100 protein-coding genes, 1 tRNA gene, 1 pseudogene and 1 riboswitch are annotated in these 111,643 nt (G+C 74.6%); of the genes and pseudogenes, 51 read left to right on the forward strand and 51 right to left on the reverse strand.

Annotated features, from left to right (window positions below):
* Positions 1-17: 17 nt before the first annotated feature.
* Together ACFTZA_RS07415 and ACFTZA_RS07420 are read right to left on the reverse strand one after the other, a co-directional pair.
* Positions 18-1,400, reverse strand: a complete 1,383-nt coding sequence (locus ACFTZA_RS07415; RefSeq protein WP_378192381.1) for a GntP family permease — start codon at positions 1,398-1,400, stop codon at positions 18-20.
* A 64-nt stretch (positions 1,401-1,464) separates the two neighbouring features.
* Positions 1,465-2,037 carry a gluconokinase gene (locus ACFTZA_RS07420; RefSeq protein WP_378192383.1) on the reverse strand — a complete coding sequence of 191 codons (573 nt, stop codon included), beginning with the start codon at positions 2,035-2,037 and terminating at the stop codon, positions 1,465-1,467.
* A gap of 147 nt (positions 2,038-2,184) precedes the next feature.
* On the opposite strand from ACFTZA_RS07420, the gene ACFTZA_RS07425 reads away from it, so the two are divergent.
* Positions 2,185-2,913: a FadR/GntR family transcriptional regulator gene (locus ACFTZA_RS07425; protein WP_378192385.1), complete on the forward strand. Its 729-nt coding sequence runs from the start codon at positions 2,185-2,187 to the stop codon at positions 2,911-2,913.
* On the opposite strand, the gene ACFTZA_RS07430 is transcribed toward ACFTZA_RS07425, so the two are convergent.
* From ACFTZA_RS07430 to ACFTZA_RS07440, 3 genes are read right to left on the reverse strand one after another with little or no spacing between them, the layout of a single operon-like run.
* Entirely contained in the window at positions 2,879-4,975 is a 2,097-nt protein-coding gene (locus ACFTZA_RS07430; protein ID WP_378192387.1) for an ABC transporter permease, read from the reverse strand. The two genes, ACFTZA_RS07425 and ACFTZA_RS07430, sit on opposite strands and share 35 nt — an antisense overlap.
* A 10-nt stretch (positions 4,976-4,985) precedes the next feature.
* On the reverse strand, positions 4,986-5,792 hold the full coding sequence (gene modA, locus ACFTZA_RS07435; RefSeq protein WP_378192389.1) for a molybdate ABC transporter substrate-binding protein: 807 nt from the start codon (positions 5,790-5,792) through the stop codon (positions 4,986-4,988).
* The gene (locus ACFTZA_RS07440; protein WP_378192391.1) at positions 5,789-6,193 is read right to left on the reverse strand and encodes a molybdopterin-binding protein; all 405 of its coding nucleotides are present in this window, start codon (positions 6,191-6,193) and stop codon (positions 5,789-5,791) included. The genes modA and ACFTZA_RS07440 overlap by 4 nt, the downstream gene beginning before the upstream one ends.
* A 190-nt stretch (positions 6,194-6,383) precedes the next feature.
* On the opposite strand from ACFTZA_RS07440, the gene ACFTZA_RS07445 reads away from it, so the two are divergent.
* Positions 6,384-6,863: a GNAT family N-acetyltransferase gene (locus tag ACFTZA_RS07445; RefSeq protein WP_378192840.1), complete on the forward strand. Its 480-nt coding sequence runs from the start codon at positions 6,384-6,386 to the stop codon at positions 6,861-6,863.
* Between the two features lie 97 nt (positions 6,864-6,960).
* Here the strand turns inward: ACFTZA_RS07445 and narI are convergent, their stop codons facing one another.
* The 4 genes from narI to ACFTZA_RS07465 all read right to left on the reverse strand — a co-directional run bounded on the left by narI (position 6,961) and on the right by ACFTZA_RS07465 (position 14,246).
* Positions 6,961-7,725, reverse strand: coding sequence for a respiratory nitrate reductase subunit gamma (narI, locus tag ACFTZA_RS07450; protein WP_378192393.1), 765 nt, complete (start codon positions 7,723-7,725; stop codon positions 6,961-6,963).
* Positions 7,722-8,495: a nitrate reductase molybdenum cofactor assembly chaperone gene (narJ, locus tag ACFTZA_RS07455; RefSeq protein ID WP_378192395.1), complete on the reverse strand. Its 774-nt coding sequence runs from the start codon at positions 8,493-8,495 to the stop codon at positions 7,722-7,724. The genes narI and narJ overlap by 4 nt, the downstream gene beginning before the upstream one ends.
* Positions 8,492-10,312 carry a nitrate reductase subunit beta gene (gene narH, locus ACFTZA_RS07460; RefSeq protein ID WP_378192397.1) on the reverse strand — a complete coding sequence of 607 codons (1,821 nt, stop codon included), beginning with the start codon at positions 10,310-10,312 and terminating at the stop codon, positions 8,492-8,494. Before narH ends, narJ begins: the two co-directional genes overlap by 4 nt.
* Before the next feature lie 64 nt (positions 10,313-10,376).
* Entirely contained in the window at positions 10,377-14,246 is a 3,870-nt protein-coding gene (locus ACFTZA_RS07465) for a nitrate reductase subunit alpha (protein ID WP_378192399.1), read from the reverse strand.
* A 214-nt stretch (positions 14,247-14,460) separates the two neighbouring features.
* Here ACFTZA_RS07465 and ACFTZA_RS07470 point away from each other — a divergent pair, with 214 nt between their 5' ends.
* Positions 14,461-15,096: a PAS and ANTAR domain-containing protein gene (locus ACFTZA_RS07470; RefSeq protein WP_378192401.1), complete on the forward strand. Its 636-nt coding sequence runs from the start codon at positions 14,461-14,463 to the stop codon at positions 15,094-15,096.
* Positions 15,097-15,150: 54 nt separating this feature from the next.
* On the forward strand, positions 15,151-15,660 hold the full coding sequence (locus tag ACFTZA_RS07475) for a molybdenum cofactor biosynthesis protein B (protein ID WP_378192403.1): 510 nt from the start codon (positions 15,151-15,153) through the stop codon (positions 15,658-15,660).
* 13 nt (positions 15,661-15,673) lie between these two features.
* On the opposite strand, the gene ACFTZA_RS07480 is transcribed toward ACFTZA_RS07475, so the two are convergent.
* The 3 genes from ACFTZA_RS07480 to moaC are packed head-to-tail and all read right to left on the reverse strand — an operon-like array spanning position 15,674 to position 17,373.
* Positions 15,674-15,910, reverse strand: a complete 237-nt coding sequence (locus ACFTZA_RS07480; protein WP_378192405.1) for a MoaD/ThiS family protein — start codon at positions 15,908-15,910, stop codon at positions 15,674-15,676.
* Between the two features lies 1 nt (position 15,911).
* Positions 15,912-16,880: a DUF6457 domain-containing protein gene (locus ACFTZA_RS07485; RefSeq protein WP_378192407.1), complete on the reverse strand. Its 969-nt coding sequence runs from the start codon at positions 16,878-16,880 to the stop codon at positions 15,912-15,914.
* A gap of 7 nt (positions 16,881-16,887) precedes the next feature.
* Positions 16,888-17,373, reverse strand: coding sequence for a cyclic pyranopterin monophosphate synthase MoaC (gene moaC / locus ACFTZA_RS07490; protein ID WP_378192409.1), 486 nt, complete (start codon positions 17,371-17,373; stop codon positions 16,888-16,890).
* A gap of 74 nt (positions 17,374-17,447) precedes the next feature.
* Here moaC and ACFTZA_RS07495 point away from each other — a divergent pair, with 74 nt between their 5' ends.
* Complete coding sequence (locus ACFTZA_RS07495; protein WP_378192411.1) at positions 17,448-18,119, forward strand: AIM24 family protein; 672 nt, start codon at positions 17,448-17,450, stop codon at positions 18,117-18,119.
* Positions 18,120-18,157: 38 nt separating this feature from the next.
* On the opposite strand, the gene glp is transcribed toward ACFTZA_RS07495, so the two are convergent.
* A complete protein-coding gene (glp, locus tag ACFTZA_RS07500; RefSeq protein WP_378192413.1) occupies positions 18,158-19,489 on the reverse strand; it encodes a gephyrin-like molybdotransferase Glp in 1,332 nt (443 codons plus the stop codon).
* A gap of 104 nt (positions 19,490-19,593) precedes the next feature.
* Between glp and ACFTZA_RS07505 the strand changes: the two genes are divergently transcribed.
* From ACFTZA_RS07505 to ACFTZA_RS07515, 3 genes are all read left to right on the forward strand, one after another.
* Positions 19,594-20,346, forward strand: a complete 753-nt coding sequence (locus tag ACFTZA_RS07505; protein ID WP_378192415.1) for a PAS domain-containing protein — start codon at positions 19,594-19,596, stop codon at positions 20,344-20,346.
* A gap of 42 nt (positions 20,347-20,388) precedes the next feature.
* Complete coding sequence (locus ACFTZA_RS07510) at positions 20,389-21,252, forward strand: SDR family oxidoreductase (RefSeq protein WP_378192417.1); 864 nt, start codon at positions 20,389-20,391, stop codon at positions 21,250-21,252.
* A gap of 304 nt (positions 21,253-21,556) precedes the next feature.
* Positions 21,557-22,372, forward strand: coding sequence for a GAF and ANTAR domain-containing protein (locus ACFTZA_RS07515; protein WP_378192419.1), 816 nt, complete (start codon positions 21,557-21,559; stop codon positions 22,370-22,372).
* Positions 22,373-22,426: 54 nt separating this feature from the next.
* Here the strand turns inward: ACFTZA_RS07515 and ACFTZA_RS07520 are convergent, their stop codons facing one another.
* Positions 22,427-23,134 carry a PAS and ANTAR domain-containing protein gene (locus ACFTZA_RS07520; protein WP_378192421.1) on the reverse strand — a complete coding sequence of 236 codons (708 nt, stop codon included), beginning with the start codon at positions 23,132-23,134 and terminating at the stop codon, positions 22,427-22,429.
* A 120-nt stretch (positions 23,135-23,254) separates the two neighbouring features.
* On the opposite strand from ACFTZA_RS07520, the gene ACFTZA_RS07525 reads away from it, so the two are divergent.
* Positions 23,255-23,782 (forward strand): DUF6328 family protein, encoded by a 528-nt coding sequence (locus ACFTZA_RS07525; RefSeq protein ID WP_378192423.1) that lies wholly within the window; start codon positions 23,255-23,257, stop codon positions 23,780-23,782.
* Between the two features lie 7 nt (positions 23,783-23,789).
* Here the strand turns inward: ACFTZA_RS07525 and ACFTZA_RS07530 are convergent, their stop codons facing one another.
* Positions 23,790-25,070, reverse strand: a complete 1,281-nt coding sequence (locus ACFTZA_RS07530) for a nitrate/nitrite transporter (RefSeq protein WP_378192425.1) — start codon at positions 25,068-25,070, stop codon at positions 23,790-23,792.
* A gap of 115 nt (positions 25,071-25,185) precedes the next feature.
* On the opposite strand from ACFTZA_RS07530, the gene ACFTZA_RS07535 reads away from it, so the two are divergent.
* Positions 25,186-25,890: a DUF1361 domain-containing protein gene (locus tag ACFTZA_RS07535; protein ID WP_378192427.1), complete on the forward strand. Its 705-nt coding sequence runs from the start codon at positions 25,186-25,188 to the stop codon at positions 25,888-25,890.
* A gap of 54 nt (positions 25,891-25,944) precedes the next feature.
* Here the strand turns inward: ACFTZA_RS07535 and ACFTZA_RS07540 are convergent, their stop codons facing one another.
* The 3 genes from ACFTZA_RS07540 to ACFTZA_RS07550 form a co-directional block, all read right to left on the reverse strand.
* A complete protein-coding gene (locus ACFTZA_RS07540) occupies positions 25,945-26,217 on the reverse strand; it encodes a DUF4235 domain-containing protein (protein WP_378192429.1) in 273 nt (90 codons plus the stop codon).
* 115 nt (positions 26,218-26,332) lie between these two features.
* On the reverse strand, positions 26,333-28,882 hold the full coding sequence (locus ACFTZA_RS07545) for an ABC transporter permease (RefSeq protein ID WP_378192431.1): 2,550 nt from the start codon (positions 28,880-28,882) through the stop codon (positions 26,333-26,335).
* Positions 28,879-29,709, reverse strand: coding sequence for an ABC transporter ATP-binding protein (locus ACFTZA_RS07550; RefSeq protein ID WP_378192433.1), 831 nt, complete (start codon positions 29,707-29,709; stop codon positions 28,879-28,881). The genes ACFTZA_RS07545 and ACFTZA_RS07550 overlap by 4 nt, the downstream gene beginning before the upstream one ends.
* Positions 29,710-29,885: 176 nt before the next feature.
* Positions 29,886-29,989, forward strand: a riboswitch (TPP riboswitch).
* A 70-nt stretch (positions 29,990-30,059) separates the two neighbouring features.
* Between ACFTZA_RS07550 and ACFTZA_RS07555 the strand changes: the two genes are divergently transcribed.
* The 4 genes from ACFTZA_RS07555 (at position 30,060) to ACFTZA_RS07570 (ending at position 34,565) form a co-directional block, all read left to right on the forward strand.
* Entirely contained in the window at positions 30,060-31,184 is a 1,125-nt protein-coding gene (locus ACFTZA_RS07555; RefSeq protein WP_378192435.1) for a thiamine ABC transporter substrate binding subunit, read from the forward strand.
* Positions 31,185-31,240: 56 nt separating this feature from the next.
* Positions 31,241-32,956: an ABC transporter permease gene (locus ACFTZA_RS07560; RefSeq protein WP_378192437.1), complete on the forward strand. Its 1,716-nt coding sequence runs from the start codon at positions 31,241-31,243 to the stop codon at positions 32,954-32,956.
* Positions 32,956-34,176, forward strand: a complete 1,221-nt coding sequence (locus ACFTZA_RS07565; RefSeq protein ID WP_378192439.1) for an ABC transporter ATP-binding protein — start codon at positions 32,956-32,958, stop codon at positions 34,174-34,176. The genes ACFTZA_RS07560 and ACFTZA_RS07565 overlap by 1 nt, the downstream gene beginning before the upstream one ends.
* A gap of 68 nt (positions 34,177-34,244) precedes the next feature.
* Complete coding sequence (locus ACFTZA_RS07570) at positions 34,245-34,565, forward strand: DUF4235 domain-containing protein (RefSeq protein WP_378192441.1); 321 nt, start codon at positions 34,245-34,247, stop codon at positions 34,563-34,565.
* 44 nt (positions 34,566-34,609) lie between these two features.
* Here the strand turns inward: ACFTZA_RS07570 and ACFTZA_RS07575 are convergent, their stop codons facing one another.
* Both ACFTZA_RS07575 and ACFTZA_RS07580 read right to left on the reverse strand, forming a co-directional pair.
* Positions 34,610-35,296, reverse strand: a complete 687-nt coding sequence (locus ACFTZA_RS07575) for a response regulator (RefSeq protein ID WP_378192443.1) — start codon at positions 35,294-35,296, stop codon at positions 34,610-34,612.
* Positions 35,293-36,576, reverse strand: a complete 1,284-nt coding sequence (locus ACFTZA_RS07580; protein WP_378192445.1) for a sensor histidine kinase — start codon at positions 36,574-36,576, stop codon at positions 35,293-35,295. Before ACFTZA_RS07580 ends, ACFTZA_RS07575 begins: the two co-directional genes overlap by 4 nt.
* Positions 36,577-36,777: 201 nt before the next feature.
* Between ACFTZA_RS07580 and ACFTZA_RS07585 the strand changes: the two genes are divergently transcribed.
* Both ACFTZA_RS07585 and ACFTZA_RS07590 read left to right on the forward strand, forming a co-directional pair.
* Positions 36,778-37,242: a DUF6069 family protein gene (locus tag ACFTZA_RS07585; protein WP_378192448.1), complete on the forward strand. Its 465-nt coding sequence runs from the start codon at positions 36,778-36,780 to the stop codon at positions 37,240-37,242.
* A 163-nt stretch (positions 37,243-37,405) separates the two neighbouring features.
* On the forward strand, positions 37,406-38,020 hold the full coding sequence (locus ACFTZA_RS07590) for a dihydrofolate reductase family protein (RefSeq protein WP_378192450.1): 615 nt from the start codon (positions 37,406-37,408) through the stop codon (positions 38,018-38,020).
* Between the two features lie 28 nt (positions 38,021-38,048).
* On the opposite strand, the gene ACFTZA_RS07595 is transcribed toward ACFTZA_RS07590, so the two are convergent.
* From ACFTZA_RS07595 to pgi, 7 genes are all read right to left on the reverse strand, one after another.
* Entirely contained in the window at positions 38,049-39,647 is a 1,599-nt protein-coding gene (locus tag ACFTZA_RS07595) for a SpoIIE family protein phosphatase (protein ID WP_378192452.1), read from the reverse strand.
* Positions 39,644-41,413: an ATP-binding protein gene (locus tag ACFTZA_RS07600; protein ID WP_378192455.1), complete on the reverse strand. Its 1,770-nt coding sequence runs from the start codon at positions 41,411-41,413 to the stop codon at positions 39,644-39,646. The genes ACFTZA_RS07595 and ACFTZA_RS07600 overlap by 4 nt, the downstream gene beginning before the upstream one ends.
* The gene (locus tag ACFTZA_RS07605) at positions 41,410-42,456 is read right to left on the reverse strand and encodes an ATP-binding protein (RefSeq protein WP_378192457.1); all 1,047 of its coding nucleotides are present in this window, start codon (positions 42,454-42,456) and stop codon (positions 41,410-41,412) included. The genes ACFTZA_RS07600 and ACFTZA_RS07605 overlap by 4 nt, the downstream gene beginning before the upstream one ends.
* A gap of 7 nt (positions 42,457-42,463) precedes the next feature.
* Positions 42,464-42,880: an ATP-binding protein gene (locus ACFTZA_RS07610; RefSeq protein ID WP_378192458.1), complete on the reverse strand. Its 417-nt coding sequence runs from the start codon at positions 42,878-42,880 to the stop codon at positions 42,464-42,466.
* Positions 42,877-43,281 (reverse strand): STAS domain-containing protein, encoded by a 405-nt coding sequence (locus ACFTZA_RS07615; RefSeq protein WP_378192461.1) that lies wholly within the window; start codon positions 43,279-43,281, stop codon positions 42,877-42,879. The genes ACFTZA_RS07610 and ACFTZA_RS07615 overlap by 4 nt, the downstream gene beginning before the upstream one ends.
* Positions 43,278-44,114: an STAS domain-containing protein gene (locus tag ACFTZA_RS07620; protein WP_378192463.1), complete on the reverse strand. Its 837-nt coding sequence runs from the start codon at positions 44,112-44,114 to the stop codon at positions 43,278-43,280. Before ACFTZA_RS07620 ends, ACFTZA_RS07615 begins: the two co-directional genes overlap by 4 nt.
* A 157-nt stretch (positions 44,115-44,271) precedes the next feature.
* Complete coding sequence (pgi, locus tag ACFTZA_RS07625; RefSeq protein ID WP_378192465.1) at positions 44,272-45,999, reverse strand: glucose-6-phosphate isomerase; 1,728 nt, start codon at positions 45,997-45,999, stop codon at positions 44,272-44,274.
* Positions 46,000-46,143: 144 nt separating this feature from the next.
* Here pgi and ACFTZA_RS07630 point away from each other — a divergent pair, with 144 nt between their 5' ends.
* Positions 46,144-46,722: a dienelactone hydrolase family protein gene (locus ACFTZA_RS07630; protein WP_378192467.1), complete on the forward strand. Its 579-nt coding sequence runs from the start codon at positions 46,144-46,146 to the stop codon at positions 46,720-46,722.
* A gap of 17 nt (positions 46,723-46,739) precedes the next feature.
* On the opposite strand, the gene ACFTZA_RS07635 is transcribed toward ACFTZA_RS07630, so the two are convergent.
* The 3 genes from ACFTZA_RS07635 to ACFTZA_RS07645 form a co-directional block, all read right to left on the reverse strand.
* On the reverse strand, positions 46,740-47,933 hold the full coding sequence (locus tag ACFTZA_RS07635) for a GNAT family N-acetyltransferase (RefSeq protein ID WP_378192469.1): 1,194 nt from the start codon (positions 47,931-47,933) through the stop codon (positions 46,740-46,742).
* Positions 47,930-49,132, reverse strand: coding sequence for a GNAT family N-acetyltransferase (locus ACFTZA_RS07640; protein WP_378192471.1), 1,203 nt, complete (start codon positions 49,130-49,132; stop codon positions 47,930-47,932). Before ACFTZA_RS07640 ends, ACFTZA_RS07635 begins: the two co-directional genes overlap by 4 nt.
* Before the next feature lie 186 nt (positions 49,133-49,318).
* Positions 49,319-49,585 (reverse strand): GlsB/YeaQ/YmgE family stress response membrane protein, encoded by a 267-nt coding sequence (locus ACFTZA_RS07645; protein ID WP_378192473.1) that lies wholly within the window; start codon positions 49,583-49,585, stop codon positions 49,319-49,321.
* A 144-nt stretch (positions 49,586-49,729) separates the two neighbouring features.
* Between ACFTZA_RS07645 and ACFTZA_RS07650 the strand changes: the two genes are divergently transcribed.
* Positions 49,730-50,107 carry an RNA-binding S4 domain-containing protein gene (locus ACFTZA_RS07650; protein ID WP_378192475.1) on the forward strand — a complete coding sequence of 126 codons (378 nt, stop codon included), beginning with the start codon at positions 49,730-49,732 and terminating at the stop codon, positions 50,105-50,107.
* 129 nt (positions 50,108-50,236) lie between these two features.
* Here the strand turns inward: ACFTZA_RS07650 and ACFTZA_RS07655 are convergent, their stop codons facing one another.
* Positions 50,237-51,190 (reverse strand): hypothetical protein, encoded by a 954-nt coding sequence (locus ACFTZA_RS07655; RefSeq protein ID WP_378192477.1) that lies wholly within the window; start codon positions 51,188-51,190, stop codon positions 50,237-50,239.
* 218 nt (positions 51,191-51,408) lie between these two features.
* Complete coding sequence (locus ACFTZA_RS07660; RefSeq protein WP_378192479.1) at positions 51,409-51,996, reverse strand: 1-acyl-sn-glycerol-3-phosphate acyltransferase; 588 nt, start codon at positions 51,994-51,996, stop codon at positions 51,409-51,411.
* A 225-nt stretch (positions 51,997-52,221) separates the two neighbouring features.
* Between ACFTZA_RS07660 and ACFTZA_RS07665 the strand changes: the two genes are divergently transcribed.
* Genes ACFTZA_RS07665 through ACFTZA_RS07675 form a run of 3 tightly spaced genes read left to right on the forward strand, consistent with a single transcriptional unit; the run spans position 52,222 to position 55,783 of the window.
* Positions 52,222-53,427 carry an ROK family protein gene (locus ACFTZA_RS07665; RefSeq protein WP_378192481.1) on the forward strand — a complete coding sequence of 402 codons (1,206 nt, stop codon included), beginning with the start codon at positions 52,222-52,224 and terminating at the stop codon, positions 53,425-53,427.
* Positions 53,424-54,365: a polysaccharide deacetylase family protein gene (locus ACFTZA_RS07670; protein WP_378192483.1), complete on the forward strand. Its 942-nt coding sequence runs from the start codon at positions 53,424-53,426 to the stop codon at positions 54,363-54,365. Before ACFTZA_RS07665 ends, ACFTZA_RS07670 begins: the two co-directional genes overlap by 4 nt.
* The gene (locus ACFTZA_RS07675; protein ID WP_378192485.1) at positions 54,362-55,783 is read left to right on the forward strand and encodes an MFS transporter; all 1,422 of its coding nucleotides are present in this window, start codon (positions 54,362-54,364) and stop codon (positions 55,781-55,783) included. Before ACFTZA_RS07670 ends, ACFTZA_RS07675 begins: the two co-directional genes overlap by 4 nt.
* Positions 55,784-55,793: 10 nt before the next feature.
* Here ACFTZA_RS07675 and ACFTZA_RS07680 read toward each other — a convergent pair whose 3' ends face one another.
* Positions 55,794-56,336, reverse strand: a complete 543-nt coding sequence (locus ACFTZA_RS07680) for a MarR family winged helix-turn-helix transcriptional regulator (RefSeq protein WP_378192487.1) — start codon at positions 56,334-56,336, stop codon at positions 55,794-55,796.
* Positions 56,337-56,427: 91 nt separating this feature from the next.
* On the opposite strand from ACFTZA_RS07680, the gene ACFTZA_RS07685 reads away from it, so the two are divergent.
* Both ACFTZA_RS07685 and ACFTZA_RS07690 read left to right on the forward strand, forming a co-directional pair.
* Entirely contained in the window at positions 56,428-57,339 is a 912-nt protein-coding gene (locus ACFTZA_RS07685) for an LLM class flavin-dependent oxidoreductase (protein ID WP_378192489.1), read from the forward strand.
* A complete protein-coding gene (locus tag ACFTZA_RS07690) occupies positions 57,336-59,675 on the forward strand; it encodes an LLM class flavin-dependent oxidoreductase (RefSeq protein WP_378192491.1) in 2,340 nt (779 codons plus the stop codon). The genes ACFTZA_RS07685 and ACFTZA_RS07690 overlap by 4 nt, the downstream gene beginning before the upstream one ends.
* Positions 59,676-59,773: 98 nt before the next feature.
* On the opposite strand, the gene ACFTZA_RS07695 is transcribed toward ACFTZA_RS07690, so the two are convergent.
* Together ACFTZA_RS07695 and ACFTZA_RS07700 are read right to left on the reverse strand one after the other, a co-directional pair.
* Positions 59,774-60,217: a transferase gene (locus tag ACFTZA_RS07695; RefSeq protein WP_378192493.1), complete on the reverse strand. Its 444-nt coding sequence runs from the start codon at positions 60,215-60,217 to the stop codon at positions 59,774-59,776.
* Positions 60,218-60,384: 167 nt separating this feature from the next.
* Positions 60,385-61,386, reverse strand: a complete 1,002-nt coding sequence (locus ACFTZA_RS07700) for a LacI family DNA-binding transcriptional regulator (protein ID WP_378192495.1) — start codon at positions 61,384-61,386, stop codon at positions 60,385-60,387.
* 165 nt (positions 61,387-61,551) lie between these two features.
* Between ACFTZA_RS07700 and ACFTZA_RS07705 the strand changes: the two genes are divergently transcribed.
* From ACFTZA_RS07705 to aspA, 5 genes are read left to right on the forward strand one after another with little or no spacing between them, the layout of a single operon-like run.
* Entirely contained in the window at positions 61,552-62,847 is a 1,296-nt protein-coding gene (locus tag ACFTZA_RS07705; protein WP_378192497.1) for an extracellular solute-binding protein, read from the forward strand.
* Entirely contained in the window at positions 62,847-63,875 is a 1,029-nt protein-coding gene (locus ACFTZA_RS07710; RefSeq protein WP_378192499.1) for a carbohydrate ABC transporter permease, read from the forward strand. The genes ACFTZA_RS07705 and ACFTZA_RS07710 overlap by 1 nt, the downstream gene beginning before the upstream one ends.
* A complete protein-coding gene (locus ACFTZA_RS07715; protein ID WP_378192502.1) occupies positions 63,872-64,774 on the forward strand; it encodes a carbohydrate ABC transporter permease in 903 nt (300 codons plus the stop codon). The genes ACFTZA_RS07710 and ACFTZA_RS07715 overlap by 4 nt, the downstream gene beginning before the upstream one ends.
* Positions 64,775-64,819: 45 nt before the next feature.
* On the forward strand, positions 64,820-67,300 hold the full coding sequence (locus ACFTZA_RS07720) for a glycoside hydrolase family 3 N-terminal domain-containing protein (RefSeq protein WP_378192503.1): 2,481 nt from the start codon (positions 64,820-64,822) through the stop codon (positions 67,298-67,300).
* 29 nt (positions 67,301-67,329) lie between these two features.
* Complete coding sequence (aspA, locus tag ACFTZA_RS07725; protein ID WP_378192505.1) at positions 67,330-68,862, forward strand: aspartate ammonia-lyase; 1,533 nt, start codon at positions 67,330-67,332, stop codon at positions 68,860-68,862.
* 34 nt (positions 68,863-68,896) lie between these two features.
* Here aspA and ACFTZA_RS07730 read toward each other — a convergent pair whose 3' ends face one another.
* Complete coding sequence (locus ACFTZA_RS07730; protein ID WP_378192507.1) at positions 68,897-69,877, reverse strand: DUF5937 family protein; 981 nt, start codon at positions 69,875-69,877, stop codon at positions 68,897-68,899.
* A gap of 68 nt (positions 69,878-69,945) precedes the next feature.
* Here ACFTZA_RS07730 and ACFTZA_RS07735 point away from each other — a divergent pair, with 68 nt between their 5' ends.
* Together ACFTZA_RS07735 and ACFTZA_RS07740 are read left to right on the forward strand one after the other, a co-directional pair.
* Positions 69,946-70,281 (forward strand): cupin domain-containing protein, encoded by a 336-nt coding sequence (locus tag ACFTZA_RS07735; protein ID WP_378192509.1) that lies wholly within the window; start codon positions 69,946-69,948, stop codon positions 70,279-70,281.
* Positions 70,281-70,574: a DUF4287 domain-containing protein gene (locus ACFTZA_RS07740; protein WP_378192511.1), complete on the forward strand. Its 294-nt coding sequence runs from the start codon at positions 70,281-70,283 to the stop codon at positions 70,572-70,574. Before ACFTZA_RS07735 ends, ACFTZA_RS07740 begins: the two co-directional genes overlap by 1 nt.
* A gap of 15 nt (positions 70,575-70,589) precedes the next feature.
* Here the strand turns inward: ACFTZA_RS07740 and ACFTZA_RS07745 are convergent, their stop codons facing one another.
* A complete protein-coding gene (locus ACFTZA_RS07745; RefSeq protein WP_378192513.1) occupies positions 70,590-70,979 on the reverse strand; it encodes a MerR family transcriptional regulator in 390 nt (129 codons plus the stop codon).
* A gap of 222 nt (positions 70,980-71,201) precedes the next feature.
* Here ACFTZA_RS07745 and ACFTZA_RS07750 point away from each other — a divergent pair, with 222 nt between their 5' ends.
* Positions 71,202-72,767, forward strand: a complete 1,566-nt coding sequence (locus tag ACFTZA_RS07750; protein ID WP_378192515.1) for a SulP family inorganic anion transporter — start codon at positions 71,202-71,204, stop codon at positions 72,765-72,767.
* Between the two features lie 30 nt (positions 72,768-72,797).
* Here the strand turns inward: ACFTZA_RS07750 and ACFTZA_RS07755 are convergent, their stop codons facing one another.
* Positions 72,798-73,448 carry a hypothetical protein gene (locus ACFTZA_RS07755; protein ID WP_378192517.1) on the reverse strand — a complete coding sequence of 217 codons (651 nt, stop codon included), beginning with the start codon at positions 73,446-73,448 and terminating at the stop codon, positions 72,798-72,800.
* A 96-nt stretch (positions 73,449-73,544) separates the two neighbouring features.
* A complete protein-coding gene (locus tag ACFTZA_RS07760; RefSeq protein ID WP_378192519.1) occupies positions 73,545-74,816 on the reverse strand; it encodes an APC family permease in 1,272 nt (423 codons plus the stop codon).
* Positions 74,817-74,974: 158 nt separating this feature from the next.
* On the opposite strand from ACFTZA_RS07760, the gene ACFTZA_RS07765 reads away from it, so the two are divergent.
* The 5 genes from ACFTZA_RS07765 (at position 74,975) to ACFTZA_RS07785 (ending at position 78,520) form a co-directional block, all read left to right on the forward strand.
* A complete protein-coding gene (locus ACFTZA_RS07765; protein WP_378192521.1) occupies positions 74,975-75,856 on the forward strand; it encodes a hypothetical protein in 882 nt (293 codons plus the stop codon).
* Positions 75,840-76,331 carry a phage holin family protein gene (locus ACFTZA_RS07770; protein ID WP_378192523.1) on the forward strand — a complete coding sequence of 164 codons (492 nt, stop codon included), beginning with the start codon at positions 75,840-75,842 and terminating at the stop codon, positions 76,329-76,331. Before ACFTZA_RS07765 ends, ACFTZA_RS07770 begins: the two co-directional genes overlap by 17 nt.
* Positions 76,328-76,954, forward strand: coding sequence for a DUF3618 domain-containing protein (locus ACFTZA_RS07775; protein WP_378192525.1), 627 nt, complete (start codon positions 76,328-76,330; stop codon positions 76,952-76,954). The genes ACFTZA_RS07770 and ACFTZA_RS07775 overlap by 4 nt, the downstream gene beginning before the upstream one ends.
* A gap of 39 nt (positions 76,955-76,993) precedes the next feature.
* The gene (locus tag ACFTZA_RS07780) at positions 76,994-78,103 is read left to right on the forward strand and encodes a YihY/virulence factor BrkB family protein (protein WP_378192527.1); all 1,110 of its coding nucleotides are present in this window, start codon (positions 76,994-76,996) and stop codon (positions 78,101-78,103) included.
* A 138-nt stretch (positions 78,104-78,241) separates the two neighbouring features.
* A complete protein-coding gene (locus tag ACFTZA_RS07785; RefSeq protein WP_378192529.1) occupies positions 78,242-78,520 on the forward strand; it encodes a hypothetical protein in 279 nt (92 codons plus the stop codon).
* A gap of 30 nt (positions 78,521-78,550) precedes the next feature.
* Here ACFTZA_RS07785 and ACFTZA_RS07790 read toward each other — a convergent pair whose 3' ends face one another.
* Positions 78,551-79,408 carry a formate/nitrite transporter family protein gene (locus ACFTZA_RS07790; protein WP_378192531.1) on the reverse strand — a complete coding sequence of 286 codons (858 nt, stop codon included), beginning with the start codon at positions 79,406-79,408 and terminating at the stop codon, positions 78,551-78,553.
* A 159-nt stretch (positions 79,409-79,567) separates the two neighbouring features.
* On the opposite strand from ACFTZA_RS07790, the gene ACFTZA_RS07795 reads away from it, so the two are divergent.
* Positions 79,568-80,503 carry a cold shock domain-containing protein gene (locus ACFTZA_RS07795; protein ID WP_378192533.1) on the forward strand — a complete coding sequence of 312 codons (936 nt, stop codon included), beginning with the start codon at positions 79,568-79,570 and terminating at the stop codon, positions 80,501-80,503.
* A 49-nt stretch (positions 80,504-80,552) separates the two neighbouring features.
* On the opposite strand, the gene ACFTZA_RS07800 is transcribed toward ACFTZA_RS07795, so the two are convergent.
* The gene (locus tag ACFTZA_RS07800; protein ID WP_378192535.1) at positions 80,553-81,473 is read right to left on the reverse strand and encodes a ketopantoate reductase family protein; all 921 of its coding nucleotides are present in this window, start codon (positions 81,471-81,473) and stop codon (positions 80,553-80,555) included.
* Between the two features lie 79 nt (positions 81,474-81,552).
* Here ACFTZA_RS07800 and ACFTZA_RS07805 point away from each other — a divergent pair, with 79 nt between their 5' ends.
* From ACFTZA_RS07805 to ACFTZA_RS07830, 6 genes are all read left to right on the forward strand, one after another.
* On the forward strand, positions 81,553-82,101 hold the full coding sequence (locus tag ACFTZA_RS07805; protein WP_378192537.1) for a TetR/AcrR family transcriptional regulator: 549 nt from the start codon (positions 81,553-81,555) through the stop codon (positions 82,099-82,101).
* A 206-nt stretch (positions 82,102-82,307) separates the two neighbouring features.
* Positions 82,308-84,191, forward strand: coding sequence for a molecular chaperone DnaK (gene dnaK / locus ACFTZA_RS07810; protein ID WP_378192539.1), 1,884 nt, complete (start codon positions 82,308-82,310; stop codon positions 84,189-84,191).
* Complete coding sequence (grpE, locus tag ACFTZA_RS07815) at positions 84,188-84,859, forward strand: nucleotide exchange factor GrpE (RefSeq protein ID WP_378192541.1); 672 nt, start codon at positions 84,188-84,190, stop codon at positions 84,857-84,859. Before dnaK ends, grpE begins: the two co-directional genes overlap by 4 nt.
* A 151-nt stretch (positions 84,860-85,010) precedes the next feature.
* Positions 85,011-86,015, forward strand: coding sequence for a DnaJ C-terminal domain-containing protein (locus tag ACFTZA_RS07820; RefSeq protein ID WP_378192543.1), 1,005 nt, complete (start codon positions 85,011-85,013; stop codon positions 86,013-86,015).
* A 106-nt stretch (positions 86,016-86,121) separates the two neighbouring features.
* Positions 86,122-86,526: a heat shock protein transcriptional repressor HspR gene (locus tag ACFTZA_RS07825; RefSeq protein ID WP_378192842.1), complete on the forward strand. Its 405-nt coding sequence runs from the start codon at positions 86,122-86,124 to the stop codon at positions 86,524-86,526.
* 182 nt (positions 86,527-86,708) lie between these two features.
* Positions 86,709-87,017: a DUF1540 domain-containing protein gene (locus ACFTZA_RS07830; RefSeq protein WP_378192545.1), complete on the forward strand. Its 309-nt coding sequence runs from the start codon at positions 86,709-86,711 to the stop codon at positions 87,015-87,017.
* 66 nt (positions 87,018-87,083) lie between these two features.
* On the opposite strand, the gene ACFTZA_RS07835 is transcribed toward ACFTZA_RS07830, so the two are convergent.
* Positions 87,084-87,890 (reverse strand): hypothetical protein, encoded by an 807-nt coding sequence (locus ACFTZA_RS07835; protein WP_378192547.1) that lies wholly within the window; start codon positions 87,888-87,890, stop codon positions 87,084-87,086.
* Between the two features lie 172 nt (positions 87,891-88,062).
* On the opposite strand from ACFTZA_RS07835, the gene ACFTZA_RS07840 reads away from it, so the two are divergent.
* Positions 88,063-93,339, forward strand: a complete 5,277-nt coding sequence (locus ACFTZA_RS07840; RefSeq protein WP_378192550.1) for a sigma-70 family RNA polymerase sigma factor — start codon at positions 88,063-88,065, stop codon at positions 93,337-93,339.
* Positions 93,340-93,385: 46 nt separating this feature from the next.
* Here the strand turns inward: ACFTZA_RS07840 and ACFTZA_RS07845 are convergent, their stop codons facing one another.
* The 3 genes from ACFTZA_RS07845 to upp all read right to left on the reverse strand — a co-directional run bounded on the left by ACFTZA_RS07845 (position 93,386) and on the right by upp (position 95,698).
* Positions 93,386-94,102, reverse strand: coding sequence for an NAD(P)H-binding protein (locus ACFTZA_RS07845; RefSeq protein ID WP_378192552.1), 717 nt, complete (start codon positions 94,100-94,102; stop codon positions 93,386-93,388).
* A gap of 53 nt (positions 94,103-94,155) precedes the next feature.
* Complete coding sequence (locus tag ACFTZA_RS07850; protein ID WP_378192554.1) at positions 94,156-94,749, reverse strand: winged helix-turn-helix domain-containing protein; 594 nt, start codon at positions 94,747-94,749, stop codon at positions 94,156-94,158.
* 313 nt (positions 94,750-95,062) lie between these two features.
* The gene (gene upp, locus ACFTZA_RS07855; protein ID WP_378192556.1) at positions 95,063-95,698 is read right to left on the reverse strand and encodes a uracil phosphoribosyltransferase; all 636 of its coding nucleotides are present in this window, start codon (positions 95,696-95,698) and stop codon (positions 95,063-95,065) included.
* 270 nt (positions 95,699-95,968) lie between these two features.
* On the opposite strand from upp, the gene tadA reads away from it, so the two are divergent.
* The gene (gene tadA, locus ACFTZA_RS07860; protein WP_378192844.1) at positions 95,969-96,400 is read left to right on the forward strand and encodes a tRNA adenosine(34) deaminase TadA; all 432 of its coding nucleotides are present in this window, start codon (positions 95,969-95,971) and stop codon (positions 96,398-96,400) included.
* An 18-nt stretch (positions 96,401-96,418) separates the two neighbouring features.
* On the opposite strand, the gene ACFTZA_RS07865 is transcribed toward tadA, so the two are convergent.
* The 4 genes from ACFTZA_RS07865 to ACFTZA_RS07880 form a co-directional block, all read right to left on the reverse strand.
* Complete coding sequence (locus ACFTZA_RS07865) at positions 96,419-97,294, reverse strand: NAD-dependent protein deacetylase (RefSeq protein WP_378192846.1); 876 nt, start codon at positions 97,292-97,294, stop codon at positions 96,419-96,421.
* A gap of 313 nt (positions 97,295-97,607) precedes the next feature.
* Positions 97,608-99,560: a carbohydrate-binding domain-containing protein gene (locus tag ACFTZA_RS07870; RefSeq protein WP_378192559.1), complete on the reverse strand. Its 1,953-nt coding sequence runs from the start codon at positions 99,558-99,560 to the stop codon at positions 97,608-97,610.
* Positions 99,560-100,459 carry a VTC domain-containing protein gene (locus ACFTZA_RS07875; RefSeq protein ID WP_378192561.1) on the reverse strand — a complete coding sequence of 300 codons (900 nt, stop codon included), beginning with the start codon at positions 100,457-100,459 and terminating at the stop codon, positions 99,560-99,562. Before ACFTZA_RS07875 ends, ACFTZA_RS07870 begins: the two co-directional genes overlap by 1 nt.
* Complete coding sequence (locus tag ACFTZA_RS07880) at positions 100,456-101,127, reverse strand: DUF4956 domain-containing protein (RefSeq protein ID WP_378192563.1); 672 nt, start codon at positions 101,125-101,127, stop codon at positions 100,456-100,458. The genes ACFTZA_RS07875 and ACFTZA_RS07880 overlap by 4 nt, the downstream gene beginning before the upstream one ends.
* Positions 101,128-101,375: 248 nt before the next feature.
* On the opposite strand from ACFTZA_RS07880, the gene ACFTZA_RS07885 reads away from it, so the two are divergent.
* From ACFTZA_RS07885 to ACFTZA_RS07895, 3 genes are all read left to right on the forward strand, one after another.
* On the forward strand, positions 101,376-102,215 hold the full coding sequence (locus ACFTZA_RS07885; RefSeq protein ID WP_378192565.1) for a siderophore-interacting protein: 840 nt from the start codon (positions 101,376-101,378) through the stop codon (positions 102,213-102,215).
* An 8-nt stretch (positions 102,216-102,223) separates the two neighbouring features.
* Positions 102,224-103,261 carry an iron-siderophore ABC transporter substrate-binding protein gene (locus ACFTZA_RS07890; RefSeq protein WP_378192567.1) on the forward strand — a complete coding sequence of 346 codons (1,038 nt, stop codon included), beginning with the start codon at positions 102,224-102,226 and terminating at the stop codon, positions 103,259-103,261.
* Between the two features lie 126 nt (positions 103,262-103,387).
* Positions 103,388-103,474: transfer RNA gene (locus ACFTZA_RS07895), tRNA-Ser, on the forward strand.
* A 307-nt stretch (positions 103,475-103,781) separates the two neighbouring features.
* Here the strand turns inward: ACFTZA_RS07895 and ACFTZA_RS07900 are convergent.
* Complete coding sequence (locus ACFTZA_RS07900; RefSeq protein WP_378192570.1) at positions 103,782-108,134, reverse strand: sacsin N-terminal ATP-binding-like domain-containing protein; 4,353 nt, start codon at positions 108,132-108,134, stop codon at positions 103,782-103,784.
* 188 nt (positions 108,135-108,322) lie between these two features.
* Here ACFTZA_RS07900 and ACFTZA_RS07905 point away from each other — a divergent pair.
* The 3 genes and pseudogenes from ACFTZA_RS07905 to ACFTZA_RS07915 all read left to right on the forward strand — a co-directional run.
* Positions 108,323-108,868, forward strand: a pseudogene (locus ACFTZA_RS07905) (ATP-binding cassette domain-containing protein); the annotation flags it as partial.
* Between the two features lie 206 nt (positions 108,869-109,074).
* Entirely contained in the window at positions 109,075-110,781 is a 1,707-nt protein-coding gene (locus ACFTZA_RS07910) for a glycosyl hydrolase family 18 protein (RefSeq protein WP_378192572.1), read from the forward strand.
* 48 nt (positions 110,782-110,829) lie between these two features.
* Entirely contained in the window at positions 110,830-111,300 is a 471-nt protein-coding gene (locus ACFTZA_RS07915; RefSeq protein WP_378192575.1) for an NUDIX domain-containing protein, read from the forward strand.
* Between the two features lie 62 nt (positions 111,301-111,362).
* Here the strand turns inward: ACFTZA_RS07915 and ACFTZA_RS07920 are convergent, their stop codons facing one another.
* Positions 111,363-111,497 (reverse strand): hypothetical protein, encoded by a 135-nt coding sequence (locus tag ACFTZA_RS07920; protein WP_378192577.1) that lies wholly within the window; start codon positions 111,495-111,497, stop codon positions 111,363-111,365.
* Positions 111,498-111,643 lie beyond the last annotated feature (146 nt).

Raw genomic sequence — 111,643 nt, forward strand, 5'->3', positions numbered from 1 at the left:
GTGCGCGGCGCCGCCCGTCAGGCGACCGCGAAGACCAGCGCGGCGATCGCGAACCCCATGACGCCGATGGCGGTCTCCATGACCGTCCACGTGCGCAGCGTCGTCTTGACGTCCATGTCGAAGAACCGGCCCACGAGCCAGAACCCGGAGTCGTTCACGTGACTGAGCACCACCGAACCGGCCGCCACCGCCACGACGATCGCGGCGAGCTCGACCGCGTTGAAGGACCCGGCCTCCACCGCGGGGGCGATGAGCCCGGCCGCGGTGGTGAGCGCGACGGTCGCCGAGCCCTGCGCGACGCGCAGGATCGCCGCGATGAGGAAGCCGGCGACGATCACCGGCAGGCCGATGTCGCCCAGCGCGTCCGCGAGGGCGTCACCGATGCCCGTCGCCCGCAGCACGCCGCCGAACATGCCGCCCGCGCCCGTGATGAGGATGACCGACGCGACCGGGCCGAGCGCGGAGTCGAGGATCTTCTCGAGGGCGCTGCCGCTCCGCCCCCGCCGGCGGCCGAGCACCCACGCGGCCACGAGCACGGTGATGAGGAGCGCGATCGGGGTGGCCCCGACGGCGCGCAGCGCCTGGACCGCCGGGTTCTCGCGGTCCACCGCGCCGGTGGCACCGAGCGCGTCGAGGCCGGTGTTGGCGAAGATCAGCACGAGAGGCAGCAGGAGGATGAGGATCACCGTGCCGAACTTCGGCGGGTTCTGGGCCTGGTCCTCGTCGGCCTCGCCCAGAATTGAGGGGATCGGGAGGTCGATGCGCCGTCCGACGACGCGCGCGAAGAGGTAGCTCGTGACGTACCAGGTGGGGATCGCGGCGAGGAGGCCGAGCAGGATGACGATCCCGATGTTCGCGCCGAGGAACTCGCTCGCCGCCACGGGGCCCGGGTGCGGGGGCACGTAGATGTGCATGACCGAGAACGCGCCCGCCACGGGGAGCCCGTAGAGCAGCAGCGACCCGCCGAGGCGACGGCCCACCGAGAACACGATGGGCAGCATGACGACGAGGCCTGCGTCGAAGAAGATCGGGAAGCCGAAGATGAGCGACGCGAGGCCGAGGGCGAACGGTGCCCGCTTCTCCCCGAACTTGTCGATGAGGAAGTCGGCCATGACGCGCGCGCCGCCGCTCGTCTCGACGAGCCGGCCGAGCATCGCGCCGAGCGCGACGAGCAGCGCGACGGTGGCGAGGGTCGAGCCGAAGCTCGTGGTGAGCACCTCGACGATCGAGCCGGTCGGGATCCCGGCGACGAGCGCGGTGAGCAGGCTGACGAGGATCAGCGCGAGGAACGCGTGGAGCTTGAGCTTGATGATGAGGAGGAGAAGCAGGGCGATGGCGCCGGCCGCGATCGCGAGCAGCGGCCCGGCGGTCAGGGTCTGGGTCCAGTCCTCAGGGGGCATGGTCGTCTCCGTCGACGGTGGGGTGGGTGGGTCGGTCAGGCTCAGGTCAGCGGGCGAAGCGCTCTCAGCGGGCGCGGTGCGCGTCGCTGCGGGCGAGGATCTCGTCCGCGAGCTCGTGCGGCGGGGCGGCGATGTCGAGCGTCATGCCGCGCTCGTCGGCGTCGAGCGGCTCGAGCGTGGCGAGCTGCGACGGCAGGAGCGACGGCGGCATGAAGTGCCCGCTGCGGTGCTGCATGCGCTCGGCGAGGAGCTCGGGCGAACCGGACAGGTGCACGAAGCACACCTCGCCGCCCGCGGTGCGCAGCACGTCCCGGTAGCTGCGCTTGAGCGCGGAGCACGTCACGACGCCGGACCGGCCGGCCTCCGCCTCGGAGGTCAGCCAGTCGCGGATCGCCTGGAGCCACGGCCAGCGGTCCTCGTCGGTGAGCGCGGTCCCGGCGGTCATCTTGTCGATGTTGGCCTGGGGGTGGAACTGGTCGGCCTCGGCGTACGTGACGCCGAGGCGCTCGGAGAGGAGGGTCGCGACCGTCGTCTTGCCCGAGCCGGCGACGCCCATGACGACGAGGTGCTCGATGGTGTTCGGCGGCGCGGTGCGCGCCCCGGGCTCCGTGCTGTCCATGCCCTCGGTGCTCTCCATGGGATCTCCCGTCGCTGGGGGTGGCGCCGTCGCGGACCGACGCCGGTGTCGTGGCGCGGTCGTCGCGCCGTCCGTCGAGAATGGCCTATTGGTAGCACCATTGCAAGTGATTGATAGCACCAATAGGTGGGACGTAGGCTCGCCGCCATGGCGACGACGGCACTGCACACCACGGTGCTCGACGTGCTCGGTCGCCGCATCACCAGCGGCGACGTGGCCGCCGGCACACCGCTGACGCTCGACGCGATCGGGGTGGAGTTCGGCGTCTCGCGCACGGTGGCGCGCGAGGTCATGCGGCTGCTCGAAGGGCTGGGCCTCGTGCGCTCGCGGCGCCGCGTCGGCCTCGTCGTGCTCGACATCGACGAGTGGAACGTGCTCGATCCCCGCGTCATCCGCTGGCGCCTGGAAGGGCCGGGTCGCGACGACCAGCTCCGAACCCTCACCGAGCTGCGCCACGCCGTCGAGCCGCTCGCCGCCGCCGGTGCGGCCCGGAACGCGTCCGCAGAGGTCCGCGAGGAGCTCGTCGCCGTCGCCGCGCGCATGCGCCACCTGGGCGAGGCCGGCGACCTCGAGGAGTTCCTCGACCTCGACGTGCGCATGCACGAGCTGCTGCTGCGCTCGAGCGGCAACGAGATGTTCGGCGCGCTCGCGGAGGTCGTCGCGGCCGTGCTGAGCGGCCGCACGCACCTGGGGCTCATGCCGGCTGCGCCCGTGCCCGAGGCGCTGGAGCAGCACGAGGCCGTGGCGCGAGCCGTGGCGTCGGGCGACGCGGACGCCGCCGAGGCCGCGATGGCGGCGATCGTCGGCGAGGTCCGTCGGGCCCTCGCGGCACGGCGACGGCTCAGCGAGCGTGGATCGCCACCTCCGCGGCCTTGACGACGAACCACACGCGCTCGCCCGGGACGAGCCTCAGCTCCGCGACGGCACGCGGCGTGAGGTCCGCCGCGAGCCGCGGCGCCGGTCGCTCGTCGTCCGCCGCGAGGTGTGGGTCCACGCTCCCGGCGGCCCCCGCCCCGGTCCCGGTGCCGGTGCCCCCGCTCCGGAGCCGGCCCCACACCCGCACCAGCGGGCCCTGCGGCTCGACGCTCGTCACGTCGACGTCGTAGGCGTTGCGCGGGCTGCCCTCCGGCGGCGCCCGGTGCACGGCGACGGCGCGCGGCTCGAACACCGCGACGGCGTGCGCGCCGCGGTCGACGGCGTCGTCCGTCGTCCCGACGACGCGGGCGGCGGCACCCTCGACGGCGAGCGTCGCGGCCCGTGCCGCGCCCGGCTCCCCGCCGGCCCCGCCGTCGACCTCCGTGAGCGCACCCGCGAGGAGGTTCACGCCCGCGAGCCGCGCGGCGAACCGCGACCTCGGCCGGGTCAGCACGTCTCCCGCCGGGCCGTCCTCGACGACACGACCGTCCTCGAGCACGACGGCACGGTCCGCGAGGACGAGCACGTCGAGCAGGTCGTGGGTGACGAGGAGGGTGGTGCGCGGCCGGTCCCGCTGGGCGTCGTGCAGGGCGGTGCGCACCTGCTGCGCGACGGCGACGTCGAGCGACGCGAGCGGCTCGTCGAGCAGGAGCACGCGGGGGTCCGTCGCGAGGGCGCGCGCGAGCGACACGCGCTGCGCCTGGCCGCCGGAGAGGGCGGTCGCGGCGCGCCCGGCGAGCCCGCGTGCGCCGACGTCGTCGAGCACCCCGAGCGCCGTGCCCCGGGCGCGCGCCGGGCGCTCGCCCCTGGCCCGCGGGCCGAACGCGACGTTGCCGACCACCGACAGGTGCTCGAAGAGCAGCGGGCGCTGGCTGAGCCAGGCGACGCGGCGCCGGCGGGGCGGCTGGTGCGTGACGTCGGTGCCGTCGACCGTGACCTGCGATCCCTCGGCGTCGTGCGCGGGCACCAGCCCGGCGACCACCTGCAGCAGCGTCGACTTCCCGGCACCGTTCTCGCCGAGCACCGCGACGACCTCGCCGGGCGCGACCGCCAGCTCGACGTCGAGCCCCCGACCGGGCACCCGCGCGCGGACGGCGAGCGCGGCGGGCGGTGCGCCGTCCGGTCCGGTGCGGGGCGCGGCGGACGGCGCGTCGTCCGCCCGGGTCGCGCGGCCGTCGTCGGGCACGGACCGCACGGCACGCCGGCGCGCGCGAGGCTCCGGCCCCGCGCTCCCGAGCACCCGCGGCCCGTGCACGGCGGCCGTGATCGCCACGGCCACGACGACGAGGACGAGGGAGAGTGCCACGGCGGCGTCCGGGTCGGCGACGCGCTGGAGGTAGATCTCGAGCGGAAGCGTCTGCGTGACGCCCTGGAGCGCGCCGGCGAACGTGATGGTGGCGCCGAACTCGCCGAGGGCGCGCGCGAAGGCGAGGACGGTGCCCGACGCCAGCGCGGGCAGGACGCGGGGAAGGGTCACGCGGCGCAGCACGGTCGTGGGCCGCGCCCCGAGCGTCGCGGCGACGTCCTCGAGCCGGGTGTCCTGCGTCCGCAGCGCGCCCTCGAGGCTGAGCACGAGGAACGGCAGCGCGACGAACACCTGGGCCATGACGACCGCCGTCGTGGTGAACGCGAGCTCGACGCCGAGGACCTCGAGGTGCCGGCCGACCAGGCCTCGCCGTCCGAACGTCGTGAGGAGCGCGATGCCGCCGACCACGGGCGGCAGGACGAGGGGGAGCAGCACGAGCGCCCGCGCGACGCGCCGGCCGGGGAAGGTGGCCCGGGCCAGGACGAGCGCCATCGGGGCGCCGAGGACGACGCAGCACGCGGTGGCCGCGGCCGACGTCCGCAGCGACAGCCCGAGCGCGTCGAGGGACGCCGGCGAGGTGACGAGCGCCCACAGACCACCCGTGCCGTCGGGGCCGGGCGCGACGTCGACGCGCGCGACCATCGCGGCGAGCGGCACCACGACGAACAGCGCGCCGAGCACCGCCGGCACGAGGACCCAGCGCGGGAGCGTGCGCATCAGCGGCCGATCACGGGACGCCGAAGCCCGCGTCGGCGAGCACGGCCCGGCCGGTGGCGCCCGTGACGAGGTCGACCCACTCCTGCGCGAGCGCCGCCTGCTCCGGGTCGGCGTCCGACGCCGCGGCCAGGACCGCGACCGGGTAGGTGTTGACCGCCGCGGCCGCCTCCGGCACGTCGACGACCGCGACGTCCTCGCCCGCGAGGGCCGCGTCCGTGACGTAGACCAGGCCCGCGTCCGCCTCGCCGGACACGACCTTGCCGAGCACGTCCGTGACGCTGGCCTCCTCGCTCACGCGGTGGAACGTCACGCCCGCCGCGTCCTCGACCGCGTCGGTCGCGGCGCCGCACGGGACGCGCGGCGCGCACACGACGAGGCGCACGTCCTCGCGGGCCAGGTCGGCGGCACCGGTGATCCCGGCCGGGTCGTCGGGCGGGGTCACGACGGTGAGCGTGTTCGTCGCGAACGGCACCGGCTCCGCGGCGTCGCCGGCCTCGACCACCCGGTCCATCGTGCGCTCGTCCGCCGAGGCCAGGACGTCGGCGGGGGCTCCGGCGAGGACCTGGTCCGCGAGGTCGGACGACCCGGCGAAGGACAGCGCGACCGTCACGCCCTCGTGCTCGGCCTCGAAGTCGTCGGCCAGCCGGGTGAACGCGTCGCGCAGCGACGCGGCGGCGAGCACGGTGAGCGTGCGCCCCTCGGCGCCCGACGACGCTGGCTCGCCCCCGGCGTCCGTCGCACCGCACGCCGCGGTGACCGCGAGGAGCGCCGCCGTCGCGAGCCCGGCGACGGTGCGCCGGCCGGTCGCGGCGGTCACGCGGTCCCGCCCGGCGTCTCGACGACGACGTTCGTCGCCTTCACCACCGCGACGGCGAGACTCCCCGGCCGCAGGTCGAGCTCGCGCACCGCCTCGGTGCTCATGAGCGACACGACCCGCTGCCCGCCGCACAGCATCTCGACCTGCGACATGACCCGGTCGCTCACGACGTCCGTGACGAGCCCGACGAACCGGTTGCGCGCCGACCGTGCGACCCCGGACGGGTCGGGGACGGGGCGCGCCTGTCCGGCGGCGAACCGTGCCAGCTCTGCGCCGTCGACCACCTTGCGCCCGGCGTCGTCGGCGCTCGCGGCGAGCTCACCGGCGTCGACCCACCGGCGCACGGTGTCGTCACTCACCCCGAGCAGGCTCGCGGCCTGGCTGATCCGATACTGCGGCATGACGGCGAGCATATCCCCGCATATGCGGAGCGGCGTTGCTGGAGGCGCGCAGGCACCCGTCTCGAGAGCTGCACTTCGGACCGGCAGAGGCACCTCGGCGTGCATCTCTCGGACCGGAGTGCATCCTCCGGTCGTGTGGCACTCTCGTCGCGTGACCGACACGACGACCGTCTCTGCGCCGGACCCCGCGCTGCCCGCCCGACCGGTAGGGGTCGTCGTCGCGGTCGAGGACCCGGCGACGCCCGACGTCGTCGCGCTCCTCCAGGAGCACCTCGACGACATGTACGCCACGTCGCCGCCCGAGAGCGTCCACGCGCTCGACGTCGAGCGGCTGCGCGACCCGGCGATCACGTTCGTCACCGCGCGTTCCGCCGACGGCGTCCTCCTGGGGTGCGGCGCCCTCAAGCAGCACGGCCCCGACCTGGGCGAGCTCAAGTCGATGCGCACGACCGCGGCGGCGCGCGGGCGCGGCGTCGCGGCGACGGTCCTGACGTTCCTGCTCGACGACGCCCGCGGCCGCGGCCTCGACCGCGTGAGCCTCGAGACGGGCGCCGAGGACTACTTCGCCGCCGCACGCCGCCTCTACGCCCGCCACGGCTTCGTCGGGTGCCCGCCCTTCGCGGACTACACCGACGACCCGAACAGCGTCTACCTGACCCTCCCGCTCTGACCTCGTCCGCTCTGACCTCGTCCCGCTCTGACCTCGTCCCGCTCTGACCTCGTCCACGGAGGTCCGCGCGCGGAGGCGACCCCGCACGCAGCAGCCCTCAGCGTCTCCGAGCAGGCGGCTGCGCCGTCGGGTCCCACCCGGGCCGCGGGGCCCGCGACGGCACCGACGCGTCGCGCGACCGGTAGACCACGTACGGGCGGAACAGGTACGGCACGGGGGCGGAGAACGCGTGCACGAGCCGCGTGAACGGCCACACGGCGAACAGCACCATCGCCGCGACGACGTGGACCTGGAACGCCGCGGGCACCCCGGCCATGAGCTCGGGCTGCGGCTGGAGGTACCAGAGCGAGCGGTACCAGGGCGAGATCGTCTGACGGTAGTCGTACCCGTGGCCGCCCGCGAGGATCTGCGTCTGCACGGTCGCCCACGCGCCGGAGAGGATGGACGCCGCGAGGAAGACGTACATCGCCTTGTCCACGCGCGTCGTGGCGAGGAAGACCGGTCCGGTGGAGCGGCGGCGGTAGACGAGGATGAGCAGGCCCACGACGGCGACGACGGCGGCGACGGTGCCCATCGACGTGGCGATGAAGTGGTAGAACCCCTCGCTGATGCCGACGGCCTCGGTCCACGTCCTCGGCACGAGCAGTCCGAGCAGGTGCCCGAGCACGACGAACAGCAGACCGAAGTGGAACAGCGGCGACCCGAGGCGCAGCAGCCGGTTCTCGTACAGCTCGCTCGACCGGGTGGTCCAGCCGAACTTGTCGTACCGGTACCGCCACACCGAGCCCACGACCAGGATCGCGAACGTCACGTACGGCAGCACGACCCACAGCAGGACCTCGCCCGCGCTCACGCCGGTCATCGTCGAGCACCCCTCTCGTCCGTCCCGGTCGGCCCGAACGGTGCCAGGCCCTCCATCCCCTCGAGCCCCACCATCTCGCTGGGCGGCCCGGCGGTGACCAGGGCCTCGTACCGGCGCGCGGTCGCGTCGTCGAGCGGCGGGATCGTCAGGCACACGGCCTCGACGACGCCGGCCCACGGCGAGCCGAGGTCGGTCAGCGCCGCGCGCAGCACCTCGATCCCGTCCCGGTGCGCGCCGAGCAGGCCGGCGGCGATCGCGGCGTCGTCCCCGGTGGTGCGCGCCGAGAACTCGAGCACGGTGGGCAGGTGGTCGGGGAGCTCGGGCCCGCCCGCCGCGGTGCGGGCGGCGAGCTCCCATCCGGCCGCACGGTACGCCTCGACGAACCGCACGAGCGCGATGCCGCGCTTCCGAGTGTCCCCGGTCGCGTAGTACGACAGGTACATGGCACAGCGCCGCTTGAGGTCGAAGGTCGCGACGTAGCGCGCCTGCAGCTCCCGCAGCCCGTCGCCGGGACCGGCGGCCTCGAGCACGTCGCAGAAGGTGCCCAGGTGCGCGGCCACCGGTGCCGGCAGCCCGGCGAGCGCCGGCCGGACGACGGCGGCGGCCTCGAGCACGTCGTCGTCGGGGTAGGCGAGCAGGAGCGAGGCCGCCATGTGCGTGGTGCGGCGCTGCGCCGCCGTCGTGGGCACGGGCGTGGTCGCGGCCCCGGTGTCGTGCGCCCGGCGCCGGGCGCCGGGGCGCAGGCGCGGCAGGGGCAGCAGCGACGTCATCGTCCACCCCCGGGGCCTCGGGGCGTGGGCGGCTCGCCCGCGGAGTCGACGCCGTCGAGCGCGTCGTACCGCGCGTCCTGGCGGCCACCGGGGAGCGTGCCGAGCGCACCGGGCGGCGTGCCGCCGGTCTGGCCGACGTCGTCCGCGTGCCCCGACTCCATCTCGGGCGGGAAGAGCCCGGCGGGGCGGCCGCGGCCGTCCCAGTTGAGGAGGTTCACGCGCCCGGTGGTCGAGGGCTCGTGCGCCTGGTCCCCCGTCTGGCGCGCCTGGAGCACGTGGAAGTTCTCGACGGCGACGGGCATCGGCTGGCCCGACGAGGTCCCGAACGGGCCGCCGCCTCCCATCGTCGTCCCGTAGCCACCCATGCCGGGACCGCCGTCGACGTCGAGCGAGCACGCCATCTCGTCGAGCTCGCGCGCGATCTCGGTGTGCGCGGTGGGGATGACGTACCGCTCCTCGTACTTCGCGATCGCGAGCAGCCGGTACATCTCCTGCACCGCGGCGCCGGTCATGCCGACGGCGCGGGCGTTCTCCTCGGGGAACGGGTTGCCGAGGTTCACCTCGCGCATCGACGACCGCATCGCGGCGAGGCGTCGCAGCACGCGCTCGACGGGACCGGTGTCGCCCGCGGTGAACAGCCCCGCGAGGTACTCGAGCGGGATCCGCATCTGCGAGATGGCGGCGAACAGCGTGCGGCCGTCCTCGCCGTCGTTGCCCGAGGCCGTGACCGTGTCGACGACCGGCGACAGCGGCGGGATGTACCAGACCATCGGCAGCGTGCGGTACTCGGGGTGCAGGGGGAGGGCGACCTCGAACTCCGAGATGAGACGCCAGATCGGCGACGCCTGGGCCGCGGTGATCCAGTCGTCCGGGATGCCCTCGCGGCGCGCGGCGGCGACCACCTCGGGGTCGTGGGGGTCGAGCAGCACGGAGCGCTGGGCCTCGAGCAGGTCGTGCTCGTCCTCGGTCGCGGCGGCCTCGCCGACGCGGTCGGCGTCGTACAGGACGAGGCCGAGGTAGCGCAGGCGACCCACGCACGTCTCCGAGCAGACCGTCGGCAGCCCGACCTCCAGGCGCGGGTAGCACAGCGTGCACTTCTCGGCCTTGCCGGTCTTGTGGTTGAAGTAGACCTTCTTGTACGGGCACCCGGTGACGCACATGCGCCAGCCGCGGCACTGGTCCTGGTCGACGAGGACGATGCCGTCCTCGGAGCGCTTGTACATCGCCCCGGACGGGCACGACGCCACGCACGACGGGTTGAGGCAGTGCTCGCAGATGCGCGGCAGGTAGAACATGAACGTCTTCTCGAGCTCGGTCGCCACGTGCTCGCTCATGTGCTGGAGCACGGGATCGTCCTGCATCGTCGCGGTCGACCCGCCCAGGTCGTCGTCCCAGTTGGCCGACCACCGGATCTGCATGTCCTCGCCCGTGAGCAGCGACTTCGGGCGGGCCACCGGGGTATGCGGGCCCTGCGGCGCGGACAGGAGCATGTCGTACTCGTACGTCCACGGCTCGTAGTAGTCGTGGATCGAGGGCATCTTCGGGTTGGAGAAGATGGTCGCGAGCTTCTTCAGGCGCCCGCCGGCACGCAGCTTCAGCTTGCCGCGCCGCGTCCGCTCCCAGCCACCCTCCCAGCGGTCCTGGTCCTCGTACGTGCGCGGGTAGCCCAGCCCGGGCCGTGTCTCGACGTTGTTGAACCAGACGTACTCGACGCCCGTCCGGTTCGTCCACGCCTGCTTGCACGTCACCGAGCACGTGTGGCACCCGATGCACTTGTCGAGGTTCATGACCATCGACATCTGCGCCATGACTCTCACGCCGTCACCCCCTCGTCCTGCGCCGCCGGTCCGGTGCTCGTCGGTCGTGCCGTGGTCGTCACGCTCACGAGTACCGGACCTCCTGGCTGCGTCGGCGGATCACCGTCATCTCGTCGCGCTGGTTGCCTGTCGGCCCGAGGTAGTTGAACCCGAAGGAGAGCTGCGCGTACCCGCCGGCCATGTGCGACGGCTTGAGCAGGATCCGCGTCAGCGAGTTGTGGATGCCGCCGCGCAGGCCCGACGTCTCGGCGAGCGGGACGTCGATCGTCCGTTCCGTGGCGTGGTGCATGTAGACGGTGCCCTCGGGCATGCGGTGGGAGACGACCGCGCGCGCCACGACGACGCCGTTGCGGTTGTACGCCTCGATCCACTCGTTGTCGGCCACGCCGATCTTCGCGGCGTCCGCCGGGCTCATCCACACGTTCGGCCCACCGCGCGACAGGGAGAGCATGAAGAGGTTGTCCTGGTACTCCGAGTGGATGGACCACTTGTTGTGCGGGGTCAGGTACCGCACGGCGACCTCGGCGTGGCCCTCCGTGCCCGGGTAGCCCGACGGCGACGTGTCGCCCACCACGGGGGAGTCGCCGAACAGCCGGTGCATGTCGAGCGGCGGCCGGAACACCGGGAGGTGCTCGCCCAGCTCGATCATCCAGTCGTGGTCGAGGTAGAAGTGCTGGCGCCCCGTCAGGGTGTGCCACGGCTTGAGCCGCTCGACGTTGACGACGAACGCCGAGTACCGGCGCCCGCCGTGCTCCGAGCCGGACCACTCGGGCGACGTGACGACGGGCACCGGCCGGGCCTGCACGTCGGGGAACGTGATGCGCGTGCCCTCCTCGCCGCGCGCGAGGTCCGCGAGCGGCGTGCCCGTGCGCTTCTCCACGTACTCGAAGCCCTGGACCGCGAGACGGCCGTTCGTGGTCCCCGACAGCGCGAGGATCGCCTCGCAGACGTGTGTGTCCTTGTCGAGGCGCGGGCGTCCCGCCGCGGGCCCGTCCTGCACGACGCCGTTGCGCCGGCCGAGGTTCCGCACCTCCTCGTCGGGCATGAACGCGACGCCCTTCGTCGCCATCCCGGCGGAGTCGGTGAGCGGACCGAGCGCTCCCATGCGCCCCGCGAGCGCGGGGTAGTCGCGCTCGACCACGACCAGCTTCGGCATCGTCCGGCCCGGCACGAGCTCGCGCTCGGTCATCGGCTGCCCGGAGTCGGTGAGGGTGCCGTGCGGGACGGCCATCTCGTCCGCGCTGTCGTGGTGCAGGGGTGCCGCGACGAGGTCCTCGCGCACGCCGAGGTGCGTCACCGACATCTCCGAGACCTTCGCGGCGATCGTGTGGAACGTCGCGAAGTCCGTGCGGGTCTGCCACGGCGGGTCGACGGCCGGGTTGAACGAGTGCACGAACGGGTGCATGTCCGTGCTCGACAGGTCGTGCTTCTCGTACCAGGTCGCGGCCGGCAGCACGACGTCGGAGAACAGGGTCGTCGACGTCATGCGGAAGTCGAGCGTGACGAGCAGGTCGAGCTTGCCGCGCGGTGCCTCGTCGCGCCATGCGATGCTGCGGGGGCGCCGTCCGGGGCCGGCCTCGGACGCCGCCACGGCCGCGTCGGTGCCGAGCAGGTGCTTGAAGAAGTACTCGTTCCCCTTGCCGGAGGACCCGAGGATGTTCGCGCGCCACACGGTGACGACGCGGGGGAAGTTCTCCGGCGCGTCCGGGTCCTCGCACGCGAACTTCAGCGTGCCCGCCTTCAGCTCGTCCACGACGTGCTGCGCGGGCTCCTTCCCGGCCGCTCTCGCCTCGTCGACGAGGTCGAGCGGGTTGCGGTCGAACGTCGGGTAGCTGGGCATCCAGCCGCGCTGCGCCGACTCGACGAGCGTGTCCGCCGTCGTGCGACCGGACAGCTGGCCCTGCGCGAGCGGCGAGGCGAGCGCGTCGGCGGGCAGGCCGTCGTAGCGCCACTGGTCGGTCGCGAGGTACCAGAACGCCGTCCCGATCATCTGGCGTGGCGGCCGCGACCAGTCGAGGCCCCCGGCGTACTGGGCCCACCCGGTGACGGGCCGGCACTTCTCCTGGCCCACGTAGTGGGCCCAGCCGCCGCCGTTCACGCCCTGGCAGCCCGTGAGCGTCGTGAGGGCGAGCATCGCGCGGTAGATCGTGTCGGAGTGGAACCAGTGGTTCACCCCCGCGCCCATGATGATCATCGAGCGTCCGCCGGAGTCGAGCGCGTTCTGCGCGAACTCGCGCCCGATCCGCTCGGCGGCCGCCGCGGGGACGCCCGTGAAGCGCTCCTGCCACGCCGGCGTCGCGGGGGTCGAGGCGTCGTCGTACCCCGTGGGCCACTCGCCCGGCAGCGCGAGCTCGGGACGGCCGACGCCGTACTGCGCGAGCAGCAGGTCGAGGACCGTGGTCACGAGGTGGTCCCCCACACGGCGGACCGGGACGCCGCGCACGACCACGCCGGCGCCGCCCGTGTGGCGGGACGTGTCGTCGCCCGGCGTCGGGTCGAGGTCGAAGCGCGGGAGCGCGATCTCCGCGGTCTCGTACCCGGCCTGCGTGGCCGTCTCCCCGCCCGTGAAGAACACGCCGTGGGGGTCCGCGACGGACAGGAGCGGGTCGATGTCGCCGAGGTCGAGGTTCCAGCGCCCCTCGTCGGCCTCGCCGTAGCGGTGACCGAGGGAGCCGTGCGGGACGCGCGGCATCCCGTCGGCGTCGAGGACCACGGTCTTGAAGGCCGGGTTGGCGACGGGGGATCCGTCGGGCGAGGTGGTCGCCGCGGCCAGCACCTGGCTGGGCAGGTCCGCCGCGGTGAGGAACTTGCCGGGGACGTGCGTGCCGTCCGCGCGCCGCTCGAGCCGCACGAGGTGCGGCAGGTCCGTGAACCTGGCGGCGTACTGCGCGAACTGCGGCGTGCGACGCCGGGCGTAGTGCTCGGTGAGGACGACGTGCCCCATGGCCTGCGCCAGGGCGCCGTCGGTGCCGGGGTGCGGGGCGAGCCACTCGTCGGCGAACTTCGTGTTGTCCGCGAAGTCCGGCGAGACGACGACGACCTTCTGGCCCCGGTACCGCGCCTCGGTCATGAAGTGGGCGTCGGGCGTGCGGGTGACCGGGACGTTCGAGCCCCACATGATGCAGTACGTGGAGTTCCACCAGTCGGCGGACTCCGGCACGTCCGTCTGGTCGCCGAACACCTGGGGCGAGGCGACCGGGAGGTCGGCGTACCAGTCGTAGAACGACAGCATCGTGCCGCCGAGCATCTGCACGAACCGGGCGCCGACGCCGTGCGAGACCATCGACATCGCCGGGATCGGCGAGAACCCGGCGATGCGGTCCGGACCCCACCGCCTGATCGTGTGCACGTGCGCGGCAGCGACGATCTCGGCCGCCTCGTCCCACGTCGCGCGCACGAGGCCGCCCTTGCCGCGCGCCGCCTTGTACGTGCGCGTGGCGTCCGGGTCGGCCATGAGGTGCTCCCACGCGAGCACCGGGTCGCCCCCGACCGTCGCCTTCGCGCGGCGGTACAGGTCGAGCAGGACGCCGCGCACGTAGGGGTACCGCACGCGCGTCGGCGAGTACGTGTACCAGGAGAACGCCGCCCCGCGCGGGCACCCGCGCGGCTCGTACTCCGGGGAGTCCGGCCCCACCGACGGGTAGTCCGTCTGCTGCGTCTCCCACGTGATGATGCCGTCCTTGACGTACACCTTCCACGAGCACGAGCCCGTGCAGTTCACGCCGTGCGTCGAGCGCACCACCTTGTCGTGCGACCACCGGTCCCGGTAGAAGACGTCGCCCTCGCGGCCGCCGCGCAGGAACACCTGGCGCAGGTCCTCGGAGACCTCTCCCGGCCTCAGGTGACGGCCGAGGCGCAGGAGCGCGTCCTCGACGGGGGCGTCGTGCGACGTACCGCGGGAGGGGGACGGCGGCGTTGCCGTGGGGCGTGACATGCAGCCTCCTGGGGCGAGCAGGGTCGGCGTGGTGGTCGCCCCTCACTATGCCGAAGGAGCGGCGGGGACGCTCGACGAGCGGCTCGCCGCGCCACGCCTCACCGCGCGCTCCACTTCACCCTCTGGTATGCGTAGGGGTGGTCCTGGGCGACGGTCGGCACGAGTCAGGCAGCGGCTCCACCGCACGACCTGCCAGGACGGGAAGAGGCACACCATGACTGCAGAACCCCTGGGGGTCGAGCGCGCCCTCGCGGCGGGCGCACCCGTCGGCCGCTACACGTTCGACGCTGCCACCGGGCGGTGGTGGTGGGCCGAGGAGACCTACCGGATCCACGGCTTCGAGCCCCACGAGGTCGTGCCGACGACGGACCTCGTGCTCGCGCACAAGCACCCCGACGACCGCGACCGCGTCCGCGAGACCGTCGCGACGGCCGGCGCGACGGGCGAGCCGTTCAGCAGCGTCCACCGGATCATGGACGGACGCGGGCGCGAGCGCACGCTCGTGCTGGTCGGCGAGGGGCGCCGCGACCCGGTCACGGGAGCGGTCGGCGAGGTCGCGGGCTACTTCGTCGACGTCACCGCCGTGGTCGCGGACCGGGCGAACGCGGTGGCCGACGAGAGCATCCGGACCGCGGCGGCGAGCCGCGGCCCCATCGAGCAGGCCAAGGGCATCGTCGGCTTCGCGTTCGGCACCGACCCGGAGGAGGCGTTCACGCTCCTGCGCAAGGCGTCGAACGACGCGAACGTCCCGCTGCGCGACGTCGCGCAGCGCGTCGTCGAGGCTGCCTCGGGAGAGGAGCGCAGCGTCGCCCGGGTCGCCGCCGCGCTGGACGACCCGCGCGGCGCGTAGGCGCGGCGCTCCGCACCCGTGGGCCCCGTCCTCGCGCCTCGCTAGGGTGCCCTCATGACCCGGACCGCAGGACGCGAGGACGTCGACGTCGCCGTCGTCACGGTGTCCGACCGCTGCTCGCGCGGGGAGGCGCAGGACCGCTCGGGGCCGCTGCTCGTGGAGCTGCTCGCCGCGTCCGGCTGGACACGCGTCTCCACGGTGCTCGTGCCCGACGGCGCGGAGTCGGTCCGCGACGCCCTCGCCCACGTGGTGGGCGAGGGCGCGCGCCTCGTGCTCACGACGGGCGGGACGGGCGTCGCGCCCCGGGACCTGACGCCCGAGGGGACGCGGCTCGTCGTCGACCAGGAGCTGCCCGGCATCGCCGAGGAGCTGCGCCGCCGCGGGGCCGAGCACGTCCCCACCGCGGTGCTCTCACGCGGCCTCGCGGGGACGGCACCCGGGCCCGCGGGACGCGTGCTGGTCGTCAACCTGCCCGGGTCGACGGGCGGGGTGCGCGACGGGTGGGACGTGCTCGCACCGCTCGTGCCGCACGTGCTGGCCCAGCTCGGCGGCGGCGACCACTGACGACCGCGCGGGCTCAGCCCCCGGCGAAGGGCGGCAGCACGTCGACGAGCTCGTCCGCGCCGACGGGGGTCGCGTCGTCCGACGCGCGCACGCCGCCGACGAGGAGCGAGCAGCGCGGCAGCACGTCGGTCAGCGCGGGGTGCGACGCCACGAGGGCGGCGTGGAGCTCGCCCACGGTCGCGGCGGGCACCGCCTCGCTCTCGACCCCTGCGGCGTCGCGGGCGCCCGCGAAGTAGCGGACCGTCGCCACGTCAGGCCTCCCCGGCGTCCGTGCCGGGCAGCTCCGGCGCGGGCGACCACGCGAGCGCGAGCTCGCTCGCCCGGTCCAGCACGTCCTCGAGCGGGCGGTCGCCGCCCTCGGCGGCGGCCATCCCGGCGACGTACCCGGCGACGAACGTCGTCAGCGGTGCGGCGGGGCGCTCGACGTTGTGGGCCGCGTCCCGCGCGAGGTCCAGGACGGCCCCGATGTCGACGACGTCGGGGTCGACGTCGAGCTCCGCGGCGAGGGCGTCCACCCAGCGCTCGAGGTTGGTCATCGCGGCCTCCTGTCCTGGTCGGGGGTGCCCCCCCGGGCCCGCGCCGCGGGCGCGACGGTCGTGGTCGTCCGCATCCTGCCACGTGTCCACGTCGAGCGTGGTCCCGGCGGCGTCGTCCACGCGCCGCGCGGCCAGGCCGCCCAGCAGCCGGTGTGCGGGGGCGCCGTCGACGCCTCCGTCCGCGCGCAGCCGCGTCACCGCGGCGTCGAGCGCGGTGCGCCGGTAGAGCCCGACGAGCCACTGGTCGCGCCCGCCGCGCACCGCGCGGACGGCGTCCACGTGCTCGCGCGGCTCCCTGCCGGCGTCCCCGGCGCCCTCGGCGGTGCGCGCCGCGTCGAGCAGCAGCGGCACCGCCTCGACGGCGCGCGGCACGTCGCACGCGAGGACGAGCACCCACGGGGCGGGGTCGCCGCCGTCGAGGGCCGCGAGACCGGCGGCGACCCCGGCGACCGGGCCGCCGAACGGCGGGTCCTCCCGCGTCAGGGCGTACCGGTGCGGCGCGGCGAGCTCGTCCGGGCCGACGACGACGGTCGCCCGGGCGCCGGCCGTCGCGGCGAGCGCGTGGTCGAGCAGGGGACGGCCCGCCACGACGAGGCCCGGCTTCGGCGTGCCGAGCCTGCTCGCCCGGCCGCCCGCGAGGACGAGCGCGTCGAAGGCGGGTGCCGCGGCGTCCGGCGTCGTCACGCCGGCCTCACGCCTCGGCGGGAGAGGCGTCGCGGTGCCAGTCGCCCGACTTGCCGCCCGTCTTCGCGACGAGCCGCACGTCGGTGAGCTCGACCGACTTGTCGATCCCCTTGACCATGTCGACGACCGCGAGCCCGGCGACGGCGACCGCGGTCAGCGCTTCCATCTCGACACCCGTGCGGTCCGCGGTGCGCACGGTCGCGGTGACGTCCACGCCGTGGTCGCGCACGTCGAGGTCGACCGTCGCGCCGTGCACGCCGATGACGTGCGCGAGCGGCAGCAGCTCCGGCGTGCGCTTCGCGCCCGCGATGCCCGCGATGCGCGCGACGGCGAGCACGTCGCCCTTCGGCACGGCGTCGTCGCGCAGGGCCTGCACGACCCCGGGCGAGCACCGCACGGTCCCGGTGGCCGTCGCCGAGCGGACCGTGGGCTGCTTCTCGGTAACGTCCACCATGCGTGCACGGCCGCGCGGGTCCAGGTGCGTGAAGCTCATGGCCACACTCTGTCACGCGCGGTCCCGTCCACGAGCCGTTGCGCCCGCAGGTGCGCGGCCGCGAGGATCGCACCATGCGCAGCACACTCCTCGACCACGCCGAGCGCTCCGTCGAGCCCGGCAGCTTCCAGCTCCAGAACCCCCGCATGCTCAAGGTCGACCTCACGGGCACGGGCGGGCACTTCTTCGCCAAGCAGGGCTCGATGGTCGCGTACCAGGGCGACGTCGACTTCGCCTACGAGGGCGCCGGCGGTCTGGGCAAGATGTTCAAGAAGGCGTTCACCGGTGAGGGCATGTCGCTCATGCGGGTGTCCGGGAGCGGCGACGTCTTCCTCGCCCAGGAGGCCGACGAGGTGTTCGTGCTGCACCTGGAGGACGAGGGCGTGACCGTCAACGGCGCCAACGTGCTCGCGTTCGAGAGCACGCTCACGTGGGACATCGACCGGGTCGAGGGCGCCTCGATGCTGAGCGGCGGCCTGTTCAACACGACGTTCACGGGGACGGGCTCGATCGCGGTCACCGCGTTCGGCACGCCGGTCGTGCTCGACGTGGACGTGCCGACGTACGTCGACATGCAGTCCGCGGTGCTGTGGTCCACGTCGCTGCAGTCGACGATCCGGAAGACGGCCAAGCTCGCGGCGGCGATCGGCCGCGGCTCGGGTGAGGCGTACCAGCTGGCGCTGTCGGGGCAGGGGATCGTCGTCGTGCAGGCCTCGGAGGGCCACCCGCCGCCCCCGCAGAAGTGAACCGAGGAGCGCCGGGCACGGAGCGCCGGGCCCGGCGCTCAGCCCAGCAGCAGGACGCGGAGCTCGTCGCCCGGCTCGACGGCGGTGACGTCGGCGGGCACGACGGCGACCGCGTCGGCGTGCGCGAGCGCGGACAGCCGGTGCGAGCCCGAGCCGGCGCCCGTCCCCTCGCGGTGCGCACCGCTCGCCCGCAGCACGCGCGGGTCGCCGGGCGCGACGTGGCGCACGAGGACGAGCTGCTCACGTCCACCGGGTGACGACCAGCCCTCGCCGGCGACGCGCGGCACGAGCGTGCGGTGCGGCTCGGGCACGCCGCGCAGCCGGTCGACGACGGGGCGCACGAACAGCTCGGACGAGACGAACGCGCTCACCGGGTTGCCGGGCAGCGCGAGCCACGGCACGCCGCGCCAGCGCGCGAGACCCTGCGGCTTGCCCGGCTGCATCCCCACGGCCACGAGCTGTGCGTCGGTCACCGCGTCCGCCCACGGGGTGCCAGCCCGTGCGGCCGGGTCCAGCACCTCCCGCACGACGTCGTACGCTCCCGCGCTCACGCCGCCGGTGGTGACGACGAGATCCGGGGCGGCGACGGCGCCGTCGGGCCACGCCGTCCCGCGGGCCGCGTCGAGCGTCGCGGCGACGGCGGCCGCGGTGTCCCCGACGGCGCCGTGGCGCACGACGTGCGCGCCGAGCGACCGCACGGCGGCGGCGAGCAGCACCGAGTTCGAGTCGGGCAGCATGCCGGGGCCGGGCGCGACGCCCGCGGCGACGAGCTCGCTCCCGGTCGAGACGACCGCGACGCGCGGCGGGCGGTGCACGGGCAGCTCCGCGTAGCCCGCCGACGCGGCGACGGACACGTGCCGCGCCGACAGCGTCGTGCCGGCCCGCAGCACCACGTCCCCGCGGCGCACGTCCTCGCCGCGGCGGCGGACGTGCCGGCGTCCGAGCGCGTGCACCCCGACCGTCGTCGGCCCGGTGCCCGGGGCGCCCGGCACGAAGCGGCCCGTCGTCGTCGCCTCGACCGGGACGACGGCGTCGCAGCCGGCGGGCAGGGGCGCACCGGTCATGATCCGGGCGGCCTCGCCGGGACCCACCCGGCCGGACCCGCGCTCGCCGGCGGGGACGTCCGCGACGACGCGCAGCACCACCGCGGCCTGCGGCGTCGCGCCGTCGACGTCGGCGGACCGGACGGCGTAGCCGTCCATCGCCGCGGCGTCGAAACCGGGGGAGTCGAGCCGCGAGGCGACGTCGGCGGCCAGCACGAGGCCGAGCGCGGCGTCGAGGTCGCGGTGCTCGACGGGCAGCGGCCGTACGAGCGCGAGCGCGTCGTCGACGTGCTCGACCGTGCTCCGGCGGGCCTGGGCAGGGGGCATGCCCGCACGCTACCGAAGCCCGGATGCCGTCCGCCCGACCCTGGGTTACGTTGGCGGAGGAGTCATGAAGCGGCCCGAACCCCCCTGGACCCAGGAGGACAGACATGGCCTCGAACTCCATGACCGCCGCCGGCACCCCCGAGCGCACCGCACCCGTGCGGCCCGCGTCCCTCGCCGAGGTGCTGGCCCTGGGCACGCACCTGGTGGTGGGGCAGTACCGCGTGGAGCTGGGCTCCGGGTCGTGGTGGTGGTCCGACGAGGTGTACCAGATGCACGGATGGGCGCCCGGCGACGTCGAGCCCGGCCTCGACGCGATGCGCTCCCGCAAGCACCCGGACGACCGGGCGCGCATCGTGCGCGCCGCGACCGACGCCCTGCGGGCCGGCAGGCCGTTCTCGTGCTCGCACCGGATCGTCGACGGGCACGGCAAGGCCCGCTGCGTCGTCATCACCGGTCAAGGTCGCCGCGACGCGCGCGGCCGCGTGGTCGAGATCGCCGGCTACGTCGTCGACGTCACGCCCGCGCAGCGCGAGGCGTTGGACCGCGAGGCCAACCGGGCGGTGACGCGCGCGTTCGTCAGCGCCGCGTCCGTCGAGCAGGCCAAGGGCGTGCTCATGGCGGTGCACGGCGTGGACGACGTCGCCGCGTCGCACCTGCTGGCCGAGACCGCCGGTGCTGCCGGCGTCCCGGTGCAGGAGACGGCCGCCCAGGTCATGGCGGCGCTCACGAAGGCCGGCGGCATCGGCCCGACGGCGGAGGCCACCCTCGCCGGAGCCGTCGCCGCGGTGAAGCCGGTCGCCCGGCCCCACGCCCACGAGGCCCAGCTCGCGCGCCGCCGGGAGCCCGCCCGCCGCTGAGCGCACGACCCCCTTCCCGCACGGACGACGACAGGAGACACGATGTCGGACGACACGCCCGCCTTCCCCGCCCAGCAGCAGGAGCCCCCGGGCTCGACCGCCGCGATGGACCCCGTGCCCGACCACGGCGAGAAGTCCTACCGGGGCAGCGGACGGCTCGAGGGCCGGCGCGCGCTGATCACCGGTGGCGACTCCGGCATCGGGCGGGCCGTCGCCATCGCGTTCGCGCGCGAGGGCGCGGACGTCGCGATCGGGTACCTGGAGGCGGAGCAGGAGGACGCCGAGGAGACGGCGCGCTGGGTGCGCGAGGCCGGCCGTCAGGCCGTCCTGCTGCCCGGCGACCTGACCGACGAGCAGACGGCGCGAGGCCTCGCCGGCCGCGCGGTCGCCGAGCTCGGCGGTCTCGACGTGCTCGTCAACAACGCCGGCTTCCAGTACGCGCGCCGCGACTCCTTCGCGGACGTGACGACGGACGAGATCGACCGCGTCCTCAAGACCAACCTCTACGCGCTGCTGTGGGTCACGCAGTCGGCCCTCGAGCACCTCGGCGAGGGCGCGAGCATCATCAACGTCTCGTCGATCCAGGCGTACCAGCCGTCGACCTCGCTCGTCGACTACGCGTCCACGAAGGCCGCGATCAACAACCTCACGGTGAACCTCGCGGCCGAGCTCGGCCCGCAGGGCATCCGCGTCAACGCCGTCGCGCCGGGGCCGATCTGGACCCCGCTGCAGCCGGCGACGCAGCCTCCGGAGAAGATCGAGAAGTTCGGCACGGACACGCCCCTCGGGCGCGCCGGGCAGCCCGCCGAGGTCGCGCCGGCGTTCGTCTTCCTGGCGTCCGCGGCGGAGGCGGGCTACGTCTCCGCCACCGTGCTCGGCGTGACGGGGGGCAAGCCCGTGTTCTAGCCACGCAGACCTCCTCCCGCGGAGGGTGCCGCCGGTTCGGCCGACCGGTGGGCGCCCGACGTCGGGAGGAGTGGAGGACGGGCGGCTCGCCGCCCGTCCGGGGGCGGGTCCATCGCGAGAGCGACGGCGCCCGTGGTCGGGACACAGCCGCCACGCCTTGTGCGGGCGAGACGGCCACCGCCCCCGGTCCCGTCCAGGGTCGTCAGCCTGGACGGGACCTCCGCCACCACCCGGTCGGACGCGCGGCGTCCCGACCGCCCCGACCGCCCGGGCGACGTAGCCTGGTGCCGGACGGGAGGACGACATGACGAAGACCGATCCGGACCCGCTGGGGACCGATCCGCTGGGGACGCAGCGCTCGGACGTGCGATCCGCGGCGCAAGAGCTCGCCGAGACGATCCGGGAGATCGAGGACCGCGGCGTCTCGGGCGCGGTCGCCGACGCGGCGCGCGCGCTCGCGGAGGAGCCGACGCTCCAGCAGACCCTGGACCGCGTGGTCGAGCTGGCCATGACGATGGTTCCCGGGTGCGAGGCCGCGGGCATCTCCCTCGTGTCGCGCGGCCGGATCCGCAGCGTCTCGGTGTCGGAGCCGTTCGTCGCCCGCGGCGACGCGCTGCAGTACGAGCTCGGCGAAGGGCCGTGCCTGGACGCCATCCGCCTGGCCACGGTCGTCGAGTCCCCGGACGTCGCGGCCGACGTGCGATGGCCCCGGTGGGCGCCGACGGCGGTGCGCGAGCTCGGGGTCGGGTCGATGCTGGGCGTCCAGCTGTACACGTCCGCGGACGCGCACGGCGCCCTCAACCTCTACGCGAGGGCGACGGGCGCGTTCAGCGAGGAGTCGGTCCACCTTGCCACGACGTTCGCGGCGGTCGCCGCGGCCGCGATCTCCGCCGCGCGCACGGAGGAGCAGCTCCAGTCGGCCGTGCGGACGCGCACGCTGATCGGTCAGGCGCAGGGGATGATCATGGAGCGCTACGCGCTCTCGGAGGCCCGCGCCTTCGCCGTCATGAGCCGCGTGTCCCAGGACTCGAACGTCAAGCTCGTCGACGTCGCGCGCGAGATCGTCAGCACGCGTCGGATGCCCGGCGTCGACGGTCCGGCCGGCTCGGCGCAGGACTGACCGTCGGCGACCCGGCCACGCGGCCGGCGGCCCCGGGCGGCGGTTTCCTGCGCCTCAGGGCTCCGGGACCAGACCTGCCGCGTCGCCGAGGACCTGCTCCACGAGCTCGCGCGTGCGTTCCACGGGGCCGCGCTCCTGCAGGCGCTCGAGCACGTCCCGGGCGAGGTCGCGCACCGGCACGTTCGAGTCGTTCGAGCGCCTGCGCAGGAGCTCCATCGCCTCGTCCGGACCGACTCCGTACGCGACCATGAGGACGCCGCGCACTTGCTCGATGACCGAGCGCGACGCGTCCGCGGCCTGGATCGCCGCGGTCGCCTCACGCCGTGCCGCGGTGCGGTGCGCGTCGCTGACGTCGACGAAGAAGCCCGCGAGCTCCACCACCTGGCCGGTCGCGCGGCTGCGCCGCCCCTGGGCGGCGACCACGAGCGTGCGAGCGTCACCCGCCGCGTCCACGATGCGGTGCATGGAGCCGAAGGGTTCACCGGTCCGAGCCGCGCGCGCGAGGACGCCTGCGACGCGCTCGCGGTCCTCGGGGTGCTTGTGCGCGAGGACGAGGGGCGTCGTCGGGACCACCTCGCCCGGCGCGAACCCGTGCATCGCGTACACCTCGTCCGACCACCACCACCGGTCCGCGGCGAGGTCGACGCGGAACCGACCCACGGACTGGGCGTCACCCGTGGCGAGGGCCGCGAGGACCGTCTCGAGCGCGGCAGGGAGCGGCAGGACCGGTTCAGGAGGGTCGGAGGGCAGGGCGGCGTCCATCGATGGGGGTCCCCAGGGGTCGATGCAGGACGGAGCCGATTCCTGACCCCAGCAGAGGGAAGATTAACGCAGCCCGACGTCGTGCGACGGCACGGCGGGGGACACGTGGACGGAGGAGAGATGGCTGACGCGTACGAGCTGTCCCGGGGGTCCGGGGGCGGCGCCGGCAAGGGGGCCGACGGCGGCCGCGACGAGACCCCCGACGAGCGGTCCGACCGGAACTGGGTGGAGCTCCTGCAGGAGCTGCGCGTCATGCAGACGGGTGTGCAGATCCTCACGGGGTTCCTGCTGACCCTGCCGTTCCAGGCGCGGTTCGCCGACCTCGACACGTTCCAGGTCGGCGTCTACCTGTGCCTGGTCGGGCTGTCGGTCCTCACGACGGGACTGTTCGTCACGCCCGTGAGCCTGCACCGCGCCCTGTTCCGCAAGCACCGCAAGCCGGCGCTGGTCACGCTCAGCGACCGGGTGACGCGCGCCGGGATCCTCGTGCTCGCGCTCGTCTTCACGGGGACGGTGCTGCTCGTCGTGGACGTCGTCGTGAACCGCACGGCCGCGCTGTGGGCGAGCGGGTCGATCCTCGTCCTGCTGGTCGGGCTCTGGTTCGTGCTGCCCCGCGCGGCGGTGCACGACGTGCAGCCGGCGTCGTGATGCGACGTCAGGCCGACGGCGCGGCGCTGCGGGCGCGCGCGCCCCGCCGGACGGGGCCGAGCGTGAAGAGCAGGGTCGCGAGCCCGGTGAGCGCCAGCAGGGCGAAGCCGATGCCGTAGTCGCCCTCGAGCTGGTAGACGGCACCCATGATCAGGGGCGGGATGAACCCGCCGAGCCCGCCCGCCGCGCCGACGAGGCCCGTCACGCCGCCGACCTTGTCCGGCGGCGCGACCTTCGCCACGAGGGCGAACGTGGCCCCGGACGACGCCCCGAGCGCGGCGGCGAGGCCGAGGAAGGCGAGGGTGCCCACGGGTACGAGGTCGGGCTCGAACGCGACGACGGCCGCGAGCGCCGTGACCGCGGCGAAGCAGACGACCGAGACGGGCACGCCGCCGAACCGGTCGGACAGCGTCCCGCCGACGGGTCGCATGGCGACGGCGAGGACGACGAACCCGGCGGTTCGGGCGGCGGCGTCGGACGCGGTGAGGTCGTAGGCGTTCACGAGGAACGTGGGCAGGTACACGCTGAACGCGACGAAGCCGCCGAAGCCCACGGCGTAGAGCCAGGACAGCTGGAGCGTGGCGGGCAGGCGCAGGATGGACCAGGTGCGGGCCCAGAAGCCGGCGGAGGCGCCCGGGTCGGGCGTCCTCGCGTCCCGCAGCACGAGCCGGGAGACGACCGCGAACACCGCGAGGATCGCGGCGACGAGGAGGAACGGCGCCGCGTCCCCCCGGGCGTCGCGGATGGCCACGGTCGTGAACGCGGAGATCGCGGTCCCGCCCATGCCGATGCCGAAGATGCCGATCGCGGTCCCGCGCCGCTCGGGCGGGTACCAGGCGTTGACGAACGGCACCCCGACGGCGAACGACGTCCCGCCGAGACCGAGGAGGAACCCGCCGGCGAGGAGCGCGACGAAGCTGTCCGCCACGAGCCCCACGAACAGGACGGGCAGGACGGTGAGTGCGCTGACGAGGGGGAACATCACGCGGGCGCCGAAGCGGTCGGTCAGCGCCCCGACGGGGATGCGGCCGAGCGAGCCGACGATCACCGGGACGGCGACGAGCACGGAGACCTGGACGTCGGTGAGCTCGTACTGCTGGCCGTAGGCCGCCCCGAGCGGGCTGATGAGCGCCCACGCCCAGAAGTTGACGGCGAACCCGACCGTGGCGAGCGCGAGCATGAGCGTGGGCGACCCGTGCACGGGCGCCGCGGCCGGGGTGCGGCCCTCGCTCCCCGCCGGGGCCGTCTTCCCGGTCGTCGTGGTCGAGGGGTCGTCGTGCTGCGCCATGTCGGCTCCCGCGGTGAGGGTGCCCGCCCCGGGGCACGGTCGTCGTGCGTCGAGCGGGCACCACGCTAACGGCGTGCGGCGGGTGCCGCACGGCGCGCGCCCGTACGGTAGGCGCGTGCTCTGGTGGCTGTTCGGCGGTGTCGCGCTCCTCAACGTCTACGCGCTCGCGCTCGTCGTGGTGCGCGGCGTGCTCTACCGCACGTCCGTGTACCGGCCGATGCTGCTCAACCTCGCGCTGTCGATCGTGCCGGTCTTCGTGCTCGGCGGGGTCGTCCTCGCCCTGCTCGCGCTGCTGGCGGCGCAGGCGCCGACGGCCGTGACGGTGACGGTGACGGTGGCCGGGACGCTCGTGTGGCTCGTGCTGCTGCCCAACGCGGGCTACCTCGTCACGGAGCTGAACTTCAGCCACCGCCGCGACGACGACCCGGTGCCGCTGTGGTTCGACATCGTCGCGGTGCTCACGCTCGCGCTGTCCGGCGTGCTGAACACCGTCGTCAACGTGCTCGTGGCGCAGATGCTCTTCGCGGTGCTGCGGTACCCCGAGGACGACGCGCCGTTCACGCGGCCGGGCTCGTGGCTCGCCGTGGGCGTCGTGCTCGTGCTCGTCACCGTGGGCGTGTACCTCGGCCGGTACGTGCGGTTCAACAGCTGGGACCTGCTGCACCCGGCGTCGTTCGTGCGCAAGCTCGCGCAGCACCTGCGGACCCCCGGTGTGCCGGCGCAGGCGGCGCTGTTCTGCCTCCTGCACTCGGTGCTGCTCGGCCTCGTGTACGTGATCGTCGTCGGGCCGCTCACGGCGCTGTTCGTCCGCGGCGCCTGACGCCCGGCACGTCGGCCGGGCGCCGGCGGGACGTCAGCAGGGACGGGCAGGGCCTCAGCGGGCGGCGAGGCGCGCGACGACGCTCTTCGCGCCGCGCCCGGCGAACCGGCGTGCGAGCACGCCGACCCCCGCGGCGACCGCCGCGAACGTCACGGCGGACACGATGCCGACCTCCTCGTCGTCGAGGTCCTTCGGCGCGTCGTGGCCCGTCGCCTTCGCCCACACGAACGTGACGAGCTTCTGCGCCACCCAGCCGGCGGCGAACGTCAGGGCGACGGTGCCGACCTTCACGGCCAGCGTCTGCTCGGTGTCGTGCGTGTCGGCCACGAGGGGTCCTCCGTCGGTCGTTCGGGCGGCGCCGGTCGGTCGTCGCACCATCACCGTAGTGCGAGGACGGGGCCAGGCGCCGCCCGGCACGCTCACGGGCGGGCGGGGCCGGCGCTCACGCGTGGCTCACGGCGTCGAGCACGGGCAGGCGTGCCGCCCGCACCGCCGGCCAGACCGCGGCCGCGACGCCGACGACGACGGCGAGCCCGAGCATCGCCGCGAGCTGCGCCCACGGCACGGCCAGGGTCGAGAAGCCCTCGTCGGCGAGGACCGACGGGAGGGCCGCGGCGACGCCCGTGCCGACGGCGAGCCCGACCGCGGTGCCGAACACCGCGACGAGCACCGACTCCAGGACGATCGTCCCGGCGAGCTGGGTACGCCCGAGGCCCACGGCGCGCAGCAGCCCGATCTCGCGCGTGCGCTCGACCACCGACAGCGCGAGCGTGTTGACGATCCCGAGCACGGCGACGAGGACGGACAGCCCGAGCAGGGCGTAGACGATCGCGAGGACCGACTCGACCTGGGCCGCGACCTCGCCGGCGAACTCCTGGGCGTCCAGCACGGACGCCACGACGAACGGCGCGACGGCCTCGGTCACGCGGTCGTGGACCACGGCCGGGTCCGCGTCGTCCGCGACGTCGAGGAACACCATCTCGGGCGTCGTGGCGCCGACCTGCGCGGCGACCTCGGTGGGCAGCAGCACGTCGACACTGAAGGCCTGGGAGTCGATCACGGCGCCGATGCGCACCTCCCGCGGCGGTGCGTCGGGCCGTGCGGGGTCGGCGAGGGCGATCGTGTCGCCCAGCTCCCAGCCGTGCTCGTCCACCGCGTCGGCCATGACGGCCGCCTCTCCGCGCGCGTACGCCGCGAGGTCGCCCTCGGTGGCGGTGGTGCGCACCGACCGGCCGAAGCCGTCGGCGGGGAACCCGACGACGAGCTGCGGCTCGTCGTCGACGAGGACCTGCCCGTACGTGACGACGTCGGTGGACGCGACGCCGGGGACGGCGCGGACGGCGTCGGCGGCACCCTGCGGGAGGTTCGGCGTCGCGGACCGGACGACGAGGTCCGCGGCGGTCTCCTGGTCGACGATCTGGTGCACGGACTCGCGGGCGGACACGGCGAGGACCGACGTCGCGGAGACGAGCGTCATGCCGATGACGAGCGCGCCCGCCGTCGCGGCCGTGCGGCGGGGCTGGCGCGTGACGTTGCCGCGGGCGAGGCCGCCGAGCGGGCGCACGAGCCACGCCGCGGGTGCCGCGAGGACGGACAGCACCGGCGGGACGGCGACCGGCGCGAGCAGCAGGACGCCGGCGAGGGTCAGTGCCGCGCCCGCGCCGAGGACCGGCGCGGCACCGCTGCCGGTGGCGTGCGCGACGACCACGAGCGCGACCCCGCCGAGCAGCGCGGCGGCCCCGGACAGGAGTCGCAGCGGCCTCGTACGGCCGGGCCCGGAGGCGGCGTCCTGCCGCATCGCCTCGACCGGACGGACGAGCGCGGCGTGCCGGGCGGGCAGCGCCGCCGCGCCGACCGACACGAGCACGCCGACCAGGAGGGGGACGACGATCCCCGCGGTGGTCACGGGCAGGGCGCCGTCGAGCTCCATGCCGACCGCGCCGAGACCCGTCCGGGCGAGCTCGGCCAGCCCGAAGCCCGCGGCCACGCCGAGCAGGGCCCCGACCGCGCCCACGACGGCCGCCTGCGCGACGACCGACCGGAAGACCTGCGCCGGTGACGCGCCGACCGCGCGCAGCAGCGCGAGCTCGCGCGTCCGGCGCCGCACGTGCATCGCGAAGGTGTTGGCGATGAGGAACGTCCCCACGAACAGCGCGAGGGCGGCGAACACGAGCAGGAACGTCGACACGAAGCCGAGCTGCTCGGCGATCGCGTCGGACGTCTCCGCGCGCAGCGCGTCGCCGGTGACGACCTCGACGCCGCCGGGGACCGCGTCGGCGAGCGCGTCGCGCAGCGCCTGCGGCGAGGTGCCGTCGGCGGCGTGCACCGCGACCGTCGGGACGAGGCCGTCCGGCGCGTACGCGGCCGACGCCGTGGCCTGGTCGAGCAGGACCATCGTCGCACCCGCCATCGGCGCGGACAGCGAGACCTCCCCGACGACGTCCACCGGCCGCACGTCGTCCCCGAGCACCACGTCGGTGCGGTCGCCGACGGCGAGCCCGGACGCCTCCAACGTGGCCGACTCGAGCGCGACCTCGCCCGGGCCGCGGGGTGCGCGGCCGTCGACGACGCGCGGTCCCGGGTCGCGCGGGTCGTAGGCCGTCGCGAAGCTCGGTGCCTGGGTGCTGAGCACCGCGGTGCCGTCGGCGCCCACGAGCACCGCGGGGCCGCTCACCTCCGGCAGCGCGAGCGCGACGTCGTCGCGCGACGCGACCGTGGCGGCGAGGTCGGCCGGCACGAGGGCGCGCACCGCGTCGGCGGGGGCGGCCCCGTCCGCCGGCGCGCCCGCCGGGGAGGACGCCGTGACGGTCCCGCGCAGGTACACGTCGGCCTGCACCGACGACGCGACGATGTCCTCGAAGGTCGACGACAGCATCGCGCGCAGCGCGAACGTCCCCGTGACGAACGCGACGCCGATCGTCACCGCGAGCACCGACAGGACGAGCTGGGCGCGGTGCGCGCGCACGCCGCGCAGCGCGATCCGGCCCATCATCGGGCGACCGCCGCGACGTGCCCGGCGTCCGACGGCGTGCCGGACGGTGCGTCGGGGCGTGCGGCGGGCCGTGCCGGGCGGGCGGGCGTGATCGCACCGAGAGTGTCGAGCACGGCCTGCGGGTCGGGGTCGCGCAGCTCGCGCACGACCCGGCCGTCCGCGAGGAAGAGGACGCGGTGGGCGTAGGAGGCCGCGATCGGGTCGTGCGTCACCATCGCGACCGACTGCCCGAGGTCGTCGACCGAGGTCCGCAGGAACGACAGGACCTCGGCGGCGGCCCGCGAGTCCAGGTTCCCGGTTGGCTCGTCCGCGAGCACGACGGCGGGCCGGGACACGAGCGCCCGCGCGCACGCCACGCGCTGCTGCTGGCCGCCCGACAGCTCCGCCGGGCGGTGACCCAGCCGGGGGCGCAGGCCCACGGCGTCGACCACCTGGTCGAACCACGCCCGGTCCACGGGCCGGCGCGCGATCGCGAGCGGCAGCGTGATGTTCTCCTCGGCCGTGAGTGTCGGGACCAGGTTGAACGACTGGAAGACGAAGCCGATCCGGGTCCGGCGCAGGCGGGTCAGCCGGCGCTCGCTCATCGACGAGACCGTCTCGCCGTCCAGCACGACCGTCCCCGAGGTCGGGGTGTCCAGACCCGCCAGGCAGTGCATCAGTGTCGACTTGCCGGAGCCCGACGGGCCCATGATCGCCGTCAGCCGTCCTCGCTCCAGGTCGACGTCGACCCCGTCCAGGGCCCGGACGCTCGTCGTCCCCCGCCCGTACGTCTTGACCAGGCCACGGCCCGTCGCGACCGCCGTCGTGCCCGACGCCTCGCTGCTCATCGTTCCTGCCTCCCGTGCGTGGAGCCCGGCGGGACGCCGGGTCGTGACGACCCTCTCGTCGCGCCGCACGGCCGGGCATCGGGGGACGACCCGGAGCGCTCCCTGGTCGTCCCCCGAGGCGGCTCCCGGGTGGCGCTCAGGGTGCGCTCAGGGTCCGGCGCGCGGTGTAGGCTCGTGGGGAACGACAGGGGAGCTCCCCGGGAGCTGAGAGTGCGGACCACCGCAGACCCTCGAACCTGATCCGGTTAGCACCGGTGGAGGAAGTCGGGATCTCGACCACCCGTGCGCGCCGGCCGTCCGGCCGTGCGCGCGGCGGTGGAACCCCTCCTGAACGTCCAGGGAGGACACACGTGCGACACACCACGACCAGCCCGACGGCCGGCACGGCGACCGGCCCCGTCCGCCACGCCCGCGCGCTGGCCGTCGCCGGCGGCACGAGCCTCGCGCTCCTCGCGCTCGCCGCGTGCGGGGGAGGGGGCACGGAGGACGCCGGCGGGGCGGACGGGACGGACGGCGGTGCGGGGGGCACCGTCACGCTCGTCACCCACGACTCGTTCGCAGTGAGCGAGGACGTGCTCGCCGCGTTCGAGGAGGAGAGCGGCCTGACGGTCGAGCAGGTCGCGCCCGGCGACGGCGGCGCGCTCGTCAACCAGCTCGTGCTCACGAAGGACGCGCCGCTCGGCGACGCCGTCTTCGGCATCGACAACACGTTCGCGTCCCGCGCGATCGACGAGGGCGTCCTCGAGCCGTACACGCCGGCCGGGCTGTCCGACTCCGCGGCGCAGTACACGATCGGCGACGGCGAGCTCACGCCCGTCGACCTCGGCGACGTCTGCATCAACGTCGACCACACGTGGTTCACCGAGCAGGGGATCCCCGAGCCCGTGACGCTCGAGGACCTCACGAAGCCGGAGTACCGCGACCTGCTCGTCGTCACCAACCCCGCGACGTCGTCGCCCGGCCTGGCGTTCCTCCTCGCGACCGTCGGCGCCTTCGGCGAGGACGGCTGGGAGGACTACTGGGCCGACCTGCGCGACAACGGCGTCAAGGTCGTCGACGGCTGGTCCGACGCCTACTACGTCGACTTCTCCGGCGCCGAGGGGGCCGGACCGCGACCGCTCGCGCTGTCGTACTCCACCTCGCCCGCCTTCACCGTGACCGAGGACGGCACCGCGTCGACCACCGGCGCGCTGCTCGACACGTGCTTCCGCCAGGTGGAGCACGCCGGCGTCCTCGCCAACGCCGAGAACCCGGAGGGCGCGCGCGAGCTCGTCGACTTCCTCGTCAGCGAGGCGTTCCAGGCCGACGTCCCGGAGCAGATGTACATGTACCCCGCCGACGACTCCGTCGCGCTGCCCGAGGGCTGGGCCGAGTTCGCGCCCCTCTCCGAGGAGCCGTTCGACGTCGCGCCCGAGAAGATCTCGGCGAACCGCGACGAGTGGATCCAGGCGTGGACGGCGACGGTCGTCGGCTGATCACCGCCCCCTTGCCCGCCGAGCACGGGACTGGCCACCGGATCCGACGGGATCCGGTGGCTGACCGCGTGCTCGGCGGTGGCTGGTCGCGTGCTCGCCGCGGGGTGCTGTGGGGCGTCGCGGCGGCGGTGCCGCTCGCGTTCCTCGGGGTGTTCTTCGCGTGGCCCGTCGCGACGCTCGTGGCGCGCGGGTTCGTGGTCGACGGCGCGCTCGACCTGTCCGGTTTCGCGGAGACGTTCTCCGAACCGCGGACGTGGCGGATCGTCGGGCTCACGCTGTGGCAGGCCGTGCTCGGGACGACGTTCTCCGTGCTGCTGGGCGTGCCCGGCGCGTACGTGCTGTACCGGTGCCGGTTCCCCGGGCGGCGCGTGCTGCGGGCGGTCGTCACCGTGCCGTTCGTGCTGCCGACCGTCGTCGTCGGCGTCGCGTTCCGATCCCTCCTCGTGCAGGGCGGGCCGCTCGGGTTCCTCGGGCTCGACGAGACGTTCGCCGCGATCGTCCTCGCCCTCGTGTTCTTCAACTACTCCGTGGTCGTGCGCACCGTCGGCGGGTTGTGGGAGCACCTCGACCCGCGGGCCGAGCAGGCCGCGCGGGCGCTCGGGGCCACCCCGTGGCGCGCGTTCCGCACCGTGACCCTGCCGGCGCTCACGCCCGCGATCGCGAGCGCCGCGTCGATCGTCTTCCTGTTCTGCGCCACCGCGTTCGGCATCGTGCTCGTGCTCGGCGGCATCCGCTACGGCACGATCGAGACCGAGATCTGGGTCCGCACGACGCAGTTCCTCGACCTGCGCGCCGCCGCCGTGCTGTCGGTCGTGCAGCTCGTCGTGGTCGCCGCCGCGCTCACGGTCGCGAACCGCACGCGGACCCGCCGCGAGCGGGCGCTGCACCTGTCCTCCGCGGCGAGCGCCGCGCAGCCGCTGCGGCTGTGGCGTGACGGCCGTCCGACGGGCAGCCTCGTCCCGACCGCGCTCACGGCAGTCGTGGTGGTCGTGCTCGTCGGGCTGCCGCTCGGCACGCTCGTCGTCCGGTCGCTGCGCACACCCGACGGCGGCTGGGGCCTCGACAACTACGCGAACCTCGGCACGACGGGCGGGCGCAACGCGCTGTCCGTGACCGTGTGGGAGGCGGCCGGGAACTCGCTGCGCACCGCGGCGCTCGCGACGCTGCTGGCCGTCGTCATCGGCGGGCTCGTCGCGCTCGTCGTGTCGCGCCGGCCGCGCGCGCGTGCGGGACGGCGCGCGGTCAGCGCCCTCGACTCCGTGTTCATGCTCCCGCTCGGCGTGTCGGCCGTGACGGTCGGGTTCGGCTTCCTCATCACGCTCGACCGGCCGCTCGGGCTCGACGTCGACCTGCGCACCTCCGGCCTGCTCGTGCCGATCGCGCAGGCCGTGGTCGCCGTACCGCTCGTCGTGCGCACCGTCCTGCCGACGCTGCGGGCGATCGACCCGCGCCTGCGCGAGGCCGCGGCGACGCTCGGGGCGGCCCCGGGCCGCGTGTTCCGCACCGTCGACGCCCCGATCGCGGCACGCTCGCTCGGCCTCGCCGTCGGGTTCGCGTTCGCCGTGTCGCTGGGCGAGTTCGGCGCGACGTCGTTCCTCGCGCGCCCCGACACCGCGACCCTGCCCGTCGTCATCTTCCGCCTCATCGGCCGGCCCGGTGCGGAGAACTACGGCATGGCGCTCGCGGCGAGCGTCGTGCTCGCCCTGCTCACCGCGACCGTGATGCTGCTCGCCGAGCGGTTGCGCGGCGACCGACCCGGAGGAGAGTTCTGATGGTGCGACCACCGGCCGTCCCCGCACCCGTCGACGTGCCCGTCGACGCGCCCGTCGACGCACCCACGGAGCCGCCCGCGCCGGCGTCCGCGCGCCCGTCCGCAGCCGCCACGGACGAGCGGGCGACGGGCGGGCTCGAGGTGCGCGACGTCGTCGTGCGCTACGCGGGCACAGGGCGCCGCGACACCGGGACGACGGCGGTCGCGGGCGTCGACCTCGACGTCGCGCCGGGCGAGGTGCTCGCCCTGCTGGGGCCGAGCGGGTGCGGCAAGTCGAGCCTGCTGCGCGCGGTCGCCGGGCTCGAGCCCGTCGCGTCGGGCACCGTCGCCTTCGCCGGGCAGGGGCTGGCGGGCGTGCCCGTGCACCGGCGCGGGTTCGGGCTCATGTTCCAGGAGGGCCAGCTGTTCCCCCACCGGGACGTCGCGGGCAACGTCGCGTACGGGCTGGCGGGCCGGCCGCGGGCGGAGCGGGACGCCCGGGTGCGGGAGCTGCTCGACGTCGTCGGGCTCGCCGGGTACGAGGGGCGTCCGGTCACGACGCTGAGCGGCGGCGAGCGCCAGCGCGTCGCGCTCGCGCGCTCGCTCGCGCCCCGGCCGCGCCTGCTGCTGCTCGACGAGCCGCTGTCCGCGCTCGACCGCGGCCTGCGCGAGCGGCTCGCGCTCGACCTGCGCGAGGCGCTGCGCGCGACCGGGACGACCGCCGTCTTCGTCACGCACGACCACGACGAGGCGTTCACCGTCGCCGACCGGGTCGCCGTCATGGACGCGGGCCGGGTGCTGCGGGTCGCTCCGCCCGAGGAGCTGTGGCGCGCCCCCGCGTCGCGCCGCGTCGCGGAGTTCCTCGGCTACCAGGCGTTCGTGCCGCTCGCGGACCTGTCAGCACGCCAGCTCGGCGGGGTGGCGCGTGGTGCTGACACGACGGGGGACACCGTGCTCGCCGTCGGGCCGCGGGGGTTGCACGTCGCCGCCCCGACGGGGCTGTCAGCGCCGGAGCGCACGGGAGCGGCGCGTGGTGCTGACACGTGGGAGGGGACCGTTGTCGGCAGCGTGTTCCGCCGCGGAGCGACGGAGGTCACGGTCGACGTCGTGCTGCCCGGCACGCCCGGCACCGCGACGACGCGCGTGGTGGCGCTCGCGGGTGGGGACGACGAGCCGCCGCGGCCGGGCGACGTCGTGCACGTCGCGGTCGAGCCGTCGGGGTGCGCCGTCGTGCCGGGGTGAGCGCTCCGTCGACCGCTCGGCCACCCGTTCGGCGCGCGACGGGACGATGCTCGTCCTAGCGTCGAGACATGAGCGACGCATCGATCGGCGAGCACCTGCCCGAGAAGCACGGCAGCAAGTCCGCGAAGATCCTCTACCGCCCGGTCGGCATCGTGACGTCGATCCTCGGCGGTCTCGTGGCCGGCCAGGTGTTCAAGCAGGTCTACAAGCGCGTGGGCCCCGGCGACCGCAGGGACGCCCCGAGCCCGCTGCAGTCGGAGTACCCGCTCAAGGAGATCGTCGTCGCGTCGCTGATCCAGGGCGCGATCTACGCGGTCGTCAAGGCGCTCATCGACCGGGGCGGCGCGCGGGTGTTCGAGAAGTGGACGGGGGAGTGGCCCGGCGACTGACCGGCCGCACCGGCCCTGACGCGGCGCGAGCGGCCCTGCCGCCCTCAGCCGTCGTCGGCGCCCGCCTCGTGCACGACGAGCGCCACCTGGGTCCGGTTCTCCACGCCCAGCTTGAGCAGCACGTTCGACACGTGCGCCTTGACGGTCGGCACGCTCAGGTACAGGCGCGCGCCGATCTCCGCGTTCGTGGCGCCGCGGCCGATCTCGACCGCCACGTCGCGCTCGCGCTCGGTGAGCCGGCCCAGTGCCGTGCGCGCCCGGCCGCGCGCCCCGCCGGCGTCCGCGGCCGAGGCCATGAGCCGCCGCGCGATCTCCGGCGACAGCACCGGCTCCCCGGCGGCCGCCGCCCGCACCGCCGCGACGATGCGCTCGGGCGGCATGTCCTTGAGCAGGTACCCCGACGCCCCGGCGTGCAGGGCCCCGGCGACCTCCTCCTGCGTGTCGAAGGTCGTGAGCACGACGACGGCCGGCGCCCCGGGACGGTCCCGCACCTGCCGCGTCGCCTCGATCCCGTCGACGCCCGGCATGCGCAGGTCCATGAGCACCACGTCCGTGGGGTGCGCGTCGAGCACCGCCGCGACCTGCCCGCCGTCGCCCGCCTCGCCGACGACCTCGATGCCGTGGGCGCCGTCGAGCATGAGGCGCAGGCCCGAGCGCACGAGCGCGTCGTCGTCGACGATCACCAGACGTGTGGGACGCTCGCCGTCGCCCGGCCCGTCGGGAGCCCTCATGCGTCCCACGGTAGACGCACGTCGAGGACGAACCCCTCCGCGCCACCGCGACCCGCACCGGCGTCGAGGCGCCCGCCGAGCAGCGCGACGCGCTCGCGCAGGCCGACGAGCCCCGTGCCCGCACCACCCCCGGCGGCCGGGGCGCCGGACGGCACGAGCCGCGGTCCGGCGTCGGACACGACGACGCGCACCTCTCCCGGGGCGACCGTCAGGCGCACGACGACCGGGCTCCCCGGGGCGTGCCGCCGCGCGTTCGTCAGCCCTTCCTGGACCGTGCGGTAGGCGGCGACCGCGACGGCGCTCGGCGGCTCGGCGTCGCCGGTGCGGTCGAGCGTCACGTCCCCGCCCGCCGCGCGCGCCTCGGCGACGAGGCGCGGCACGTCCCCGAGCCCCGGCTGCGGGCCGAGGGGCGTGGCCCCGCGAGCGTCGTCGGGGACGGCGCGCAGCACCCGCACGACGTCGCGCAGCTCCTCGAGCGCGGTGCTCACGCCCTCGCGCACCAGGGCTGCGGCCGCGGCGAGCCGCTCGGGCGAGGCGTCCGGACGGTACTCGAGCGCGCCCGCCGTCGCCGCGAGCAGGGACAGCCGGTGCGCCAGGGTGTCGTGCATCTCGCGCGCGATGCGGGCCCGCTCCGCGAGCCGCGCCTCGGCGACGCGGTGCTCCTGCTCGGACTCCGCACGGCGCGCCCGCTCGCGCAGCGACTGCACGAGGTCGGCCCGCGCCTGCCCGTACGCTCCCCACCCGAGCAGCGCGGCGTGCACCGCCAGGACGCACAGCAGCCACCAGCCGAGCGGCAGGGCGACCGGCCGCCACAGCGCCTGGACGGCGTGGCCGGCGGCCCCCGCGAGCGCGACCGGCAGGGCGGTGCGCAGCGCGGACCAGCGCGCGACGTGCAGCGTCGAGAGCGTCGACGCCGGGGTCGCCGCCCCCGAGACGGCGGCGAGCCCGGCCAGGACGCGGGCGGCCGGTACCGCCCGGCGCGTGAGCAGCAGCGGCGCGGTGGCGAGGGCGGCGACCGCGACCGCGACGTCGAGCCCCCTGCCGAGGACCGTCGTCGAGAGCGGGTCCTCCAGCGCGGGCACGAGGGCGAGGAGCGTGAGGACCGTCAGGGCCGCCCACGCGCCGGCGGCGACCGGCCAGGGCACGACCCGCGCGGTGGGGTCGCGGCGCGCGGACGCGGTCGCGAGGACGGGCGGTGCCGCGAGCGGAGGGCAGTCGCCGACGGTCCCGCGAGGTGCTGCGTCCTGGGGGACGACCGGGGGGCCAAGAGGTGCGCTCATGCCACGGACGCTAGGCCCGGCCCCGCCCCGGGACCACCGACCAAGGTCGGGGCTCGTCGTCCGGCCGGTGGGGGTGGGACGACCGGACGCAGGGGCCGCCGTGGACTCCCGGAGGGCGCGGCACCCGCGGTCGTGCGGCGAGCGTGGTGGCGCCGGCACGGTGCCGGTCGCGGCCACGGCCGCGCGAGGAAGGAGGTCACCATGACCACCACCCGCAACGTCCCGCACCACCCGGCCACCGCACCGTCGGGGACGCCGTCGGGGGCGCGGTCGCCGGTCCCGGACGCACGACGCCGCGTGCCCCGCTGGTCCGTCCCGCTCGCCGCGGCGGCGGTCGCCGCCGTCGTCCTGCTCGTCGGGACGGCCGCCGGCGTCGACGTCGCGGCACGGTCCGGCGCGGCGACCCGCGCCGTCGGGCTCGTCGACGTCGTCGTGGCCGGCCTCCTCGTCGGCCTGCTCGGCTGGGGCGTGCGCGCGCTGCTCGCACGCCTGCGCCGCGACACCCCTGCGCGCGGCGAGCGCGCCTGGCTCGTGACGTGCGCCGTCGTGCTGCTCGTGTCGATGCTCGGCCCGCTCGGCGGCATCGGCGCCGGGTCCGTCGCCGTGCTCGCGGCGGAGCACGTCGCCGTCGGGGCCGTCGTCGCGCTCGGCCTGCGCCGCGCCTGACCCGGGAGCTCGCCGAGCACGGGGCCGGCCACCGTCCTGGGCAGGATCCGGTGGCCGATCCCGTGTTCGGCGGTGCACGATCCCGTGGTCGGCCACCCGATGAGTTCCCGTCCGCGGCGCGGTCCACCACGCGTCACCGACACCCCGCGAAAGGACCGCTGCCATGGCGACGCTCGTCTCGACCCTGTTCATCTCCCTCGACGGCGTGGCGGAGGTCGACCCCGAGTGGCACTTCCCCTACTTCGACGACCACATGGGCCGGGCCGTCGACGAGGACTACCGGGACGTCGACGTCCTGCTGCTCGGTCGCGTCACGTACGACAGCTTCGCGGGCGCGTGGCCCGGTCGGGAGGCGGCGGGGGAGGACGACGCGGCGTACGCCAAGCAGCTCGGGGACACGCGCAAGGTCGTCGCGACACGCGGCAGCCAGGACCTCGGCTGGCGCAACGCCGAGCGCCTCGACGGCGACCTCGTCGAGGCCGTGGCGGCGCTCAAGGAGACGCCCGGCATGCGGCGGATCCTCGTCCCCGGGTCGCTCTCCGTCGTGCGCCAGCTCCTCGCCGCGGGACTGCTCGACGAGCTGCGCCTGCTCGTGCACCCCGTGGCGGCACGCCGCGGCGAGCGCCTGTTCGACGAGGGCGAGCCGCGCTACCCGCTGACGCTCCTGCGCTCGGAGGTGTTCCCGACCGGCGTCGTGCGGCTCGTCTACGCCCCCGCCACGCCGCCCGCGGAGGCCGGGTACGAGGACGTGCGCGACAAGGTGCCGTCCGGCGCGTGATGAGCGCGCCGCGCGGGACGCCGCCGGGTCACGGCCTCCCGCGCCGCACGGCCACGACGGCCACGTCGTCCTCGCGGCCTGCGTCGTCGAACGCGGCCACGAGACGGTCGCACACGATGTCCGGCGAGGAGCCCGCGGCCGTCGCGGCGACGGAGGCCAGGCGGCCGAGCGCCGCACGCAGCGAGGAGTCACGACGCTCGACGAGCCCGTCGGTGAGGAGCACCAGGACGTCGCCCGGTGCGAGCTCCGTGCGGTGGACGGGGCGCACGTCGGGACTCGGCAGGCCGAGCAGGCGCGATCCCGCCTTCGCCTCGACGACCGTCCCGTCGACCCGGACGACCAGGGCGGGGAGGTGCCCGGCGTCCGTCACCTCGAGAGCTCCCGACGCGGGGTCGAGCACGCACACGCTCGCCGTCACGAACTCGGCGTGGTCCTCGCGCAGAGCGTCGTTGAGGAGGTCCAGGGCCCGTCCGGCCGGGTGCCCCTCGCGCAGGTAGGCGCGCAGGGTGAGCCGGACCTCCGCCATCACCGCGGCGGCGCGCAGGGAGTGGCCCTGCACGTCCCCGATGACGACCGCCACCCGGCCGTCCGGCAGGTCGAACGCGTCGTAGAAGTCGCCGCCGACGTCGAGCCGCGCGTCGGACGCCTCGTACCGGGCCGCGACCTCGACGTCGCCGCGGACCACGAGCTCCGCCGGGAGCATCGTCCGCTGGAGCGCGAGCGCGATCCGGTGCTCCTCGGTGAACGTGCGCAGGTTCGCGAGCGCGACCGTCGTCGTCGCGGTGAACCGGCGCACGGCCTCCACCTCCTCGGCCGACGGCCCGGCGGCCCCGTCGTCGAGCTGCACCCCCAGACCGCCGACGAGTGCGCCGTCGGTGTCGACGAGCCACACCGTCCACCACGAGCCGTGCGCGACGCCCGCCGCGTCCAGCAGCGGCAGCCAGGGTGCCGGCAGCGCGTCCGCGTCGAACACGGCTGCCCCCAGGGGGTCGCCGCTCGGCGGGAGGACGGCCACGGTCCCTCGCCCGCGCGTGAGCGGCCCGTGCTCGGACGTGCAGACGCTGCGCAGGACGAGTCCCGCGTCGGCAACGACCATCGCGACGACCGGCCGGCCCAGCACGGCGTGCGCCCCGCGCGCCGCACTGTCGACGACGTCCTCGGGGGAGCGCGCCGTGTGGAGGGGCATGAGTGCAGTGTTGAGCGACTCGAGCCGGCGAGCGGTCCGACCCATGCCCCGCTGGGCGTCGTGCGTGCGGCACAGCGCGCTGATCGTCGCGAGGAACTCGTCGCGGTCGAGCGGCTCGGGCAGGTACGCGTCCGCGCCGCCCTCGAGGCCGGCCGTGCGGGCCGCGGTGTCGACCGCGGTGGCGGACACGTGCAGCACGGGCACGTGCGCCGTCGTCGGGTCTGCCTTGATGCGGCGGCACACCTCGGGCCCGGGGACGTCGGGGAGGTTGACGTCGAGCACCACCGCGTCCGTGGCCGCGGACACGCGCGCGACGCCCGCCGCGCCCGTCCCGGCCTCGACCACGCCGAAACCCGCACGGCGCAGCCAGCTCGCCATGACGTACCGGTGCGCCGGCGTGTCGTCGACGACGAGGACGGTCCGGGTTCCGCTCAGGCTCATCGGGCGCGCCCCGTGCCCCGCAGCGTCGCCACGAGGGTCTCTCGGTCGATCGCGGACTTCGACAGGAACGGCGCGGGCGGGCGGTCCGCGGGCTGGCGCGGCGGCGGGCCGCTCGACATGAGCACGACCGGCAACCCGGGGTGGTGCTGCGCGATCCGGGCGAGGACCGTCAGGCCGTCCGTGCCCGGAATGCGCACGTCGAGCAGCACGGCGTCGGCCGAGGCGTCGTGCAGCAGGGCGAGCGCGTGGGTCGCGTCGTGCGCGACGCTCACCCGCGTCGCGGCGTCCCGGAGCATCGACACGAGCACCGCGGCGTACGCCCGGTCGTCGTCGACGACGAGCACGTGCCCGACCGGTCGCGCGGCCCCGGGAACGGGGTCCGCAGTGGCCGGCGCCGGGGGCACGACGGCTGCGACGGGCACGGCCGGCAGCCGCACGGTGAACGTGCTCCCCGCGCCGGGGTCCGAGGCCGCGACGAGCGTGCCGCCGAGCGCCTCGACGGTCCGCCGCGCGTACGGCAGCCCGAGCCCGGTGCCCGTCACCGTCGGCTGGAGCCGGTTGGGCACCTGCACGAACTCCTCGAACACCGGCTCGAGCTGGTCGGCCGGGATGCCGAGGCCGGTGTCCTCGACGGTGAACGAGACGAGTGCACCCGCGCCGCCGTCACCACCGGCGGCGTCGAGACCGGCCGTGAGCCGCACGTGCCCCGCGTCCGTGAACTTCACGGCGTTGGTGAGCAGGTTGCGCAGCACGCGCGCGAGGAGGCGCCGGTCGGTGACGAGTCGCAGCCCGGGGCTGGCGGCGACCTCCAGCGCGACGCCGGGGCGCAAGAGCGGCAGCGTCGTGCCGCGCAGCTCCGCCAGGAGCTCGGCCACGTCGACGTCCGTCGGGTCGACGTCCTCGTGCCCCGCCTCGGCGCGCGCCAGGTCGAGCAGCTCGTCGACGAGCGTGAGGAGCGTGTGCGCGCTCTCGCGCACGAACGAGACCTGCTGCCCCTGCTCGCCGTCGAGGTGGGAGTCCGAGAGGAGCGACACCAGGCCGATGATCGAGTTCACCGGGGTGCGCAGCTCGTGGCTGACGTTGCGCAGGAACCGCGACTTGGACTCGTTCGCCGCGGCGAGCGCGCGCCCGCGCTCGTCCAGCTCCGCGTACAGGGCGACGACGCCGGTGTTGGTCTCCTCGAGCTCGGAGGAGAGCTGGTCGTACATCGCGAGGACGCCGCGGTTGGTCTCCTCGAGCTCCGTGTTGACGCGGCGCAGCTCCTCCTTCTGCTCGGTGAGCTCGTCGAGGGCCCGCACGAGGTCCGCGTTCTGCACGCGCAGCTCGTCGAGGGCGTCCGCGGTGTGGGCGGCGCGGACGGACCGGCGCGCGGCGGCCAGCGTCGCGTCGTCGGTGCGGGCGGACGCGCCGAGGCCCTTGGTGAGCACGACGCGCCGGCGTGGCGCGTCGAGGTCGAGGCCGTCGACGAGACGGCGCGCCGCCGGGATGCCCCCGTCGCTCGAGCTGCCCTCGGCGGGCAGGGGACCGCTCGCGGCGACCTCCGCGCGGAGCAGCGCGTGCGGGACCCCCGCGACGACGGTGATCGTGACGTCCGCGGGGCCGGACGCGACGGCCGCGCGCCCGACCTCCGACAGCGCGGTCGCGACGCGCACCTGGTCCTGCGCGTCGAGCCCGAGGTGCCGGCCGATCTCCCGCCCGGCGCGGCGCAGCGCGAGCACGTCGGTGTCGGCGCGCAGCTGCGTCGCCAGGAGTGGGGGCCGCCTCACGCGCTGCCGCCCGTCGTCCAGGACGCCGGGAGCACCGCGACGCACTGGTCGTCACGGCGCACCCCGTGGTCGCGCAGCAGCACGCCCGCCACGACGAGCGGCGAGCGCGCCGCGAGGCCCGGGTAGTCGGCGAGCGACCACCGCGCGGTGAGCCCGTCGCTGTGCATGACGACGACGTCGCCCGGCTCGAGCGGGTACGTCGTCTCGCGCAGGGCCCGGCCGTGCGACCCGGCGATCCCGGGGTGGCTGACGAGCCCGCGCGTGCGGGCGCCGTGCACCGCGCCCGCGATGTTCCCCAGGCCCGCGTACCGCAGCGTCGCTCCCGCCGGCTGCGCCACGGCGACGGCCGCGCCGCGCGTGCCGCCGAGCGCGGTGTGGACCCGCTGGACGAGCGCGGCGGGCGGGCTCGCCGGGGCGTCGAGGAAGGCGCGCACCGCGGCGGAGGACGCCGCCGCGGCGAGCGGCCCGTGGCCCAGCCCGTCGGCGACGAGCAGGCTCGGCACGCCGTCGTCGGTCCGCGTCGCGAAGGCGTCGCCCGACACGCTCTGGCCGGTCATGGCCCGGACCAGCCCGGTGGGCGCACCGAGGTGCGCCGGACGGCCGTGCCGCGCGAAGGCCGCGGCCACGACCGTCCCGCGGCCGGGCGCCGTCCACGCGTCCCACGCCGAGGCGAGACGCGGCAGCGTGCCGAGGCCGATGCCGAGCGTCCCGCCGCTGGACACCCCGTCGCGCATCGCCGCGGTGATGTCCCGCATGCCGGGGCCGGCATCGACGGCGAGCACCTCGACCACGGCCTCGTCGCCCGCGCGCCGGACACGGACGTGCACGCTCCCGCCGCCGCCGTGGCGGCACTGGTTCGTCGCGAGCTCCGACACGACGAGGCCCACCTCCGCGGCACGCGTCTCGCCGAGACCGAGGCGCAGCGCGACGGCGCTCGCGGCGCGCCGCACGCCGCCGACCGCCGACGGGTGGTCGACCGTGAACCAGGTCCCGTCCTCGACGGACACCGCGACGTCGTCGGGCGGGGTGGTCGACGGGGTCATCCCGCGCTCACCGGGACCAGGTGGCGATCTCGACGCGCGTGCCCACGCCGGGTGCGGTGTCGATCGTGAAGTGCTGCACGAGGCGGCGCGAGCCGGACAGCCCGAGACCCAGCCCGCTGCCGCTCGTCCAGCCGTCCGTCAGCGCGAGGTCGAGGTCCGGGATGCCGGGGCCCTCGTCGCTGAACACTGCGCGCACACCCGTGCGGGCGCCGTCGGACACGAGCTCGACCTCCGCGTCGCCGCCGCCCCCGTACACGAGGGTGTTGCGCGCGAGCTCGCTCGCCGCGGTGACGAGCTTCGTCTGGTCGACGAGCGACAGCCGCGCCTGCTGCGCGAGCGAACGGACGAGCTGACGGACCTTGACCACGTCGGAGTCGGCGCGCACGGGCAGGCGTTCGGCCGGCTCCGACGCCGCGGCGGTCATCCCTCCTCGCGCTCGGCGGCGGCGAGGAGGATCTCCTCGGCCGACCGCTCCTCGGGCCGCAGCAGCGCGAGCCCGCGCTCGACGTCGAGCGCCGTGCGCACGTCCCCGAGCGAGAGCCCGAGCTCGACCATGGTGATGGCCACCGCCGGACGCATCCCGACGACCACGGTGGTGGCGTCGAGCACGTGCGAGATCGCGGCGACCGACGCGAGCATGCGACCGATGAAGCTGTCGACGATCTCGAGGCCGGAGATGTCGATGACGACGCCGCGCGCGCCGGTGCGCGTGATGCGCTCGGCGAGGTCCTCCTGCAGCCGCAGCGCCGTGTCGTCCTGGAGGTCGACCTGGATCGAGACGAGCAGCGTCGAACCGATCTTGAGGATCGGGACGCCGTCGCTCATGCGGGGGTCCCGGCCGCGGCCTTGCGGCCGCTCGCGCGCAGGGCGTCGACGAGCGCGTCCGCGAGCGACGCGCGCGTGCGGATGTCGCCGAACTCGATGCCGAGCGCGACGATCGTCTGCGCGATCTGCGGGCGGATGCCGCTGATCGTGCACTCCGCGCCCATGAGTCGCGCCGCGACGACCGTCTTGAGCAGGTGCTGCGCGACCTGGGTGTCGACGGCCGGGACGCCGGTGATGTCGATGATCGCGTGCTCGCTGCCCGTGTCCACGAGCGTGTTGAGCAGCTTCTCCATGACGACCTGCGTCCGGGCGGAGTCCAGCGTCCCGACCAGCGGCACGGCGACGATGCCGTCCCAGAGCTTGACGACCGGCGTCGACAGCTCGAGCAGCTGCTCGGCCTGCTCCGAGATGATCGCCTCGCGCGCCGCGGCGAACGTCTCGAAGGTGAACAGGCCGAGCTCGTCCACGAGCCGCAGGAGCGGCGTGACGTCGACCGCGACCTCGTCGTCGGAGGTGAGGCGGTACAGGCCCTCCTTGAGCGCGAACACGCCGATCGCCGTCTCGCGCGGCGTGAAGCCGAGGCGCGCGCGGGCGGCGGACACGTCGGCGAGGATGCCCCGCAGCTGGTCGAACGCGGCGTCCGGCAGCGCGGTCCCGCCCGACTTCAGCCCGTCGAGCAGCGCGTCGAGGATGTCGGACTGCTCGCGCTCCAGCTCGCCGCGCGTGGTCCGGCCGCGCAGCTCGGCGGCGGCCGCCTCGAGCCAGGCGACGCGGACGGTGTCCACGTGCTCGGTGAGGGTGCGGACGAGGGTCTCGGGGGCGACGGGTGACATCGCAGGGCTCCTTCCAGGAGGGCGCGACCGGCCCGCGGACGCACGGGGGTCGCCGAGAGTCTACGCAGGCGTGCGGACGCCGCTCACCGAGGCGCCCGGATCGGGCACCCCGGCGAGCAGCGCGAGCGACCGGCTGGTGCGAGCGGCGGGTCGGCGCTCAGCCGCGCAGGTCGAGGTAGCGCGTGATGAGCTCGGCGGTCGACGGGTCCTGCGCGTCGAGCGCGTCCGCGTCGCCCGTCAGCGCGGGCGCGATCTCGAGCGCGAGCTTCTTGCCGAGCTCGACGCCCCACTGGTCGAAGCTGTCGATGCCCCACACGACGCCCTGCACGAACGTGATGTGCTCGTACAGGGCAACGAGCTGGCCGAGCACGCTCGGCGTGAGAGCGGGCGCGAGGATCGACGTCGTCGGCCGGTTGCCGGGGAACGTGCGGGCGCTGACGAGGGACTCGTCCGTGCCCTCCGCGCGCACCTCGTCCGCGGTCTTGCCGAAGGCCAGCGCCTTCGTCTGCGCGAAGAAGTTCGCCATGAAGAGGTTGTGCACGTCCGCGCCGGGCTGGACCGCGCCGCCGTCGCCCACGGCGTCGACGAGCGGGTGCGCCGGGTTCGCCACGGCGATGAAGTCGGCCGGGACGAGCCGCGTGCCCTGGTGGATGAGCTGGTAGAACGCGTGCTGGCCGTTCGTGCCCGGCTCGCCCCAGAAGATCTCGCCCGTCTCGGTCGTCACCGGGGAGCCGTCCCAGCGCACGCGCTTGCCGTTCGACTCCATCGTCAGCTGCTGCAGGTACGCCGGGAAGCGGTGCAGGTACTGCGCGTACGGCAGGACGGCGTGCGTGTGCGCGTCGAGGAAGTTCACGTACCAGACGTTGAGCAGGCCCATGAGGACAGGCACGTTGTGCGCGAACGGGGTGGTGCGCACGTGCTCGTCCATCGCGTGGAAGCCTGCGAGGAGCTCGGCGAACCGCTCGGGCCCGATCGCGATCGCGAGCGACGTGCCGATCGCGGAGTCCACCGAGTAGCGTCCGCCCACCCAGCTCCAGAACCCGAACGCGTTCTGCGGGTCGATGCCGAACTCCTCGACCTTGTCCAGCGCCGTCGACACCGCGACGAAGTGCTTCGAGACGGCGTCGCGCCGGGCGTCGTCGGAATCGTCGAGCGCGCCGGCCTCCGCGAGCCCCGTCCACAGCCAGTCGCGCGCGAGGCGGGCGTTCGTCAGCGTCTCCAGCGTCGTGAACGTCTTCGACGCGACGACGAAGAGCGTCGTGCGCGGGTCGAGGCCCGCCGTCGTCTCCGCGAGGTCCGTCGGGTCGATGTTCGAGACGAACCGGACCTCGATGTCCTCGTGCTTGTACGGCAGCAGCGCCTCGTACGCCATGACCGGGCCGAGGTCGGAACCGCCGATCCCGATGTTGACCACCGTGCGCACGCGCTCGCCCGTCACGCCCGTCCACTCGCCCGAGCGCACCCGGTCGGCGAAGCCGTAGACCGTGTGGAGCACGTCGTGCACGTCCGCGTCGACGTCCTGGCCGTCGACCACCAGACGCTGGTCGTCGCCGAGCGGCGCGGGCCGGCGCAGCGCCGTGTGCAGGACGGCGCGGTCCTCCGTGACGTTGATGTGGTCGCCGGCGAACATCGCGTCGAGACGGCCGCCGAGGTCGACCTCCTCCGCGAGGCGCACGAGGAGCTCGAGCGTCTCGTCCGTGACGAGGTTCTTGGACAGGTCCACCGTCAGGTCCGCCGCCTGGTGCGTCAGTCGCGGCGCGCGGTCCGGGTCGGCCGCGAACCAGGCCCGCAGGTCCGGGGCGAGCGCGTCGCGGTGGGCGGTGAGCGCGTCCCAGGACGAGGTGGTGGTGGCGTCGACGGGCGGAGGCACGGGCGAGGAGGTCATGGGCACCAACGTAGTGACCGACCGTGTCGCGCGACCACCCGTCCGCCCGTCGTCGGGCCGTTCGTCCTCCGGGCGGCGGGCCGTCGCCCCAGGCTCCACCATGGACGGGGCGGCGCGACCGGCGTGCCGCGGGACGGAGGAGACATGGCCGAGGTGCTGCTGTTCCACCACGCCCTGGGTGTCACGCCCGGGGTCGAGGAGACGGCACAGGTGCTGCGCGACGCCGGCAACGTGGTCCACGTGGCCGACCTGTTCGAGGGCCAGACGTTCGGCTCCCTCGAGGAGGGCGTCGATCACGCGGAGGAGCTAGGCTTCGGCACCCTCCTCGAGCGGGGCCGGGCCGCCGCGGACGCGCTCCCGCCCGGGCTCGTCTACCTCGGGACGTCGCTCGGGGTCCTGCCGGCGCAGGCCCTCGCCCAGACGCGCCCCGGGGCGAAGGGGGCCGTGCTCCTCGAGGCGTGCATCCCCGTCACCGAGTTCGGGGAGGAGTGGCCGGCCGAGGTGCCCGTGCAGGTGCACGGCATGGACGACGACCCGTTCTTCGCCGGCGAGGGCGACGTCGACGCCGCGCGCGAGCTCGTCGAGGCGAGCCAGGACGCCGAGCTGTTCCTCTACCCCGGCGACCGCCACCTGTTCACCGACCTGAGCCTGCCGTCGTACGAGCCGGAGGCCGCCGCGCTCGTCACCGAGCGCGTCGTGCGGTTCCTCGACGGCATCCGCTGACCGTCGTCAGGCCGGCGTCAGGCCGGCGGGTCGAGCCGGAGCTGCCACTCGGCGTCGACGCTCGCGGGCGCGAAGCCCAGCGCCACGTTGATGGCGAGCATGTGGGCGTTCTCCTGCGCGTTCCAGGTGTGGACGCGGCGCGCCGCCGGGCGGGAGCGGGCGAGCTCGTCGACCACCGCGACCTTGACGAGCATCCCGAGGCTCCTGCCGCGGTGCTCGCGCAGGACGAGCGTGTCCTCCTGGTAGACGACCTCGGGCTTGTCGTGGGGGAGGGACACCATCGAGAAGCCCGCGAGCGAGCCCGTCGGCACGTGCTCCGCGGCGGCGACCACGAAGCCCTGACCGCGGTCGTGGACGTCCTGCAGCGTGGTGCGCACGCGCTGGGCGTCCCACGGGTCCTCCTCGATCTCCAGGCCCGCGCTGGGCGCGTCGGTGCTCATGCGCGTCTCCAGCACCGCGAGCTGGTCGAGCCACTCCTCGGGCACGTCGTCCGTCCACACGTGGACGCGGTAGTCGGCGGCACGCTCCGTCGCCGCCGCTCGCAGCGGGTCCAGGCGCTCTGCCGGGACCGGCAGCCCGAGCGTCGAGTGGCGCTGGACCTGCTCGAGCGTGAAGCCGCGGCCCAGCACGAACCGGGTCGCCGCGGCGTCGCGGGGGACGCGGCCGCTGCCCGTCGGCGCCTCGAGCGCGTCCGGGCCGGGGGAGGGCTCGGGGGCGAACGACGAGTCGCCCTGGACCACGCTGCGCCCGGCATCGCGGGCGAGCGCGAGCGCGTCGTCCCACAGCGCCGTCCCGACGCCGCAGCGCCGGTGCTCCGGGTGCACCGCCACGTGGACGAGCGCCACGTGCGTGCTGCCCTCCAGCGGCAGCGACACCATCGAGCGTCCCACCACGTCCTCGGGGCGCGCCGGGCTGCCGGGCGCCGCGCCGTCCGCGACGGCCACGCGTCGCACCGTGCGCCGGTAGTCCCCGCTCGCCACGGTGCCGACCACGGTCCCCGCGTCGAGGGACAGGTCCGTGTGCCCGTACACCTGGGTGTCGACCGCCTCGCTGACGAGGACTGTGCCGTGCACCGCCCACGCCTCCGGGGCGTCGAGGTCGGCGGGGACCACGACCGTCTCGATCCGCAGGGGACCGGGCGCCGTCGTCGGCTCCCCGAGGCCGGTCGTGGCCTGGCCACCACGCGTCGTCGTGCTCACGCGCTCGCTCATGCGGTCTTCCCCTCGCCCGGCCCGGCAGCGCCGACCCTCTTCTGCCAGGACGCCCACGTGCCCGCGGGCCGGAAGCCGAGCGCGACGTTGATCGCGAGCATGTGCGTGTTCTCCTCGGCGTTGCCCGTGTGCACGCGCCGGCCCTCCGGGAGCGCGTCGCGCAGGGCCTCCAGGTTCGCGACCTTCACGAGCATCCCGAGCCGCCGGCCCCGGTGCTCGCGCAGGACGAGCGTGTCCTCCTGGTGCACGACAGCGGGGCGGTCCCGCGGGAGCTCCAGCACCGTGAAGGCGGCGAGCGTGCGCGTCGGCACGTGCTCGGCGACCGTCATGAGGAAGCCGTAGCCCCGGCCGCGGAGCTGGTCCACCCAGGTGCGCACCCGGTGCGCGTCCCACGGGTCCTCGCCGTAGTCCACCCCGCCGACCGGTGCGTCGGTGCTCATGCGCGTGAACAGCACGGCGACGTCGTCGGCCCAGGCGTCGGGGACCTCGTCCGTCCACGTGAGGGTGCGGTACGCGTCCCCGGCGACGGCGCGCGCCTGCGCACCGTGCCGTCCGAGGACGTCGGGGGGCACCGGCAGGTCGAGCTCCGAGTGGCGGTCCACCTGCTCCAGCGCGTACCCGTGCGCGAGCGCCAGCCGTGCACCCGGGGCGTCGGCGGGCACGCGACCCGACCCGGTCGTCGCCTCGATCGCGCCCGGGCCCGCCGGTGGCTCGCTGCCGTGCGCCGTCGCCGAGTACAGGACGCTGCGCCCCGCGTCGGTGTGGAGGCGCTCGCCCAGCGCGAGCAGCGCCGCGCCGATGCCCCGTCGGCGCGCCGTGGCGCGCACGAACGGGTAGAGCTCGCCCAGGTGGGTGTTGCTCGTCACGGGACGGCACAGGAACAGGTGCGCGACGACGTCGTCCACGGCGGGGCGTGCGGCGCCGGGCCCGTGCGCCGCGTCCAGCGCGTCCGCGCGCACGACGACGAAGCGCTGCTTGTGCGCGTACTCCTGGTGCTGCATCCCGGAGAGCACGTCGCGCGGCGCGAGCGCCATGTCGGCGTGCCCGTGCGTCTCGCGCTCGATCTCGTCGTCGATGTCCGCGACCGCGCGATACGCCCACGCGTCGGGCGCGTCGACGTCGTCCGCGTGCGGCGCCTCGACGAGCACGAGGCCCGGGGGCAGCCCGATCTCGGGCGACGGGGCGGTGACGCTGCTCATACCGGTCAGCGTGCCGGGGGTGGGCGCCGTCGTCCACGGAAATTGCGCCGGCAGGGCCCGTGCGGCGCCGAGCCGGGACGCCGGGCGACGCGGAGACCGGCGCTCCCGGACGCGCGAACGGCCCGGTCCGTGCGGACCGGGCCGTTCGGCTGCCGTGCGGCCGTCGTGGACGGCCGACGAGGGGTGTCAGGCGCGCTTGCGGTTCGTGAACCACGACCAGAGGAACACCACGATGAGGGAACCCAGGAGCGCGAAGCCCCACGTACCCAGGTCGAAGAACTCCTCGTTGACGTCCGTGCCGAACACGGCGGAGGCGATGAACCCGCCCAGCAGGGCTCCGAGGACGCCGAGGATCAGCGTGACGATCCACCCGCCCTTCTGCTTGCCCGGGACGATGGCACGTGCGATCGCGCCCATGATGAGGCCGATGACGATCCAGCCGATGATGCCCATCTGTGTCTCCTTCTCCCTCGGTGAGGAACAGGACTATCCGGATATACCTCCCGGACGGTCTGGCTAGACGCTCCCACGTTCACAGATCCTTCGCACGCCGAGCAGCGGCGGACCGTGCACACCTCACCCTCGTAGGCTCGGAGGGTGACGAGCGAGACGACGAGCGCCCGGGTCGACAGCTGGCTCTGGGCCGTCCGCGTGTTCAAGAGCCGGTCGCAGGCGACCGCGGCCGTGAAGGCCGGGCACGTGCGCGTCAACGGCGAGCGCGCGAAGCCGGCGACGAACGTCAAGGTGGGCGACCGCGTCGTCGTGCGCGGCGGCCTCGTCGAGAAGGTGCTCGTCGTGGAGAAGCTGCTCGTGAAGCGGGTCTCCGCGCCCCTCGCGGCGGAGGCCTTCACCGACCAGAGCCCGCCCCCGCCGCCCCGCGAGCTCGCCGTCCCGCTGGCCGTGCGCGACCGCGGCGCCGGCCGCCCGACCAAGCGCGAGCGGCGCGAGATCGACCGCCTGCGCGGCCGCGGCTGACCGGGCACCGCCAGCGGTCGAGTGCTGCACCCCGGGTCGAGTGCTGCACCTCGGGTCGAGTGCTGCGTCCCGGGTCGAGCGCTGCGTCCGTGCACGCAGCGCTCGCGCGGGGACGCATCTCTCGTCCGGTCACCAGAGTTCCGTCCGGCGGGGGTGCGGCACGACGGCGCCCGACGGGAGCCGGCGGCGAACGCGTGCGGCGAGCTCTTCCTCCTGGCGGAGGTCCGCGCGTGTCACGCGGACGACGCGCCAGCCCTCCTCCTCCATCGCCTCCTGACGGCGCTTCTCCTCGAACAGCACGCGCGCCGGGTCGCCGCCCGCGAGCTCGCCGTACTTCACGAAGCCGTCGAACTCGACGAGGAGCCGCCACTCCGCCCAGCCCATGTCGGCGCGGAACCGGCCGAGCCGCGTCACCACCGGGACCTGGGTCCGTGGGGCCGGGAGCCCCTGCCGGAGCAGCGCGTAGCGGGTGGCCGACTCCCCGGGGCTCTCCGACCCGCCGTCCGCGACGTCGATGACCGCGCGTGCACGGACGACGCCGCGGCCACGGCTGGATGCGGCACGTCGCCGCAGCTCGTCGTGGGAGACACCGCGCCGCAGTGCGGCGTCGACGACGACCAGCCCGTCGCGCGCCGGCAGCGAACGGGCGCAGTCGACGACGGTGCGGGCGAGCGTCGTCACCGGCAGCCCGTCGCGGGTGGCGAGGTCGTGCGGCGCGATCACGCTCCGGTGGCGCACGACGTCGGCGCCTGCGCCGCGGCCCGGGACGTTGCGCTGCACGACGTGCACGCCGCGCGGCAGCGCCCACAGCGGCAGGCCCCACAGCAGAGCTGCGCTCGGCCCGCAGAACCAGTGCGCGCCCTCGAGCTGCCGGGAGACCGCCTCGATCCTGGCGCGCGCGGCGGCACGTGCGTGGCAGGGCGAGGGCCGTGCGCCCGTAGGTGCGCCCCCGAACAGGTACGCGCCGCGACGCAGCCGGGTCGCCGTGCCGTTGCCCAGCGCCTCGACGATCACGGCCCGTGGGACTTCTGCGGCGAGGACCGCACGGCTCCGCACGCCTCGTGTCGATTCGTCGTCGTCCATCGGGCGACCGTCGCAGAGCGCTGCGGGCGACGGCATGCTCGACCAGCGACCTGTGGACGGGGCTACGCCGCGTGCGGACTGTGGACGAGCACGCGCCGGGCGTCCGGCCGCCGCGCACCCCCCGGTGCGGCGAGTGCTGCGTCGGCGCGCGGGCGCTGCGTCGACGGACGCATCACTCGGTCACGGACGCAGCGCTCGGTCGGACGTGCAGCGCTCGGTCAGCCCGCGGCGGGGCCGGTGTCCTCCTCGCGCAGGCGCGGCTCGGTGCGCAGGGACGGGTGCACGCCCGACTTGTCGGCGTAGAAGGCGCGGACGACGTCCATGTCGGCGCGCACGTCGCCGGTGAGGTCGACGGTCGGGCCGAGACCGGTGGTCATGGTCGTGCGGTCCACGTACCCGAGGGTCACGGGGAGGCCGGCCTCGCGCGCGATCCGGTAGAACCCCGACTTCCAGTGCGTGCCGGCGCGGCGCGTGCCCTCGGGCGTCACGACGAGCGAGAACACCTCGCCCGCGCGGATGCGCGCGACGACGTCGGCGACCACACGGGCCGGGTCCCGCCGGTCGACGGGGATGCCGCCGAGAGCGCGCATGAGCGGCCCCGCGGGCCCGGCGAACAGGGTGTGCTTGCCGAGCCAGCGCACGTGGATGCCGGTGCTCCACGCGATGGCGAGCATGAGCACGAAGTCCCAGTTCGAGGTGTGCGGGGCGCCGACGAGCACCGTCGGGCGGCGCGTGTCGTAGGGCTCGGAACGGAGGGTCCAGCGGCTCGTCGCCCAGTAGGCGCGGGCGATGGCTCGGCGGATCACGACGCCACGGTACCCGGGGCCGGGCACCGGGCCGCACACCCGCCCGGGCGCCGGACCGCCGCCGCCGGGTCGTCGACGCGTTCCCCGGGAGCGGTCGTGCGCCGGGCGGTGCACAGGGGCGGTGGGTGCCGTCGACAACCGTCGGGGGCGTGGTTAGTCTCCCCGGGGAGGCAGGGCGCGTCCGGCGTCCCGCCGCTCACGTCCCGACCCGTCGACGGAGACCGCATGGACCTGTTGCTCGCCGGCTCTCCCGCCCCGCTGCGCACGTTCCACGCGCGTGCCGTGCTCGACGCGCTGTCCGCGGCCGGGCCGCTGACCCGGGCGGACGTCGCGGCGGCGACGGGGCTGACCCGGGCGGCGGTGACGCAGGCGGTGCGGTCGCTCGTCGGGACGGGCGTCGTCGTCGCGTCGGAGCCGGGCCCCGACCAGCGGGGACGGCCGACGGCGCGCTACCGCGTCAGCACGGACCACGGCCTCGCCCTGGGGGTCGACGTCGCCCGCGACCGGGTGCGCGTCGCGCTCGTCGACGTCACGGGTGCGGTGCGTGCCCGGGCCGAGCGCCGCGACGTGAAGGCGAGCCCGACGGCGCGCGCCCGCGCCGCCGCCGAGCTCGCCCGGGGGTGCGTGGCCGACGTGGCCGCCCGGCTCGAGCCCGCACCGACCATCGAGGTGCGGCGCGCGGTCGCGGCCGTGCCGGTCATCGTGGGCGCCGACGGCACGACGATCCGGCGCGTCCCGGGCTTCGAGAAGGGCGGCACGGCGCTGCACGACGCGCTGCAGGACGCGCTCGGCTGCCCCGTGCGGCTGGAGAACGACCTCAACCTCGCGGCGGTGGCCGAGCAGCACGACGGCGTCGCGCGCGGTGCGGGCACGTTCGTCGTGCTCGGGCTCGGCGACGGCTTCGGTGCGGGGATCGTCGTCGACGGCCGCCTCCACCGCGGCGCGCGCGGCGGCGCGGGGGAGATCTCGTTCCTGCCGCACCCGGAGCGGCCCCTGGGCGCGGAGACGCTGGGCGCCGGCTCGCTCACCGCGCTCGCCAAGGAGCACGGGCTGCCCGACGACGTCTCGGTGCGCGAGGTCGTGGACCGCGCGGAGCGGGGCGACCTCGTGGCCGACGACGTGCTCGACGTCGTCGCGGAGCGGGTCGCCGTGGTCGCGGGGTCGATCGCGCTCGTCCTCGAGCCCGAGCTGTTCGTGCTCACCGACCAGGCGGCGCGCCCGCCGCTCGCCGAGCGGGTCATCCGGTACCTCGCGGAGCGGATCGCGGTGCTGGACCTGCGGGTGCTGCCGTCGACGATCGGCCCGGACGCCGTCGTGCTCGGAGCCGCGCACGCGGCGAGCGACGCGCTGCGCGAGGACGTGCTCCGCGCGGCGCTCGCGGTCGACGTCGGCCCGGAGGACGACCGCGCCACCGACGAGGAGCCGTCGTGAGCCCCGACCTCGCAGCGCGGATGGGCCTCGAGCCGGGTACCCGCGCCGTCATCGTCAACGCGGACGACTTCGGCATGTGCCGCGCCGCGAACCGCGCCGTCGCGGACCTGCTGCTCGCCGGCCACGTCGACTCGGCGACCGTCATGGTCCCGTGCGCCTGGGCGCCGGACGCCCTCGCGTTCGCGGCCGCCCACCCGCAGCTCGACGTCGGCGTGCACCTCGTCCTGACGAGCGAGTGGACGCGCTACCGCTGGCGGCCGCTCACCGGGACGGGCACCTCCCTGGTCGACGCCGCGGGCTTCTTCCCCGTCGACGTCGCGACCGTGGAGCGCGCGGCGCGGGCGGAGGACGTCGCCGCGGAGCTCGCCGCGCAGCTGGACGCGGCGCTCGCGGCCGGGGTGGACGTCACGCACCTCGACAACCACATGGGCTCGGTCTACGGGCTCGAGACGGGGCGCACGTTCCTGCCGCAGGTGTTCGAGCTGGCCGCCCGTCACGGGCTGCCGTTCCGGCTGCCGCGCACGATCGAGGGCATGGGCCTGCCGGACGCCCTGCAGCCCGTGCTCGACGAGGCGACCGCCGCGGCGGACGCGCTGGGTGTCGTGCTGCCCGACCGGCTGTGGACGCACCCGTTCGCGCTGGCGGGCGCGGGGACGCCGGAGGAGGAGGACTACGCCGACGTCAAGGCCGGCTTCCTCGACCTCCTGCGCCGCGTGCCGGCCGGGGTCACGGAGATCTACCTGCACCCCATGCTCGACGACGACGAGCTCGGCGACGTCGTCGACCACTCCGCCGCCAAGCGCGGCTTCGAGAACCGGCTGCTCCGGGACCCCGACGTCGCGGCGGTGATCGCGTCCGAGGGGCTCGTGCGCGTCGGGTGGCGCGACCTGCGGGCGGTCCAGCGCGGCGAGCGCGCCGACGCGGCGGCCGTGCGGTGAGCGGACCGGGCGGTCCGCACGGGCTCGCGCCGTCGGGCACGTGGCTCGATCGCCTGCGCGACCGGCGCCTGGACGGCGCGCCGACACGCGCGCGGACGGTCGCCTACGGGGCGTCCGCGTTCCCCGCGAACCTGCTGCTGCAGACGTTCTCCGCGTTCGTCGTGTACTTCTACGTCGACCACCTCGGGGTCCCGGCGGGCTGGGTCGCGGGCGCGATGGTCGCGCACGGGGTCCTCAACGCGCTGCTCAACCCGCTCGTGGGTGCGGCGTCCGACCGGCGTCGCACCCGCTGGGGGCGCCGCGTGCCGTGGATCGGCCTGGGGGTCGTGCCGCTCGTCGTCGCGTTCGCGCTCGTGTGGACTCCGCCGCCGCTCGGCCCGACGGGCCTCGTCGTGTGGTTCCTCGTCGTGGTCGCCGTGTACGACGTCGCCTACGTCGTGGTCGTGCTGAACGTGTCGGCGCTGTTCCCGGAGATCTTCCGCACGACGGCGGAGCGCGCCCGAGGCAACGCACCGCGCCAGGTGTTCGGGCTCGTCGGGATGATCCTCGGCACCGCGGGCGCTCCGCTGCTGTACGGGACGGTCGGCTGGACGTGGATGGCCGTGGCGCTCGCGGTGGTGAGCCTCGGCTTCTTCGTGTGGTCGCTCGTCGGGATGGTCGAGCGGCGCGTGGACGTGGCCGCGGTGCGCGAGCGCGAGACGGGCGTGCGGTTCGCCGACCAGCTGCGGTACACGTTCGCCAATCGCGCGTTCGTCACCTACGTGCTCGGGTCGCTGCTGCTGCAGAGCACGACGGCGGTCGTCCTCGCCGCGGTGCCGTTCTACGTGCGCTACGTCCTGGGCGGCGAGGAGGCGGACGCGACGCTGCTGCTCGCACCGATCTTCGTCGCGGCGATCCCGTCGATCCTCGGCTGGTCGTGGGTGGTGCGGCGCGTCGGGCCGCGCACGGCGATGCTGTGGGTGGTCGCGGTCTACGGCCTCGCGACGTGCCTGTACCTGGTCCCGTCCACGGTGGCGGGCGCCGCGGTGGCGGGTCTCGTGGTGGGGGTCGGCGTCGCGGGGCTCATGCAGGTGCTCGAGGTCGCGCTCGCCCAGGTCGTCGACGACGACGAGCGCCGGACGGGGCTGCGCCGCGAGGGCATGTACTTCGGGGCGAACGGGTTCGTGGTCCGGGGTTCGGTGATCGTGCAGGCCGTGCTCGTCGCCGGGGTGCTGGGCGCGAGCGGGTACGTCGAGGGTGCCGCGGCGCAGGCGCCCGAGGTGGCGACGGGGGTGCGGCTCCTGCTCGGTGGCGCGCCGGTCGTGCTCGCCGCGCTCGCGTTCGTGTGCTTCTGGTTCTACCCGCTGCGGGGCCGTGACGACGACGCCGTGGCGCAGGCCGAGGCCTCCCCGACGGCGGCGGACCCGCTGCCGAGATAGGGGAGAGCCGCTACGTCGTGCGCGCGCCGAGCTCGTGCTCGGCGACGACGCACGGGTCGGTCCCGGCGTCGACGTCGCGCAGGTCGCACGCGACGCGGCGCACGAGCGTGCGGAACGTGCGGCGCTCCTCGGGCGAGAGGGCCTGCAGGAGCGAGTCCTCGGCGTCGTGCACCTGTCCGGCGAGCTCGGCGAGCCGACGGCGCCCGGCCGGCGTGGCGACGACGCGGCGTGCTCTCCGGTCGGCGGGGTTCTGCTGCCGCTCCACGAGCCCGGCCGCGACGAGGTCGTCGACGAGGTACGTCATGACCGTGCGGTCGATGCCGTGGTGCTCGGCGAGCGCGAGCTGCGTGGGCTGCTCGCCCTGCACGACCGTGACGAGCACCTGGTAGCCGCGCGTCCCGTGCGGCACGTCGACGAGGGCTTCCTCGACGGTCGCGCGGTAGGCGCGCAGCAGGACGCCGAGGTGCCAGCCGAGGTCCTCGTGGCGGCCGGGGACGGGCGCGTCGACGTCCGGCGTGCGGGGCGACGCCGCGTCTGCGGTGGTCGTGGTCATCCTCCGAGGGTAGTCCCGGGAATGCTGTTGATCCACCCATCTGTTACGGATATGTTCTGCTCTACAACGCATCTCCACGGATCGAGGACCCATGGACTACGGCCACGAGCTCCGCTTCGGCTCTTTCATCACGCCCTCCGCCGCGTCGCCGCGCGACGTCGTCGACCTCGCGGTCCTCTCCGAGCAGGCGGGGCTCGACCTCGTGACGTTCCAGGACCACCCCTACCAGCCGGCCTTCCTCGACACGTGGACGCTCCTGTCGTGGGTCGCCGCGCGGACCGAGCGCGTGCGCCTCGCGGGCAACGTGCTCAACCTGCCGCTGCGCCCGCCCGCGGTGCTCGCACGCGCGGTCGCGAGCCTCGACCGCCTGTCGGGCGGGCGCGTCGAGCTCGGCCTCGGCGCCGGCGGGTTCTGGGACCCGATCGTCGCCATGGGGGGCGAGCGCCTGACACCCGGGGAGAGCGTCGACGCGCTCGAGCAGGCGATCGACGTGGTCCGCGGGCTCTGGGACACGTCGACACGCGAGCGGCTCGTCGCCGGCGGCGAGCACCACCACGTCGACGGGGCCAAGCGCGGCCCTGCCCCGGCGCACGACGTCGAGATCTGGCTCGGCGCCCTGAAGCCCCGGATGCTCCGGCTCGTCGGGGCGAAGGCCGACGGGTGGCTGCCGTCCCTGCCCTACCTGCAGAGCATCGAGGCGTTCGCGCGCGGCAACGCGACGATCGACGACGCGGCGCGTGCCGCCGGGCGCGACCCGGGCGCGGTGCGGCGCCTGCTCAACGTCGGCGGACGGTTCACGGCCGAGGGCGGAGGCGGCTTCCTCCAGGGCCCGCCCCGCCAGTGGGCCGAGCAGGTCGCGGCCGTCACCCTCGAGCACGGCGTGTCCACGTACGTCGTCATGGGCGACGACTCGACGACGCTCGCCGTCCTCGGACAGGAGGTCGCGCCCGCCGCGCGCGAGCTCGTCGCGGCCGAGCGCGCCCGGACCGAGGTGCGCGCATGAGCGACTACGGCCACCCCTTGCGCTTCGGCACGTTCGTCACGCCGATCGCCGAGGACCCGGCCGCGACCGTCGCCCGCGCGCGGCTCGCCGAGGACCTCGGCCTCGACCTCGTGACGTTCCAGGACCACCCGTACCAGCCGCGGTTCCTCGACACCTGGACGCTGCTGTCGTACGTCGCGTCGGCGACCGAGCGGATCCACGTCGCGCCGAACGTGGCCAACGTGCCGATGCGCCCGCCGGCCGTGCTCGCGCGCGCCGCCGCGAGCCTCGACCTGCTCTCGGGCGGCCGGGTCGACCTCGCGCTCGGCGCCGGGGCGTTCTGGGACGCGATGGAGGCGATGGGCGCGCGACGCCTGTCGGCGGGGGAGAGCGTCGACGCGCTCGCGGAGGCCGTCGCGGTGATCCGTGGGCTGTGGGGCCAGGGCGACGCACCTGGCGCCGGGCGCGGGGGAGTCCGCGTCCCCGGGGCGCACCACCACCTCGCGGGCGCCGAGCCCGGCCCCGCCACCGCGCGCCGCATCCCGGTCTGGCTCGGCGCGCTCGGCCCGCGCATGCTCCGCCTCACGGGCGCCGTCGCGGACGGCTGGCTCCCGTCGCTCGGCCGCGTCGGCCTCGACGGCCTGCGCGCCGGCAACGCGACGATCGACGACGCAGCGGTCGCGGCCGGCCGCGACCCGCGCGAGATCGCGCGGCTGCTCAACGTGTCGGGCAGGTTCACGGACGCGCACACGGGCCCCGACGGCGATCGCGGCCCCGACGTCGTCGGCCCGCCCGAGGCGTGGGTCGAGCGGCTCCTCCCGCTCGTCGTCGACGAGGGCGTGTCCACGCTGGTCCTCGCGTCCGACGACGAGACCACGACCCGCCGCTTCGCCGAGGAGGTCGTGCCGGCCCTGCGCGCGGAGGTCGAGCGCGTGCGCGTCGCCGCGGGCACGGACACGAGCCGGCCCGTCCCCGCCGCGGTGCGGGCGCGCCGCCGGGAGGGCATCGACTACGACGCCGTCCCCGCGTCCCTCGCGGAGCGCGCCGTCGAGCCGGGCGACGCGGCGCACGTCGCCGTCCGCTCGACGTACCTGCGCGGCGGCGCGCCCGGCCTCGTCCTGCGCCCGCGCGACACGGCGGAGGTCGTCGAGGCGCTGGCGTTCGCGCGCGCCCAGGAGGTGACGGGCCGCGTGCCGCTCTCGGTCCGCTCCGGCGGGCACGGCATCAGCGGGCGCTCCACGAACGACGGCGGGATCGTCGTCGACCTCGGGGCGCTGGACGGCATCGAGGTGCTCGACGAGCGCGAGCGCCTCGTGCGCCTGGGCCCGGGCGCGCGCTGGGGCGACGTCGCTGCCGCGCTCGCGCCGTACGGCTGGGCGATCACGTCCGGCGACTCCGGGGGTGTCGGCGTCGGCGGCCTCGCGACCGCGGGCGGCATCGGCTGGCTGGGGCGCGCGCACGGACTGACGATCGACCACGTCCGCGCGGTGGAGATGGTCCTCGCCGACGGGTCCGTCGTCCGCGCGAGCGCGACCGAGGACGCGGAACTGTTCTGGGGCGTGCGCGGCGCGGGGGCGAACCTCGGCGTCGTCACGTCGTTCGAGCTCGTGGCGGACGAGGTCCCGGCGGTCGGGTTCGCGCAGATGGTGCACGACGCGTCGGACACGGCGGACTTCCTCGAGCGCTGGGGCGCGACCGTCGAGGCGTCGCCGCGCGACACGACGAGCTTCCTCCTCATGGGCCGGCCGCGGCCCGGGCAGCCGGTCGTCGCCCAGACGATGACCATGGTCGACTCCGACGACCCGGACGTCGTGCTCGAGCGCCTCCAGCCGTTCGCGGCGATCACCCCGTTGCTCCAGCAGGCGACGGCGCAGGTCGTGCCCTACGACGCCGTCGTGCAGGCGCCGCCGCGGGGACCGCACGGGGGCGAGGGGGAGCCGGTGGCCCGGTCGGGCCTGCTGGAGCACATCACCCCGGAGGCGGCCGCGCGGCTCGCCGGGCTCGTCGCGAGCGGCGACACGTACTTCTTCCAGATCCGCTCGACGGGCGGGGCGGCGTCGGACGTGCCGGCCGACGCGACCGCGTACGCGCACCGGTCGGCGAACTTCTCCGTCGCCGCGATGGGGGCGAGCCACGCGCGCCTCGACGCCCGCTGGGACGCGCTCGCCGACCTGTTCGTGGGCTCCTACCTGAGCTTCGACACGGACCGGCGGCCGGAGCGCGTCGAGGACGCGTTCCCGCCGGCGACGCTCGACCGTCTGCGGGCGCTCAAGCGGCGCGTCGACCCCGGGAACGTGTTCCGCGACAACTTCCCCGTGCTGGGCCCGCACGTGCTCGACGTCGTCGCGCGGCGGTGACCACGGGGACGCGCCGAACCCCGGGTCGTGCGCCGTTCAGGGGGTGGAACGACGCGTAACCCGGGGTTCGGCGACATGCGCCCGGTGGGACCGGGGTCTCACGCCGCGGTCTCGTACCGCGAGCGGCTCCCGGCCCGACGGCGCACGACCGCGTCGTCCGCGACGACGGTGTCCGGCAGCACCTGGACGCCGGGCTCGACGACGACGCGGCCGCCCACGCGAGCGCCGCTGCCGACGTGCGCGCGGTCGCCGACGCGGGTGCCGGGTCCGATGCGCACGTTGTCGCCGACGCGCACGTCGCGGCCGAGCGTGACGTCCTCGTCGAGCCAGCTCCCGGCGCCGACGCGGCAGCCGGGCTCGACGCGCGCGCCGGCCTCGACGTAGGTGCCCTCCCCGACGGGGACGTCGTCGGGGACGTCGGCGCGCGGCGACACGAGGCCGCCACCGGTGTGACGGACGTAGTGGAGGATCTCGCCGAAGTCGTTCTCGACCTGGACGCGGCGGGCGACGCGGCGCCGGGTTCCTCGGGCAGCCTGGACCATGGGACCTCCTCGGTCGGGTGGGCAGGATCTGCATGACATAACGTCCGGAGGGTCCTCGGGATTCCGGCGTACGGGTGCGAGAACCGGCGTTCCCGTGACGGTTTCGTGGTCCCCGGGTGGCGATCCCGTGGTGGGACTGTCGTGCTGGGGTCGGTCAGAGCGGCCGGTCAGAGCGGCCGGGTGGTCCCGCGCACGACGAGGCTGGTGGGCAGCCGCAGGTGTGCGTCGCGCGGGCGGCCCTCGACGAGGTCGACCACCATGCGCAGCGCCTCCGCACCCATGCGGTGGATCGGCTGGCTCACGGTCGTCAGCGGGGGGACGGTGAGCGCGGACTCCGGCACGTTGTCGAACCCGACGACCGAGACGTCGTCGGGCACGCGCAGACCGAGCTCGCGCGCGACCTCCATGGTGCGGATGGCGGACAGGTCGTTGGCCGCGAAGACGGCGGTCGGCCGGTCCGGCAGCGACAGGAGCTCGTGCGCCGGGAGGTCCGCGAGGTCGGGGCGGTACCCGCCGACGCGCAGGAGGTCCGGGTCGACGGGGATGCCGGCGGCGCCGAGCGCCTCCCGGTAGCCCTGCTCGCGCAGCCGTGCGGACTCCAGGTCGGGGCGGCCCCCGAGGAACCCGATGCGCCGGTGGCCGAGGCCGATGAGGTGCTCGGTGGCGACGCGCGCGCCCGCCACGTTGTCGGAGTCGACGGTCGGGGGGCCGGACGGGCCGCGGTGCGGGTCGACCGCGACCACCGGGATCGAGGCGCCCGGGGCGACGACGGTCGGCGTCACGAGGATCGCGCCGTCGATCAGGGTGCCGGCCAGCCGGGAGAGGTAGCGCTGCTCCCAGCCGACCCGGTCGTCGCGCCGCAAGCCGCCGGAGTATGCGAGCAGCTCGTAGCCCGTGTCCTCCACGGCCTCGGAGATGCCCTTCAGCAGCTCGGTGGAGAACGGCTCGAACTCCGCGACGAGGATGCCGATGACGTTGGTGCGCCGGCTGCGCAGGCTGCGCGCGACGATCGACGACTCGTACCCCAGCTCGGCGATGACCTCGTGGACGCGGGCCGACGTCTCGGGGGCGACGCCGTACCGGGCGTTGATGACCTTGGAGACGGTGGCGACGGAGACGCCCGCGCTGCGCGCGACGTCACCGATGGTCACTCTCCCGGTCGGTCGCATGGACCTGACCCTAACGCCTGCTCCCGACCGTGCCGGTGCTCCGTCGGCCGCGCGGCGCTGCCTCCGCGGACTTGTGTCGAAACCGTTATCGACATCGATTGACACGGCGGCAGGGCGAGCGCGAGACTCACGGGGATCCGTCAACGACGACCGAGGAGATCCCCGATGACGAGGAACAGGCGCGCGGCCTCCGTGCTGGCGCTCGGTGCGACAGTCGCCCTGCTGGCCGGGGCGTGCGGCAGCGGTTCCGGAGGTGGCGAGGCGGAGGGTGACGGCGACGTGACCCTCACGTGGTGGCACAACTCCAACAACGAGCCCGGGCGCGGGTTCTACGAGCAGGTTGCGGCCGACTTCGAGGACGCGAACCCGGGTGTCACGATCGACATCCAGGCCATGCAGCACGAGGACATGCTCACCAAGCTCGACGCGGCGTTCCAGACGGGCGACACGCCCGACGTCTACATGGAGCGCGGCGGCGGCGAGCTGGCCGACCACGTCGAGGCCGGCCTGACGATGGACCTCTCCGACGAGGCCGCGGACACGATCGAGAAGCTGGGCGGGTCGGTGGCCGGCTGGCAGGTCGACGACCGGACGTACGCGCTGCCGTTCAGCGTCGGGGTCGTCGGCTTCTGGTACAACGAGGCGCTGTTCGAGCAGGCGGGCATCACCGAGCCCCCGACGACGCAGGCCGAGCTCGACGAGGCCGTGCAGGCGCTCAAGGACGCGGGCATCGAGCCGATCTCCGTCGGCGCCGGCGACAAGTGGCCCGCGGCGCACTACTGGTACTACTACGGCCTGCGCGAGTGCTCGCAGGACGTCCTGACCGACGCCGTCACCTCGCTGGACTTCTCGGACGAGTGCTTCCTGCGCGCGGGCGAGGACCTCCAGTCGTTCATCGAGACCGAGCCGTTCAACGCGGGCTTCCTCGCCACGCCGGCGCAGGCCGGCCCGACGAGCGCCTCCGGGCTCCTCGCGACCGGCCAGGTCGCCATGGAGCTGGCCGGCCACTGGGAGCCGGGCGTCATGCAGGGGCTCACCGAGGACGGCCAGGGGCTGGGCGAGAACACCGGCTGGTTCGCCTTCCCGGCCGTGGAGGGCGGCGAGGGCGACCCCGCCGCGGCCCTGGGCGGCGGCGACGCGTGGGCCTGCGCGGCGGACGCCCCGCCGGAGTGCGTCGACTTCATCGAGCACCTGCTCTCCGACGAGGTCCAGACCGGCTTCGCCGAGAACTCCATGGGCCTGCCCACCAACCCCGCCGCGAGCGGCGCGGTGGCGGACCCGGCGCTCGCCGACCTGCTCACGGTCCGCGACGAGGCGCCGTACGTCCAGCTCTACTTCGACACGGCGTTCGGTGAGAACGTCGGCGGCGCGATGAACGACGAGATCGCGCTCATGTTCGCCGGCGAGGCCTCGCCGCAGGACATCGTCGACGCGATCCAGTCCGCCGCCGGCACCTCGTGATGAGCGTGGCAGACGACGCGCGCGCCCTCCGGGGTGCCGACGCCGCCGCTGCCACGCCCGGCACCGCCGTCCGTCCCGCCGCCGACCGCGCTCCCGCGCGGCCGGCGGCGGGAGGGGCTCCGCGCGGGCGCGGCGGCGTGAGCCCGGCGTGGCGCAAGCGGCTCGAGATCCTGTTCTTCGTCACGCCGGCGCTCGCGCTCTTCGCGGTGTTCGTCGTCGTGCCGGTCGTCCAGGCGGGGCGCTACTCGCTGTACGACTGGAACGGCCTCGGCCCGATGGACGACTTCGTCGGGTTCCAGAACTACGTGCGGGCGCTCGGCGACGACGTCTTCACGAGCGCCGTCCAGCACAACCTGATCATCGTCGTGCTGTCGATCCTCGTGCAGCTCCCGCTCGGCCTCGGCATCGCGCTCCTGCTCAACCGTGAGATGTGGGGACGCACGTTCCTGCGCGTCGTCATCTTCGTGCCGTACGTGCTCGCGGAGGTCGTCGCGGGCGTGGTGTGGTTCATGCTCCTGCAGCCGCGGGGCCCGGCCGACGCGCTCCTCGAGGCGGTGGGCCTGGGGAGCTTCACGCAGCTGTGGCTGGGCGACCCCGACGTCGCGCTGTACACCGTGCTCGTCGTCCTCACCTGGAAGTACCTGGGGCTGGCGGTGATCCTCTTCCTCGCCGGCCTGCAGGGCGTGCCGGAGGAGCTGTACGAGGCCGCGCAGCTCGACGGCGCGTCGTGGTGGCAGGTGCAGCGCAGGATCACGATCCCGCTGCTCGGCCCGACCATCCGCACGTGGGGGTTCCTGTCGATGATCGGCTCGCTCCAGCTGTTCGACATGGTCTGGATCCTCACCCAGGGCGGACCGGCGAACTCGACCGTCACGATGGCGACGTACCTCATCAGCCAGGGCACCGACCGCAGCCTCTACGGCTACGCGTCCGCCGTCGCGGTGCTGCTGTTCGCCATCTCGTTCGTCCTCGCGGCGCTGTACCAGCTCTTCGTCCTGCGTCGCGACAACAAGGAGGTCGCGTCATGACCGCCCCCGTCCTCGCGCCCCCCGCGGGCGCGCCGCCCGCGTCCGGCGGCGAGCTGCCGCGGCGCCGCCGGCGCTCGAACGCGTTCGCCGGCGGAGGCCCTCTCGTCTACGCGATCGCGCTCCTCGTCGTCGCGGCGACGCTCGGGCCGGTGGTCTACGCGATCCTCGGCGGGTTCCGCACCAACGCGCAGCTGGCCTCCGAGCCCGTGAGCCTCCCGGACCCGTGGGTGCTGAGCAACTACACGAACGTGCTCACGTCCGAGAGCTTCTGGCGGTACGCCCTGAACTCGACCGTCGTGGCGCTCGTGACCACGGTCGTCGTCACGGTCTTCGGCGTCATGGCCGCCTACCCGCTGGCCCGGTACCGGTTCCGCGGGCGGGACGCGCTGTTCCTCGTGTTCACGCTCGGGCTGCTCTTCCCGCTGACGGTCGCGATCATCCCGCTGTTCCTCATGGTGCGGGACCTCCAGCTCAACAACACGTTCTGGGGCGTGGCCCTGCCGCAGGCGGCGTTCGCGCTGCCGATGACGATCGTCATCCTGCGGCCGTTCCTCATGGCGCTGCCGAAGGAGCTCGAGGAGGCGGCGCTGCTCGACGGCACCTCGCGGATCGGCTTCTTCTGGCGGATCCTGCTCCCGCTCTCGGGGCCCGGCATGGTGACCGTGGGCGTGCTCGCGTTCGTCGCGTCCTGGAACGCCTACCTCCTGCCGCTGCTCGTCCTCAACGACCCGGCCGCCAAGACGCTGCCGCTCGGCGTCGCCGACTTCTCGACCGAGTACGCCTCGGACACCGCGGGCGTCCTCGCCTTCACGTCGCTCGCGATGGTCCCCGCGCTCGTGTTCTTCCTCGCGCTCGAGAAGCGCATCGTCAGCGGCCTGCAGGGAGCGGTGAAGGGCTGACACGGCCCCACCGCACCGCCGCACCACCGAAGGAGATCCGGTCCCGTGACCGACGTCGTACCCGCCGCCCCGACGGCACCCCTACCGCCCGAGACCGCCCCGGCCCCCGCCGTCTCGGAGCGGGTGCGCGCCCTCCACGCGCGCATGACGCTCGAGGAGAAGCTCGCCCAGCTCGTGGGCTACTGGATCGACCAGAACGGCACTGTCGCGCCGATGCAGTCGGAGATGACCGCGGGCCAGAAGGACGCCGGGCTCCTCGCGGACATCACGCGGCACGGCATCGGCCACTACACGCGCGTCTACGGCACGCGTCCGGTGGACCCGGCGGAGCGCGCGGCGTGGCTGTGGGCGGAGCAGCGGCGGCTCGTGCGCGAGACGCGGCTCGGCATCCCCGCGATCGTGCACGAGGAGTCGCTCACCGGCCTCGCGGCGTGGCAGGCCGCCACCTACCCCACGCCGCTCGCGTGGGGCGCGTCGTTCGACCCGGCGCTCGTCGAGGAGATGGCCGCGCAGACGGGCGCGTCGATGCGCGCGCTCGGCGTGCACCAGGCGCTCGCGCCCGTGCTCGACGTCGTGCGCGACCCGCGCTGGGGCCGCGTCGACGAGTGCGTGGGCGAGGACCCGTACCTCGTCGGCACCGTCGGTACCGCGTACGTCCGAGGGCTCCAGGGCGCGGGCGTGCACGCGACGCTGAAGCACTTCGTCGGCTACTCCGCCTCGCGTGCCGGGCGCAACCACGCGCCGGTCAGCGCGGGGCCGCGCGAGATCGCCGACGTGTTCCTGCCCCCGTTCGAGATGGCCGTGCGCGACGGCGGCGCGCGGTCGGTCATGAACTCCTACGCCGAGATCGACGGCGTCCCGGTGGCGTCGGACCGCGCGCTGCTCACCGACCTGCTGCGCGGACGGTGGGGCTTCGACGGCGTCGTCGTCGCCGACTACTTCGCGGTGGCGTTCCTCGAGGTCATGCACCGGGTCGCGGCCGACCGGGGCGAGGCGGCGGCGCTCGCCCTCGAGGCGGGCATCGACGTCGAGCTCCCCACGGGTGACGCCTACCTCGAGCCGCTCGCCGAGCGGGTGCGCGCCGGTCTCGTGGACGAGGCGGTCGTGGACGTCGCGGTGCTGCGGGTGCTCGCCCAGAAGGAGGAGCTCGGCCTGCTCGACCCGGACGCGTTCGCCGACGAGGCGCCCACGCAGGTCGACCTGGACCCGCCGGCCCACCGCGCGACCGCGCGCCGGCTCGCGCAGGAGTCCCTCGTGCTGCTGTCGAACGACGGCGTGCTGCCGCTCGCCACCGGTGCGGACGGCGCCGACGGGCGGGCGCCGGCGCGCCTCGCCGTCGTGGGCCCGAACGCCGACCGCGCCCAGGCGCTCCTCGGGTGCTACTCGTTCGTCAACCACGTGCTCGCCCACCACCCGGGCACGGCGACCGGGATCGAGCTGCCGACCGTCGTCGAGGCGCTGGGCGCCGCGCTCCCCGGCACGGACGTCGTCCACGCGGCGGGCTGCTCCGTCGACGGTGACGACACGTCGGGGTTCGCGGAGGCGGTCGAGCTGGTGCGCGGCGCCGACGTCGCGGTCGTGTGCGTCGGCGACGACGCGGGCCTCTTCGGGCGCGGGACGGTGGGGGAGGGCAACGACGTCGAGTCGCTCGAGCTGCCCGGCGTGCAGCGCGCCCTGGTGACCGAGCTCGTCGCGACGGACACACCCGTCGTGCTGGTGCTCCTCACCGGGCGCCCGTACGCGATCGGGTGGGCCCTCGACGGCGAGGGGGCCGACGGGACCCGGCCGCGGCCGGCCGCCGTGGTGCAGGCGTTCTTCCCCGGCGAGGAGGGCGCCGGCGCGATCGCCGACGTGCTCACGGGCGCGGCGGTCCCGTCCGGCCGGCTGCCCGTCTCCCTGCCGCGCGCGGCGGGGGCGCAGCCCTTCACGTACCTCCACCCGGTGCTGGGCGGGCCGTCGGACGTCACCTCGACCGATCCGACGCCCGTGCGTCCCTTCGGGTTCGGCCTGTCGTACACGACGTTCGCCTACGCGGACCTCGAGGTCGACGACGCCGCTCCCACCGACGGGTCGTTCGCCGCGGCCGTCACGGTGACGAACACCGGCGACGTCGCGGGGGCCGAGGTGGTGCAGCTCTACGGCCGCGACGTCCTCGGCTCGGTCCCGCGCCCGGTCGTCCAGCTCCTCGGTTACGCGCGCGTCGAGCTCGCGCCGGGGGAGTCGCGCCGCGTCCGCTTCCGCGTGCCGACGACACGGCTCGCCTTCAGCGACCGGCGGCTCGTGCGGGTCGTCGAGCCGGGGGACGTCGAGGTCTGGGTGGCCGCCCACGCCGGCGTGAGCCCCGCGGCGCCCATCGACGACCTCACGGGTGGTGCGATCGTCGCGCAGGGCACGACGGCGCGGCGCGCGGTCCCGGGGGCGGCGACGCCCCGGGCCGTCGTCCGGCTCACCGGTGACGTCCACCCGGTCGGCGCAGCCGACGCGCGGCTGGTGGACGTGACCGTGGGAGCCGTCGCCGCAGGGTGACCGGCGCCCGCGGGCGCTACGGTCGGGGCATGGCACCGGGTGAGACGCGGATCGAGGAGGACCTGCTCGGGACCCGGGAGGTCCCGGCGGACGCGTACTACGGCATCCACACCGTCCGGGCGACGGAGAACTTCCGGATCTCGGGCACGACCATCAGCGACGTGCCCGAGATGATCCGCGGCATGGTCCTCGTGAAGAAGGCCGCGGCGCTCGCGAACAAGGAGCTGCGCGCGATCCAGGGTGACGTCGCGGACGCGATCGTCGCGGCGTGCGACGAGATCCTCGTGCGCGGGCGGTGCCTCGACCAGTTCCCGGTCGACGTGTTCCAGGGCGGCGCGGGCACGTCGGTGAACATGAACACGAACGAGGTCGTCGCGAACCTCGCGCTCGAGCACGTCGGCCTGCCCAAGGGCCGCTACGACGTCGTCAACCCGAACGACCACGTCAACAAGTCGCAGTCCACGAACGACGCGTACCCGACCGGGTTCCGGCTCGCCGTGCACGCGCTCGTCGGGACGCTCGTGGAGTCCGTCGCGCTCCTGGCGATCGCCTTCGACGAGAAGTCGGCGGAGTTCGCCGACGTGCTGAAGATGGGTCGCACGCAGCTCCAGGACGCCGTGCCGATGAGCCTCGGCCAGGAGTTCGCCGGGTTCGCGGTCAACGTGCACGAGGAGATCACGCGACTGACCGTCGCCGCCGAGCTGCTGCTCGAGGTCAACCTGGGCGCGACCGCGATCGGGACGGGCCTCAACACCCCTCCCGGCTACCCGGAGGCCGCGACCCGCCACCTCGCCGAGGTCAGCGGCCTCGCGACGGTGCCTGCCGAGAACCTCGTCGAGGCCACGTACGACAACGGCGCGTACCTCGCCGTGCACTCGGCCGTGAAGCGCCTCGCCGCGAAGCTGTCGAAGATCTGCAACGACCTGCGGCTGCTGTCGTCCGGGCCGCGCGCCGGCCTGGGGGAGATCAACCTGCCGCAGCTCCAGGCCGGGTCCTCGATCATGCCGGCGAAGGTCAACCCGGTGATCCCCGAGGTCGTCAACCAGGTGTGCTTCAAGGTCATGGGCAACGACGTGACCATCACCCATGCGGCCGAGGCCGGGCAGCTCCAGCTCAACGTCATGGAACCCGTGCTCGCGCAGTCGATGTTCGAGTCCCTGCGGCTCATGACGAACGCGTGCGAGACGCTGCGGCTGCGGTGCGTCACCGGGATCACGGCCAACGTCGAGGTGTGCCGGCGGCACGTGCTCGACTCGATCGGCATCGTCACCTACCTCAACGAGATCATCGGGCACCGCAACGGCGACCTCGTCGGCGCCGAGGCGGCGCGCACGGGCGCGTCGGTGCGCGACGTCGTCGTCGCGCAGGGCCTGCTCACCGCCGAGGAGGTGGACGCCGTGCTGACCACGGAGAACTTCCTGCGCCCCCGGTACACCGGGCGCTACTACGAGCCCGACGAGCGTGGCATCCCCGCGGCCGGGGAGGCGGGCGAGTCGTCGCGTGTCGTCGAGTCGGACGACGCCGCCGGCGCCCCGAGCGAGCCCGGCGCGGAGAGCTCCTAGCGGTGCGTCGGGCGGCCGCCGCCGGACGACGCGGTCAGCCGCCGACGAGCGCCTCGCCGAGGGGTGTGCGCACGTGCATGACCCGGCTGCCCTCACGCCGCCCGTCGACGAGGCGGGCGGCGCGCAGCACGCCGAGATGGTGGGAGGCGGTCGAGACTGCGAGCCCCGCGCCGGCGGCGACCTCGCTCGTGGACATCGGTTCGCGCAGCGCGAGCAGGAGGCGCGCCCGGCCCTCGCCGAGGAGCGCGGCGAGGGCCGTGGTGAGCTCCGCGCCGGTCGTCGTCCACGTCTCGGAGACCCCCAGCGCGGGGTAGAAGAGGGTGGGCTGCGCGGGCCTCTCGGTGAGCGCCGCGCACGCGCGGGACATCACCGACGGGACGAGCACGAGCCCGCTGCCCGCGCAGTCGAGCACCTCCTCGTGCCGGGTGAGGCGGACGCGCACCGCGTCCGGCCCCCATGTGACGGCCTCGTTGAGGTGCGCGACCATCGCGCCGACGCCGTGCGTCGTGACGCGTCGGGACCGGATCCCGATGTCGGCGCGCAGGAGGCGCTCGACCTGCGGCCAGAACGGTGCGAGGGCCGCCTCCCAGAACGCTCCCCACGCGTCGGCGACGGCGGCCCTCGTGCCGGCGGGGTCGTCGGCCATGTCCTGGAGGGCGCGCCGCTCGGCCCCCGACGTCCGCAGCACGCGCTTGCCGAGGTCGACCCGCATCGGCCCGACGTCCGCGTGCCGGAGCCGGTCGAGCTCCTCTGCCGGGCTCAGGTCCCAGTCCGGGGCGGACGTGAGGAAGTCGGGGAGGTACCCCTCTTCGCCGATCACCAGCCGCAGCAGCTCGAACGCCGCGCGGGGGACGTGCTGCCGGGTGCTGCGCAGCCAGCCCCACTGCAGCGGGTGGTGCTGGGGACGGATCAGCACCCGCACCGCGTGCGCGAGCTCGTGCCCCGGGGACAGCCCGAACCGGATCGCCGACAGGTCGTCCGGCGCGAGGCGGAACTCGACCACCTTTCGATGCACGTCGAAACAGTAGTGGACGCGCCGTCGGTCGCAGCACCGTGGGGGAACGCCCGACCAAGGAGGCCACCATGGCAGCAGTCGTCCACGCCGAGGACATCCGCATCACCGGCTCGCGCACCCTGCGCTTCGAAGGAGCCGACCACGGCTCCGGCATCTCGTTCTTCCTCGTGAGCAACGAGCCCGGGCAGGGCCCCGGCCTGCACCGGCACCCGTACTCGGAGACGTGGGCCGTCCTGGAGGGGGAGGCCACGATCACCCTGGGCGACGAGCAGGTCGTCGCCCGCGCGGGGGACACCGCCGTCGTCGCACCGCACGTCTGGCACGGGTTCACCAACACCGGCAGCGGCACGCTGCGCGTCATGTGCGTCCACGCGTCCGCCACGATGATCCAGGAGAACCGCTGATGTCCTTCCAGGCCTACCTCGACGCCGTCGAGACGAAGACCGGTCTCACCCCCCGCGAGCTCGTCGAGCGCGCCCGCGAGCAGGGCTTCGGTCCCGGGAGCAGGGCGACGCCGATCGTGGAGTGGCTCGCTGCCGAGCACGGCCTCGGCCGCGGCCACGCCATGGCGATGGTGCACGTCATCACGAAGGGGGACCGCATCAGCACGAAGCACGTGGGTTCCGGCGGCACGCACGCGGACGCGAGCGACCGGCTCTGGCTCGACGGCAAGGACTCGCGGCCCGCGGACCGATGAGCGCGGGACCGCAGGTCAGCGCGAGCGCAGGAGCGCGATGAGCTCGTCGGCCCACTCGAGCTTGCGGGCTAGGTCCTCGCGCCGCTGCTCGGCGGCGCGCACGTACGCCGCGAGCCGTCCGCGCAGGTCGTCGTCATCGCCGCGCTCGGCGATGCGGTCCGCGACGTCGAGCAGGTCCGTCATCTCCTCGAGCGTGAAGCCGAGCGGCTTCATGCGGCGCACGAGGAGCAGGCGCTCGACGTCGTCCTCCGTGTAGAGGCGGAACCCGCCGTCCGAACGCCCGGAGGGGCGGACCAGCCCGACGTCGTCGTAGTGGCGCAGCGTGCGCAGGGACAGGCCCGTGCGCTCCGCGACGGCGCCGATGTGGATCGTGGGCTGCGGGCCGGCGGCTCGCTGGTCGGTCATGAGGACAGTCTCCCGGATCGGCGAGAGTGGAACTCTACCCTCACGTGAGGGTAGAGTTCCGCACGGCCCGGCCTGTCCCCTTCTTCCCGCTCCGGGGAGGGTCGGCGCCGTCCACTCTTCTCGTGCGCAGCGTCGCGTGCTCCTGTCCTGTCCATCTCCCGGACCGGGTCGCGTGACCTGGTCCTCGGGGCGTGCGCGCCCCCGACCCCGGAGGAACGCTGCGTGTCGAACGACGTCCGCGTCACCCTGCCCGATCCCGCCCCGCGACCCCAGCCGGTGACCGGCGCGCCCGAGGCCGACGAGTCGTACTCCGTGCTCTCCGCGCTGAGGTCGCCGCGCCGCTTGAAGACCGAGGTGCTCGGCGGCCTGGTCGTCGCGCTCGCGCTGATCCCTGAGGCCATCGCGTTCTCGATCATCGCGGGCGTGGACCCGCGACTCGGGCTCTTCGCGTCGTTCACCATGGCCGTGTCCATCGCGTTCCTCGGCGGCCGACCGGCCATGATCTCGGCCGCGACGGGCGCTGTCGCGCTCGTCATCGCCCCGGTCGTGCGCGAGCACGGCGTCGACCACCTCATCGCCACCGTCATCCTGGCCGGCGTCATCCAGGTCGCGCTCGGTCTGCTCGGAGTGGCCAAGCTCATGCGGTTCATCCCGCGCTCGGTCATGGTCGGCTTCGTCAACGCGCTCGCGATCCTCATCTTCCTCTCCCAGCTCCCGCACCTGCAGGGCGTGCCGTGGATGGTGTACCCGCTGGTCGCCGTCGGCATCGCGATCATGGTGCTCATGCCGCGCTGGACGAAGGTCGTCCCCGCGCCGCTGGTCGCGATCGTGCTGCTGACGGCCGCGGCCGTGCTCGCCGCGATCAACGTGCCGACCGTGGGCGACGAGGGCGAGCTGCCGGAGTCGCTGCCGTCGCTGTTCCTCCCCGACGTGCCGCTGAACCTCGAGACGCTGCAGATCATCGCCCCGTACGCGCTCGCCATGGCGCTCGTCGGCATCCTCGAGTCGCTGCTGACGGCCAAGCTCGTCGACGACGTCACCGACACCCACTCGAACAAGACCCGCGAGGCCTGGGGTCAGGGCGCCGCCAACGTCATCACCGGCTTCTTCGGCGGCATGGGCGGCTGCGCCATGATCGGCCAGACGATGATCAACGTGAAGGCGTCCGGCGCCCGCACGCGCATCTCCACCTTCCTCGCCGGCGTGTTCCTGCTGATCCTCGTCGTCGGTCTCGGCGACGTCGTCGCGATCATCCCCATGGCCGCGCTGGTCGCCGTCATGATCATGGTCGCGGTCGGCACGTTCGACTGGCACTCGGTGCGGCCCGGCACGCTCAAGCGCATGCCGAAGTCGGAGACCGCGGTCATGCTCGCGACCGTCGTCGTGACGGTGTGGACGCACAACCTCGCGTACGGCGTCGTCGTCGGCGTGCTCGTCGCGATGGTGCTGTTCGCCCGCCGCGTCGCGCACTTCACGACGGTCACGCGGCTCGACGCCCAGCCCGGGCCGGGGACCGACGACGACACCCGCACCTACGCGGTCGAGGGCGAGCTCTTCTTCGCGTCGTCGAACGACCTCGTCTACCAGTTCGACTACGCCGGCGACCCGCGCGACATCGTCATCGACATGACGAACGCGCACGTGTGGGACGCCTCCACCGTCGCGACGCTCGACGCGATCCGCACGAAGTACGAGGCCAAGGGCAAGACGGTGACGATCGTGGGCGCCAACCCCGACACCACCGAGCGCCTCGACCGCCTCGCCGGGAAGCTCGGCGCCGGCCACTGACGCGGCCCGGCGCGCCTCCGCGCCGCCGGCTCAGCCCGCGGCGCGGAGAGACCCGAGCACCCCGGCGACCGCCTCGACCGAGGCGTCGTCGGGCGGCAGCGTGAACGAGATCTCGTACTCGTCCGGCGAGCCCGGGACGCGCACGGCGGCGAGCCCGCTGACGTGGCGACCGAGGACGATGTCGTCGAGGGGGCCGTAGGACAGGACGAGCTCCGTGCCGTCGGCGGCCGTATGGACGGGGAAGCCCTGGGCGGCGTACCGCAGGAACGTGTCCTGGTCGCCGACGGACTGGTTGACGGAGATCTTCGCGGGGTTGGGTCCGTGCAGCGCCCAGGCGGGATCGTCGGAGAGCCACCCGTCGACCATGACCATCGCCGGCCCGTAGTCGGGGTCGTCCTCCCACCCGGGCGGCGTCGCGAGGACGAGCCCGCCGATTGCCCGTTCCTGCCAGCCCTCCGGGGTCCCGGCGACGATCTCGCCGAGCGCGGGCGGCTCGTACGCCGCGTCCTGCGGCGACTGCTCCGACGCCGAGGCGGCCGCCTCCTTCGCGCCCGCGCCGGAGGCCGGCTCCGCAGCGGGCGACGTCGCAGTCGCTGCAGGCTCGGCCGCCGGCGTCGCCGACCCGTCGCCCGCGCCGAGCGAGCACCCGCTCACCACGGCGGCGACCGCCGCGCCGAGCACGATCCACCTCGTCCTGCGCCGCACGTCGCCCCCTCGCTCCCTGCGCACGGCACCGTGCCGCGCGGCCGCGCGCAGCATAGCGTTCCCGCAGGTCGGCTAGGTGTCGTGGCGCCGCACGCGCCACCACCGCAGCACGACGCCGACGACGAGGACCGCCGCCCCGGCGACCACGGCGGGCACCGGCAGGGTCGCGACGAGCACGACGCAGCCCACGGCACCGAGCACCTGGCCCCAGCGCGGGTACCGGCGGTCCGCGCCGCTCTGGCGCAGCGCCGCGAGGTTCGCGACGAGGTAGTACACGAGGACGCCGAAGGACGAGAACCCGATCGCACCGCGCAGGTCGACGGCGAGCACGAGCGCCACCACGACCGCGCCGACGACAAGCTCCGCGTGGTGCGGCACCGCGGACCGGGGGTGCACGGCGGAGAGCCACCGGGGCAGGTCGCCGGTGCGCGCCATGGCGAGCGTCGTCCGGCTCACCCCGGCGAGGAGCGCGAGCAGCGCGCCGACGCTCGCGGCCGTGGCGCCCACCGCGACCACGGGCTCGGCCCACGTCCACGAGCCGGCGGCGACGGCGTCGGCCACGGGCGACGTCGACCCGGCGAGGCGGTCGGGGCCGAGCACGGCGAGCAGCGTGACGGCGACGACGGCGTACACGACCACGACGACGCCCAGCGCGAGGAGGATCGCGCGCGGGATGGTGCGGCGCGGGTCGCGGACCTCCTCGCCGAGCGTCGCGACGCGCGCGTACCCGGCGAAGGCGAAGAACAGGAGCCCCGCCGACTGCAGGACGCCGTACCAGCCGCCGTGGGCACCGCCGGGGTCCAGCACTCCCGACCACCGGGGGCCGTCGCCGGCGAGCGCGGCCACGACGCCGACGGCGAGCGCTCCGAGCACCACGACGACGATCACCCGTGCCGCCTGCGCGGTGCGCGTGACGCCGCGGTAGCCGATCGCGGTCAGCGCGACGACCGTCGCGGCCGCGACGGGGCGCTCCCAGCCTGCCGGTGCCACGTACGCGGCGACGACGAGCGCCATGGCGGCGCAGCTCGCCGTCTTGCCGACGACGAAGCCCCACCCCGCGACGTACCCCCACCACGGGCCGAGCTGCTCGCGGCCGTAGACGTAGGTGCCGCCGGAGGTCGGGTGCTGCGCGGCCAGCTGGGCGGACGCCGTCGCGTTCGCGAGCGCGACGAGCGCCGCGAGCGCGAGCCCGACGAGCAGGCCTGTGCCTGCCGCGGCGGCCGCGGGGGCGAAGGCGGAGAAGACTCCGGCCCCGATCATCGAGCCGAGCCCGATGGCCACCGCGTCGTGGGTCCCGAGGCGGCGGGCGAGGCCGGGGGCGTCGGGGCGGTTCACGGTGCTCATCCTGGCACCCCCTCCCCAGTTGTGGGTGGCTCGTGCCGCCCTACCGTGGAGTCAGGTCCAGCACAGGGCCCGTACGGCGGAGGTGAGCCATGCGGCCCCTCCGCCGCCGACTCTCCCGGTGCACCGACCGGGTGGGGCACGACGACAGGAGTGCGACCATGAGCGAGACGAACGTTCCCTACGGCGCCGGGACGGGCCCGCGGGACCCGTCGACGCCTTCGGGTGCCGGGCAGCAGGGCTCCGGGGTGAAGGAGCGCCTCGGCGGGGCCGCGTCCAGCGCCGGCGACGCCGGCCGCGAGGTCGCCGACGACGCCAAGGACAAGGCACGCGACGTCGCGCACGAGGCGAAGGACCGTGCCCGCGGGCTGGTCGGCCAGACGCGCGACGAGCTGCAGTCCCAGGCGCAGTCGCAGCAGCAGCGGCTCGCGGGCGGGCTGCGCAGCCTCGGCGACGAGCTGAACCAGATGGCCGACGGGACCGAGGACCCGGGGTACGCGAGCGAGCTGGTGCACCGTGCCGGTGCCGCGACGACGCAGGTCGCCCAGTGGTTCGAGGACCGTGAGCCGAGCTCCGTCCTGCGCGAGGTCGAGGACTTCGCGCGGCGCCGGCCGGGGGCGTTCCTCGCCATCGCGGCGGGTGCGGGCCTGGTCGTGGGCCGGCTGCTGCGCGGCATGAAGGACGCCGACGGCAGCGAGAGCTCCGAACGGTCGGGCGACGGGCGCGGGGCGCACGCCCGGGTCGGCAGCGGCACGGGCTACGGCGACGGCGGATACTCGACCGCCGGGTACGTGGGCGCGGCGGACACCGGGTACGCCGGTGCCGGTGCGGGAGCGCCGACGTCCGGTGCGACGGCCGGGACCGAGCCCGGGTACGCGGGCGGCTCCACCTACCCGGACCTGGCGAACCAGCCGCCGCCGCCCCCGTCGGAGACCACGCTGCCGCGCGCGGCCGCCGGCACGACCGGGTCCCCGCAGTTCCCGCCGTCGATGCCGGCCCGACCGGCGAGCGACGGAGGTGACACCGATGTCGACCGCACCTGACCCGTTCGCCGCGGCGAACACGGCACGGCCCGGCGCCGGGACCACGCCGGACGCGGGAGCGACCGCCGCCGGCGGCGACCGCGCGGGAGGCGAGCAGCCGAGCCTCGGCGAGCTCGTCTCCGAGGTCAGCCGCGACCTGTCGACGCTCGTGCGTCAGGAGGTCGAGCTCGCGAAGGCCGAGGCGAAGCAGTCGGCGCAGCGCGCCGGGAAGGGCGCGGGGATGTTCGGCGGCGCAGGCATCGCCGGCCACTTCGTCCTGCTCTTCCTGTCGATCGCGCTGTGGTGGGGGCTGGGCACCGCCATGGGGTGGGGCTGGTCGGCCGTCGTCGTCGCCGTCGTCTGGGCCGTGGTCGCCGCGGTGCTCGCCCTGCTCGGCCGCAAGGAGATGCGCGCGGTCGAGGGGATGCCGCGGACCACGGACTCGGTCAAGAAGATCCCCCACGCGCTCCAGGGACACGAGGAGAAGAACGCATGAGCACCAACGACCCCGAAGAGATCCGCGCCGACATCGAGCGCACGCGCACCGAGCTGAGCCGTGACGTCGACGCGCTCGGCGACAAGGTGAGCCCGAGCAACGCGGCGCGGCGCCAGGTCGACCGCGTGCGCGGCGGCGTGTCACGCGCCAAGGACCGCGTCATGGGCTCGGCCCACGACTCGGCGGACAGCGCACGGGACACGACGCACGACCTCGCGGACCGCGGGCGCGGCGCGGCGTCGTCGGTCGCCGACTCGGCGCGGCACACGGCGTCGTCGGTGGCGGGCACCGTCTCGTCCGCGCCGGGCGCCGTGCGGGAGCAGACGCAGGGCAACCCGCTCGCGGTCGGTCTGATCGCCTTCGGCGTGGGCCTCGTCGCAGCGTCGCTCCTGCCGTCGAGCAGCACCGAGCGCCGCGCCGCCGCGGGCGTGAAGGAGAAGGCCGCCCCGCTCGTCGACGACGTGAAGCAGACGGCGAACGAGATGGTCCAGGACCTCAAGGAGCCGGCGCAGGAGAGCGCGCAGGCCGTCACGGAGTCCGCGAAGGACGCGGCGCGTTCCGTCGGGGAGCACGGCAAGGAGGCGGCGGGCGACGTCCGCTCGCAGGCCACCGGCAACGGCTGACCTGCGGCCGACGACCCGGTACCGACCACGGGAGGTGGCATGACCGACATCGACAGCTCGTCCGAACGGGCCGGAGCACCGGCGCCGGACGACCGGCGCAAGCCGGCCGCCCCGACGGACCTGCACAAGCCGTCGTTCACGTACTCGCTGCGCACGACGCTGCGGCAGTTCATGCGCGACCAGTGTCTCGACCTGGCCGCGGCGCTGACGTACTTCGCCGTGCTCGCGGCGGCGCCCGCGCTGCTGGCGCTGGTGTCCGTGCTGGGCCTGGTGGGCAACGGCGAGCGGGCGGTCGACAGCGTGCTGTCGACGCTCGAGGGCGTCATCCCCGAGCAGGTGCTGCGGATCATCGAGCCCATCGTCGAGAACGCCGCGAGCGGCGGTGGCAGGGCCGGCCTCGCCCTCGTCCTCGGTGTCGCGCTCGCCCTGTGGTCGGCGTCCGGGTACGTCGGCGCCTTCGGGCGCGCGATGAACCGGATCTACGAGATCGACGAGGGCCGGCCGATCTGGAAGCTGCGTCCCGTGATGCTGCTCGTCACGATCGTCACGGTGGTCCTCGCCGCGCTGATCGTGGGAGCGCTCGTGCTCACGGGGCCGATCGCCCGCTCGGTCGGCGACGCCGTCGGGCTGGGCTCGACCGCGGTGACGGTGTGGAGCATCGCCAAGTGGCCGGTGGTCCTCGCGCTGGTCGTCGTGATCGTGGCGATCCTCTACCACGTCACGCCGAACGTGCGGCAGCCGAAGTTCCGGTGGATCAGCGTCGGGGCGCTCGTCGCCATCGTCGTGTGGATCATCGCCTCGGTCGCGTTCGGGTTCTACGTCGCGAACTTCTCCAACTACGGCGCGACGTACGGCACGCTCGCGGGCATCATCGTCATGCTCCTGTGGCTGTGGATCACCAACCTCGCGCTGCTCTTCGGCGCGGAGCTGGACGCCGAGCTCGAGCGCGGACGCCAGCTCCAGGGCGGCATCGCCGCCGAGGAGTCCATCCAGCTGCCGCCCAAGGACACGCGGGCGAGCGACAAGCGCGAGGAGAAGATGCACGAGGACGTCGAGCGCGGGCGCGAGCTGCGCGTCGCGGCCCAGCAGGACCAGCGCGAGGCCGCCCGGCGGGACCACGACGGCCCCCGCCACGGCAAGGACGGCTGACGGCTGACGGCTGACGGCGGACCGCTGACCGCGGGACGGACGGCGCCGGTGGGCGCCACCCGAGTTGTGGGTGGCGCCCACCGGCCTACGGTCGAGAGAGTCGGCGGCGCGCCGGCGACCCGACGAGAGGAGAGCCACGTGAGCACGGCACCGCACGAGGAGCGCGGGACGGGCGACGAGCAGGACTGGGCGGAGCGGTCGGACGACGGGCCGCGCCGATCGCCGCAGGAAACCGCGACCGAGCCCGACATCGGCTCCGCCGGGGCGTTCCCCGCCCTCGCGAACGACACCCTCCCCGAGGACCCCGACGTGCCGACGTCGGTCGACCCGGGCGACCCGCGCCGGGGGGCCGTCGGCGACGAGACCGACCCGACCGCAGGGTTCGAGGTGGACCCGACGCGCAGCAGCGACGGCTGAAAGACGACCGCGGGACGTCGCCGGCCGGGGTCACGTGTCCGCGTGCCGCCACTGCATCAGGCGCTCGCGGCTCCGGACGACCCGCAGCAGCGTGGTGAGCACCAGCCCGCCGACGACGTTGCCGAGCACGACCCAGCCGAACCACGGCAGCCACGCGGAGAGGGAGACCCCCGGCTCGCCGGCGTGCACGGCGACGAACGTGATGATCGTGTCGAGCACCGAGTGCAGCAGGCCGGTGCCCACGATGACGAACGCGATCGCGACGGCGGCGACCACCCGCGCGACGTCGTCGTCGGTGCCGTTCTGCATGCGGGTCAGCAGCGTGATCGCGGCACCGGCGAGGACCGCCAGCGCGAAGGTCTCCAGGTCGAGCGGGCGGTCGAGGAACTCGTGGGTGAGCTCGCCCGCCGTCGCGTGCAGGTCGGGCAGCGCGACCGCGACCAGCCAGGCGAGCACCCAGCCGCCGACGAGGTTCCCGAGCAGAGTGCCACCCCACAGGCGCAGCATGTGTGTCCAGCGCGCCTCCCCGGCGACCACCACCATCACGGGCACGTGGAAGCTCTCCGTGAAGAGCTCGCTGTGGCCGAGGCGCAGGGCGATGAACCCGACCGAGAAGGCGAGCGCACCCAGCAGCACGCTGTCGGTCTCGTGCACGACGACGAGCAGGGCGAGCACGCCGACGCCCACCTCGATGCCCGCGACGGTGCCCGTCGCGAGCAGGTCGGCGGTGCTGCGGTACAGCCGCGGGCGCCCCTCGAGGACCACGCGGTCGAGGGCCTCGTCCTTCTCCTCGGTCGTCGCAGGCTCGTCCTCGCGCTCGTGCGGTGCGCTCTCGTCGTGGTCCGACGTCGTCGCGTCGGGCTCGTGCACGTCGTCGGGCTTGGCCACGTGGTCCTCCGGTCCTGCGCGACCGGTCGCCGCGACGTCCCCATGCTGCCGCAGGGCCTCCGTCGCCGCCCGTCCTCGGAGGACGGCCGGACGCACGCGTCCGCGGTGCCGCCGGGGGACACTGGGAGGAGCAATGTCTGCTGAGACGAGGAGTTCGAGGTGCCCCAGGGAACTGTCCGATGGTTCGACGCCGATCGAGGGTTCGGCTTCATCGACCTCGGGAACGAGGCGGAGGACCTGTTCGTGCACGCGTCCGAGATCGTCGGCGACGACGGACCGCGGCTGCTGCGCGAGGGCCAGGCGGTCGAGTTCGAGGTGGGCGAGGGTGACCGGGGCCCGCAGGCGCGCCGCGTCCGCGTGACGGGGGAGCGCGCCGCCGACGCGGCCGTGGGGGTGCTCGGCACCGTCTCCTGGTACGAGCCGACCAAGGGGTACGGCTTCGTCACGCCCGACGACGGTCGCGCCGAGATCTTCGTGCACAGCTCGGCGATCGTCGGGGGCGGCGTGATCTCGGAGGGGCAGCGGGTGGCGTTCCTCGTCGTCGCGGGGGAGCGGGGTCCGCAGGCGGCCCACCTGCTGCCGCTCGGGGCACAGGCCGACCGGTCCGCCGTGCCCTCGGACGGGGCGGACGGCACCGTGTCCTGGTACGACGACACCAAGGGCTTCGGGTTCATCGCCCCGGACGGCGGCGGCGACAACGTCTTCGTCCACGCCAGCGCGCTCGGTCCCGGCATGACCGGGTTCGTCGAGGGGGCGCGCGTGGCGTACGACGTCGTCGAGGGCGACCGCGGCCCGAGCGCCCGCAACCTGCGGCTCGTGCGCGGCTCCGGGAGCGGGCGCCCGGCCGCCGGCGGTCGGCCGGGCCGGCCCGCGGGCGCCGGCGGCGCGCCCGTGCGCGGGGGCGAGGGCACGGTCGCGCGCTACGACGAGGAGCGCGGCTTCGGGTTCATCACGCCCGACGCCGGGGGCGAGGACCTGTTCGTGCACGTGTCGGTCGTGCGGGGCGACGAGGTCCTCGAGGCGGGCGACCGGGTCCGGTTCAAGGTGCGGCAGAGCGACCGGGGGCCGCAGGCCGACGCCGTCGAGCTGCTCTGAGAAGCAGGGTGAGCGGCTCGCCAGTCCGCCCTCGCGGAACCTGGCGGACTCACACCTCGAGGCGCGGAGCGGGGACGCCGAGCCGGCGCGCTTCGCGCGACGTGTCTGCGAGGACGGCGCGCGCTTCCGGCGTGTCGGGATCCGTGTGCATCGCGAGACTCACCTGGGCGACCGGCAGCTGCGCGGTCGCCCAGGCCGAGGCGAGACCGGCCAGGCGTGGCAGTCGGTACGGGAGCAGGGCGCGCCGGTGCCGGCGGAGGTCCACGCCCCGGGCCTGCAGGACGGGCAGCAGCTCGCGAGCCGTGCGGAACGCATCTCGCAACGCCCGACGGTCGCCGATCATGTTGGCGAGCCCACCACGGCGGACCGCCTCGGCGAACATCCCGGCGTCGGCCACGAAGTGCAGCCACAGCCACCCTCGCATGTCCCTCTCGTCCCGAACGGTGAAACCTGCCTGACGGAAGGCTCGCGCCACGTCGAGCTCCCGCCCGCTCGGCGACGCCCCGGCCGTGCCGATGACGACGGAGCGCATCAACGCGCCGTGCAGCACGCCGTCGTCCCCGAACCCGCCGCCCCCCTGCGGGAAACCGAAGACGACCCGATCGGCAGGAAGCGGCGCGACCGCGGCGTGGGGTTCCTCCCAGACGTTGCCGAAGACGAGCACGGTGGCCCCGCCGATCCGCGGGGCGAGGAACGCCGCCGCCTCCGCGAGGCGGTGGTGCGCGACGCTGAGCACGACCAGGTCGAATCCGGCCCCCGGGGCGACGGACTCCCGTAGCGGGGTCCGGAACGACTCGCGCACCCGCCGGCCGAGACCGCGCCGTGCGTCGACCACGTCGACGCGCACCTCGCCGCCGTACTTCTCGGCGCGACCTGGACGCACGTAGAACTCGACGTCGTGCCCCGCGGCGTGCAGCGCGCGCCCGTACAGCGTCGCGATGACGCCTCGGCCGAACATCAGGATCCGCACGGGGTGCCCTTCGAGTAAAGTGGAGGCTTCCTCCGTCTGGGACGATATGGAGGACGTCTCCGCTTGTCAAGGAGGATCGATGAGTGACGCGAAACGGATGCGCGCCGATGCCCGCCGCAACCGAGAGGCGATCGTGGCGGCCGCGCGGTCGGCGTTCGATCGCGACGAGAGGCTGCCTTTCGACGACTTCGCGGCGCGTGCCGGCGTGGGCGTGGGCACCCTCTACCGGCACTTCCCGACGCGGGAGGCGCTGGCAGGGGCCGTGTACCAGGGCGAGGTTGCTGCGCTCTGCGACCAGGCGCGCGACCCGGCGCGGTCGGCCCGCGAGAACCTCGACGCGCTCCTGCGCGGCTTCGTGGACTACCTGGTGGCGCACGCGGGCCTCGCGCGCACGCTCGTGGCCGTCGTCGACCCTGCCGTCCGGGCCGACGGTGGGAGCGAGCTCGAGCGCACGGTTGCCGATCTGATGGCCCGTGCGGCCGTCGACGGCGCCCTCCGCGACGGTGCGGTCGTCGGGGCCGTGATGATCGTGCTCCACGGCATCGGGTCGGCGGCCGACCGCCCGCTGTGGGCGTCGGAGTCACGGGCGGCCGTGGAGCTGCTGATCGCCGGACTGGGCCCGGCCTGATGCGCCACCGAGCCGCGCTCCGGACTCGCGTCCAAGGGGAATAGGTCGTCGCGCGGGAGGGTTGAGTCAGGCAGGCTCAAGTTCGGGGTCGCCAGCTTGCACGGAGCGGGTCGACGTGCCTACCTTGAGCGAAGCAGACTCAACCCGGTCCGGGTGCCGGCCGTCGCACCGGCGGCCCCGGCCACGCACTCACGGAGGCAGCACACATGGCACGAGCAGTCGGGATCGACCTCGGCACCACGAACTCGGTGGTCGCCGTCCTCGAGGGTGGCGAGCCCACCGTCATCGCGAACGCCGAGGGGTCGCGCACGACGCCGTCGGTGGTCGCCTTCTCCAAGACCGGCGAGGTCCTCGTCGGCGAGGTCGCCAAGCGTCAGGCGGTCACGAACGTCGACCGCACGATCAGCTCGGTGAAGCGCCACATGGGCACCGACTGGGACGTGGAGATCGACGACAAGAAGTACACGCCGCAGGAGATCTCCGCGCGCATCCTCGGCAAGCTCAAGCGCGACGCCGAGGAGTACCTGGGCGAGCCCGTCACCGACGCGGTCGTCACCGTCCCGGCGTACTTCAACGACGCCGAGCGCCAGGCCACGAAGGACGCGGGCCAGATCGCCGGCCTCAACGTCACGCGCATCGTCAACGAGCCCACCGCGGCCGCGCTCGCCTACGGCCTGGAGAAGGGCAAGGAGGACGAGCTCATCCTCGTCTTCGACCTCGGTGGCGGCACGTTCGACGTCTCGCTCCTCGAGGTCGGCAAGGACGAGGACGAGTTCTCGACCATCCAGGTCCGCGCGACGTCGGGCGACAACCGCCTCGGCGGCGACGACTGGGACAACCGCATCGTCGAGCACCTCATCAAGCAGGTGAAGAACAGCTCGGGCGTCGACCTGTCGAAGGACAAGATCGCGCTCCAGCGCCTGCGCGAGGCCGCCGAGCAGGCGAAGAAGGAGCTGTCGTCCGCGACGAGCACCAACGTCTCGATGCAGTACCTGTCGATGAGCGAGAACGGCCCCATCCACCTCGACGAGAAGCTCACGCGCGCGCAGTTCCAGCAGATGACGCAGGACCTCCTCGACCGCACGAAGGCCCCGTTCCACAAGGTCATCTCCGACGCGGGCGTCTCCGTGTCCGACATCGACCACGTCGTGCTCGTCGGCGGCTCGACCCGCATGCCGGCCGTGGCCGACGTCGTGCGCGAGCTCACCGGTGGCAAGGAGCCCAACAAGGGCGTCAACCCGGACGAGGTCGTGGCCGTCGGAGCCGCGCTCCAGGCCGGCGTCATCTCGGGCGACCGCAAGGACGTCCTGCTCATCGACGTCACCCCGCTGTCCCTCGGCATCGAGACCAAGGGCGGCGTGATGACCAAGCTCATCGAGCGCAACACGGCCATCCCGACCAAGCGCAGCGAGATCTTCTCGACGGCCGAGGACAACCAGCCGTCGGTGCTCATCCAGGTGTTCCAGGGCGAGCGCGAGTTCGCGCGCGACAACAAGCCGCTCGGCACGTTCGAGCTCACCGGCATCGCGCCGGCCCCGCGCGGCGTGCCGCAGATCGAGGTCACCTTCGACATCGACGCGAACGGCATCGTCCACGTCGGCGCCAAGGACCGCGGCACCGGCAAGGAGCAGAAGATGACCATCACGGGCGGCTCGGCGCTGCCCAAGGAGGACATCGACCGCATGGTCAAGGAGGCCGAGGAGCACGCGGCCGAGGACAAGAAGCGTCGCGAGGAGGCGGAGACCCGCAACCAGGCCGAGACGTTCGTGTACTCGACCGAGAAGCTCGTCTCCGAGAACAAGGAGAAGCTCCCCGCCGACGTCGTCACCGAGGTCGAGGCCGACATCGCGTCGGTCAAGACCGCGCTCGAGGGCGAGGACGCAGACGCCGTGAAGTCCGCGCACGACAAGCTCGTCGCGTCCGCGCAGCAGATCGGCCAGGCGCTCTACGCGTCGGCCGAGCAGGAGCAGGCGGCGGGCGACCCGGGCGCGGCGACCGACGACGCGACCGCCGCCGCGGGCGCCGGCAGCGCTCCGGACGAGGACGTCGTCGACGCCGAGATCGTCGACGACGAGGACGACAAGAAGTGACGGCGGAGAACCCCCGGGGTCCCGAGGAGCAGGCCGGGCGCGAGCCCGGTCAGGGCCCCGAGGACAAGCCCTTCCAGTTCACGGACAAGCGCAAGGTCGACCCGCAGACCTCCCGGCCGCGCGAGGGCGCGGCCGGGGCGGGCGGCGGCACGGAGGGCGACGGCGGGGACGCGCCGCAGTCGTCGGACCCCCTCGAGGGCCTCGACTTCGAGCCGTCCGGCGAGGCCGAGGTCGACGCGGCGGTCCTCGCGGCGCAGGCTGCGGCGGCCGAGCACCTCGACGCCCTCCAGCGCGAGCGCGCGAGCTTCACGAACTACCGCAACCGGGCGCTGCGCGACCAGGAGGCCGCGCGTGCCAAGGGTGTGGAGGACGTGCTCACCGCGCTCCTGCCCGTGCTCGACGACGTCGACCGGGCGCGCCAGCACGGCGAGCTGACCGGGCCGTTCGCGGCGATCTCCGACAAGCTCGACGCGAGCCTCGAGCGCTTCGGCGTCGAGCGCTACGGCACCGTCGGCGAGGAGTTCGACCCGACCGTGCACGAGGCGCTCATGCACCAGACCGACCCCGAGGCGACGTCCACGACGGTCAACCTCGTGATCGAGCCGGGCTACCGGATCGGGGACCGGGTCGTGCGCGCCGCGCGCGTCTCGGTCGTGGGGCCGGAGTAGCACCCGGCCACGTGCCCGACGGCGGTGCCGCACCCGCACAGGTGCGGCCCGTCGTCGGGCACGCGACGGGCGTGCACGCGACGGGCGGGCACGCGACGATCAGCACCGCACGGAGGTCGAGGACGACGACGAAGCACAGGAGGGAGGCGTCGTGACCGGACAGGACTGGATGGAGAAGGACTTCTACGCCGCGCTCGGCGTCCCCAAGGACGCCGACGACGCCGCGATCAAGAAGGCGTACCGCAAGCTGGCCCGGCAGTACCACCCGGACCAGAACCCGGGCGACGCCGCGGCGGAGGCCAGGTTCAAGGAGATCGGCGAGGCCTACGCGGTCCTGTCCGACGCGAAGCAGCGCGAGCAGTACGACGCGATCCGCGCGATGGCGGGCGGGGGAGCGCGGTTCTCCGCGGGCCCCGGCGGCGGTGGCGCGGCGGGGTTCGAGGACCTCTTCGGCGGCATGTTCGGCGGCGCCGGAGCACCGGGCGGCGGGCGCGTGCGCTACTCGTCGGGGGCCCAGGGCGGCGCCGGGTTCGAGGACATCCTCGGCTCGATGTTCGGCGGTGCGGCCGGCGGACAGCGGTTCGGCGGCGCCGGCTTCGGCGGTCCGCAGACCGGCGCCGACGTCTCCGCGACCACCACCCTGCCGTTCCGGCAGGCCGTCGAGGGTTCGACCGTCACCTTCACGGTGGACGGGCGCCCCGTCACGACGCGCATCCCCCCGGGGGTGCGCGAGGGCCAGAAGATCCGCCTGCGCGGCAAGGGCCGTCCGGGGGCGGGTGGCGGTCCCGCCGGCGACCTCGTCGTCACCGTGCACGTCACGCCGCACCCCGTGTTCTCCGTCGACGGCACGAACCTGCGCGTCACCGTCCCGGTCACGTTCGCCGAGGCGGCGCTCGGCGCGACCATCGAGGTCCCGACGCTCGACGGCGCGACCGTGCGGGTCAAGGTCCCCGCGGGCACCCCTTCCGGTCGCACGCTGCGCGTCAAGGGGCGCGGCGTCCGGACCGCGCAGGCGACGGGCGACCTGCTCGTCACCGTCCAGGTGGTCGTGCCGCAGAAGCTGTCGAAGGCCGCGCGCGAGGCGGTCGAGTCGTTCGCCGCAGAGACCGACGGGCAGGACGTCCGGGCCGACCTCGCCCGCCAGGCGGCGGAGTGAGGGGGCGGGCGTCGTGACGGCTCGAGCGGACGACGGCCAGGAGCGGCCCGACGTGCCCGAGGACGCGCCCGTCCTCGTCATCTCGCAGGCGGCGGCGCTCGCCGGCATGCACCCGCAGACGCTGCGCCAGTACGACCGGCTCGGCCTCGTCGTGCCGCGGCGCGCGGCCGGGCGCGGGCGGCGCTACTCCCTGCGCGACGTCGCGAAGCTGCTCGAGGTGCAGCGCCTGAGCCACGACGAGGGCATCAACCTCGCCGGGATCCAGCGGATCCTCGCGCTCGAGTCCCAGGTGGAGCGCCTCGAGCGGCGCGTCGAGGCGCTGTCCGCCCGCGTCGAGCCCGGCGGGCGGGTGTTCGCGGCCGCGGCGAGCGGTGACGTCGTCGTCGTCCCGCGGGGGCGCAGCGTGCGGCGCGGCGTCGAGGAGGCGCTGCGCCAGTCGTTCGTGGAGCGCAGCGAGACGCGCGCGCTCGTCATCTGGAGCCCCGCGCGCGACGGGTCGGCCGAGCGCTGACGCTCGACCGCCGCCGGACGCGTGACCTGCCCGAAGACGCATTCCGCAAGAATGACGTGCGCTAATTCGCATTCTCTCGCGCATTTCTGAGCAAGGCCTTCCTTGCTTTTCACGTGCGCATTCCGGGAATACCGTGGACGATGAGAGCCCCGGCCCCCCGGCCCCGGAGAACGGAGAGATCGATGAGCAGCCTCATGGAGATGCCCCAGGTCGTCGAGTGCTCGATCGAGGGGTGCGGCTACAACCACGACCACGGGTGCCACGCCGGCGCGGTGACGATCGCCGGCCACACCGGTGACGCCGAGTGCGCCACGTTCATCCCGCTCGGCACCAAGGGCGGCCTCGAGAAGGTCCTCGCCCACGTCGGTGCGTGCCAGCGCACCGAGTGCGTCCACAACGCCTCGCTCGAGTGCTCGGCGCCCTCGATCCGCGTGGGCGCGGGCGGGTCCGGCGAGGCCACGGCGGACTGCCTCACCTTCACCCCGCGCTGACCCGACCCGACGCCCCGGGTCGCACGCTCGCCCCGTGCGACCCGGGGCGTCGTCGTGCGTGCGGCGTCAGCGCTGCAGCGTGCTCAGCAGCTGGACGGCGGCCCGGTGGGTGTCGGGCAACGGCTCCGTCCACAGTCGCGGCGGGCGGCGCAGGATGGCCGAGACGCCGAGCGACAGCCCCGTGCGCTCGATGCGGTGCCGCAGCTCGGTGCGCAGCCACTCGTCGTCCGCGTCCCGCTCGCCGAGCACGACGAAGAGCCCGTTGCCGAGCGACGCCATCGGGTGCCCGTCGCCGAACGTCTGCGTCAGTGCGCGGCCCATGGCGGCGGAGCGCGCGAAGCGCTGCCACCCGGTGAGGTCGTCCAGGGCGACGTCGACCACGAGCAGCCCGTGCGACCGCGGCACCGGGACGCCCGTGCGCTGCGCGCGGCCGTACGTCTCGCGCAGGCGGTGGGTGAGGTAGTGCGTGGTCGCGAGGCCCGACTCGGGGTCGAGGACGTCGGGCGTGATCGGGGTGGTCTCGTACCCCTCGGCCCAGCCGACCGCGACGGCACGCAGCATCTCCAGGTCGGGTGCGCGGTCGTCCGACAGGTACAGGCAGGCCACGTCGTCGATCGCCTCGCCGATGCCGACCCCGGCCTCGCCGCGCGCGCGCCCGAGGCGCTCGGCGGCCGGCGTGACGTCGCGCTCGTCGCAGACGGCCTCCGTGAGGGCGTCGACGGCGGGGTGGTACCAGTCGCCGGGGCGCCGCCACACGCTCGCGACGCTCGCTGCGCGCCACGAGTCGCGCAGCGTCTCCGCGGCGTCCGCGGGCACGGCGTACCCAGCATGGAGGTGATCCATATGGACGAGACGGTCGAGGTGCTCCGTCATGACGCGGGTTCGTGGGGGTGAAAAGTCGAGGACTCGGGATCGGGGGTCGTGGAGCTCGGGTTCGACACCGCTCGTCTCGCCACGCACGGCCCCCTGCCGGACGCGATGGTCATGCGTCTAGTATGGGCGCGTTGTGGGTCCTGCAGGAGCAGGGCGATGGCGGGGCGGTGGCATGACCGAAGCACGATCCCACGTGGGCAGCGAGGCGTTCAGCGACGCCGAGCTCATCACGGCCGTGCGCGCAGGCGACGCGAGTGCCTTCGGCGTCCTCTACGAGCGCCACGCGGCCGCCGCGCGGACGGTCGCGCGCCAGTACGTGCGCTCCACGGCGGACGCGGACGACGTCGTCTCCGACGCCTTCGCCCGCACGCTCTCCGTCCTGCAGAACGGTGGCGGTCCCGACGTCACGTTCCGCGCCTACCTGTTCACGGTCGTCCGGCGCCTGTCGTACGACCTGGTCAAGGGTGCGCGGCGCACCGAGCCCACCGACGACGAGCGGACCTTCGAGTCGGCGTTCGGACCCATGGCCTCGACGGAGGACCCGACGCTCGAGGGCTTCGAGCGGTCGGTCGTCACCCGGGCGTACCAGACGCTGCCCGAGCGTTGGCGCGCCGTGCTCTGGTACACCGAGGTCGAGAGCCTCTCCCCGGCGGAGATCGCGCCGATCCTCGGCCTCACCGCCAACGGCGTGTCCGCGCTCGCGTACCGGGCGCGCGAGGGGTTGCGGCAGGCGTACCTGCAGCAGCACCTCTCGTCCGTGCCGGCGAAGGAGTGCGAGGGCGTCAGCTCGCTCCTCGGGTCGTTCGTGCGCGGCGGGCTCGCGAAGCGCGAGACGGCGCGCGTCGAGGCGCACCTCGAGGGCTGCGGCGACTGCCGCGCACTCGTGCTCGAGCTGGGCGACGTCTCGCACGGCATGCGTGCGGTCATCGCGCCGCTGGTCCTCGGAGTCGGTGCGCTCGGGCTCGTCGGCACCGCGCTGCCCGTCGGCGGGGGCGCGGGCGTCGGTGCCGGTGCGGCCGCCCTCGCCGCCGCCGCGGGCGGCGGGAGCGGGTCGGCCGGTGGCACGGGTTCGGGCGGCGCGGGTTCGGGCGCCACCGGGAGCGGCGGTGCGGGTACCGGGAGCGCGGGGTCGGCCGGCGCGTCGACCAGCACCGGTGCCGCGTCGACCGGCACGGCCGCGTCCGGGACGGCGGCGACGGGCACGGCGGCCACGGGTACCGCGGCGACAGGCACCGCGGCGACCAGTGCGGCTGCGGCGGGCACGAGCGTGGCGGGCGGGTCGGTGGCCGGGGTCGCGGCGACCGGGGCCGCGACGGTGGGCGCGGTCGCCGGCGGTGCCGGTACGGCCGCCGCCGCGACGGCGACGGGCCTCGCCGCGCTCGTCGCGTCCGCGCCGCTGGCTGCGGCCGCCGTGGCGGCCGGTGTCGTCGCGGTCGCGGGGCTCGGCGTCGCCGGCGCGCTCGGTGCGTTCACGCCGGAGGACCCGCCGCAGGACGAGCCGACGGCGGCGACCTCGACGCAGGAGCCCGGTCCGGGCGGCACGTCGACGGAGGCCCCGTCCGCCGGTGACCCCTCGACGACCCCGGACGACGGGACGACCGACCCGGCGACGGACCCGGCGTCACCCGCCAACGTCCCGTCCGGGGACGCGCTGGGGACCGCGCCCGTCGAGGACACGGCCACCACGCCCGGCACGTCGGCGACCGACGGGCGACAGGCTCCGCCCCCCGTGGGCGAGCAGGTCTCGGTCACGCCGCCGCCCGGGGACCCGGGCACCGTCCCGCCGGACCCCCCGCCGCCCGTGCAGCCCGCCGCGCTCGACCTGTCGCTCGGGTCGGTGCAGCTCGCGGCGCGCCAGCCGGCCGACCTCGTCGTCACGGCCTCGAACTCGGGCGGGCGTGCTGCCGAGCAGGTCTTCGTCGACCTGGTCCTGCCGCCCGGCGTGCAGGCACCCACGGCGCGGGTCGTGGGCGGGTCGAGCGTCGCCACCGTCGTCCGGACGGAGACGGTGCCGTGCGGGGCCGCGCAGCCGCAGGCCGGCGGGACGAGCCTCGTCAGCTGCTCCGTCGGCGTGCTCGGCCCGGGCGAGTCGCGCCGGCTCGCCGTCACCGTCCAGGCGGACGCCGGCGGCGAGTACACCTTCGAGGGCTCGGTCCGCGCGCAGGGCGTCGAACCCGTGCGGCGCACGTTCCTCCCGACGCCCGCCACGTACTTCGGTGCGGAGGTCCGGGTCTCCGCGCTCGACGGAGCGGGTCGCCGTGTCGACGCGCTCGCCGTCCCCATGACGAACCCGGGCGACGCCACGACAAGGCTCGAGGTGCGCAACACGGGCGACCGCGTCGCGGTGGACCCCGTGGTCACGGTCCCCCTGCCCGACGATGTCCGTCTCGTCGGCGGCGGGCAGGGCGCCGACGGCTGGGCGTGCCGCGCCGCGGACGACCGGACGGTGTCGTGCACGACCGACACGGACCTCGGGCCCGGGCAGTCGGCGACGTTCGACGTCCGTCTGCTCGTCGCGGCGCAGGGCGCGGAGGCGGCGCAGCACACGCTGACGGTGCGCGCCGACGCGGCCGACGCGCACGACGGCTCGACGCGCGTGGTGCTCGACGTGGGCGACTGGTGGGCGCGGGCCGACGGCGTCACCGAGCGTGCCGCGCCGCGGTGCACGGCTCCGGACGTCGCGTCCGTCCTCGCCACGTACACGAACGACACGGCCTACGACGACCTCTCCGTCCGCGTCGAGGCCGCCGGGTCGACGAGCGAGGCCGTGACCGTCCGGCACGGCAAGAAGGCCGAGCTCCAGGTCGACGACGGCGTGCGGTTCCCCGCGGGCAGGGCGGCCGTCGTGCTGTCGACGACGATCGCGGACGAGACGTTCGAGCACCGGCTCGACGCGGGCGCGTTCGCGGCCGAGGACTGCTGGACGCAGCCGCCGTGGCTCACGGCGGCGGACGTGTCGATGGTCGCGGAGAACGTCGGCGGGAAGGTCCGGCTCACGGCCGTGCCGAGGAACGGCACGGGCGCGCACATGGACGTGCGGCTGCTCGCGCCGAACACGGGGGCGTGGTCGCGCGTGCCGGACTCCGCGGCCATCGCTCCGCTGCGCGAGGGCGCCTCGGGCGAGCTCGTCCTCGAGACGGGCCTCACGGACACGCCGCGCGCGAACGCGGTGCTGCGCCAGTACCGCTGGCACACGGACGCCGACGGCGACGGCAAGGGCTACCAGAGCCTGCTCCCGCTGCTCGTCGAGGAGCAGGCGATCGCCCCGGCGTCGACGGACCCGAGCGTGGGTCTCTGCACGTTCGACCCCGCGACGGACAGGTCCAGCGCGGCGGTGACCCTCCACTACGACAACAGCGCCTCGACGCTCCCGGTGCCTTTCTCCGTGCAGGGACGGGACGACCTCGCCCGCACGGTGCCCGGCGGCGAGGTGCTGGACGTCCAGGTCGCCGGCGCCGTCGGGCGGGACGACGCGACGTTCGCCGTCCTGGCCGACGGCGCGGAGCTCGCGGCGCACCCCGTGCAGGGCGTCGACTGCTTTCCCTGGGACGTCGAGACCGCGGTGGAGTCCGGCTGGGACGCGACCGCGGACGGCGGCTCGGTCGTGCTGACCGGCACGTTCCGCAACGACCACGTGGCGACGCCGATGCGCGTGGTGCTGGACGCGGGCGCGGCGGGGGAGTCCGCTCCGGTCGAGGTCGGGCCCGGCGAGGAGGTCACGCTCTCCGTCGACACCGGTGCGCGCGACCTCCCGGCCGGCGAGGCGACGTTCCGGGCGACCCGGCTCGACGGCACGGGCAAGGCCACGGGCGTCGCGGAGCGGTACTCCGCCGTCCGGTACGCCCCCGCGGCGGACGCCGCGCCCACCGTGGGCGAGTGCGTGTTCGACCCCGCGACGGACACGTCGAGCGCGCCCGTGACGCTCCACCTGGACAACACCCGGTCGACGGTGCCCGTGACGTTCGCGGTCGCGGGCGTCGGCGAGACGCGCGTCCGCGGGGGAGCGACGGGAGCTCTCGAGGCGCGGGTCGGCGCTCCCGGCAGCACGTTCTCGGTGCTGGCCGACGGCGTCGCGGTCGCGTCGCACGACGTCGCGGGCGTCGACTGCTTCCGGTGGGCCGTGGACGGCTCCGCGGCGGTCGACTGGGTCGTCGACGGCGGCACCGGGTCCGCCGTCCTCACCGGGACGTTCCGCAACGACCACCGGGCGGCGCCGCTCAGCGTGACGATGGACGCGGGCGCGCTCGGGACGACCGGGCCGGTCGAGGTGGCACCGGGCACGACGGCGACGCTCGCCCTGCCCACGGGTGCTCGCGACGTCGCCGCCGGCGAGGTGACGTTCCGCGCCACCCGCCTCGACGGGTCGTCGGCGGACCGCACCGTCACGCGCCAGTACGCCGCGTACGCCTACTCGCCGCAGTGGGCGACGGACGTGTCCGTGGAGGCGCGCTGGCAGGACGGCTCGGTGAAGATCGTCGCGACCCTGACCAACGACTCGCCCGAGACCATCGACGCGCAGCTGCGCGGCGGTTCGCTGCCCAACTCCCCGATCGTGCGCGGGATCGCACCGGGGCAGACCGCGACGCTCGTGGCCGACACGCGCTCGACGGAGGTGAAGCCGGGCCGGGTGGCGTTCCTCCAGACCCGCACGGTGCTCGGCACGTTCTACTTCGACCAGGACCTCACCGCGGCGTTCGGCGGAGCGTCGTACGTGCCGGCGTGGGACGTCTCGGCGGGCGTCTCGACCCGGTGCGTCGCCGACGCCGTGGTCCTCGTGCCGAGCCTGCGCAACGACTCGGGCGAGGCGATGCACGTGGTCGCGCGCACCCCGTACGGGACGCACGACCTCGGCGACGTCGCACCGGGCCGGTCCGTGAGCGCCGACGTCGCCTCGGGTGCGATGACCGTCCCGGCCGGCGAGGTCACGTTCGACCTCACGCGCAAGGTGCTCGGCCGGACCTTCGTCGAGCGCGTCAGCGCGGGCTACGCCGCCGCGGACTGCGCGGTCCAGGCCCCCGCGGCGAGCCTCCAGCTCGGCGAGCCGACCTACGACCCCGGCCAGGGCCGCTCGTACCGCGCCGTGTCCGTGGTGCTCGACAACACCGGCTCGAACGTGCCCGTGTCGTTCCGCGTCACCGGCGCGGCGAAGGGCTCGTGGGACGTGCCGGCCCGACAGCGCCTGACCGTCGACCTCGGCCAGGTCGACGCGCGGGGCGCGACGTACGTGGTGCACGCGGGCTCGTGGTCGCAGCAGCTCAGGGTCGACGCGTTCTCCGTCGCGCCGCAGTGCGCCCCCGCGTGGGACGGCGACGCGCTGTACGAGCGCGGCGACCTGGTGTCGTTCGGCGGGCGCAACTACGTCGCGGTGTGGCACACGTTCGGCACGCGCCCCGACGGGGTGATCGGTCGCGGGCTGTGGTACGACCAGGGGCGCTGCGGCGAGGGCTGACGCCGTCGGCCGCGGCCCGTGCGCGGTGCCGTCCGGTGTCGCGCGGTCAGGCCAGGACGTCCGCGAGCGCCTCGTCCACGGGGCGGTCGCCGCCCACGAGGTCGAGCACCATCCCGGCGGTGCGCGGCTCGTGCAGGAGCGCCGCGACGACGAGCGCGACGTCGTCGCGCGTGATCTCGGCACGTTCCGTGCTCGCCTTGCGGCGCTTGCCGCGGGGACGCTGGCCCTCGTCGTCGACGGGTGCGAGCGCGACGAGGCCGACCCCGGGTTCGTCGGTGAGCCGTCCGGGACGGACCACGGTCCACTGCAGGACCGGCCGGCGGCGCAGGTCGTTCTCCGCGGCCGCCTTGGCCTGCAGGTAGGCCCAGAGCTCGTCGTCGACGCCGTCCGGGCGGTTCCCCGTGTGCGCGGCTTCGACGCCGCGCGAGGAGACGAGCACGTACCGGGGGACGCCCGCGCGCTCGGCGGCGTCGGCGAGGACCGCGGCGCCCGCCCGGTCGACGGTGTCCTTGCGGTCGGTGCCGCTGCCCGGCCCGGCGCCGGCGGTGAAGACGACGGCGTCGGCTCCTTCGAGCTCGAACGAGACGGCGACGGCGTCGTCCTGCTCGAGGTCGACGAGCGCGACGTGCGCGCCGACCTCCGTGAGGTCCGTGATCTGCGCGGCCGACCGGACGAAGGCGACCACGTCGTCGCCGCGTTCCACGAGGGTGCGGGCCAGGCGACGGCCGACCTGGCCGTGACCTCCCGCGATGACTGTGCGCATGGCCCGAACGTAGCGCCGACGCGGTGTCGCCGCCCGGTGAACGTCGCGGGCCGTCAGGCGGTGGCCTGCGCGCCGGCGAGCACGACGGGCACCTGCGGGTCGAACCGGTAGCCGAGGCCGCGCACGGTCGTGATCAGGTGCTCCACGCCCAGCTTGCCGCGCAGGCGGCGCACGTGGACGTCGATGGTGCGGCTCCCGGGGGCCACCGCGTGGTCGGCCCAGACGCTCTCGAGCAGCTCCGCGCGGGTCACGACGCGGTCGGCGGCGTCGGCGAGGTAGGAGAGCAGGTGGAGCTCGCGCCGGGTGAGCCGGGTGCGACGTCCGTCGACGGTGACGGTCCGCCCGACGTCGTCCACGACGACGCGCGGCACGGGCGCGAGGGCCGCGAGCCGCTCGCGGAACGCGGCGATGTCGGGGACGGGCGAGCGCTCCGCCGTCGTGCCGGCGGGCTCGGCGAGGGCGAGCGCGGTGTACGTCTCGGCGTGGGGCAGCCAGTCGCGGGCCAGCTCGCCGAGGGCCTCCGCGAGCTCGACGAGCTCGGCGGCGGGCGAGTCGCCGGGTGCTGCCTCGACGCCGACGTAGAGGACGAAGCCCGGGCGGCGCGGTGCGCCGTCGTGGGTGGGGCGGGGTGCGGTGAGCGTGGTCACGGGTGGCTCCGGGTGCGTCGGGCCGCCGACGTCAGCGCCGGGAGGGTCCGGCGGGCGGGCGGGTCGAGGACTGAACGGGGGAAGGGTTCAGGCCTGACAACAGACGCACATGACCGCGCCCGGGAGCGCGCCGGACGGCGCGCTGGCGGGGGTGGTCAGGGTGCTCACGAGAGCGAGCATGGCAGCGTCGGGGCGGCGCTGCCAAGAGGGAGACCCGGAGATCTCAGCATCCGGTACGGAACGGGGCGCGCGACGCGTCACATCGCGGACACGCCGGGGCCCGGACCGCGTGGGACCCGGACGGCGTCGTGAGTCAGACGAGGCCGTAGAGGCGGTCCCCGGCATCGCCGAGGCCCGGGACGATGTACGCCTTCTCGTTCAGCCGCTCGTCCACCGACGCCACCACGACGTGCACGTCGACCCGGTCGCCGACGGCCTCCTGCAGCACCTCGAGGCCCTCCGGCGCGGCGAGCAGGCACACGGCCGTGACGTCGCGGGCGCCTCGCGCGAAGACGTAGTCGATCGCGGCGACGAGCGTGCCGCCGGTCGCGAGCATCGGGTCGAGCAGGAACACGTGCCGGCCCGTGAGGTCGTCCGGGAGCCGGTTCGCGTACGTGACGGCCTCGAGCGTCTCCTCGTCGCGCTGCATGCCGAGGAACCCGACCTCGGCCGTCGGCAGCAGGCGCGTCATGCCGTCGAGCATCCCGAGCCCGGCGCGCAGGATCGGCACCACGAGGGGGCGCGGCTCCGCGAGCCGGACACCGGTGGTGGTCGTGACCGGCGTCTCGATCTCGTGCGGCTCCACCCGGACGTCCCGCGTCGCCTCGTACGCGAGGAGGGTCACCAGCTCGTCGACGAGGAGCCGGAACGTCGGCGACGCCGTCTCCTTGTTCCGCAGGACGGTGAGCTTGTGGGCGACGAGGGGGTGGTCGGCGACGTGCAGGCGCATGACGGCAACGGTACTGGACGGCCGGCGTGGCTTGTCAGCGTCACGGTGCTCTATAGCCTGGTGGGCGGCTGACACGCTCGCGGCGGTCCCCGGCTGTCAGCACCACGTCGCTCTCCGGCGTCGTGTCCCGCTGACAGCTCCGGAGGTCCCGTGCCCGACGACGCCCCGCACCACGGCGACGCGTCCCGCCCGGGCCTGGACACCCCGTGGGCAGCAGGCGCGTTCCCGCCGCCCACGCTCGACGGACGTCGCCAGGTCTGGGACGCGCTCATGGGCCTCGCGCTGCACGAGGCCACCCACGCGCTCGCGAGCGACGACGTGCCCGTGGGGGCGCTCGTCGTCGGACCGGACGGGCGCGTGCTCGGCCTCGGGCGGAACCGGCGCGAGGAGACCGGCGACCCGACCGCGCACGCCGAGGTGCTCGCGCTGCGCCAGGCCGCCGCGACGCTCGGGACGTGGCGGCTCGAGGGCTGCACGCTCGTCGTCACGCTCGAGCCCTGCGTCATGTGCGCGGGCGCGCTCGTGCTGTCCCGCGTGCAACGGCTCGTGCTCGGCGCGTGGGACCCGAAGGCCGGCGCGACCGGCTCCGTGTGGGACCTCGTGCGCGACCAGCGCGCCAACCACGCGGTCGAGGTGGTGTCGGGCGTCCGCGCCGAGGAGTGCGGGCAGGTGCTGCGCGACTTCTTCGGTACCCAGCGCTGAAGAAGGTCGGGCCCCGCGTCAGCCCAGGGCGTCGGCGAGGGTCGCGAGGGTCTCCGAGACGCCGGCCTCGACCTTGAGGGTCGCGAGGGGGTCGCCGCGGGTGGCGCCGCGGTTGACGATGACGACCGGCTTGCCGGCCTTCGCCGCGTGGCGGACGAAACGGAGCCCGCTCATCACGGTCAGTGACGAACCCGCGACGAGGAGGGCGTCGCCCTCGTCGACGAGCGCGTACGCACGGTCCACGCGCTCGCGCGGCACGTTCTCGCCGAAGTAGACGATCTCCGGCTTGAGGACGCCGCCGCAGAACTCGCACGGGGCGGGGCGGAAGTGCGACGTCTGCTCGATGACGGCGTCCGCGTCGGGCGCGATCTCGACGTCGCCCACCTCCGTCACCGATTCCAGGAAGCCGGGGTTGAGCGCCGTGAGGCGCTCCGCGAGGTGCTCGCGCGAGATGACGCGCCCGCACTGGAGGCAGATCACGCGGTCGTAGCGACCGTGCAGGTCGATGACCGTGCGGCTGCCCGCGTCCTCGTGCAGCAGGTCGACGTTCTGCGTGATCAGCCCCACGAGCACACCCGCCTCCTCGAGCCGCACCAGCGCGCGGTGCCCCTCGTTCGGATGGGTGCGGTGCACGTGCTGCCACCCGACGTGGTTGCGCGCCCAGTAGTGACGGCGGAACGCCTCGTCCTGCACGAACTGCTGGTACGTCATCGGGTTCCGCGGCGGGGAGTCCGGGCCGCGGTAGTCGGGGATGCCCGAGTCCGTGGAGACACCCGCGCCGGTGAGCGCCGTGACGCGCAGTCCCCGCAGCAGCTCGACGGCGTCCTCGACCGTGCCCGTGCGCGGCGCCGGCCCGCTGCCCGACGGCGGGGGCTGGCTCGGGCGCCACGTCAACCGTGACGAGACCGTCGGGACCGCGGACGCCGGCAGGTCGGCGGAGGACGTCGCGACGTGCGCCGGGGAGGAGGGCGACGGCGTCGACGGGTCGGAGGGCACGTCTCCCACCGTACGACGTCATGGTCGAGCAGGTGGTGGTCGCCTAGGGCGAGGGGTGGGAGGGTGCGCCGCGTCTACCATCCGCGGACCTCGTTCCTCGGCCCGCTCCCGCCAGACCCGCCACGACGCGGCGCACCCACCCACCCCTCCTGCTCCGTCTCACCCGGCCCCGGCCCGGGCTCCTGCCGGTCCGAGCCGCGTCGGGGGTCGGTCAGGACGTGGTCGTCGCGTCGTCGGTGTCCGTCGTCGTGCCGCTCTCGCGGCGGCCGCCGCCCATGCCGCCCATGCCGCCGCCCGTCCACTCGCCGGCCGTGACGTCCGTCGACACTCCCGCCGCGGTGACGGTGTACGGCTCGCCGCTCGTGACGTCCGGCGAGGAGAAGACGACGTTCCTCGTGTCCTTCGTGACCGTGTACGACGCGAGCTCCGTCCCGTCCGCGGCCGTGATCGTCACGGTCTCGCCGGCGCTCGCGGTGAGGTCCGTCGCGAGCCAGCCCTGCGCGGAGTCCGTGGAGGGGGCGACGGCCATGCCGGAGCTGCCCGCGGCGAGCAGCGTCCCGCCCGTCACCTCCAGCGTCCCGCCGACGTCGAGGGCGCCGTTCCCGGCGTTCGTGGGGCCCTGGACGACCGTGTCGCCGCCGGTGACCGTCAGTGTGCCGTTGGAGTCGAGCCCGTCGCCCTCGGCGTCGACCGTGAGGGTGCCGCCGGAGATCGTGAGCGTGGAGCCGTCGTCCGCTTCGAAGCCACCCCCACCGCCCCCGCCGCCGGGCGCTCCCTGCGGCATCTCGCCGTCGGCGGGGCGCTCGGGCATCTGACCGTCCGCGGGCGGCTCGGGCCGCGTGCCGTCGGCCGCTGCGCCGGCGGGCGGCTGGGCCGCCTCGTCGGTCGTCCCGGCCGCCGTGCCGGTCGCGTCCGCGGTCGTCGTCGACCCGTTCGTCGCGTTGAGACCGTCGTCGCTGGACGTGACGTCGACCGCCCCGCCGGACACCGTGATGTCGGTGCCCTCGATGCCTTCGACGGACGTCGACACGGTGAGCTCGCCGCCGGAGACGGACACGTCGCCGTCGGCGTGGACGCCGTCGTCGCCCGAGGCGATCGCGATCACCCCGTCGGAGACGGAGACGGCACCGTTCGAGTGCAGGCCGTCGTCGGCGGCGTCGACGGTCACGGCGGCGTCGTCGCCGACCACGACGCCGACGTCGCCCGTGAGGCCCTTGGCGGACGCGTCGTCCGCGACGGTCGCACCAGCGCCGCCCGCGGCCGTGATGTCGAGCGTGCCGCCGGAGACGATGACGTCGGTCACCGCCTGGACGCCGTCGTCACCGGAGTCGACGGTGACGGTCCCGCCGCGCACGTCGACGAACCCGAGGGTCTCGTCGGCGTCCTTGGTCGACTTCAGGCCGTCGGCCACGGCCGTGACGTCGAGCGTCCCGCCCGTGACGACGAGGTAGTCCTTGCCGCGCACACCGTCGTCGCCGGCGTCGACCGTGAGGTCACCGCCCGCGATCACGAGGCCGTCCTTGGCGACGACCGCGTCGTTCTCGGCGGACGTCACGCTGAGGGCGCCGGACCCGCCGATCACCAGGTCGGCGGTCGAGAACAGCGTGCCGTCGGGCTCGCCGTCGGCGTCCTGCCCGGAGTACGACGCGGCGTCGGTCAAGGTGTTGGTGGATCCGTCGGCGAGCACGACGGCGACCCGGTCGGCGTCCTGGACGTTCACCGCGGCGTTCGTCGTGCCGGTGATCTCGGCGCCGTCGAGCACCAGCTGCACCAGGCCGTCGGCCGCGGAGTCGACGACGACCTGACCGTCGAGCGTCCCGCTGAGGACGTACGTGCCCGGGGCCGTGATCGTGACCGTGGCGCCGTCGACGCTCACGCCGTCGGCACCGCCGTCCACGGTGGCGGTGTCGCCGTCGAGCGCGACCGCGACGGCGGACGCCTCGTCCCGCTCCAGGTCGGTGTCGTCGAGGGCGACGTCGGTGTTGTCGGCTCGGGCGTCGTCGGGCGTGAGCCCCGCGACGGCGGTCGAGGCGACGGTCGTCGTGGTGGCCGCGGAGCTGGTCTGCTCCTCCGTGGAGGCGGTGCCGCTGAGCGCGGAGCAGCCCGTGAGGACGGCGGCAGCCGCCGCGGCGGTGAGGGTGGTGAGGGGTCGGCGGATGCGCATCACAGGCTCCTGTCGTCGGGGCGCCCGGCGGTCCGGGCGGTGATCGTGGCGGTGGTGGTCGGGGTGGTGAGGGTGTCGCCGGCGGCCGGGTCGACGAGGCGTCGGATGACGCGTCGCCAGGGGCCGTCCGGCAGGTCGGGCCGCAGCATTGCCAGGCCGGTGCCGTACTTGGAGATCCGCTCGGGGCGGTGGCCGTGCCGCCACAGCAGGCGGTCGAGGTCGGAGGGCGTCGAGCCGCCCTTCGTCTCGACGACGACGAGATGCGGGACGGCGCGCGTGGGCGCTCGCCCGGCGTGGCGTCCGGCGTGGTCGAGCTCCCACGCCAGGCCGGTGTCGACGGTGGCGCGCGCTCCGCCGTCGGGCCCGGGCAGGTGCAGCGTGGTGCGGCGGTAGCGGGAGACGAGGCCGGGCTCGAGCGCGAGCCGGTCGGCGGCCGGGACGCCCTCGGCCCCGAGGGTCCGGGCGACGAACCCGGCGCCGGGACCGAGCGCCGTCGGGCAGCCGGGGTGCTCGGTGCGCTGCTTGAGCGTGGTGCCGCGGGCGGCGCGCGTCTTGACCTCCAGGAAGCTCTCGCCGGAGTCGACGTAGGTGCGGGTGCGGACCTTGAACCGGCGGCGGCGGCGCGTGGCGGTGAGGTGGTAGGACGCGAGGTCGGGGGTGTCGAAGTACACGGACTCGTAGCCGAACTGCCGCGCGCCGTCGATCTCAAGGGCCCGTGCCACGCCGGAGCCCGCGAGGGCGGCGAGGACGGCGACCGCCTCGTCCACGGCGAGGACGTACTTGCGGTCCACGCGGGTGAGCAGGGCCGCGGACGTCACCAGCTCGTCCAGCCCGATCCCGTCGAGCGTGCCGACCGCCTCCTGCACGCGGGCGTGCGCGGTGCGGGTCGGGGCGGTCATGCCGACGCCCCGACGTGGGTGCGGGCAGGCGACGTCGGGGCGGCGTCGAGGCTCGCCGGCACCGCCGTCGTCACGTCGGCGTGGGCCGCGAGCGGTGCGGGCGTCGTGACGGCTCGCGCGGGACGTTCCGGGGTGCGGTAGCGCACGTCGACCCACGTGGTGTCGTTGACGAGGTCGACGCGCTGCACGCTGACGCCGTGCACGCGGGCGCCGAGCAGCTGCTCGAGGTGTGCCACGAGGGCGTCCTCGTCGAGGATCGCGCGGTCGACGACGATCGTCCGGCTGCGCGAGCGGCGCAGGACGCGCGGGTGGTCGGTCGCGGCCATGACCACGAGCACGAGCGCCGACCCCGCGACGGACAGCCACCCGGTCGCGCTGCCGAGCCCGCCGAGCAGGCCGAGCGCGAGCGCGGCGAAGTAGTACGCGACCTCCGTCTGGGACAGCTCGCTCGAGCGCAGCCGGATGATGGAGAGCACGCCGAAGAGGCCGAGGCCCAGCCCGGCGCCGACGGTGCTGCTCGCGAGCGTGGCCGCGACGGCGAGCACCCCCACGTTCACGCCGAGGTACGCGACGACGAGGTCGCGGCGGCGGTGCCGGGGGAAGTAGAGGCCGAAGGCGAGGACGGTGACCGCGACGAGGTCGACGGCGTAGAGCAAGGGCTGGGACACGAGGCGGCTCCGGGACCGTGGCGCTGAGCGCCGGTGGACGGTGACAGGTCCCAGGGAAGTGCCGGTGCCTATGCCCCGGCTGTGCGAGGCGCAGGCCACGCGTGTGAGTCCCGTTCACCGTGCCGACGGCGGTCGTTCACCTGGCGAGGCGGCGGGGTGTGACGCGGACCGCTGCGGACGCCCGTAGGAGCGGCAGGCGGGTGATGTTAGCCTCACCTAAGACAGACGGCCATCGACGAGAGGCAGGCATGTCGACCCCCACCACGCAGGCGCCCCGCCGCACGCGCCCGCAGACCGTCCTCGAGATCCTGGAGACCTCGTGGATCACGCCGCACATGGTGCGCGTCGTCGCGGGCGGCCCGGGCTTCGCCGCGTTCACGAACAACCCGTGCACCGACAAGTACGTGAAGATCTTCTTCGCCAAGCCGGAGCTCGGGCTCGAGCCCCCGTACGACGTCGCCGCGCTGCGAGAGACGCTCGCGCCCGAGGACCTGCCCGTCACGCGCACGTACACCGTGCGGCACGTCGACGAGGCCGCGCAGCGCCTCGCGATCGACTTCGTCGTGCACGGCGACGAGGGCATCGCCGGCCCGTGGGCCGCGACCGCGCGCCCCGGCGACCGCATCGTCTTCGCCGGTCCGGGCGGCATGTACACGCCCGACCCGACGGCGGACTGGCACCTGCTCGCCGGCGACGACTCGGCCCTGCCGGCGATCGCCGCCGCGCTCGAGGCGATGCCGCGCGACGCCGTCGGGACGGCCGTGATCGAGGTCGGCAGCGGGGAGGACGTCCAGCGGCTCGACGCCCCGGCGGGCGTCGACGTGCGGTGGCTGTTCCGCGGTGACGCACCGGCCGGCACGACGACGCTGCTGCCTGACGCCGTGCTGGCGCTGCCGTGGCGCGAGGGGCGCGTGTGCGTCTTCGCGCACGGCGAGCGCGAGGCCATGAAGGCCCTGCGCCGTGTCTTCGCCGCACGCGGCGTGCCGCGGGATGACCTGTCGTTGTCCGGGTACTGGGCGTACGGACGCGCCGAGGACCGGTTCCAGGCCGAGAAGCGCGAGCCCATCGGTCAGATCTTCGAGGACTGAGAGAGAACATGAACGCACTGACCCACCGCGGCGCCGCCGCGACCCGTCGCGCCGCCGTCGCCGGTGCCGCCGCCGTGGCGCTGCTCGCGCTCGCGGCCTGCTCCAGCGACTCGGGTGACGACACCGGGGGCGGCGACGCCTCGCCGTCGGGCACGGAGAGCGAGGCCTCCGCGTTCCCCGTGACGATCGACACCGCCTTCGGCGAGGTGGAGATCCCCGAGGAGCCGACGCGCGTCGTCGCGCTCGGCTGGGGCGACGCGGAGACGGCGCTCGCGCTCGGCGTCGAGCCCGTCGGGGCGAGCGACTGGCTCGCGTTCGGCGGCGACGGCGTGGGGCCGTGGCTCGAGGACGCGTACAGCGAGTCGCCGGAGATCATCGAGACGCTCGAGCCGTCGTACGAGCAGATCGCGGTGCTCGAGCCCGACGTCATCCTCGACGTGAAGTCGTCGGGCGACCCGGAGCGGTACGAGCGGCTGTCGGAGATCGCGCCGACCGTCGGCGTCCCCGAGGGCGGCGAGGCCTACCTCACGCCCATGGAGGACCAGGTCGACATGATCGCCGCCGCGCTCGGGCGCAGCGACGCCGGCGAAGAGCTGCTCGCCGAGGTCGACGACGCGTTCGCGGCCGTCCGCGAGGAGAACCCCGACTTCGAGGGCAAGACCGCCGTCATCGGTTCGTACTGGGCCGAGGGCTTCGGCGCTTACGTGTCGACGTCGGCCCGCGGCGAGTTCATGCAGAGCCTCGGGTTCGTCACCAAGCCCGAGATCGACGAGGCCGCAGGGGAGGAGTTCTCCGTCAACCTCGGCACCGAGAACCTCGACCTGCTCGACGCCGACCTCACCGTCATCCAGCCCATCGGCTTCACCGCCGCCGAGGTCGAGGAGCAGCCGCTGTTCCAGGCCGTCCCGTCCGTCGCCGACGGCCGGTACGTGGTGTTCGACGACGAGGACCTGTCCAACGCGTTCTCGCTCGGCACCCCGACCGCGGTGATCTACGCGATCGACAACGTCGTCCCGCTGTTCGCCGAGGCGCTCGGCGGTCAGTGAGTCGTGGGGGGGGGGGGGGGGGCGCGGGGGGGGGCCCCCCCCCCCCACGGTGAGCCGCACCAGGACGCCGATTCGGTGTCTCGAGGTCGGAGCAGGTATCCTGCTTCGGCCGGGTTCACCGGCAGAGGTAGCGTGTCCGAGCGGCCTAAGGAGCACGCCTCGAAAGCGTGTGTGGGTGAAAGTCCACCGTGGGTTCAAATCCCACCGCTACCGCTCACCGAAGGGCCCCGCCCGCAGCCTCCTGCGGATCCGGGGCCTTTCGTCATCCCCAGGTCATCCCAGAGGCACCGCATCGACGGCGCAGCAGACCCGAGGAAGCCGGTAGAGCTCCGCGTCAGGGGTCGCCAAGGGCCATCCCGCAAAGACGCCACAGGCACCCCCGACGCGGAGCGAAGCATGCCGAACGCCGACCACCAGCCGTATGTCGAGCAGATCCGCCACACCTTGCGGTCTCAAGCGACCAAGCCCCGCGCGCGTGGCCTTATCGGGTCAGCCTCGGGGCTGGTGCACCCTCATAGCGTCAGCCTCCGTCGGCTGACACCCCCAGGCTCTCGTGCCCGAACCGCATTCGAGCCTTGGACACGTCCAAGGTGGCGCGTCCGGCGCGCACCAGCGCGACGGGGTTCGTGTACCGGGTGATGCGGGGCGCGTAGGACCGCACGTCCGTGACCCTATACACACGGAACTTGTCGCCGTACCGGATGGATTCGGTGAGCTCTGCTGTGGAGATGTCGAACGGCGCGCACGGGTCGGCGCCGGTCGTCGACTTCACCTCGATGAAGATGCTCACCCCGTCGTCGTCGACCGACTGAATATCGTACGGGGCGTATTGCTCGCGGTCCGAACGCCACACCACGGTGTCGTCCGGGTTCAGCCCGAGCGCAGCGACCCGCCGCCGCTCGTATAGGTACACCGCCCGTTCCCCCTGGCGGCCGATTGCTCGCTTGTCCGCCTCGGAGACAGCCGGCTCAGGGGTCCACCCGCCACCGAACCCTCCGCCACCACCGCGGCCGGGTCCGGACGCCGCCGCGGCCGGACCGGGGTCACCGTCCTCGACGACGAACGCGTCCACGTCCAGCTCGGGGAACTCCGCCGTCGCCGCCGCGGGTGAACCATTCCTCGGCGCCGAGCCACCGCCCACTGCGCCCGCGCCCCCGGCGGTCCCACCGCCGCTGCCTGCCGGCTTGGGCGGCGCAGCCGGACCCGGCGGGCTCTGGCCGCCCGCTGGCGCGCCACCGGCCGGCGCACCAGGTTCGGTCTCGGCTGGCACCGCGTCCGGCGCGTGCGGGGCACCCACCGGGACGTCATCCGGCGCTGGCACTTCATCACCCTCATCGGTGTCCGGGACGAGCGGGTCTACGAGGTCCTCGAGCAGGATGTGAGTGCGCCCCAGGGTCTCCGCGGCGGCGCGCACGTCGTCCGTCGTGATCTTCTTCGACGCCAGGAACCGGGCACGGGTCGCGTCGTCGGAGGCGAGTATCTGCCCGAACTGGTCGCCGTAGTTGTCCGCCCGCACGTGCAACGCCAGCTGCGGCCCGAACTCGAACCACGGCTCGTGCCCCGTGGCCCGGTCGACCTCCAGGTACGCCGTCCCGAACATGGCAGCTCCGACCCCCCGGCGTGGGCCGGGCACTACCCGGGACGCGATGTGCGAGACGGCCGCAGCCAGCTCGATCCGCTCCCCCTCGAACTCGTAGGAGAGGATCAGCTCGTTGCAGGGCCGGACGTCCAGACGCTTGATGCGTGGCACGAACGTCTCCTCAGCGGACGCCCGCAGCTTGCGCAGCAGCGCCAGCATCCACGGCGCGGCTCGGTCCACGTGCGCCTGCATAACCTCAATCAGATCCGGCCGGTGCCCAACCTCGATCGGTGTCACCTTCACGCGCTCGTCCAGCACCACCAGCGACAGGACCCGCATCAGCGACACGCAGTCCTCGTCCGCGGCCAGCACCGGCCGGCGAGCACCCCATGCCTCCCGCACCATCGGGTCCCGCACGACGAGCGGTTCGGTCACGAACATGTACCGGCCGTCTAGGGTCGCCAGCAGAGGCACCGGGTCTGTCGGCGCTTCATGCAGGCCGACGTGCAGGACGTCGTTCAAGGTCCGCATCGCCCACCGCGCCGCCTTGACCTGGCTGTCGTCCGGCTCAGCCTGGCCTGCTTCGTCGCACAGGTTCCGCAGCAGGTCGAATAGGTCGTCAGCGCTCAGGCGGGCGGCGTCTGCGACGCCGAGCTCGACCATCATCATCTTTTGCGCGTGGCCGGACGTCATGGCGTCCGGCAGCGCCGGCACACGGGAACGGACGTGGGTCGGAGTGGACGGCGCCACCCGCCATGCCTGCCATGGCATCACGAGCTCGACGGCGTCACCACGGCGGGCGGGCACCCATGCGTTGGTGGTTAGCGCGTACTGCAGCAGCGAAGGAGCGGTGCGTGCGTCACCGGTGTGGTTGCCGTGCACGCAGCGGAACGTCGCCTTCATGGCTGGCTCGTACACAGTCGTCCAGTGCGTTGCGAGCGCTGACCACAGCAGCCGAAGCCGGCCCGGGTCGCTGGCCGCCACGAGCTCGGTGAACCTGTCCAGTCGGTGCGATATTTGCAGCTGCTGCGACTGGGGATGATCGGCCCGGCACACCTTCGCGACTTTGACGTCGTCGTCCTGCCACCACTGCGCCCACAGCGAGTCGCTCTTGTGTGGGTGGCCCTGCCAGATCGTGTACGTCAGGTACTCACGGGTGTTCTCCGCCTCGACGGTCAGCACGCGTGGGCAGTCAGCTACTCCGCAGAACGACCACAGCTCACGTTCCTGGTCGCGCTGGGCAGGGTCGTCTGGTGCAGGAACGTCGAGGAACTCGACTTGCCCGAACGGGCCGTAGATGCCTTCCAGGCGGGTGTTCGCGGTCCAATCCCCGGCGAAGTACACCTGCGCGGCCGGGACGAGCCTGCGCGCGCTCCCCCCCGCGTCACGTGCGGGGACCAGGACGTCTCGTACCACGTCACGGATCTCCCGGTCACCGGCGCTGGTGCGTCGCGTCCGGACGTACGCACGCAACGCGTTCAGCGCGAGCCGGCGGTTGTCCCTGTCCGCGCCTGGGTCGGTCAGGATCGGTACGACGTAGTCCGGGATGATGTCGCGCCAGTCAAACCGGCCGACACCGGCCGACTCCAGCAGGTCGGTCAGCCCGGCGACATTGTCCGGCAGGACCGCGATCGGCAGCGGCAGCTCGACCGCGACGTCGTCGTTCGTGCGGGGGAAGAAGACCTTTGATGACGGCGTGACGACCCGCCCGTCCTGGGTTCGAACGCACGCGATTATCGACAGCGCCTTCGCGTACGTGCTCCGCGCTAGCCCGGCGTCCCAAGCGACCAGGTGCTGGTAGTACGCGTGAGCGCTCTCAGTGCCCGGTGGGCGCAGCAGCGCGAGGGTGGCGTCCAGGCTCAGCGTGCCGGCGCCCAGCGTCACCAGGGCGGAGCGCACCGCCGCGTCAGCCTCGACGCGCGCGGCCGCCAGGGTGGGGCATGCGCTGGTGTCGGACAGCGCGTGCAAGACCCGCACGTCCGGGCACTTGGGGAACAACAGGTGCGCTGCACGGGGGCTGACCAGGGAGCCGTTCACGGTGGCGACAAATTCGACGTACGGCAGCGCCGCCATCAGCTTCTCATGCAGCCCGGCGCCGGCCCCGGTCGGCGCCCCGCGTGGGGCAAGGACCGCGGCGGCGACGGACGGGTCCCCGAACCGGGTCGCGAGGTCCGGTGCCACCCCGGTGCAGATGAGGTCGACCATCGCTGCCGTCATGAACTCGTTGTACGGGGTGGCGTCCGGCGTGCCGGACAGCTGGCGGCGGTCCAGGTGCAGCGCCCAATCGGCGTGCGTGATGAACGAGAACCCTGTCTTCTCCTCGGTCGGGAAGTAGACGTGCATCGAGTACAGCGCCCCGGTTGAGGGGCCCCCGTCCTCCCCGAGCGGCAGTGCGACTGCGGCGGTGACGGTCTCGACCTCCTGCCAACCGTCCATCGGAGCGACCAGCTCACGTGCGACAGGCAGCTGCCGGGCGTATACCAGCCATTCCGTCAGGTCGTCGCCGACCTGCATCAGAACGCGCTGGACACCGTCGGTGTCCTGCCGGGCTACCTCGGCGATGAAGTCGCGGTCGGTCCCGGACACCTCAAGGCGGTCCAGCGACCCGAGGAACAGCATCAGCTGGGGCTCGACGTTGTCGCGCAGCTGCGCCTCGACATGTGAGCGGTCGACCCCGGTGCGCAGCGGCAACCGCATCACGGTCGTGTACCCGCCCGCGAGCAGCTGGTCGACCAGCGCGACGTCCGCGCCGAGGTCGTTCTCGCTCAGCGTGAACGGGAACGCGTACGTGGGCAGCTTCTGATCGGCGGGCAGCCCACCAGTGAGTGCTGCGACCTGCTCGAACACGCGGTTCTCGTCGAAGCCGAACCGGACGGCAGCGGTGATGACCTGCGGCCGGTCGGTGATCTCCCCAACGGACCGGAAGCCTAAACCCTTGTACCCGATGGACTTCGTCGGGCTCTTCGTGGAGCGCCCGAGCCGGCAGATCGACCGGATCGCGTCCGGGCTGAACCCGATGCCGTTGTCCGCCACCAGCAGCGCCTGGTCGGACAGGTGGAAGCGCACATGCCCCGGGTGATCGGTGTCCGCGGCCGCGTCGGCCGCGTTCTGCAGCAGTTCAAACGGGTACCGGCCGGTGTACTGGTTGCGGACCAGCAGGTGCCCGGTGCCACGCTCGTCGAGCGACTTCAGTTGGTGCTCGCGCCTGCCTGCTCGCACGTCCGCGACGATGGACGCGAGCTCGACCCGGGTGAGCTCCGCGACGACGTCAGCGGCGACGAGAGTCTCGGTCACGTCGCCTCCTCGTCGCAATGTGCCTCATAGGTACCACGGGGCACCGACGCATCGGCAGCCCCTGCGCGGGTGAAGTGCCGGGGCGCCACGCAGCCGCAGGAACCTGCAGCGGCTCGACTCGAAGGGACCATCCTTGTGCCAAGCAATAGAAAGGAAGCCCGCATCTGCCGCGTCGTCGCCAGATGGCGTTCCGTCGCCGCATCCAGCCGGTGTTCCAGAACCCCTACGGCTCGCTCGACCCGCAGTTCTCCGTCTACCGGACGCTCGAGGAGCCGCTGCGCCTGCACAAGGTGGGGAACCGCCGGTCGCGCGAGGCGCGCGTCCGGGAGCTGCTCGACATGGTCGCCCTCCCGCAGTCCGCCATGCGGCGGTTCCCCAACCAGCTGTCCGGAGGGCAGCGGCAGCGGATCGCGATCGCCCGGGCGCTCGCCCTCCAGCCCGAGGTGATCGTCCTCGACGAGGCCGTCTCCGCCCTGGACGTGCTCGTCCAGGCGCAGATCCTCGAGCTGCTGGCCGAGCTGCAGCGCGAGCTGGGGCTGGCCTACCTGTTCATCACGCACGACCTCGCGGTGGTGCGGCAGATCGCGGACTCCGTGGTGGTGATGAGGTCGGGGAAGGTCGTCGAGCACGCACCGACCGACGAGGTCTTCGACCACCCGCGGGAGGAGTGCACGCGCGACCTGCTCGCCGCGATCCCTGGCGCCGGCCTCGTGATGAGCGAGTCGGTCGCCTGAGGCGCGGGGTCGGCTCGGCGGCTGGAAACGAGGCCGACACCGAGTCGTGACGCGATGGTTTCGTTCGGACCCTGGCGTAACAGCCGACGGCCTGGCTAGTGTGCAGGAGTCCGAACAAATCGCCCTGGCGGGCCAGGAAGAGCAACGAGGCCTTCATGTCGCACCGACCGTCCCCACCGCACGCCGGCTCCCGATCCACGCACCTCTTGGACTCCCACACACCGCGCCGAGCCCGCGGGCGGGCCGCCGGCGCAGCGTTCGTCGCCGCCGGTGTCCTCGCTGCGGGCCTCCTGGCGACGCCGGCCGCCGCCGCACCGCTCGCGTCCGCACGCCCCGCCGCGGCGGCCGACGGCCCTGCCGACATCAACGGCTACCGCAGCGTCGGCTACGTCATGGCCGAGTCCCGCGTGACGCGCGACTTCCACGTCGTCGACCTCGTCCGCACGGGCGCGATCGAGGACCTCACCCACATCAACTACGCGTTCGGGAACGTCACGACGGACCTCGTGTGCGACATCGCCGACGTGCCCGGCGAGGGCGACCCGCTCAACGACTTCGTCGCGGAGGTCGCCGCGGCCGACTCCGTGGACGGCGTGGCGGACCGCCCCGGCCAGGCGCTCGCGGGCAACTTCAACCAGCTCCGCAAGCTCAAAGCGCTCAGCCCCGACACGAAGATCCTCATCTCGCTCGGCGGCTGGACCTGGTCCGACCACTTCTCCGAGGCGGCCTCGACGCCGGAGGGGCGCACCGCGCTCGTCGACTCGTGCCTCGACCTGTACATCCGGGGCGACCTCCCGGTGGTCGACGGCAAGGGCGGACCCGGCGCGGCGGCCGGCATCTTCGACGGCATCGACATCGACTGGGAGTGGCCCGTCACCGGCGGGGAGACGGCGAACGCGCGCCCCGAGGACAAGGAGAACTTCCTGCTCCTCATGGAGGAGTTCCGCGCCGAGCTCGACGCGCTCGGCGCCGAGACGGGCGAGGACTACCTGCTGACGGCGTTCGCCCCGGCGGGCGGCTGGAACGCCGGCGAGGGCGGCTGGCTCGACCCGCGCCTGTTCGCCGTCGTCGACTTCCTCAACGTCCAGGGCTACGACTTCCACGGCGGGTGGGTGCCGAACCAGACGGGGCACCAGGGCAACCTCCACCCGGACGGGACGAACAACTGGGGCCTCGGGCTCGACGGCGCGCTGGCGATGTACACGGCCGCCGGCGCCGACCCGAGCCAGCTCAACGCGGGTCTCGCGGCGTACGGTCACGGCTGGTACGGCGTCGACGACGGCTCGCAGGGCTGGCAGCCGGCGGCCGGCTACGTCGGCACGCGGACGTACGCACAGCTCCAGGCGCAGGACGGCGAGCGGTTCTTCGACCCGGAGATCGGCGCCTCCTGGCTGTACGACGGCGACGAGTGGTGGAGCTACGACGACCCGGCGTCCGTCACGGCCAAGGCGGAGTTCGTCGCGACGCAGGGCTACGGCGGCGCCATGTGGTGGGACCTGTCGGGCGACCACCGCAACGAGCTCGGCGACGCGCTCGGTTCGACGCTGCGGGCGGCGACGCCCGGGCCGGGCGTGGCGGCCGAGTGCGCCGTGCCCTGGTACGGCACGGGCGTCTACACGGGCGGCGAGGTCGTCTCGCACGAGGGCGTCGAGTACCGCGCGGCGTGGTGGACGCGGAACCAGCAGCCGGGTGCGGACCCCTGGGGCCCGTGGCGCGAGGTCGGGCCCTGCGGCACCGCGCCCGCGGTCGAGGTCGCGGAGTGCGCCCCCGCGTGGTCGCGCGAGACCGTGTACACCGGCGGGCAGACCGTCTCGCGCGCTGGCGTGAACTACCGCGCCCAGTGGTGGACGACGGGCGAGCTGCCGGGCTCCGTCACCTGGGGACCGTGGGACCCGGTCGGGCTCTGCGCTTGATCTGACGCACGCCGCGCCGCCGACACACCGGGTGTGTAAGAAGGGGGCATGAAGCAGTCGGCCGGTCTGGTGCTCCACCGCGTGCGCGACGGCGTCCTCGAGGTGCTGATCGGACACATGGGAGGGCCCCTCTGGGCCCGCAAGGACGCGGGGGCGTGGACGATCCCCAAGGGCGAGATCGACCCGGACGAGGACCCGCACGCCGCCGCGCTGCGCGAGTTCGCCGAGGAGCTCGGCGTGCCCGCGCCGCGGAGCGACGTCCCGGACCTCGACCTCGGGACGGTGCGCCAGCGCGCCGGCAAGGTCGTCACGGCCTGGGCGCGCCAGGCGGACCTCGACGTCAGTCGCATCACGAGCAACACGTTCGTCGTCGAGTGGCCGCCGCGGTCGGGGCGGGTGCAGGAGTTCCCCGAGCTCGACCGGGCGCACTGGTTCCCGCTCGCCCGGGCGCGCGGGCTGGTGGTCTCGGGCCAGGTGGCGCTGCTCGACCGCCTCGAGGAGCTGGTGCGCCGGGCGTGACGCCGGCAGGCGCGACGAAGGCCCGGGACCTCCGAGAGGTCCCGGGCCTTCGCGACGGGTGCTCAGCCGAGCAGGAACGGTCCGGCCGCGAAACCGGCCACCAGCCCCACCGCGACGGCGGCGATGGCGGACAGGTGGGAGTGGCGCGCTCGGGCGGTCGCGCGGCGCGCGGTCCCGGCAAGCGTGTCGGTGGTCATGGCGGTCCTCTCGACGTGGTGTTCCAGGAAGAGGGACCACACCTGACGCGATCCGTGACGCGACTCGGGGCGACCATGACGCGATCTGCATCACATGCGTGCTGGCGAACCGCGCCGTACCTGGGTCATCAGCGTGCACGACGGTG

This window comes from Cellulosimicrobium sp. NPDC057127 (genome assembly GCF_042670945.1).
Classification (GTDB): domain Bacteria; phylum Actinomycetota; class Actinomycetes; order Actinomycetales; family Cellulomonadaceae; genus Cellulosimicrobium.

Excerpts from the sequence above, each read along its gene's own strand:
- ACFTZA_RS07415 (WP_378192381.1), bottom strand. The coding sequence starts at position 1,400 with ATGCCCCCTGAGGACTGGACCCAGACCCTGACCGCCGGGCCGCTGCTC.
- ACFTZA_RS07420 (WP_378192383.1), bottom strand. The coding sequence starts at position 2,037 with ATGGAGAGCACCGAGGGCATGGACAGCACGGAGCCCGGGGCGCGCACC.
- ACFTZA_RS07425 (WP_378192385.1), top strand. The coding sequence starts at position 2,185 with ATGGCGACGACGGCACTGCACACCACGGTGCTCGACGTGCTCGGTCGC.
- ACFTZA_RS07430 (WP_378192387.1), bottom strand. The coding sequence starts at position 4,975 with ATGCGCACGCTCCCGCGCTGGGTCCTCGTGCCGGCGGTGCTCGGCGCG.
- ACFTZA_RS07440 (WP_378192391.1), bottom strand. The coding sequence starts at position 6,193 with ATGCCGCAGTATCGGATCAGCCAGGCCGCGAGCCTGCTCGGGGTGAGT.
- narI (WP_378192393.1), bottom strand. The coding sequence starts at position 7,725 with ATGACCGGCGTGAGCGCGGGCGAGGTCCTGCTGTGGGTCGTGCTGCCG.
- narJ (WP_378192395.1), bottom strand. The coding sequence starts at position 8,495 with ATGACGTCGCTGCTGCCCCTGCCGCGCCTGCGCCCCGGCGCCCGGCGC.
- ACFTZA_RS07465 (WP_378192399.1), bottom strand. The coding sequence starts at position 14,246 with ATGTCACGCCCCACGGCAACGCCGCCGTCCCCCTCCCGCGGTACGTCG.
- ACFTZA_RS07470 (WP_378192401.1), top strand. The coding sequence starts at position 14,461 with ATGACTGCAGAACCCCTGGGGGTCGAGCGCGCCCTCGCGGCGGGCGCA.
- ACFTZA_RS07475 (WP_378192403.1), top strand. The coding sequence starts at position 15,151 with ATGACCCGGACCGCAGGACGCGAGGACGTCGACGTCGCCGTCGTCACG.
- moaC (WP_378192409.1), bottom strand. The coding sequence starts at position 17,373 with ATGAGCTTCACGCACCTGGACCCGCGCGGCCGTGCACGCATGGTGGAC.
- ACFTZA_RS07495 (WP_378192411.1), top strand. The coding sequence starts at position 17,448 with ATGCGCAGCACACTCCTCGACCACGCCGAGCGCTCCGTCGAGCCCGGC.
- glp (WP_378192413.1), bottom strand. The coding sequence starts at position 19,489 with ATGCCCCCTGCCCAGGCCCGCCGGAGCACGGTCGAGCACGTCGACGAC.
- ACFTZA_RS07505 (WP_378192415.1), top strand. The coding sequence starts at position 19,594 with ATGGCCTCGAACTCCATGACCGCCGCCGGCACCCCCGAGCGCACCGCA.
- ACFTZA_RS07510 (WP_378192417.1), top strand. The coding sequence starts at position 20,389 with ATGTCGGACGACACGCCCGCCTTCCCCGCCCAGCAGCAGGAGCCCCCG.
- ACFTZA_RS07515 (WP_378192419.1), top strand. The coding sequence starts at position 21,557 with ATGACGAAGACCGATCCGGACCCGCTGGGGACCGATCCGCTGGGGACG.
- ACFTZA_RS07520 (WP_378192421.1), bottom strand. The coding sequence starts at position 23,134 with ATGGACGCCGCCCTGCCCTCCGACCCTCCTGAACCGGTCCTGCCGCTC.
- ACFTZA_RS07525 (WP_378192423.1), top strand. The coding sequence starts at position 23,255 with ATGGCTGACGCGTACGAGCTGTCCCGGGGGTCCGGGGGCGGCGCCGGC.
- ACFTZA_RS07530 (WP_378192425.1), bottom strand. The coding sequence starts at position 25,070 with ATGGCGCAGCACGACGACCCCTCGACCACGACGACCGGGAAGACGGCC.
- ACFTZA_RS07545 (WP_378192431.1), bottom strand. The coding sequence starts at position 28,882 with ATGATGGGCCGGATCGCGCTGCGCGGCGTGCGCGCGCACCGCGCCCAG.
- ACFTZA_RS07550 (WP_378192433.1), bottom strand. The coding sequence starts at position 29,709 with ATGAGCAGCGAGGCGTCGGGCACGACGGCGGTCGCGACGGGCCGTGGC.
- ACFTZA_RS07565 (WP_378192439.1), top strand. The coding sequence starts at position 32,956 with ATGGTGCGACCACCGGCCGTCCCCGCACCCGTCGACGTGCCCGTCGAC.
- ACFTZA_RS07570 (WP_378192441.1), top strand. The coding sequence starts at position 34,245 with ATGAGCGACGCATCGATCGGCGAGCACCTGCCCGAGAAGCACGGCAGC.
- ACFTZA_RS07575 (WP_378192443.1), bottom strand. The coding sequence starts at position 35,296 with ATGAGGGCTCCCGACGGGCCGGGCGACGGCGAGCGTCCCACACGTCTG.
- ACFTZA_RS07580 (WP_378192445.1), bottom strand. The coding sequence starts at position 36,576 with ATGAGCGCACCTCTTGGCCCCCCGGTCGTCCCCCAGGACGCAGCACCT.
- ACFTZA_RS07585 (WP_378192448.1), top strand. The coding sequence starts at position 36,778 with ATGACCACCACCCGCAACGTCCCGCACCACCCGGCCACCGCACCGTCG.
- ACFTZA_RS07590 (WP_378192450.1), top strand. The coding sequence starts at position 37,406 with ATGGCGACGCTCGTCTCGACCCTGTTCATCTCCCTCGACGGCGTGGCG.
- ACFTZA_RS07595 (WP_378192452.1), bottom strand. The coding sequence starts at position 39,647 with ATGAGCCTGAGCGGAACCCGGACCGTCCTCGTCGTCGACGACACGCCG.
- ACFTZA_RS07605 (WP_378192457.1), bottom strand. The coding sequence starts at position 42,456 with ATGACCCCGTCGACCACCCCGCCCGACGACGTCGCGGTGTCCGTCGAG.
- ACFTZA_RS07610 (WP_378192458.1), bottom strand. The coding sequence starts at position 42,880 with ATGACCGCCGCGGCGTCGGAGCCGGCCGAACGCCTGCCCGTGCGCGCC.
- ACFTZA_RS07615 (WP_378192461.1), bottom strand. The coding sequence starts at position 43,281 with ATGAGCGACGGCGTCCCGATCCTCAAGATCGGTTCGACGCTGCTCGTC.
- ACFTZA_RS07620 (WP_378192463.1), bottom strand. The coding sequence starts at position 44,114 with ATGTCACCCGTCGCCCCCGAGACCCTCGTCCGCACCCTCACCGAGCAC.
- pgi (WP_378192465.1), bottom strand. The coding sequence starts at position 45,999 with ATGACCTCCTCGCCCGTGCCTCCGCCCGTCGACGCCACCACCACCTCG.
- ACFTZA_RS07630 (WP_378192467.1), top strand. The coding sequence starts at position 46,144 with ATGGCCGAGGTGCTGCTGTTCCACCACGCCCTGGGTGTCACGCCCGGG.
- ACFTZA_RS07635 (WP_378192469.1), bottom strand. The coding sequence starts at position 47,933 with ATGAGCGAGCGCGTGAGCACGACGACGCGTGGTGGCCAGGCCACGACC.
- ACFTZA_RS07640 (WP_378192471.1), bottom strand. The coding sequence starts at position 49,132 with ATGAGCAGCGTCACCGCCCCGTCGCCCGAGATCGGGCTGCCCCCGGGC.
- ACFTZA_RS07645 (WP_378192473.1), bottom strand. The coding sequence starts at position 49,585 with ATGGGCATCATCGGCTGGATCGTCATCGGCCTCATCATGGGCGCGATC.
- ACFTZA_RS07655 (WP_378192477.1), bottom strand. The coding sequence starts at position 51,190 with ATGGACGACGACGAATCGACACGAGGCGTGCGGAGCCGTGCGGTCCTC.
- ACFTZA_RS07665 (WP_378192481.1), top strand. The coding sequence starts at position 52,222 with ATGGACCTGTTGCTCGCCGGCTCTCCCGCCCCGCTGCGCACGTTCCAC.
- ACFTZA_RS07680 (WP_378192487.1), bottom strand. The coding sequence starts at position 56,336 with ATGACCACGACCACCGCAGACGCGGCGTCGCCCCGCACGCCGGACGTC.
- ACFTZA_RS07685 (WP_378192489.1), top strand. The coding sequence starts at position 56,428 with ATGGACTACGGCCACGAGCTCCGCTTCGGCTCTTTCATCACGCCCTCC.
- ACFTZA_RS07690 (WP_378192491.1), top strand. The coding sequence starts at position 57,336 with ATGAGCGACTACGGCCACCCCTTGCGCTTCGGCACGTTCGTCACGCCG.
- ACFTZA_RS07695 (WP_378192493.1), bottom strand. The coding sequence starts at position 60,217 with ATGGTCCAGGCTGCCCGAGGAACCCGGCGCCGCGTCGCCCGCCGCGTC.
- ACFTZA_RS07700 (WP_378192495.1), bottom strand. The coding sequence starts at position 61,386 with ATGCGACCGACCGGGAGAGTGACCATCGGTGACGTCGCGCGCAGCGCG.
- ACFTZA_RS07705 (WP_378192497.1), top strand. The coding sequence starts at position 61,552 with ATGACGAGGAACAGGCGCGCGGCCTCCGTGCTGGCGCTCGGTGCGACA.
- ACFTZA_RS07710 (WP_378192499.1), top strand. The coding sequence starts at position 62,847 with ATGAGCGTGGCAGACGACGCGCGCGCCCTCCGGGGTGCCGACGCCGCC.
- ACFTZA_RS07715 (WP_378192502.1), top strand. The coding sequence starts at position 63,872 with ATGACCGCCCCCGTCCTCGCGCCCCCCGCGGGCGCGCCGCCCGCGTCC.
- aspA (WP_378192505.1), top strand. The coding sequence starts at position 67,330 with ATGGCACCGGGTGAGACGCGGATCGAGGAGGACCTGCTCGGGACCCGG.
- ACFTZA_RS07735 (WP_378192509.1), top strand. The coding sequence starts at position 69,946 with ATGGCAGCAGTCGTCCACGCCGAGGACATCCGCATCACCGGCTCGCGC.
- ACFTZA_RS07740 (WP_378192511.1), top strand. The coding sequence starts at position 70,281 with ATGTCCTTCCAGGCCTACCTCGACGCCGTCGAGACGAAGACCGGTCTC.
- ACFTZA_RS07745 (WP_378192513.1), bottom strand. The coding sequence starts at position 70,979 with ATGACCGACCAGCGAGCCGCCGGCCCGCAGCCCACGATCCACATCGGC.
- ACFTZA_RS07760 (WP_378192519.1), bottom strand. The coding sequence starts at position 74,816 with ATGAGCACCGTGAACCGCCCCGACGCCCCCGGCCTCGCCCGCCGCCTC.
- ACFTZA_RS07765 (WP_378192521.1), top strand. The coding sequence starts at position 74,975 with ATGAGCGAGACGAACGTTCCCTACGGCGCCGGGACGGGCCCGCGGGAC.
- ACFTZA_RS07770 (WP_378192523.1), top strand. The coding sequence starts at position 75,840 with ATGTCGACCGCACCTGACCCGTTCGCCGCGGCGAACACGGCACGGCCC.
- ACFTZA_RS07775 (WP_378192525.1), top strand. The coding sequence starts at position 76,328 with ATGAGCACCAACGACCCCGAAGAGATCCGCGCCGACATCGAGCGCACG.
- ACFTZA_RS07780 (WP_378192527.1), top strand. The coding sequence starts at position 76,994 with ATGACCGACATCGACAGCTCGTCCGAACGGGCCGGAGCACCGGCGCCG.
- ACFTZA_RS07805 (WP_378192537.1), top strand. The coding sequence starts at position 81,553 with ATGAGTGACGCGAAACGGATGCGCGCCGATGCCCGCCGCAACCGAGAG.
- dnaK (WP_378192539.1), top strand. The coding sequence starts at position 82,308 with ATGGCACGAGCAGTCGGGATCGACCTCGGCACCACGAACTCGGTGGTC.
- ACFTZA_RS07825 (WP_378192842.1), top strand. The coding sequence starts at position 86,122 with ATGCACCCGCAGACGCTGCGCCAGTACGACCGGCTCGGCCTCGTCGTG.
- ACFTZA_RS07830 (WP_378192545.1), top strand. The coding sequence starts at position 86,709 with ATGAGCAGCCTCATGGAGATGCCCCAGGTCGTCGAGTGCTCGATCGAG.
- ACFTZA_RS07835 (WP_378192547.1), bottom strand. The coding sequence starts at position 87,890 with ATGACGGAGCACCTCGACCGTCTCGTCCATATGGATCACCTCCATGCT.
- ACFTZA_RS07840 (WP_378192550.1), top strand. The coding sequence starts at position 88,063 with ATGACCGAAGCACGATCCCACGTGGGCAGCGAGGCGTTCAGCGACGCC.
- ACFTZA_RS07845 (WP_378192552.1), bottom strand. The coding sequence starts at position 94,102 with ATGCGCACAGTCATCGCGGGAGGTCACGGCCAGGTCGGCCGTCGCCTG.
- upp (WP_378192556.1), bottom strand. The coding sequence starts at position 95,698 with ATGCGCCTGCACGTCGCCGACCACCCCCTCGTCGCCCACAAGCTCACC.
- tadA (WP_378192844.1), top strand. The coding sequence starts at position 95,969 with ATGGGCCTCGCGCTGCACGAGGCCACCCACGCGCTCGCGAGCGACGAC.
- ACFTZA_RS07870 (WP_378192559.1), bottom strand. The coding sequence starts at position 99,560 with ATGCGCATCCGCCGACCCCTCACCACCCTCACCGCCGCGGCGGCTGCC.
- ACFTZA_RS07875 (WP_378192561.1), bottom strand. The coding sequence starts at position 100,459 with ATGACCGCCCCGACCCGCACCGCGCACGCCCGCGTGCAGGAGGCGGTC.
- ACFTZA_RS07885 (WP_378192565.1), top strand. The coding sequence starts at position 101,376 with ATGTCGACCCCCACCACGCAGGCGCCCCGCCGCACGCGCCCGCAGACC.
- ACFTZA_RS07890 (WP_378192567.1), top strand. The coding sequence starts at position 102,224 with ATGAACGCACTGACCCACCGCGGCGCCGCCGCGACCCGTCGCGCCGCC.
- ACFTZA_RS07915 (WP_378192575.1), top strand. The coding sequence starts at position 110,830 with ATGAAGCAGTCGGCCGGTCTGGTGCTCCACCGCGTGCGCGACGGCGTC.
- ACFTZA_RS07920 (WP_378192577.1), bottom strand. The coding sequence starts at position 111,497 with ATGACCACCGACACGCTTGCCGGGACCGCGCGCCGCGCGACCGCCCGA.